The 112,195-nt window shown below is 72.0% G+C and carries 110 protein-coding genes and 1 riboswitch (1 of these 111 cut by a window edge); of the genes, 61 read left to right on the top strand and 49 right to left on the bottom strand.

Features of this window, described 5'->3' with window-relative positions; translation table 11 throughout:
- From FCN18_RS07640 to FCN18_RS07625, 4 genes are all read left to right on the top strand, one after another.
- A protein-coding gene (locus tag FCN18_RS07640) for a hypothetical protein (protein ID WP_137094109.1) crosses the window boundary here: on the top strand, window positions 1–412 show its 3' end. The gene continues 713 nt to the left of window position 1, outside the view; the window shows 412 of its 1,125 coding nt (coding positions 714–1,125); its start codon lies beyond the left edge, outside the window; it ends in the stop codon at window positions 410–412.
- Between the two features lie 163 nt (window positions 413–575).
- Window positions 576–1,511: a hypothetical protein gene (locus FCN18_RS07635; RefSeq protein WP_137094107.1), complete on the top strand. Its 936-nt coding sequence runs from the start codon at window positions 576–578 to the stop codon at window positions 1,509–1,511.
- 288 nt (window positions 1,512–1,799) lie between these two features.
- A complete protein-coding gene (locus FCN18_RS07630) occupies window positions 1,800–2,843 on the top strand; it encodes a DUF2235 domain-containing protein (protein WP_112269310.1) in 1,044 nt (347 codons plus the stop codon).
- Window positions 2,844–2,941: 98 nt separating this feature from the next.
- A complete protein-coding gene (locus FCN18_RS07625) occupies window positions 2,942–3,436 on the top strand; it encodes an NADPH-dependent FMN reductase (protein ID WP_113642179.1) in 495 nt (164 codons plus the stop codon).
- Here the strand turns inward: FCN18_RS07625 and FCN18_RS07620 are convergent.
- The 3 genes from FCN18_RS07620 to FCN18_RS07610 all read right to left on the bottom strand — a co-directional run bounded on the left by FCN18_RS07620 (window position 3,423) and on the right by FCN18_RS07610 (window position 5,424).
- Window positions 3,423–3,803 carry a VOC family protein gene (locus tag FCN18_RS07620; protein WP_170200520.1) on the bottom strand — a complete coding sequence of 127 codons (381 nt, stop codon included), beginning with the start codon at window positions 3,801–3,803 and terminating at the stop codon, window positions 3,423–3,425. The two genes, FCN18_RS07625 and FCN18_RS07620, sit on opposite strands and share 14 nt — an antisense overlap.
- Before the next feature lie 87 nt (window positions 3,804–3,890).
- Window positions 3,891–4,622 carry a cache domain-containing protein gene (locus FCN18_RS07615; RefSeq protein WP_112269305.1) on the bottom strand — a complete coding sequence of 244 codons (732 nt, stop codon included), beginning with the start codon at window positions 4,620–4,622 and terminating at the stop codon, window positions 3,891–3,893.
- Window positions 4,623–4,674: 52 nt separating this feature from the next.
- Window positions 4,675–5,424 (bottom strand): FadR/GntR family transcriptional regulator, encoded by a 750-nt coding sequence (locus FCN18_RS07610; protein ID WP_228713738.1) that lies wholly within the window; start codon window positions 5,422–5,424, stop codon window positions 4,675–4,677.
- A gap of 174 nt (window positions 5,425–5,598) precedes the next feature.
- On the opposite strand from FCN18_RS07610, the gene FCN18_RS07605 reads away from it, so the two are divergent.
- The 6 genes from FCN18_RS07605 to FCN18_RS07580 are packed head-to-tail and all read left to right on the top strand — an operon-like array spanning window position 5,599 to window position 12,644.
- Window positions 5,599–6,858, top strand: coding sequence for a (Fe-S)-binding protein (locus FCN18_RS07605; protein WP_137094103.1), 1,260 nt, complete (start codon window positions 5,599–5,601; stop codon window positions 6,856–6,858).
- On the top strand, window positions 6,855–8,369 hold the full coding sequence (locus tag FCN18_RS07600; RefSeq protein ID WP_137094101.1) for an FAD-binding oxidoreductase: 1,515 nt from the start codon (window positions 6,855–6,857) through the stop codon (window positions 8,367–8,369). Before FCN18_RS07605 ends, FCN18_RS07600 begins: the two co-directional genes overlap by 4 nt.
- Window positions 8,366–8,638: a hypothetical protein gene (locus FCN18_RS07595; RefSeq protein ID WP_112269302.1), complete on the top strand. Its 273-nt coding sequence runs from the start codon at window positions 8,366–8,368 to the stop codon at window positions 8,636–8,638. The genes FCN18_RS07600 and FCN18_RS07595 overlap by 4 nt, the downstream gene beginning before the upstream one ends.
- Window positions 8,635–10,128, top strand: coding sequence for an APC family permease (locus tag FCN18_RS07590; protein WP_112269301.1), 1,494 nt, complete (start codon window positions 8,635–8,637; stop codon window positions 10,126–10,128). Before FCN18_RS07595 ends, FCN18_RS07590 begins: the two co-directional genes overlap by 4 nt.
- Window positions 10,125–11,561 carry a gamma-aminobutyraldehyde dehydrogenase gene (locus FCN18_RS07585; RefSeq protein ID WP_112269300.1) on the top strand — a complete coding sequence of 479 codons (1,437 nt, stop codon included), beginning with the start codon at window positions 10,125–10,127 and terminating at the stop codon, window positions 11,559–11,561. The genes FCN18_RS07590 and FCN18_RS07585 overlap by 4 nt, the downstream gene beginning before the upstream one ends.
- A gap of 21 nt (window positions 11,562–11,582) precedes the next feature.
- A complete protein-coding gene (locus FCN18_RS07580; RefSeq protein WP_137094099.1) occupies window positions 11,583–12,644 on the top strand; it encodes an LLM class flavin-dependent oxidoreductase in 1,062 nt (353 codons plus the stop codon).
- 122 nt (window positions 12,645–12,766) lie between these two features.
- Here FCN18_RS07580 and FCN18_RS07575 read toward each other — a convergent pair whose 3' ends face one another.
- From FCN18_RS07575 to FCN18_RS07560, 4 genes are all read right to left on the bottom strand, one after another.
- Complete coding sequence (locus FCN18_RS07575) at window positions 12,767–13,165, bottom strand: lipopolysaccharide assembly protein LapA domain-containing protein (RefSeq protein ID WP_228713736.1); 399 nt, start codon at window positions 13,163–13,165, stop codon at window positions 12,767–12,769.
- A gap of 54 nt (window positions 13,166–13,219) precedes the next feature.
- The gene (locus tag FCN18_RS07570) at window positions 13,220–14,494 is read right to left on the bottom strand and encodes an SLC13 family permease (protein WP_113642185.1); all 1,275 of its coding nucleotides are present in this window, start codon (window positions 14,492–14,494) and stop codon (window positions 13,220–13,222) included.
- Window positions 14,495–14,496: 2 nt separating this feature from the next.
- A complete protein-coding gene (locus FCN18_RS07565; RefSeq protein WP_113642186.1) occupies window positions 14,497–15,615 on the bottom strand; it encodes an LLM class flavin-dependent oxidoreductase in 1,119 nt (372 codons plus the stop codon).
- Between the two features lie 134 nt (window positions 15,616–15,749).
- Window positions 15,750–16,097, bottom strand: coding sequence for a winged helix-turn-helix domain-containing protein (locus FCN18_RS07560; RefSeq protein WP_228713734.1), 348 nt, complete (start codon window positions 16,095–16,097; stop codon window positions 15,750–15,752).
- Between the two features lie 144 nt (window positions 16,098–16,241).
- On the opposite strand from FCN18_RS07560, the gene FCN18_RS07555 reads away from it, so the two are divergent.
- Window positions 16,242–17,465: an alpha/beta hydrolase family protein gene (locus FCN18_RS07555; RefSeq protein ID WP_137094095.1), complete on the top strand. Its 1,224-nt coding sequence runs from the start codon at window positions 16,242–16,244 to the stop codon at window positions 17,463–17,465.
- Window positions 17,466–17,468: 3 nt separating this feature from the next.
- Here FCN18_RS07555 and FCN18_RS07550 read toward each other — a convergent pair whose 3' ends face one another.
- From FCN18_RS07550 to solA, 6 genes are read right to left on the bottom strand one after another with little or no spacing between them, the layout of a single operon-like run.
- Window positions 17,469–18,959, bottom strand: a complete 1,491-nt coding sequence (locus tag FCN18_RS07550) for a tripartite tricarboxylate transporter permease (RefSeq protein WP_112269289.1) — start codon at window positions 18,957–18,959, stop codon at window positions 17,469–17,471.
- 13 nt (window positions 18,960–18,972) lie between these two features.
- Window positions 18,973–19,476: a tripartite tricarboxylate transporter TctB family protein gene (locus FCN18_RS07545; RefSeq protein WP_137094093.1), complete on the bottom strand. Its 504-nt coding sequence runs from the start codon at window positions 19,474–19,476 to the stop codon at window positions 18,973–18,975.
- Window positions 19,477–19,511: 35 nt separating this feature from the next.
- On the bottom strand, window positions 19,512–20,495 hold the full coding sequence (locus tag FCN18_RS07540) for a tripartite tricarboxylate transporter substrate binding protein (protein WP_137094091.1): 984 nt from the start codon (window positions 20,493–20,495) through the stop codon (window positions 19,512–19,514).
- A 5-nt stretch (window positions 20,496–20,500) separates the two neighbouring features.
- Window positions 20,501–22,237, bottom strand: coding sequence for a hydantoinase B/oxoprolinase family protein (locus FCN18_RS07535; protein WP_113642191.1), 1,737 nt, complete (start codon window positions 22,235–22,237; stop codon window positions 20,501–20,503).
- Complete coding sequence (locus FCN18_RS07530) at window positions 22,234–24,291, bottom strand: hydantoinase/oxoprolinase family protein (RefSeq protein ID WP_137094089.1); 2,058 nt, start codon at window positions 24,289–24,291, stop codon at window positions 22,234–22,236. Before FCN18_RS07530 ends, FCN18_RS07535 begins: the two co-directional genes overlap by 4 nt.
- On the bottom strand, window positions 24,288–25,451 hold the full coding sequence (gene solA / locus FCN18_RS07525) for an N-methyl-L-tryptophan oxidase (protein WP_113642193.1): 1,164 nt from the start codon (window positions 25,449–25,451) through the stop codon (window positions 24,288–24,290). Before solA ends, FCN18_RS07530 begins: the two co-directional genes overlap by 4 nt.
- A 75-nt stretch (window positions 25,452–25,526) precedes the next feature.
- Between solA and FCN18_RS07520 the strand changes: the two genes are divergently transcribed.
- Entirely contained in the window at window positions 25,527–26,429 is a 903-nt protein-coding gene (locus FCN18_RS07520) for a MurR/RpiR family transcriptional regulator (protein ID WP_137094087.1), read from the top strand.
- A gap of 11 nt (window positions 26,430–26,440) precedes the next feature.
- On the top strand, window positions 26,441–27,541 hold the full coding sequence (locus FCN18_RS07515; RefSeq protein WP_113642194.1) for an NAD(P)/FAD-dependent oxidoreductase: 1,101 nt from the start codon (window positions 26,441–26,443) through the stop codon (window positions 27,539–27,541).
- Window positions 27,542–27,548: 7 nt separating this feature from the next.
- Here the strand turns inward: FCN18_RS07515 and FCN18_RS07510 are convergent, their stop codons facing one another.
- Entirely contained in the window at window positions 27,549–28,337 is a 789-nt protein-coding gene (locus FCN18_RS07510; RefSeq protein ID WP_228713733.1) for a transglycosylase SLT domain-containing protein, read from the bottom strand.
- Window positions 28,338–28,695: 358 nt separating this feature from the next.
- Between FCN18_RS07510 and pip the strand changes: the two genes are divergently transcribed.
- A complete protein-coding gene (pip, locus tag FCN18_RS07505) occupies window positions 28,696–29,661 on the top strand; it encodes a prolyl aminopeptidase (protein WP_113642195.1) in 966 nt (321 codons plus the stop codon).
- Window positions 29,662–29,725: 64 nt separating this feature from the next.
- Here the strand turns inward: pip and FCN18_RS07500 are convergent, their stop codons facing one another.
- Both FCN18_RS07500 and FCN18_RS07495 read right to left on the bottom strand, forming a co-directional pair.
- Entirely contained in the window at window positions 29,726–30,565 is an 840-nt protein-coding gene (locus tag FCN18_RS07500; RefSeq protein WP_228713731.1) for a LuxR C-terminal-related transcriptional regulator, read from the bottom strand.
- Between the two features lie 18 nt (window positions 30,566–30,583).
- Window positions 30,584–32,218 (bottom strand): AMP-binding protein, encoded by a 1,635-nt coding sequence (locus tag FCN18_RS07495; RefSeq protein ID WP_113642197.1) that lies wholly within the window; start codon window positions 32,216–32,218, stop codon window positions 30,584–30,586.
- A 143-nt stretch (window positions 32,219–32,361) separates the two neighbouring features.
- Between FCN18_RS07495 and FCN18_RS07490 the strand changes: the two genes are divergently transcribed.
- The 3 genes from FCN18_RS07490 (at window position 32,362) to FCN18_RS07480 (ending at window position 35,370) form a co-directional block, all read left to right on the top strand.
- Window positions 32,362–32,961, top strand: a complete 600-nt coding sequence (locus FCN18_RS07490) for an LURP-one-related/scramblase family protein (protein WP_113642198.1) — start codon at window positions 32,362–32,364, stop codon at window positions 32,959–32,961.
- Window positions 32,962–33,077: 116 nt separating this feature from the next.
- Window positions 33,078–34,379: a glucarate dehydratase family protein gene (locus tag FCN18_RS07485; protein ID WP_113642199.1), complete on the top strand. Its 1,302-nt coding sequence runs from the start codon at window positions 33,078–33,080 to the stop codon at window positions 34,377–34,379.
- Window positions 34,380–34,383: 4 nt separating this feature from the next.
- Window positions 34,384–35,370 carry a 2-hydroxyacid dehydrogenase gene (locus FCN18_RS07480; RefSeq protein WP_137094085.1) on the top strand — a complete coding sequence of 329 codons (987 nt, stop codon included), beginning with the start codon at window positions 34,384–34,386 and terminating at the stop codon, window positions 35,368–35,370.
- A 70-nt stretch (window positions 35,371–35,440) separates the two neighbouring features.
- Here the strand turns inward: FCN18_RS07480 and FCN18_RS07475 are convergent, their stop codons facing one another.
- From FCN18_RS07475 to FCN18_RS07440, 8 genes are all read right to left on the bottom strand, one after another.
- Window positions 35,441–35,665, bottom strand: coding sequence for a hypothetical protein (locus FCN18_RS07475; RefSeq protein ID WP_137094083.1), 225 nt, complete (start codon window positions 35,663–35,665; stop codon window positions 35,441–35,443).
- Window positions 35,666–35,977: 312 nt separating this feature from the next.
- Complete coding sequence (locus FCN18_RS07470; RefSeq protein WP_137094081.1) at window positions 35,978–36,694, bottom strand: sulfite exporter TauE/SafE family protein; 717 nt, start codon at window positions 36,692–36,694, stop codon at window positions 35,978–35,980.
- The gene (locus FCN18_RS07465) at window positions 36,691–37,707 is read right to left on the bottom strand and encodes an ABC transporter ATP-binding protein (protein WP_112269256.1); all 1,017 of its coding nucleotides are present in this window, start codon (window positions 37,705–37,707) and stop codon (window positions 36,691–36,693) included. The genes FCN18_RS07470 and FCN18_RS07465 overlap by 4 nt, the downstream gene beginning before the upstream one ends.
- Entirely contained in the window at window positions 37,700–38,725 is a 1,026-nt protein-coding gene (locus FCN18_RS07460; protein ID WP_137094079.1) for an ABC transporter ATP-binding protein, read from the bottom strand. Before FCN18_RS07460 ends, FCN18_RS07465 begins: the two co-directional genes overlap by 8 nt.
- Window positions 38,722–39,675, bottom strand: coding sequence for an ABC transporter permease (locus FCN18_RS07455; RefSeq protein ID WP_137094076.1), 954 nt, complete (start codon window positions 39,673–39,675; stop codon window positions 38,722–38,724). Before FCN18_RS07455 ends, FCN18_RS07460 begins: the two co-directional genes overlap by 4 nt.
- Before the next feature lie 19 nt (window positions 39,676–39,694).
- Window positions 39,695–40,624: an ABC transporter permease gene (locus FCN18_RS07450; RefSeq protein ID WP_113642204.1), complete on the bottom strand. Its 930-nt coding sequence runs from the start codon at window positions 40,622–40,624 to the stop codon at window positions 39,695–39,697.
- Window position 40,625: 1 nt separating this feature from the next.
- Complete coding sequence (locus FCN18_RS07445) at window positions 40,626–42,203, bottom strand: ABC transporter substrate-binding protein (protein WP_137094074.1); 1,578 nt, start codon at window positions 42,201–42,203, stop codon at window positions 40,626–40,628.
- Window positions 42,204–42,335: 132 nt separating this feature from the next.
- The gene (locus FCN18_RS07440) at window positions 42,336–43,241 is read right to left on the bottom strand and encodes a LysR substrate-binding domain-containing protein (RefSeq protein ID WP_112269245.1); all 906 of its coding nucleotides are present in this window, start codon (window positions 43,239–43,241) and stop codon (window positions 42,336–42,338) included.
- 95 nt (window positions 43,242–43,336) lie between these two features.
- Here FCN18_RS07440 and kdgD point away from each other — a divergent pair, with 95 nt between their 5' ends.
- The 4 genes from kdgD (at window position 43,337) to FCN18_RS07420 (ending at window position 47,263) form a co-directional block, all read left to right on the top strand.
- The gene (gene kdgD, locus FCN18_RS07435) at window positions 43,337–44,257 is read left to right on the top strand and encodes a 5-dehydro-4-deoxyglucarate dehydratase (RefSeq protein WP_137094072.1); all 921 of its coding nucleotides are present in this window, start codon (window positions 43,337–43,339) and stop codon (window positions 44,255–44,257) included.
- Window positions 44,254–45,585 carry an enolase C-terminal domain-like protein gene (locus FCN18_RS07430; protein WP_112269241.1) on the top strand — a complete coding sequence of 444 codons (1,332 nt, stop codon included), beginning with the start codon at window positions 44,254–44,256 and terminating at the stop codon, window positions 45,583–45,585. The genes kdgD and FCN18_RS07430 overlap by 4 nt, the downstream gene beginning before the upstream one ends.
- Before the next feature lie 21 nt (window positions 45,586–45,606).
- A complete protein-coding gene (locus tag FCN18_RS07425) occupies window positions 45,607–46,575 on the top strand; it encodes a 2-hydroxyacid dehydrogenase (RefSeq protein ID WP_137094070.1) in 969 nt (322 codons plus the stop codon).
- 94 nt (window positions 46,576–46,669) lie between these two features.
- Window positions 46,670–47,263, top strand: a complete 594-nt coding sequence (locus FCN18_RS07420) for a dihydrofolate reductase family protein (protein WP_112269238.1) — start codon at window positions 46,670–46,672, stop codon at window positions 47,261–47,263.
- Here the strand turns inward: FCN18_RS07420 and FCN18_RS07415 are convergent.
- Window positions 47,248–47,943, bottom strand: coding sequence for a TetR/AcrR family transcriptional regulator (locus FCN18_RS07415; protein WP_137094068.1), 696 nt, complete (start codon window positions 47,941–47,943; stop codon window positions 47,248–47,250). The two genes, FCN18_RS07420 and FCN18_RS07415, sit on opposite strands and share 16 nt — an antisense overlap.
- Before the next feature lie 59 nt (window positions 47,944–48,002).
- On the opposite strand from FCN18_RS07415, the gene FCN18_RS07410 reads away from it, so the two are divergent.
- Complete coding sequence (locus tag FCN18_RS07410; RefSeq protein WP_137094066.1) at window positions 48,003–48,803, top strand: thioesterase family protein; 801 nt, start codon at window positions 48,003–48,005, stop codon at window positions 48,801–48,803.
- Between the two features lie 48 nt (window positions 48,804–48,851).
- Here the strand turns inward: FCN18_RS07410 and ykgO are convergent, their stop codons facing one another.
- The gene (gene ykgO / locus FCN18_RS07405; RefSeq protein WP_110337168.1) at window positions 48,852–48,974 is read right to left on the bottom strand and encodes a type B 50S ribosomal protein L36; all 123 of its coding nucleotides are present in this window, start codon (window positions 48,972–48,974) and stop codon (window positions 48,852–48,854) included.
- Window positions 48,975–49,078: 104 nt separating this feature from the next.
- A riboswitch (SAM riboswitch) is annotated at window positions 49,079–49,190 on the top strand.
- Between the two features lie 35 nt (window positions 49,191–49,225).
- On the opposite strand from ykgO, the gene FCN18_RS07400 reads away from it, so the two are divergent.
- From FCN18_RS07400 to FCN18_RS07360, 6 genes are all read left to right on the top strand, one after another.
- Window positions 49,226–50,575 carry an aminotransferase class V-fold PLP-dependent enzyme gene (locus FCN18_RS07400; RefSeq protein WP_137094063.1) on the top strand — a complete coding sequence of 450 codons (1,350 nt, stop codon included), beginning with the start codon at window positions 49,226–49,228 and terminating at the stop codon, window positions 50,573–50,575.
- 377 nt (window positions 50,576–50,952) lie between these two features.
- A complete protein-coding gene (locus FCN18_RS07395; RefSeq protein WP_112269611.1) occupies window positions 50,953–51,723 on the top strand; it encodes an MHYT domain-containing protein in 771 nt (256 codons plus the stop codon).
- 63 nt (window positions 51,724–51,786) lie between these two features.
- Window positions 51,787–54,054, top strand: coding sequence for a sensor histidine kinase (locus tag FCN18_RS39010; RefSeq protein ID WP_158303068.1), 2,268 nt, complete (start codon window positions 51,787–51,789; stop codon window positions 54,052–54,054).
- Window positions 54,055–54,085: 31 nt separating this feature from the next.
- Window positions 54,086–54,520 carry a roadblock/LC7 domain-containing protein gene (locus FCN18_RS07370; RefSeq protein WP_112269228.1) on the top strand — a complete coding sequence of 145 codons (435 nt, stop codon included), beginning with the start codon at window positions 54,086–54,088 and terminating at the stop codon, window positions 54,518–54,520.
- Window positions 54,517–54,888 carry a DUF742 domain-containing protein gene (locus FCN18_RS07365; RefSeq protein WP_228713729.1) on the top strand — a complete coding sequence of 124 codons (372 nt, stop codon included), beginning with the start codon at window positions 54,517–54,519 and terminating at the stop codon, window positions 54,886–54,888. The genes FCN18_RS07370 and FCN18_RS07365 overlap by 4 nt, the downstream gene beginning before the upstream one ends.
- Window positions 54,869–55,474 (top strand): GTP-binding protein, encoded by a 606-nt coding sequence (locus tag FCN18_RS07360; protein ID WP_137094059.1) that lies wholly within the window; start codon window positions 54,869–54,871, stop codon window positions 55,472–55,474. The genes FCN18_RS07365 and FCN18_RS07360 overlap by 20 nt, the downstream gene beginning before the upstream one ends.
- Before the next feature lie 106 nt (window positions 55,475–55,580).
- Here FCN18_RS07360 and FCN18_RS07355 read toward each other — a convergent pair whose 3' ends face one another.
- The 3 genes from FCN18_RS07355 to FCN18_RS07345 are packed head-to-tail and all read right to left on the bottom strand — an operon-like array spanning window position 55,581 to window position 59,114.
- Window positions 55,581–57,740, bottom strand: coding sequence for a transglycosylase domain-containing protein (locus FCN18_RS07355; RefSeq protein WP_137094057.1), 2,160 nt, complete (start codon window positions 57,738–57,740; stop codon window positions 55,581–55,583).
- Between the two features lie 49 nt (window positions 57,741–57,789).
- Window positions 57,790–58,626 (bottom strand): alpha/beta fold hydrolase, encoded by an 837-nt coding sequence (locus FCN18_RS07350; protein ID WP_137094054.1) that lies wholly within the window; start codon window positions 58,624–58,626, stop codon window positions 57,790–57,792.
- Complete coding sequence (locus FCN18_RS07345; protein ID WP_206077835.1) at window positions 58,623–59,114, bottom strand: OsmC family protein; 492 nt, start codon at window positions 59,112–59,114, stop codon at window positions 58,623–58,625. Before FCN18_RS07345 ends, FCN18_RS07350 begins: the two co-directional genes overlap by 4 nt.
- Window positions 59,115–59,260: 146 nt before the next feature.
- Between FCN18_RS07345 and FCN18_RS07340 the strand changes: the two genes are divergently transcribed.
- The 7 genes from FCN18_RS07340 (at window position 59,261) to FCN18_RS07310 (ending at window position 65,230) form a co-directional block, all read left to right on the top strand.
- Window positions 59,261–59,905: a maleylpyruvate isomerase family mycothiol-dependent enzyme gene (locus tag FCN18_RS07340; RefSeq protein WP_113642213.1), complete on the top strand. Its 645-nt coding sequence runs from the start codon at window positions 59,261–59,263 to the stop codon at window positions 59,903–59,905.
- 85 nt (window positions 59,906–59,990) lie between these two features.
- On the top strand, window positions 59,991–60,251 hold the full coding sequence (locus FCN18_RS07335; RefSeq protein WP_112269218.1) for an amphi-Trp domain-containing protein: 261 nt from the start codon (window positions 59,991–59,993) through the stop codon (window positions 60,249–60,251).
- A gap of 143 nt (window positions 60,252–60,394) precedes the next feature.
- Entirely contained in the window at window positions 60,395–61,093 is a 699-nt protein-coding gene (locus FCN18_RS07330) for a FadR/GntR family transcriptional regulator (RefSeq protein WP_137094052.1), read from the top strand.
- 84 nt (window positions 61,094–61,177) lie between these two features.
- The gene (locus FCN18_RS07325; protein ID WP_137094050.1) at window positions 61,178–62,044 is read left to right on the top strand and encodes an NAD(P)-dependent oxidoreductase; all 867 of its coding nucleotides are present in this window, start codon (window positions 61,178–61,180) and stop codon (window positions 62,042–62,044) included.
- Window positions 62,045–62,055: 11 nt separating this feature from the next.
- Window positions 62,056–63,375 carry an MFS transporter gene (locus FCN18_RS07320; protein ID WP_137094048.1) on the top strand — a complete coding sequence of 440 codons (1,320 nt, stop codon included), beginning with the start codon at window positions 62,056–62,058 and terminating at the stop codon, window positions 63,373–63,375.
- Window positions 63,376–63,392: 17 nt separating this feature from the next.
- Complete coding sequence (locus FCN18_RS07315) at window positions 63,393–64,241, top strand: transketolase (protein ID WP_112269210.1); 849 nt, start codon at window positions 63,393–63,395, stop codon at window positions 64,239–64,241.
- Entirely contained in the window at window positions 64,238–65,230 is a 993-nt protein-coding gene (locus FCN18_RS07310) for a transketolase family protein (RefSeq protein WP_137094045.1), read from the top strand. The genes FCN18_RS07315 and FCN18_RS07310 overlap by 4 nt, the downstream gene beginning before the upstream one ends.
- Window positions 65,231–65,252: 22 nt before the next feature.
- On the opposite strand, the gene FCN18_RS07305 is transcribed toward FCN18_RS07310, so the two are convergent.
- The 4 genes from FCN18_RS07305 to FCN18_RS07285 all read right to left on the bottom strand — a co-directional run bounded on the left by FCN18_RS07305 (window position 65,253) and on the right by FCN18_RS07285 (window position 69,483).
- Window positions 65,253–66,443, bottom strand: coding sequence for a fumarylacetoacetate hydrolase family protein (locus FCN18_RS07305; RefSeq protein ID WP_137094043.1), 1,191 nt, complete (start codon window positions 66,441–66,443; stop codon window positions 65,253–65,255).
- Between the two features lie 261 nt (window positions 66,444–66,704).
- The gene (locus FCN18_RS07295) at window positions 66,705–67,730 is read right to left on the bottom strand and encodes an NAD(P)-dependent alcohol dehydrogenase (protein ID WP_112269204.1); all 1,026 of its coding nucleotides are present in this window, start codon (window positions 67,728–67,730) and stop codon (window positions 66,705–66,707) included.
- Window positions 67,727–68,470: an iron-sulfur cluster assembly protein gene (locus FCN18_RS07290; protein ID WP_112269202.1), complete on the bottom strand. Its 744-nt coding sequence runs from the start codon at window positions 68,468–68,470 to the stop codon at window positions 67,727–67,729. The genes FCN18_RS07295 and FCN18_RS07290 overlap by 4 nt, the downstream gene beginning before the upstream one ends.
- Window positions 68,470–69,483, bottom strand: coding sequence for an amidohydrolase family protein (locus FCN18_RS07285; RefSeq protein ID WP_113641478.1), 1,014 nt, complete (start codon window positions 69,481–69,483; stop codon window positions 68,470–68,472). Before FCN18_RS07285 ends, FCN18_RS07290 begins: the two co-directional genes overlap by 1 nt.
- Window positions 69,484–69,603: 120 nt before the next feature.
- On the opposite strand from FCN18_RS07285, the gene FCN18_RS07280 reads away from it, so the two are divergent.
- The 6 genes from FCN18_RS07280 to FCN18_RS07255 all read left to right on the top strand — a co-directional run bounded on the left by FCN18_RS07280 (window position 69,604) and on the right by FCN18_RS07255 (window position 78,400).
- Entirely contained in the window at window positions 69,604–71,085 is a 1,482-nt protein-coding gene (locus FCN18_RS07280) for an AAA-type ATPase lid domain-containing protein (RefSeq protein ID WP_228713727.1), read from the top strand.
- Window positions 71,086–71,252: 167 nt separating this feature from the next.
- On the top strand, window positions 71,253–72,563 hold the full coding sequence (locus FCN18_RS07275; protein ID WP_228713725.1) for an SWIM zinc finger family protein: 1,311 nt from the start codon (window positions 71,253–71,255) through the stop codon (window positions 72,561–72,563).
- Complete coding sequence (locus FCN18_RS07270) at window positions 72,560–73,969, top strand: DUF5691 domain-containing protein (RefSeq protein WP_137094040.1); 1,410 nt, start codon at window positions 72,560–72,562, stop codon at window positions 73,967–73,969. Before FCN18_RS07275 ends, FCN18_RS07270 begins: the two co-directional genes overlap by 4 nt.
- Window positions 73,966–75,054, top strand: a complete 1,089-nt coding sequence (locus tag FCN18_RS07265) for an ATP-binding protein (RefSeq protein ID WP_112269196.1) — start codon at window positions 73,966–73,968, stop codon at window positions 75,052–75,054. The genes FCN18_RS07270 and FCN18_RS07265 overlap by 4 nt, the downstream gene beginning before the upstream one ends.
- Window positions 75,051–77,246: a DUF5682 family protein gene (locus FCN18_RS07260; protein WP_228713724.1), complete on the top strand. Its 2,196-nt coding sequence runs from the start codon at window positions 75,051–75,053 to the stop codon at window positions 77,244–77,246. Before FCN18_RS07265 ends, FCN18_RS07260 begins: the two co-directional genes overlap by 4 nt.
- A complete protein-coding gene (locus FCN18_RS07255) occupies window positions 77,243–78,400 on the top strand; it encodes a VWA domain-containing protein (protein ID WP_137094038.1) in 1,158 nt (385 codons plus the stop codon). The genes FCN18_RS07260 and FCN18_RS07255 overlap by 4 nt, the downstream gene beginning before the upstream one ends.
- A 5-nt stretch (window positions 78,401–78,405) precedes the next feature.
- On the opposite strand, the gene FCN18_RS07250 is transcribed toward FCN18_RS07255, so the two are convergent.
- On the bottom strand, window positions 78,406–78,771 hold the full coding sequence (locus FCN18_RS07250; RefSeq protein WP_137094036.1) for a DUF4345 family protein: 366 nt from the start codon (window positions 78,769–78,771) through the stop codon (window positions 78,406–78,408).
- Window positions 78,772–78,808: 37 nt separating this feature from the next.
- Here FCN18_RS07250 and FCN18_RS07245 point away from each other — a divergent pair, with 37 nt between their 5' ends.
- Window positions 78,809–79,561 carry a helix-turn-helix domain-containing protein gene (locus FCN18_RS07245; protein ID WP_112269190.1) on the top strand — a complete coding sequence of 251 codons (753 nt, stop codon included), beginning with the start codon at window positions 78,809–78,811 and terminating at the stop codon, window positions 79,559–79,561.
- Between the two features lie 3 nt (window positions 79,562–79,564).
- On the opposite strand, the gene FCN18_RS07240 is transcribed toward FCN18_RS07245, so the two are convergent.
- Genes FCN18_RS07240 through FCN18_RS07215 form a run of 6 tightly spaced genes read right to left on the bottom strand, consistent with a single transcriptional unit; the run spans window position 79,565 to window position 84,950 of the window.
- Window positions 79,565–79,987 (bottom strand): GlcG/HbpS family heme-binding protein, encoded by a 423-nt coding sequence (locus FCN18_RS07240; protein ID WP_137094033.1) that lies wholly within the window; start codon window positions 79,985–79,987, stop codon window positions 79,565–79,567.
- Window positions 79,988–80,001: 14 nt separating this feature from the next.
- Window positions 80,002–80,355, bottom strand: a complete 354-nt coding sequence (locus tag FCN18_RS07235; RefSeq protein ID WP_228713722.1) for a glycerol dehydratase reactivase beta/small subunit family protein — start codon at window positions 80,353–80,355, stop codon at window positions 80,002–80,004.
- A gap of 5 nt (window positions 80,356–80,360) precedes the next feature.
- Complete coding sequence (locus tag FCN18_RS07230) at window positions 80,361–82,205, bottom strand: diol dehydratase reactivase subunit alpha (RefSeq protein ID WP_137094030.1); 1,845 nt, start codon at window positions 82,203–82,205, stop codon at window positions 80,361–80,363.
- 5 nt (window positions 82,206–82,210) lie between these two features.
- Entirely contained in the window at window positions 82,211–82,801 is a 591-nt protein-coding gene (locus FCN18_RS07225; RefSeq protein WP_112269184.1) for a propanediol/glycerol family dehydratase medium subunit, read from the bottom strand.
- A gap of 11 nt (window positions 82,802–82,812) precedes the next feature.
- Window positions 82,813–84,504, bottom strand: coding sequence for a propanediol/glycerol family dehydratase large subunit (locus tag FCN18_RS07220; protein WP_112269182.1), 1,692 nt, complete (start codon window positions 84,502–84,504; stop codon window positions 82,813–82,815).
- A 14-nt stretch (window positions 84,505–84,518) separates the two neighbouring features.
- Window positions 84,519–84,950, bottom strand: a complete 432-nt coding sequence (locus tag FCN18_RS07215) for a diol dehydratase small subunit (RefSeq protein WP_228713720.1) — start codon at window positions 84,948–84,950, stop codon at window positions 84,519–84,521.
- 131 nt (window positions 84,951–85,081) lie between these two features.
- Here FCN18_RS07215 and FCN18_RS07210 point away from each other — a divergent pair, with 131 nt between their 5' ends.
- Window positions 85,082–85,957 carry an MIP/aquaporin family protein gene (locus FCN18_RS07210; protein ID WP_137094027.1) on the top strand — a complete coding sequence of 292 codons (876 nt, stop codon included), beginning with the start codon at window positions 85,082–85,084 and terminating at the stop codon, window positions 85,955–85,957.
- 4 nt (window positions 85,958–85,961) lie between these two features.
- On the opposite strand, the gene FCN18_RS07205 is transcribed toward FCN18_RS07210, so the two are convergent.
- Together FCN18_RS07205 and FCN18_RS07200 are read right to left on the bottom strand one after the other, a co-directional pair.
- Window positions 85,962–87,437 carry a flavin-containing monooxygenase gene (locus FCN18_RS07205; RefSeq protein WP_137094025.1) on the bottom strand — a complete coding sequence of 492 codons (1,476 nt, stop codon included), beginning with the start codon at window positions 87,435–87,437 and terminating at the stop codon, window positions 85,962–85,964.
- Between the two features lie 75 nt (window positions 87,438–87,512).
- A complete protein-coding gene (locus tag FCN18_RS07200) occupies window positions 87,513–88,109 on the bottom strand; it encodes a TetR/AcrR family transcriptional regulator (RefSeq protein ID WP_113641472.1) in 597 nt (198 codons plus the stop codon).
- 53 nt (window positions 88,110–88,162) lie between these two features.
- Between FCN18_RS07200 and FCN18_RS07195 the strand changes: the two genes are divergently transcribed.
- The 7 genes from FCN18_RS07195 to FCN18_RS40820 all read left to right on the top strand — a co-directional run bounded on the left by FCN18_RS07195 (window position 88,163) and on the right by FCN18_RS40820 (window position 95,111).
- On the top strand, window positions 88,163–88,756 hold the full coding sequence (locus FCN18_RS07195; protein ID WP_112269174.1) for an ArsR/SmtB family transcription factor: 594 nt from the start codon (window positions 88,163–88,165) through the stop codon (window positions 88,754–88,756).
- Window positions 88,753–89,538 carry an SRPBCC family protein gene (locus tag FCN18_RS07190; protein ID WP_113641471.1) on the top strand — a complete coding sequence of 262 codons (786 nt, stop codon included), beginning with the start codon at window positions 88,753–88,755 and terminating at the stop codon, window positions 89,536–89,538. The genes FCN18_RS07195 and FCN18_RS07190 overlap by 4 nt, the downstream gene beginning before the upstream one ends.
- 27 nt (window positions 89,539–89,565) lie before the next feature.
- The gene (locus FCN18_RS07185) at window positions 89,566–90,327 is read left to right on the top strand and encodes an SDR family NAD(P)-dependent oxidoreductase (protein ID WP_137094023.1); all 762 of its coding nucleotides are present in this window, start codon (window positions 89,566–89,568) and stop codon (window positions 90,325–90,327) included.
- A gap of 35 nt (window positions 90,328–90,362) precedes the next feature.
- Window positions 90,363–92,690, top strand: a complete 2,328-nt coding sequence (locus tag FCN18_RS07180) for a molybdopterin oxidoreductase family protein (RefSeq protein WP_137094020.1) — start codon at window positions 90,363–90,365, stop codon at window positions 92,688–92,690.
- Between the two features lie 471 nt (window positions 92,691–93,161).
- Complete coding sequence (locus FCN18_RS07175; RefSeq protein WP_112269166.1) at window positions 93,162–94,046, top strand: TIGR03854 family LLM class F420-dependent oxidoreductase; 885 nt, start codon at window positions 93,162–93,164, stop codon at window positions 94,044–94,046.
- A 172-nt stretch (window positions 94,047–94,218) separates the two neighbouring features.
- Window positions 94,219–94,623, top strand: coding sequence for a DUF6292 family protein (locus FCN18_RS07170; protein WP_112269164.1), 405 nt, complete (start codon window positions 94,219–94,221; stop codon window positions 94,621–94,623).
- A gap of 17 nt (window positions 94,624–94,640) precedes the next feature.
- A complete protein-coding gene (locus tag FCN18_RS40820; protein WP_369973558.1) occupies window positions 94,641–95,111 on the top strand; it encodes a MerR family transcriptional regulator in 471 nt (156 codons plus the stop codon).
- Between the two features lie 254 nt (window positions 95,112–95,365).
- On the opposite strand, the gene FCN18_RS07155 is transcribed toward FCN18_RS40820, so the two are convergent.
- The 4 genes from FCN18_RS07155 to FCN18_RS07145 form a co-directional block, all read right to left on the bottom strand.
- A complete protein-coding gene (locus FCN18_RS07155; protein ID WP_112269160.1) occupies window positions 95,366–96,325 on the bottom strand; it encodes a DNA polymerase domain-containing protein in 960 nt (319 codons plus the stop codon).
- 16 nt (window positions 96,326–96,341) lie between these two features.
- Entirely contained in the window at window positions 96,342–98,201 is a 1,860-nt protein-coding gene (locus FCN18_RS07150; RefSeq protein WP_137094018.1) for a Na+/H+ antiporter, read from the bottom strand.
- A 174-nt stretch (window positions 98,202–98,375) separates the two neighbouring features.
- Entirely contained in the window at window positions 98,376–98,480 is a 105-nt protein-coding gene (locus FCN18_RS40815; RefSeq protein ID WP_369973557.1) for an LPFR motif small protein, read from the bottom strand.
- A gap of 112 nt (window positions 98,481–98,592) precedes the next feature.
- The gene (locus FCN18_RS07145) at window positions 98,593–99,495 is read right to left on the bottom strand and encodes a LysR family transcriptional regulator (protein WP_112269156.1); all 903 of its coding nucleotides are present in this window, start codon (window positions 99,493–99,495) and stop codon (window positions 98,593–98,595) included.
- A gap of 126 nt (window positions 99,496–99,621) precedes the next feature.
- Between FCN18_RS07145 and FCN18_RS07140 the strand changes: the two genes are divergently transcribed.
- The 11 genes from FCN18_RS07140 (at window position 99,622) to FCN18_RS07095 (ending at window position 109,642) form a co-directional block, all read left to right on the top strand.
- Complete coding sequence (locus tag FCN18_RS07140; protein ID WP_112269154.1) at window positions 99,622–100,560, top strand: CoA transferase subunit A; 939 nt, start codon at window positions 99,622–99,624, stop codon at window positions 100,558–100,560.
- Window positions 100,557–101,330, top strand: coding sequence for a CoA-transferase subunit beta (locus tag FCN18_RS07135; RefSeq protein WP_112269152.1), 774 nt, complete (start codon window positions 100,557–100,559; stop codon window positions 101,328–101,330). Before FCN18_RS07140 ends, FCN18_RS07135 begins: the two co-directional genes overlap by 4 nt.
- 28 nt (window positions 101,331–101,358) lie before the next feature.
- Complete coding sequence (locus FCN18_RS07130; RefSeq protein ID WP_112269150.1) at window positions 101,359–102,879, top strand: 3-hydroxyacyl-CoA dehydrogenase; 1,521 nt, start codon at window positions 101,359–101,361, stop codon at window positions 102,877–102,879.
- Window positions 102,879–104,039 (top strand): acyl-CoA dehydrogenase family protein, encoded by a 1,161-nt coding sequence (locus tag FCN18_RS07125; protein ID WP_137094016.1) that lies wholly within the window; start codon window positions 102,879–102,881, stop codon window positions 104,037–104,039. Before FCN18_RS07130 ends, FCN18_RS07125 begins: the two co-directional genes overlap by 1 nt.
- Before the next feature lie 229 nt (window positions 104,040–104,268).
- Window positions 104,269–105,099, top strand: coding sequence for a DUF427 domain-containing protein (locus FCN18_RS07120; protein WP_137094014.1), 831 nt, complete (start codon window positions 104,269–104,271; stop codon window positions 105,097–105,099).
- A gap of 233 nt (window positions 105,100–105,332) precedes the next feature.
- Complete coding sequence (locus tag FCN18_RS07115; RefSeq protein WP_137094012.1) at window positions 105,333–106,445, top strand: glycosyltransferase; 1,113 nt, start codon at window positions 105,333–105,335, stop codon at window positions 106,443–106,445.
- Window positions 106,446–106,450: 5 nt separating this feature from the next.
- Complete coding sequence (locus FCN18_RS39005) at window positions 106,451–106,615, top strand: hypothetical protein (protein WP_158303067.1); 165 nt, start codon at window positions 106,451–106,453, stop codon at window positions 106,613–106,615.
- Window positions 106,616–106,783: 168 nt separating this feature from the next.
- The gene (locus FCN18_RS07110; protein ID WP_112269144.1) at window positions 106,784–107,119 is read left to right on the top strand and encodes a lycopene cyclase domain-containing protein; all 336 of its coding nucleotides are present in this window, start codon (window positions 106,784–106,786) and stop codon (window positions 107,117–107,119) included.
- Complete coding sequence (locus FCN18_RS07105; RefSeq protein ID WP_137094010.1) at window positions 107,116–107,436, top strand: lycopene cyclase domain-containing protein; 321 nt, start codon at window positions 107,116–107,118, stop codon at window positions 107,434–107,436. Before FCN18_RS07110 ends, FCN18_RS07105 begins: the two co-directional genes overlap by 4 nt.
- Complete coding sequence (locus FCN18_RS07100; protein ID WP_137094007.1) at window positions 107,433–108,119, top strand: class I SAM-dependent methyltransferase; 687 nt, start codon at window positions 107,433–107,435, stop codon at window positions 108,117–108,119. The genes FCN18_RS07105 and FCN18_RS07100 overlap by 4 nt, the downstream gene beginning before the upstream one ends.
- Window positions 108,116–109,642, top strand: a complete 1,527-nt coding sequence (locus tag FCN18_RS07095; RefSeq protein ID WP_137094005.1) for an FAD-dependent oxidoreductase — start codon at window positions 108,116–108,118, stop codon at window positions 109,640–109,642. Before FCN18_RS07100 ends, FCN18_RS07095 begins: the two co-directional genes overlap by 4 nt.
- Here FCN18_RS07095 and FCN18_RS07090 read toward each other — a convergent pair.
- Genes FCN18_RS07090 through FCN18_RS07080 form a run of 3 tightly spaced genes read right to left on the bottom strand, consistent with a single transcriptional unit; the run spans window position 109,630 to window position 112,057 of the window.
- Window positions 109,630–110,424 carry a PIG-L deacetylase family protein gene (locus tag FCN18_RS07090; RefSeq protein ID WP_137094003.1) on the bottom strand — a complete coding sequence of 265 codons (795 nt, stop codon included), beginning with the start codon at window positions 110,422–110,424 and terminating at the stop codon, window positions 109,630–109,632. The genes FCN18_RS07095 and FCN18_RS07090 overlap by 13 nt on opposite strands.
- Window positions 110,421–110,828, bottom strand: a complete 408-nt coding sequence (locus tag FCN18_RS07085) for a DUF4333 domain-containing protein (RefSeq protein ID WP_137094001.1) — start codon at window positions 110,826–110,828, stop codon at window positions 110,421–110,423. The genes FCN18_RS07090 and FCN18_RS07085 overlap by 4 nt, the downstream gene beginning before the upstream one ends.
- Before the next feature lie 35 nt (window positions 110,829–110,863).
- A complete protein-coding gene (locus FCN18_RS07080) occupies window positions 110,864–112,057 on the bottom strand; it encodes a GNAT family N-acetyltransferase (protein WP_137093998.1) in 1,194 nt (397 codons plus the stop codon).
- Window positions 112,058–112,195 lie beyond the last annotated feature (138 nt).

Raw genomic sequence — 112,195 nt, 5'->3', positions numbered from 1 at the left:
GCTGCAGTCGGCCCAGGCCGCGGGCGGGGTGGACGTCCCCATCCTGGCACTGGTCGTGGTACTGCTGCTGAGCGTCGCCACCACGCTCCTGCCCGGGCTGCCGCGCCTCTCCAGGGCAGCGCACGCTCTCACCTGGACCCCGCTGCCCGCCGTGCTCGACGACGACATCCGCTTCCGGTCCGTGCTGCGGATGGACGCCACGGGACGGATCTGGATGCCAGACGGCAGTCAGCGCACGCTGCGACTGCGGCGGGTTTCCCCCGAGCTCGTCGCGAACGTCCGGTGTTCGCGGCAGCTGTGGGTCATCGGCGCGCCGGGTGCGGGCGGCGCGGCACTGGCCGGTATTCCCGGTCAGCCCGTACTCGACGCCGTGATCCTGGGCAGGCGCGCGAAAGCTCCCAGCGCCACGTGAACGAGCCCGTCGCGGACTACCGGCCACGGCCGTTCTCTCCCCTCGGCGACCGGCCGACGCGGGACGAACCGCTGCTGGCGCCGGTGTTCACCAACTGGCGTGGCATGGCGCGCCGGACACTGGTCTCCCATCTGGCCGGCGCGGTCGTGGCATCGTCCTGCTGGTGGTCGACGACGGGCACTCCGGGCTCGCCGCGCCCATGTTGCTCATCGCGACACTCGGGCCGCTCTGGCTGTACAACCTGATCGCCTGGGTCGTCAACCTCGCGCCCGCGAAGGCGCTCCTCGACGAGCCCGGCCGGTACGTGACCGCCCCGGAAGGCGGGCTGCGGTACAGCACCCTGTCGGTGGCACTGCGCATCGCCGACGCGCCGGACGAACGCTGGGTGGTGGTCTGGCTCGGCGCCGGGGCGCGGGCCCAGCTCAGGACCGATCCACGGCTGTGGCTGGTCGGCCCCGGACGGCGCGGTCTGGCGCTCGCCGCGTCGCCGGGTTCGGCCGTCCTGCGCGTCGCGCGGGTCCACAACCGGCCACCACACCGCGCCCGCCCCGTCGCTGCGCTTGCACACGGGCCGTCCGCTCCCTGCGACGACGCTGTTCTCCAGGCACACGTGCGGTCCCGGCGGCGCACCACGGCGATCTTCTCCGTGTCGTGGTTGCTCGTACGCGCCTGGCTCACGCAGTCCCATCTGCCCGTGCTGCTGCGCACCGCCGATCTGGACCGGCACGCGTGGGTGCTCGCGGCAGCGCTGGCGCTCGCCGGGCTGGCCGGGATCTCGGCGGGTGCGCATCTCACGGATTTCGTTCGCGTGGGGCGGGCAGGCCGGGCACTCACCTGGACTCCGCTGCCCGCGACGATCGACGGGGACATCGCGCCCAACGGCCACCTGTCGGCGTACGCGGAGGGCCGGGTCCGGCTGCCCGACGGGACCGAACGGCTGGTGACCTTCGCGAGCGTCTCGCCGGATCTCGTCGCCGATGTCGCGTCGGCGGGCAGGCTCTGGATCCTCGGCGCGCTCCGCCCCGGCGGCCGCGCCATGGCCGGCATTCCCGCCAGGCCACTGGCTGAGTCCGTCACGCTGGGCAGGCGCACCGGCTAGACCGGCGGCGCACCATGGAGGGACGACGACCTCGCGCGGGTGCCGAGCGCGAGTCCGGCCCCGTTGACCCGCGCGGGGTCGCGGCCCCTTTCCGTCCACGCCGCGGTGAGCTCGCCCGCGTGACGACCGTGCCGTCCAATGCGGACCGCGTGGTCCCGCGGTACCGGCCTGCTCGGCCGGGCGGCGGTAGCGCCGGTGTCGCCGTGCAGCGCCGCTAGGGGTCGTAAGCCTCTACCCCCCGCGTCCGCGCGGTCGCATCCTGCTGTCGAACCTCACCGGGGAGGCAGCATGTCCAAACGGCTCGTGGTGCTCTGCGACGGCACCTGGAACACCCTCACCCAGCGCAGTCCGTCGAACGTGGCCAGGCTCAAGGCCTTCATCGCCCCCGCCGGTGAGGACGGGGTCAAGCAACAGTGCCGCTACGTCGAAGGCGTCGGCACGAAACCGTGGCAGCGGGTGCTCGGAGGGGCGTTCGGCTACGGCCTCTCCGCCAACGTCAAGGCGGCGTACGAGTTCCTGGTCCACCACTACGAACCCGGCGACGAACTGTTCTTCTTCGGCTTCAGCCGGGGCGCCTACACCGCGCGCAGCACGGTCGGCTTCATCGTCAACTGCGGGATCCTGCGGCCACAGCACGCGGATCGGCTGGGCGAAGCATACGAGCTCTACCGCGACCGGGACCGCGCCAGCGCGCCGGGCAGGGAACGCGCGATCCGGTTCCGCGCGAGCTTCGCACACGAGGAACAGACATCCGTCAGGTTCCTCGGGGTGTGGGACACCGTCGGCGCGCTGGGCATCCCGCTCAGCGGCGGGCGGCTCATCCACCGGTTCAACCAGCGTTGGCAGTTCCACGACACGACGCTGAGCCACACCGTGCGTGCGGCGTTCCAGGCGCTGGCCGTCGACGAGCACCGGCGCTCGTTCACACCCGCGGTCTGGCAGGCGTCCCGCTCCGCCGACGGGCAGCGGCGCGAGCAGGTGTGGTTCGCCGGAGACCACGCCGACGTCGGCGGCGGACACTCCGACACCGCGCTCGCGGGCATCGCGCTCCGCTGGCTCGCCGGCCGCGCGCGGGACTGCGGGCTCGGCCTGGAACCTGACGCGTTCGCCCGCATGCCCCGGCCCGACGAATGCGGCACGCTGCACGACACGTGGCGCACGATCACCCGCGTCCTCGGCCGGGACGAGCGGCGGATCGGCGTCACCGACCGGGCGGGCGAGTACGCCGCCTCCTCCGCGGTGTTCCGGCACGAGCACATGCGGCCCCCGTACGCACCGCGCAACCTCGTCTCCTACCTCGGCGACGCCGGAGGGCGGGTGATCGAGGTCTGAGGCAGCGCGAACCCCGGCACAGCAACAGCCGGTATCCCCTCTCCCACTCACTCGTGTGATCATGGCGGCGCTGCAACGGATCGACTCGAGGAGCGGATGTGACCACCACCGTCGTCGCGGGCAACCCGAAGCCGGCCTCCCGCACGCTCGACGCGGGTGAGCGCCTCGCCGAGGCGCTCACCGGCCGCCCCGCCGACCATGTCATCGATGTCGTCGAGCTCGGCCCCGGTCTCCTCGGCTGGGGCGACGAGACGGTCACGGCGGCAGTCGAGACCGTGCGGGCGTCGTCACTGGCGATCTTCGCGAGCCCCACGTTCAAGGCCACCTACACGGGACTGCTCAAACTGTTCCTCGACCAGTTCGCCGGCGGCACCGGCCTGCGGGGCGTGGTGTCGGTGCCGCTCATGCTCGGCGCGGGACCCGGCCACGCGCTGGCGCCGGACCTGCTCCTCAAGCCCGTGCTGAGCGAGCTGGGCGGCACGTGCGCGCTGCCCGGCCTCTACCTCGTCGACTCCACCTACACCGAGGACTCCGTGCTCACCGGCTACGCGCAGCGCTGGGCGCCGACCGTCGCCGCGCTCACGGGGCGCTGAGCACTTCCTGCACGGTGCGGGAGAGCAGACAGAACTCGTTGCCCTCGGGGTCGGCGAGCACCACCCAGCTGACGTCGGGCCCCTGCCCGACGTCGACCCGGCGCGCACCCAGGTCCAGCAACCGCCGCAGCTCGTCGGCAGTACTGCCGCCATCGGCACGCAGGTCCAGGTGCAGGCGGTTCTTGACGCTCTTGCGCTCGGGGACGGCGAACACGTCGATCGTGGGCCACGCGCCGTCGGCCGGCCCGATGGTGAGCCCATCGGGGTCGGTGCCGACCACGGTCCACCCGAGAGCGGCGCACCAGAACTCCGCGACAACCCGAGGGTTGACGGCATCGATTGCGAGGGCGGCGATTCGGCTAGTCACGCGGCACATCCTGACACCGGCTCACCGGAGCACGGGCAGTACCGCCTCCGCCATCGCGCGGTAGGGTCCGGCCCCGACAATTCCCGGCTACTCCGTGGCCCGCACCAGGAACCAGGGCAGCCCGGCGCAGTCCGCCCAGTCGTCACCGTGGGTCAGCTCCCGCCGCTCGCCGTGACCCCGCCGCACGATGGAGCCCACGATCGTGGCCGGGGTGTTCGACGCGATCACGCGGCCGCTCGCGTTCACGAGCAGGCTGGCCGGGCCTTCGGCGTTGAGCATCGGCAGCGTCGCCCGCTCGATGTCGGTGGCCCTGATGTCCGCGGCGGCGACCCCGAAGAAGCCGGCCTCGCTCGTGACCGGGGCGGCGAAGGTGAGGATGTACTCGTCGGTGCCCGCGTAGTCGACGTAGGGCCCCACCACCACGCGGCGCCCTGTCCGGCACGGCACGTCGAACCACGGCGCCACGGGGTACTCGTAGCTGCCGATGTTGCCGGGATCGAGGTCGACGGCCAGCGGCCGGGGGCTGCCGCCCGCCGGCGAGCGCCGCCACCACTCCAGCCAGCGGGGCCGGTCGGCGAGGGTGCCGGGCGCGGCGATGACGCCCGTTCCGGCGAGCATGTCCGCGGACTCGAGGTGGCGCAGCACGGTGGGCCGGATCGCCTCGAGGTCCGCCGTGGTGGGAGCGCGGCCCCGCGCGTGCGCGTCGCGGTGCACGCCGACGGCGAGCTCGCGCAGCGCGTCGATGCCCGCGAAGGTCTCCCGGAGCAGAGCCTCCACCGTGGTGGCGGCCTCACCGGCGTACGGGCTGGCTTCCTGCACGGCTGCTCCACGGTCGGCGGCGGGTGTGCCTGTCTGCCCACCCAGGTTAGGGCTAACGCTGGGTAAGTTGTAGATGGAACTCGATCAGCCGCGAAATGGCCAGTTCGACGTTCTCCTCGGTGAGTCTCCGAGCCAGGTCGCCGTCCCCGTCGGCGATCGCGGCGATCAGCGCGCGGTGCTGGGCGACCCGCTGGTCGCGTTCGATGGCCTCACCGAACGGGATCCAGAGCAGCTCGCCGATCTCGCCCTGCAGGTCGATCTCCTGGCGCGTCAGCCGCGTCGACTGCGCGGCGGCGGCGATCTCGATGTGGAACAGCCCGTCGGCCCTGCGTCGCTCCCCCACCGTCTCGGCGGCCTCGAGCTGATCGACCAGATCGGCCAGCCGCGCGATGTGGTCGTCGGAGGCCCGTTCGGCGGCGAGCCGGGCGGCGGTGGCGGTGACGGCCAGCAGGTGGTCGCCGATCTCGCGCAGCTCGTGCACTCCGGTCTCGCGCAGCACCGTGCGCAGCCGCTCGACCGAGGCGTCCACCGGTGCGCGGACGAACGAGCCGCCGCCCCTGCCCCGCCGCGTCTCGACGAGCCCGCGCTGCCGCAGCAAGGCGAGCGCCTCCCGCAGGGTCACCGTCGACACGGCCAGGGCGCCTGCCAGTTCCAGCTCGCTCGGCAACTGCTCGCCGTCGGCGATCAGGCCGAGCCCGATGGCCTCGCTGATCCGCCGCGCGACCACCTCCACCCTTCCGCCGTCGCGCAACGGGGCGAACACGACATGGCGAGCGGCACGCGAGACATCGGCGTCGGTCACCGTTGGATCTCCTCCCCGCACTGCGGTCCCGAGCTTAACCGGATCTTCGGCCCAGCCCTTGCCATTTGAAATATGAAGTCATATTTTTAGTCTACTGTGATCGCGGTCACCTGAGCTACCAGCATCGTCGACGTGCGAACCCGAACCGACTGCCGCCGAGTGGAGCCGCAACCGATGACAGACACCGAACCCACCACGTCAGCAGGCGAGAGCGGTGGCAACGGCCACGAGCCGGTGACCATGGAGTTCCTCGCCGACTGGCGCAACGCCGCGTACAACTGCTTCTCCTCCGGCCACAAGTTCTGCCGCGAGGTCTGCCCGGTCATGCAGGTCACCCGCAACGAGTCGTGGACCCCGACCGCCTTCCACGCCAACGTCGTCGCGATGGAGCAGGGCGAGCTGACCGTCGAGGACGTCGCCGAGGACTACGTCAACTGCACCCAGTGCGGCGCGTGCGAGCTGCGCTGCCCCAACACCCTGTTCACCGGGGACTTCTACCGCTTCCGCACCCGCACCGTCGATCTGGTGAAGCAGATGCGCGCGCTCGCCGTCGACAACGGCGTGCACCAGCCCGGCTACCGGCGCTGGAACGAACTGACCGACGAGCGCACGCACGAGCCGGTACTGGGCGAGGTGCCGGTGAGCCAGGACCACGTGCGGGACTGGGCCGAGGGCCTCGACATTCCCATCGGCGGCGAGACGATCCTCTTCGTCGACTGCGAGGCCGCGTTCTACCGCACCTCGGTGCCGCGCGCGGTCGCCCAGCTGCTCCAGCGCGCCGGTTACGAGTTCGGCCTGATGCGCGAGCAGTGGTGCTGCGGCGGGCCCGCCGCGGAAATGGGCTACCGCGACCAGTCCCGGCGCTTCGCCGAGCACAACCTCGCAGACTGGCGGGCCTCGGGCGTCAAGCGGGTGCTCGTGCTCGACCCGCACGACTACATCACCTTCACCGAGGACTACCCGGCCTACTTCGGCGACGACTACGACATCGAGATCGTGCTCGTGGTGGAGCTCCTGGCCCGGTTCCTCGCCGAGGGCAGGCTGACACCGACGGTGCCGATCGAGCGCACGATCACCTACCACGATCCGTGCCGCCTCAACAAGCGCAAGGGCATCTGGCAGGAGCCGAGGCAGATCCTGCGCGCGATCCCCGGGCTGACCTTCCACGACGTCGACCGGGTGACGCAGTGGTCGTACTGCTCCGGCGGGGGCGGTGGCCTTCCGGTCGAGAAACCGGAGCTGACCGCGCGGATCAGCGCCTCGCGCCTCGACAAGGCCGCCCAGCTCGACGTGGACACGCTCGTGTCGGCGTGCCCGTGGTCGGAGCGGCCGCTGTCGGAGGCAGGCGAGGCGCGCGCGATCGACGTCGTGGACATCCACGAGCTGCTCGCCGAGTCGGTGGGCATCGAGGTGGGCGGGAGCACTGGACGATGACGATCACCGGAACCGCACCTCAGCTGTCCGACCGCGTGCTGGCCGAGCTGACCGACGCGCTCGGCGGCGAGTACGTGCTGACGTCGAAGACCGCGCGCTACAACCGGGCCCGCGTGCCCGCTCCGTTCCCGGTGCACCGCTGGCGTGAGCGGGTGCCGGACCTCGTGGTGATGCCCGGCTCCGCCGAGGAGGTCGCCGAGGTGGTGCGCATCGCCAACGCACACCGCATCCCGATCGTGCCGCGCGACGGCGGCACCGGGCTCACCGACGGCGCCGTGCCGGAACGCCGCGGCATCGTCGTGGACGTCAAGCGGATGAACGACATCAAGGAGATCGACCTCGACAACCGCACGTGCACGGTCGGCACGGGCATCAACATGCTGAAGCTCAACGAGGTGCTCGGCACGCACGGCCTGATCTACCCGGACGATCCCGCGTCGTACCCGTGCTCGCTCGTGGGCGGCCGGATCGGCACCAGCGGCTGGTCGCTCGTCGGCTCCCGCTTCGGGCACACCAGGGACCTGGTGCTGAGCTTCGAACTGGTGCTGCCGACCGGAAAGCTGATCCGCGTCGGCGACGGCGGTGGGCGCAAGGTGTCGAAGAGCTCCAGCGGCTACCAGCTCAAGCACCTGTTCATGGGCCACCAGGGCACGCTCGGCATCGCCACCGAGGCCACGCTCAAGCTCTATCCCAAACCGGAGGCGGAGTTCTCGCCGTTCTGGGCCTTCTCCGACTTCGACTCCGCCTACCGCTGCGTTGGCGAGCTGGCGAGGGCGGGCGTGGCCACGTTCGCGGGCGCGGTGCTGTTCGACGAGTGGAAAGTGGACTATCTGCGCCGCGACGACGAGGCCTACATCCCGCAGCCCGCCGACGTTCGCGCGCTCGTGTGCGCCGTGGCGTACGGCAACGACGACGAGGTCCGCGCGGGTGGCAGGCGGCTGCTGCGGATCGCCCGCGACGCCGGGGCCCGCTACCTCGGCGACGAGATCTCCCACGGCGACTGGGCCGCGCGGCACGACCGGTACGCCACACCGCTGCACGGGCGGACCCTCGCCGGGCAGGTGGCGCCGATGAGCTGGCACTGCGAGGACGCGGCGGTCAACTACACGAACCTGCCCGCGGTGCGGCGGGAGTGGCACGCGATCGTCGCGCGGCTGCGGGACAAGCACCCGATCTTCGACGACTGGGGCATGTTCTTCTACACCAGCGCCGACACGGGCGTCGACTACCTCACCGAGATCGACGTCGGCATCTGGGAGCAGGAGCTGGACGACGCCGCGTGGGCGGCGTGGGTGGACGCCAAACGTGACATCGCCGCGGTGGCGCTGAACCACGGCGGCTCCATCAGCGCGTGCCACGGCTCCTGCCGCGAGGGCGAGGTCGACCTCGTGCCGCTGGAGCTCGGCGGCGGCTACGACGTGATGCTCCAGGTGAAGAAGGCCCTGGATCCCAACAACATCATGAACCCGGGCAAGTACGGGCTCCAGCGCGCGTACGAGGAGGCACCGTGAGCGCCTACCGGTACGACGAGCAGCACACGCCTCCCCCCGCCCGGCAGGTCACCGACGTCGCGGTGGAGCGCTTCGAGCACATCTTCGAGGTGGACCCCAAGCTGATGACGGTCCACGTGGCCCAGCAGCTGTTCCCCAACTGGGACACATTGCGTATCGCCGCGAGTCGCGGAGACCACCTCGAGTGGATGCACCGGCACTGGGCGACCGAGGTCGTCTCCGGGCAGGAGCTGCTCGACGAGCTCGACGCCGGGGACGGTGGCCGATGACGACCACCCCCACCGGCTCGGGGACCGACGTCTCCAGCGACGCCCAGCAGCTCGCCGCGCTGGGCTACACGTCGGAGTTCCGCAGGGACATGAGCCTGTGGGCGAACTTCTCGCTCGGGTTCACCTACCTGTCCCCCGTCGTCGGCATCTACACCCTGTTCGCGGTGTCGCTCGCGGTCGGCGGGCCGCCGATGATCTGGAGCCTGCTCATCGTCGGGCTGGGGCAGCTACTGGTGGCACTGGTGTTCGGCGAGGTCGTCTCGCAGTACCCCATCGCGGGCGGGATCTACCCGTGGGCCCGCAGGCTGTGGGGGCCGAGGTGGGCGTGGCTCACCGGCTGGGTCTACGCGATCGCGCTGCTGGTCACCATCGCGAGCGTCGTCTACGGCGCGGGTCCGTACCTCGCCTCGCTGCTCGACCTCACGGTGTCCACCAACACCACGATCGTCTGCGCGCTGGCGATGATCGTGCTCGCGACGGCGATCAACCTCGGCGGGACGAAGGTGCTCGGCATCGCCGCGCTGATCGGGTTCACCACCGAGATCCTCGGCGCGCTGGTGGTGGGCGGCTGGCTGCTGATCTCCGAGCGGCACCACGGGCTCGGAGTGCTGTTCGACAGCTTCGGCGCCGAGGCAGGCGGCTCGTACCTCGCGGCGTTCCTTGCGGCGAGCCTGATCGGCATCTTCCAGTACTACGGCTTCGAGGCCTGCGGCGACGTCGCCGAGGAGGTGCCGGACGCGAGCAGGCGCATTCCCAAGGCGATGCGGATGACGATCTACGTCGGCGGTGCCGCGGCCACGTTCGTGTGCCTCGCCTTGGTGCTCTCCGTGCCCGACTTCGGCGCGGTGATCTCCGGGGAGAACACCGACCCGGTGTCCGGCGTGCTGGCGACGGCGTTCGGTGACTGGGGCGCCAAGGTGGTGCTGGCGGTCGTGCTGGTGTCGTTCCTGTCCTGCGCGCTGAGCCTGCAGGCGGCGGCCAGCAGGCTGATGTACTCCTACGCCAGGGACCGGATGCTGCCGGGCAGCGGCGTGCTCGCCCGCTTCTCCCGCGCCCGCGGCGTGCCGCCGTACACGCTGCTGGTGGCCGCCGTGGTGCCGGCCGTGGTGGTGCTCGTGTCGCGCTTCTCCGAGGACGCGATCACCAAGATCGTCTCCTTCGCGGTGCTGGGCATCTACCTCGGCTTCCAGATGGTCGTGCTCGCCGCGTTGCGGGCCCGGCTGAAGGGCTGGCGCCCCTCGGGCAGCTTCACGCTGGGCCGCTGGGGCCTGCCCGTCAACGTCGCGGCGCTGCTCTACGGCGTCGTGGCGATCGTGAACATGGTGTGGCCGCGCACGCCGGACGCGCCCTGGTACGACGACTACCTGGTGCTGCTCTCCGGGGTCGTCGTGGTGGGCGCGGGCCTGCTGGTCCTCGTGCTGCTGCGGCCGTACCGGCACAGCGACGCGATCGCCGGTGACGCGGTCGCGAACTCCAGGGAGGGCACATGACGAGCACTGCGGTGCGCACGGTACGGAACTTCGTCGGCGGCGAGTACGCCGACGCGCTCAGCGGCCGGACCGCGGACCTGGTCGATCCCACCACCGGTGACGTCTTCGCGACGGCGCCGGTGTCCGGGCGGGAGGACGTGGACCGGGCGCTGACCGTGGCGCGCGACGCGTTCGCCACGTGGCGCGATTCGACGCCGGCCGAGCGGCAGCTCGCGCTGTCGCGCTTCGCCGACCGGATCGAGGAGCGCGCTGACGAGCTGCTGGCTCTGGAATGCGAGAACACCGGCAAGCCGCTGGAGCTGACCCGGCAGGAGGAGCTGCCGATGCTGCTCGACCAGCTGCGGTTCTTCGCGGGTGCGGCGCGGGTGCTGGAGGGCAAGTCGGCGGGCGAGTACCTGCGCGGGCACACGTCGTGGATCCGCCGTGAGCCGGTGGGCGTGTGCGCGCAGGTGACGCCGTGGAACTATCCGGCGCTGATGGCGCTGTGGAAGTTCGCGCCGGCGCTGGCGGCGGGCAACGCCGTGGTGCTGAAGCCCTCCGACACCACGCCGGTGAGCACGGTGTTCCTGGCCGAGCTGGCAGCGGAGTTCCTGCCGCCGGGGGTGTTCAACGTGATCTGCGGCGACCGGGAGACCGGCGCCAGGCTGGTGTCTCACCCGATTCCGGCGATGGCGTCGATCACGGGCAGTGTGCGCGCGGGCCGGGAGGTGGCGGCCTCGGCGGCGGCAGACCTCAAGCGGGTGCACCTCGAGCTCGGTGGCAAGGCACCGGTGATCGTGTTCGACGACGCCGACATCGCCGCCACCGCGGAGGCCGTGGCCGCGGCGGGCTACTTCAACGCGGGCCAGGACTGCACCGCCGCGAGCCGGGTGCTGGCCGGGCCGAGGGTGCACGACGAGCTGGTGGCGGCGCTGGCGGAGCAGGCGGCGGGCACGCGCACCGGCGCGGAGTCCGATGTGGACTACGGTCCGCTCAACAACGCCGACCAGCTCGCGAAGGTCAGCGGGTTCGTCGACCGGCTGCCCGACCACGCGAACGTCGCCCACGGCGGCGAGCGGGTGGGCGAGCGGGGGTTCTTCTACGCGCCCACGGTCGTCGCGGGGCTGCGCCAGGACGACGAGGTGGTGCAGCAGGAGGTGTTCGGTCCGGTGATCAGCGTGCAGCGGTTCACCGACGAGGACGAGGCACTGCGGTGGGCCAACGGCGTCGAGTACGGGCTCGCGTCGTCGGTGTGGACCCGCGACCACGGCAGGGCGATGCGGATGTCGAAGGGGCTCGACTTCGGCTGTGTCTGGATCAACACGCACATCCCGCTGGTCGCGGAGATGCCACACGGCGGGTTCAAGCACTCGGGGTACGGCAAGGACCTGTCCATGTACGGCCTCGAGGACTACACGAGGGTCAAGCACGTGATGTCCAATTTAGACGTCTGACGTCCGCGAAGGTGGGAGACAATGCGATTCAGTTACGTGATGCTGCCCGACTATCCCCTCGACGACACGATCGAGTCCATCAAGCTCGCCGACGAGCTCGGGTTCTACGCCTGCTACGCCGCGGACGAGACGTGGCACAAGGACCTGTGGCTGCTGTTCGCGGCGGCGGCCGACAAGACGAAGAACATCCGGTTCGGGCCGAGCCTCTCGGCGGTGACGCTGCGCGAGCCGTCGCTGATCGCCCAGGCCACGGCGACGCTCGACGAGCTGACGGGAGGCCGCGCCGAATGCGTGCTCGGATCGGGCAACTTCGGCCTGCTCGCGCAGTACGGCATCGACTGGGTCAAGACGAAGCCCCTGACCCGGATGAAGGAGGCCCACCACGTCGTGCGCACGCTGCTCGACGAGGGCGCGATCACCTACGACGGCGAGTTCTACTCCTACAGTGGCCTGTTCAGCTTCGCCCGCCCGGTGCAGGAGCGGGTGCCGGTGAAGCTCGGCGCCATGCGCGGCCCGAAGTCGTTCCAGACCGCGGGTGAGATCTCCGACGGCGTCCATCACGCGCTGAGCTACACCAAGCGCGCGTACGAGTACATGGTGGACAACGTCCGTGCCGGGGCCGAGCGGGCGGGCCGCGACGCCGCCTCGCTGGACCTGGGCGCGTGGATCGTGTTCGCCACCGGCCCTGACTCGCGGGCGGCCAAGGACGCGGCGCGCGCGATGGTGGGGTTGTACGCGTCGTCGATGCCGGTCGAGCAGCTGGAGCGCAACGACGTCGACCCGGCCGAGCTGACCGACATCATCGCCGCCGTCGGCGAGGGCAGGGTGGACCGCGCGTTCGAGCTGACCTCGCCGGAGCTGGCCGACCGGCTCTCGGTGGCGGGCACACCCGAGGAGTGTGCCGACAAGATCAAGTCCCAGATCACGTCGGCCGGTGTCAACCACCTCATCCTGGCGATCACCGACGCCGCACTGGTGAAGGCGTTCTCGGGCATGGAACTGCCCGGCGTGGCGACGATGCGCGAACAGCTCCGTCTCGTCCACGACGAGATCATGCCCGCCTTCGCCGCCCAGCCCGCCTGACGGCATCGTGCCCCCAAGGCCACCTTTGTTGCGTGGCCCGAACACCGCGGCGCGCAGCGCCTCCGTTTGGGTGGCGGTGGGAGACGGGTGGGAGCAACAAAGGTGGCCTTGGGGCGCGTCGGTCAGGCTTGGTGACGGCCGCCGTTGGCCTTCCGGAAGCGGTGCCGCAGCTGGAGGATCCTGGCGGCGCCCAGCAGTGCGACGAGCAGGGCGCCGCCGACCGCGGCCAGCAGCACCCCCACGCCCACCGGGAGCGAGCCGGACATCCAGAGGAAGTTCACCGTCGCGGAGGCCTGGTTCTGCAGGATGAAGATCAGCAACAGGATCAGCACCAGGACGCCGACGATCGCGGCTACCCACGCGGCACTGATCCGGGTGCGCTTGACCACAGGCTCAGGCCTGGCCTGCGGACCCGTCACCCCCTCGCCCTGCGCGTTGGGCGAGGGCCCTCCTGGTACGTCCGTACTGCCCTGGTTGGCCGGCGGCTCTTCCTCGCGGCCGGCGCCCGCTGAGGTGCTCACCCCTCCATCATCGCTCCGAACAGGGACGAACGCACCCCGTCACGCGGCGGGACGTCACAGCACGACGAAGATCAGCCAGCTCAACCCCGGCGCCAGCGCGATCACCGGAACCGCCCACGACAGCAGCTTGCGGAAGAACAGCCGGTTGTCCATCGACTGCTGGTTGGCCACGAGCAGGGCGCCGTTGGTGGACAGCGGGCTGACGTCCACCACGCTGGAGGCGATGCCGATCGCGCTGATGGTGCCCAGCAGGGGCAGCGCGCCGTCTTCGAGCAGCGGCACCGCGAGCGGGACCGACGCGCCCAGCACGCCAGCCGTCGAGGCGAACGCCGAGATGACCCCGCCGATGTAGGCGGCGGCCAGCGCGGTGAGCAGCGGGCTCCCGCCGCCGGAGATCAGGTCCCGCAGGTAGTCGATCGTGCCGATCTCGTCGAGCACGCCGACGTAGGTGATCACCCCGCACACCAGCAGGACGGCCGACCACGGGATACGGCCGATGGCCTCGGCGTAGTCCTTCGGCGCCAGCAGCGTCAGCACGAGACCGATGGTGAGCGCCGTGAAGCCGACGTCGAGGCCGAAGGCGGTGCCGGCCACGACAAGTCCGCCCAGGCCCGCCAGGGTGAGCGCCTGGTGGACCGTGAACCGGGTCCGCGTCGTGGTGACGGTCGCCGTGGCGACTCCACCGCCGGCGCCCTCCGCCTCCACCCCGGGCTCGTCCCGCCTGCGCTCCCGGACCAGCCGCACGCCGCCGAAGAGGCAGAACACGACGATGCCGAGCGCGGCGTTGAACAGGAAGCTGTTGAGGAACAGCCACGGCTGCTGATCGGGCAGCCCTGCACCGACGAGCAGCTGCCCGGTGATGGCACCGAACGGGCTCAGCGGCGAGAACGAACCGGCCGTCGCACCCTGGACCACCATGAGCCCGGTGAGCAGCGGGCTGATCCGGTACTGCTGGGCGAACCGCATCGCGATGGGCGCCACGATCGCCACGGCCGCCGCGCTCAGCGCGCCCACCGCCGCCACGAACGCCGTGAGGACGAACAGCAGCCACGGCACCAGCGCGACGCGGCCGCGCACGAGCCGCACGCCGCCGTCGACGATGCGCTCCAGCGTCCCGTTGGTCTGGGCGATCCCGAAAAGGTAGGTCACACCGACGAGCAGCACGAGCAGGTCGGCAGGGAAGCCGCCCAGCATGCCGTCGATGTCGAGGCCGCCGAGCCCGACGCCGACGACGAACGCCGCGACCAGCGCCAGGATGCCGAGGTTGACCGGCACGAACGACGCGAGCACGAACATCGCCAGCAGCACGGCCAGCGACACGATCTGCACCGTCAACGCGCCGCTCCCTCCGGCGCGAGCAGGCCGCGACGGCGGAGCTCGGGCCGCAGGCCCTCGCCCACCCAGTACGCCTCCTCGAGATGCGGGTAGCCGGACAGGATGAACTCCTCGATGCCGGCCGCGTGGTACTCCTCCATGAGGTCGGCGACCTCGGCGTGGCTGCCGACGAGCGCGGTGCCGGCGCCGCCCCGCAGCAGACCGACCCCGGCCCACAGGCCCGGGTGCACCTCCAGCTCGCGCGCGTCGCCCGTCTTCACACCGTTGTGCAGGCGGTTCATGGCCTGCTGGCCCGTGGACTCGAGCCCGGCCATCCGCTTCTGCGACGCGGCGACGTCGGCGGGGTCCATCTCGTCCAGGAACCGCTGGGCGGTGCCCCACGCGTCCGCGCCCGTGTCTCGCGTGATCACGTGGGCGCGCAGACCGAACCGCAGCGCCCGCCCCTCCTCCCCGGCCAGCTCGCGCAGCCTCGCGATTTTGGCCCCCACCGCGGCCGGGGGCTCACCCCACGTCAGGTGGACGTCGGCGCGCCGGGCCGCGACGGGCAGCGCCGCCTCGGAGGAACCGCCGAAGTACAGCGGCGGCACCGGGTCGGGAAGGTCGAACGCCCGCGCGTCACGCACCTGGTAGTGCTTGCCGTCGAAGTCCACGGGCTCGCCCGACCAGATCGCACGCAACAGGTGCAGGAACTCGTCGGTGCGCTCGTAGCGCTGGTCGTGGTCCAGCCAGTCGCCGAAGCGGCGCTGTTCCGCCGAGTCGCCGCCGGTCACGACGTTGAGCAGCAGCCTGCCACCCGAGATCTTCTGGTACGTCACCGCGAGCTGGGCCGCCAGGGTCGGCGTGAGCGTGCCGGGGCGGAAGGCCACGAGGAACTTGATGCGGCTCGTGCGGCTCAGCAGCGCGGCGGTGCTCAGCCAGGCGTCCTGGCACCACGTGCCGGTGGGCGTCAGCATGCCCGTGAATCCGAGGTGCTCGGCGGCCTGCGCCACCTGGGCGAGGTACTCGATCTCCGGCTCGCGCGGGGTGTTCGCGCCGCTCGCGGTGACGTGCGGACGGTCCACGATCGACCTGCCGTCACCGTGACTCGGCAGGAACCAGTGCAGCGTCACGCTCATCGGAAGAAGTTCCCTTCAGGCTTGTTTCGGGCGCCGAACGTATCAGTTCCACCCGTTCGCGCGAACGTTTCGATGGAAAGAAAGAAATTCGTCACAGCGAATCGCGGCAGCCCTGGATAATTTCTTTCCGTAAATTACGAATCGCCCTTCATCCGGACCAGGGCGGCGCCGTCGAACCGGTAGCCCACTCCGCGCACGGTGGTGATCAACGGGAGCTCGGCGCCGAGCTTGGCGCGCAGTTTCCGGATGTGGACATCGAGCGTGCGGCTGCGGTGCGTGCTCGTCCTCGCCATTCCCCACACCCGGTCGAGCAGCACGGCGCGATGACACACTCTGCCCGCGTTGCGGTAGAGGTGCAACAGCAGGTCGAATTCGAGCCGGGTGAGCGGGACCGGCACGCCCGAGGCGTACACGATCCGCGCGCCGGCGTCGATTACGATGACAACACCGGTGACGTCCGGTGGCGCGGTCGATTGGGTCACGATTTCCAGCACACCAAGAAGGGGCTTTCTGGGCAACCCGCGTTCGCATCGTGGACATTGTCGACTCGGCGCGGAAAATCAATTACCCGGCCCTTGTTGTCTCGTTCAGGGTGACGATCAAGCCGGGGCGCGCGACTTCCCGGCATGGCAACGCGCAACAAGGTACTGACGACCGGGTTCTTCCGCGACCGGGCTCTCGACTTCCGTACCCGGGTCGTGCTGGGCGCGGCCGTGCACGGGGCCAGCGAACCGGGGGCCGTGCTCGCGACGGTCGGCCGCGTCGAGGCACAGCACGCGTGGTACCGCGAGTGGTGCGCGACCGCCGACGCGACCGAGCGGGCCGCCGTCGCCGCCCGCGAGGCGGGGCACCTGGTCAGCGCCCGAGGCGGGTTCCTGCGCGCGGCGACCTACTGGGCCTGCGCCCTCGGCGGCGTCGACGCCTTCCGCGAGAAGCACACGGAAGCCATCCTGCTGCCGACGTTCCGCAGGCACCGCGCGTGCTGGGACGCCTTCATCGACTGCTCCGGCGGCGCGCACGAGCGGGTGAACGTGCGGTACGAGGACACGACGCTGCCCGGTTACCTGCTGCGGCCCGACGACTCGGGCAGGCCGAGGCCCACCCTCGTGGTCACCAACGGCAGCGATGGCGCGCTCAGCGACCTGTGGAGCGGGGCCGGGGTGGCCGCGGCGCTCGAGCGGGACTGGAACGCGTTCGTCTACGACGGTCCCGGCCAGCAGTCGATGCTATTCGAACGCGGCATCGGGTTCCGCCCGGACTGGGAGGCCGTGCTCACCCCCGTGCTCGACGCGCTGCTCAGCAGAACGGACGTCGACGCGGACCGGCTGGCCGGTTACGGGCTCAGCCAGGCCGGCTTCTGGCTGCCGCGCGCGCTGGCCTTCGAGCACCGGCTGCGCGCGGCCGTGATCGACCCCGGCGTGGTGGACGTGTCGACGCCGTGGATGGCACAGCTCGGCGCCCGGCTCACCGCGCAGCTCGACGGCGGCGACCGCGAGGCGTTCGAGCGGGGCCTGCGCCTCGCGACGCGGATCCCGGCACTGGGCCGCACCCTGAAGTTCCGGGCCAGGCCGTATCGGCACGACAGCTGGTTCGACCTGTTCACCACCGTGCGGACCTATCGCCTGCTCGCGGCCGACGGCGCGCGGGTCCGGACACCGTTGCTGATCACCGACCCGGAGGGCGAGGAGTTCTGGCCGGGCCAGTCACGCAGGCTCGCCGGGCTCGTCCGCGAGGCGGAGCTGGCCGGGTTCACCGCCGCGGAGGGCGCCGACCGGCACTGCGAGCCACTAGGCAGGCTGGTCGTCGAGCAGCGGGTGTTCGACTGGCTCGACGACCGCCTCGCCAGGTAGCGCTCACGCGTTGGCGTCCACCTTCTCCACGCCCTTTCGGTGCAGCCGGTAGGCGAGCGCGACCGACGCGAGCGCCGCCGCGGCGAAGCACAGGAAGATCGGGCTCTCCACAAGCGACATCGGGGAGATCGCAACGGTCTGGCGCAGCGAGAGCTCCAGCATCGGCCCGAGGATGAAGCCCATCACGAACGGCGCCACCGGGAGCCCGCGCTTGCCCATCGCCCAGCCCGCGACCCCGGCGACGAGGCACACCACGATGTCGAACACGCTGTTGCGCGCGGTGTACGCGCCGACGCCGCAGCACACCAGGATCACCGGTCCGAGCACGCCGTACGGCACGCGGGCGATCTTCGCCCACACCCCGGCCAGCGGCAGGTTGAGCACGAGCAGGATCACGTTGGCCACGAAGAAGCTCGCGATGACGGCGGCGGTGATGTCGGCGTCGGAGGTGAACATCGTCGGGCCGGGCACCACGCCGTAGACCATGAGCGCCGCCATGATCAGCGCCATCGTCGGGCCGGTGGGGATGCCGAGGCTGAACAGCGGCACGAAGCCGCTCATCGCGGTGGCGTTGTTCGCGGCCTCTGGGCCGCCGATCCCCTCGACGGCGCCCTGGCCGAACCGCGAGTCACCCTTTCGCTCCGCGCGGCGGCGTTCACTGGCGTAGCTGAGGAACGTGGTGGTGGACGGCAGCATGCCCGGGATGAGCCCCAGCAGGAAACCCGTCACCGTACCCCGGCCCGCCGCACCGGCGCTGCGGCGGAACTCGTCCCGCGTGGGCAGGAATCGGCCCACCTTCGCGGCCTGCGCGACGGGTGTGCCCCGTTCGAGCGTGCGCAGCACCTCGGCGACGCCGAACAGGCCGATCATCACGGGCACGATGTCGAGCCCCTGCATCAGCTCCAGCGAGCCGAACGTCATGCGCTGCTGGCTGCTGGTCAGGTCGAGCCCGACGGAGGCGAGCAGCATCCCGGCCACCGCCATCCCGATGCCGCGCACGACGGAGCCGGACGACAGGCCCGCGATCGCGGTGAGGCTGAACAGCACGAGCCCCAGCATCTCCGGCGGGCCGAACTCCAGGGCGAACCCGGCGAGGTGCGGACCGATCAGCCAGACGCCGATCGTGCCGGCGATCCCGGCCACGAACGACGCTCCGGCGGCGATCGCGAGCGCGGTTCCCGCCCGGCCGCGCCGGGTCATCGGGTAGCCCTCCAGCGCGGCGGGCAGCGACGAGACCTCGCCGGGGATCTTCAGCAGGATCGCGCTGGTCGAGCCGCCGTACATGGCGCCGTAGTAGATCGCGGCGAGCACCACGATCGCGGCGGCCGGACCGAGGTAGGCGGTGAGCGGAAACAGGATCGCGATCGCCGACACCGGGCCGAGGCCCGGCAGCACGCCGACCATGGTCCCCGCGAGACAGCCGAGGAAGGCCAGCAGCAGCACCTGCGGCTGGAACACCTCGGCGAAGCCCGCGAGCAGTTCGGACAGTCCCATCTGGCAGCCTCCCTCAGAACCTGAGGATCCCGGCGGGAAGAACCACTCCCGACAGTTCGAACAGAGCGACGAAGACCGCGTTGATCACGATCGTGTACACAGTGGACCGGACCCAGCCGTAGCCGGAGATGACGCGCAGGAACACGAACACGACGCCGACACCGGCGAGCACGTAGCCGAGCGTGCCGAGCAGCGCGGCGTAGGCGGCCACGAGCGCCAGGCAGACGAGCAGGTCGCGGCGGCGGGACGGAGCCCCGGCGGGTTGGTCGCCTGCGGAGTCGCCGGTGCCCTCGGTGGCCGAGGGGCGTTCGGCGAAGGCGCTCGTGACGGCCAGGACCACGCCGAGCACGAGGACGTACCAGCCGGCCATGTCGGCCTGCGCCGCGGGATCCACGGTGAGCAGCAGGCGCAGACCCTCCTCGATGGACAGTCCGGCGAGCAGCAGGAGAACGAGCATCGGGGCGTATGAGCCCAGTGTGCGGGCCCTGGACGGGCTCCGCGGGGTGGTCGTGGCCATGTGGCCTCCTGGGAAAGCGGTGGAGGAGGAAGTGGTCAGCCCGCGACGCCGATCTGCTCCGAGAGCGTGGCGAACCGGCGTTTCTCGTGGTCGATGTCGGCGCGCAGGTCCTCGCCGGTGAGCACGGCGGGGGATAGCCCCACGGCGTCGAGCGCGTCGACGACGGTCTCGTCCTCGGCGATGGCGGCGACGGCGTCGGCGAGTTTCGTGGTGAGGTCCCTGGGCAGACCCGGCGGCGCGGACACTCCGACCCAGTACCGCATGTCGAGCCCGGGATGGCCGAGCTCGGCCGCGGTGGGCACGCCCGCCAGCTTGCCGACCGGCTTGTCCCCGGTGAGGGCGATCGGCCGGAGCTTGCCCGTCTTGCTGAGGCTGAACGCCGAGCTCGCGCCGCCCGCGCCGAAGTCGATGTCGCCGGCGGCGACGGCGCGCATCACCTCTCCGGAGCTGCGGAACGGCACCCGCTGCACGCGCGCGGCGTCGATCCCGTTCTCGGCGAGGAACTGCAGTGTCGCGTAGTCGCTGGTGCTGCTGCCACCGATCCAGCCGACGGTGAAGCCCTCCGGGTTTCGCTTGGCCGCCTCGACGACGTCGGCGTAGTCGCGGTACGGGGAGTCACCGCCGACGACGTAGACGTGCGGGCCCTCCGCGAACTTGGCGACGAACGTGCGGTCGGCCCAGTCATACGGCACGTACGGCAGCAGGCCCTGGATGGAGCTGGACCCGGCGCCGTCGGCGAGCAGCGTGTAGCCGTCGGGCTCGGCCGAACGCACCGAGCTGACCCCGATGATCTGGTCGGCTCCCGGCTTGTTGATCACGTTCACGGGCACGCCCAGCTCGTCCGACAGCGCCTCCGCTCCCGCCCGCGCGGCGATGTCGGTGGACCCGCCCGCCGCGAAGGGCACCACGTAGTCGATCGACCGGCTCGGGTAGCTCGCCGCGGTCTCCGCGGCCGCGGCGCAGGAGGTGAGCAGCGCGGCGGCGCAGACGGCCGCCGCCACCCGCGTGAACGCTGGCATCGGCCTCACCCCTCGCGCCGGTCGCCGCGGACGCGGGCGGTGGCTCCGGCGTCGACGGCACCGTCGCCGGTGAGCACCACGCCGTAGTCCCGCAGTGCGCTGTCGGCGCTCACCCGGCCCTGCGCGACGTCGCGGGCGACGAGCTCGGGCGGCCTCGCGAACGGGTCGCCGTAGCCGCCGGATCCGGGACTTTCGATGCGCACGACGTCGCCGTGGTCGAGGGTGATGCCGGAGACCCGGCCGCCGGGCAGGGTGCGCTCGGTCTCGGTGCCGGGACGGAGGATGAACCTGCCGGTGGTGCCGTCCCCGCCTCCTTCGAGCCCGAGCGGAGGGAACGTCTGCCGGTCGGCGTGCGCGGAGAAGTCGGCCTGGCCGGACAGGACCCGGATGTCGCGCCGGACGCCGAGTCCGCCGCGGTGCTCGCCCACTCCTCCGGAGTCGGTGATCAGCTCGTAGGTGTCCACGCGCAGCGGGTACTCGAGCTCCAGCGCCTCGATGGGCAGGTTCGACGAGTTGGTGACGTGCACCTGCACGGCGTCGAGGCCGTCGCGGTCCGAGCGCGCCCCAGCCCCGCCCGCGATCACCTCCGGGTAGACGAAGAACTCGTCGTCGGGTCCCGCGAAGGTGACGTAGGTGATGGAACTGTGCGAGCCGGCGGGGACGCGGCCGGGCACCGCCTTCGCGAGCGCGGCGAGAAGCACGTCGGCCACCCGCTGGCAGGCATCGGTGCGTGCCGCCACGGCTGCCGGCGGACGCGGGTTGACGATGCTGCCGAGCGGGGCGTCGATGCGCACGGCGTCGAAAAACCCGCCGTTGGCGGGGATGTCGGGATCGAGTGCGGCCTTGAGCGCGTAGTAGACGGTGGCCTCGAGCGCGGACCTGACCACGTTGATCGCCACGTCGGCCTGCCGTCCGGTGCCGGCGAAGTCGATCGAGATCTCCTCGCCCGCCACCGTGATGGCGGTCTGGATGCGGATGGGCTCCTGGCCGGGGCTGTCGCTGTCGAGCCAGTCGGCGGCGGTGTAGGTGCCGTCCGGGATCGCGGCGACGGCGACCTCGAGCCTGCGCCGCGCGTAGTCGAGCAGTTGCGCGCACGCCGCGTCGATCACGGCGCTGCCGTGCAGCTCGTGCAGCTCGGCGAAGCGGATGCCACCCGTGTGCACGGCGGCGAGCTGGGCCAGCAGGTCGCCCCTGCGCTCCTCGGGAAGCCGCGAGTTGAGGGTGACGAACGCCAGCACCTCCTCGTTCACCGCACCGTCGATCATGAAGCGCACCATGGGGATGCGCAGGCCCTCCTGGAAGATGCTCGTGGAGTCGCCGGAGTTGCTGCCCGGAACGTGACCGCCGACGTCGGAGTGGTGGGCGATGTTGGCGCTGAACCCGACGAGCCCGCCGTCGTGGAACACCGGCGCAACCATGGTGATGTCGGGCAGGTGGGTGCCGCCGCCGGTGTAGGGGTCGTTGGTGATGTAGACGTCGCCCGCGCGCAGCTGCTCGGCGCCCTTCTGGTCGAGCAGCGCCTGCACCAGGCCCTTCATCGAGCCCATGTGGATGGGGATGTGCTCGGCCTGTGCCACGAGCCTGCCCTGCGCGTCGAACAGCGCCGTGGAGCAGTCGACTCGTTCCTTGATGTTCGTGGAGTAGCTCGCCCGGCGCAGCACGGCGCCCATCTCCTCGGCGACCGACAGCATGGCGTTGCCGATCACCTGCACGCTCACCTGGTCCACAACGGTCTCGGTCATTCCGCGTCCACCTCGATCAGCAGGTTTCCGAAATCGTCCACAGTGGACGACCATCCCGGGGGTACGACGGTGGTCGAGTCGAGCTGTTCCACGATCGCCGGTCCGGCGAACGTGTTGCCGGACTTGAGCTTCGCCCGGTCGAGCACCGGTGTCCGCAGCGCGCCGTGTTCCTCGCCGAAGTCCACGTCGCGGGTGCCGAGCAGCGCGTCCGGCTCCGGTGTGGCGGATCCGGCGGAGACGCGGGGCATGTCGGGCTTTGCGACCTCGCCGTGCGCGATGGCCCGCAGGTTCACCAGCTGAACGGGCGAGTCCGGGTGCGCGAAGCCGTACGCCTTCTCGTGCTGGGCGTGGAAGTCCGCGACCACCGAGGCGAGCGAGGACTCGTCGAGCCCCGCCGACGGCAGCGGGATGCGCAGCTCGAAGTTCTGCCTCGGGTACCGCGCGTCGGCCAGGACGGTGACGTCGTGCCGCTGCGCGATGCGCGCCTCCCCGGCCAGCCACGCCTTGCCCTCGGCGACGAGCGCGGCCACGGCCTCGTTGAGCGCGGGCAGCGTGTCCGGCTCGGCCCGGCGCAGGAACGAGCTGGTGAACTCGCTGCGCACGTCGCTCACCAGCAGGCCGAGCGCGCACAACGTGCCGGGGTTGGGCGGGACGAGCAGCCGGGTCATGCCGACCTCTGCCGCGACCTCGGCGGCGTGCAGCGGACCCGCGCCGCCGTAGGCCATGAGCACGTACTGGCGCGGGTCCTCCCCCGCCTCCACCGACACCTGCCGCACGGCGCGCGCCATGTGGGAGTTGGCGAGCCTGCCGATACCGCGGGCGGCCTCGACGACGCTCGTGCCGAGCCCTTCGGCGACGGTGGCGACGGCACGTTCTGCGGCCGTGCTGTCGATGGGCATCGCCCCGCCCAGCGCGCTTTCCGGGTTCTGCCTGCCCCGCACCACGTTCGCGTCGGTGGTGGTCGGCCGCGTGCCACCGTGGCCGTACGCGGCCGGGCCTGGCCGGGCGCCCGCGCTCTCCGGGCCGACGCGCAGCCCGCCCGCGCCGTCGACGGAGGCGATGCTGCCACCGCCCGCGCCGATCGTGTGCACGTCCACCGAGGGCACGCGGATCGGGTAGCCGCCGAGGCCCCGCTCGTTGGCCGAGGCGGGCCGCCCGTCGCGGATCAGGCACACGTCGGTGGAGGTGCCGCCCATGTCGAAGGTGATGAGGTCGCCGATCCCGGCGAGCCCGGCGAGGTAGCTGGCGCCGACCACGCCGGCGCTCGGCCCCGAGAGCAGTGTCGTCACCGGCCGCTCGGCCACCGCGTCGGTGGAGGCGAGCCCGCCGTTGGACTGGATGACGCGCGGCCCCACGGGCAGGCCGGCCTCGGCCACGCGCTCTCCGAGCCGCCGGATGTAGCGGGAGACGACCGGCCCGATAAAGGAGTTGATCACGGCCGTGGAGAACCGTTCGTACTCGCGGAACTCCGGCGCGACGCGGCTGGAGCGCGAGACGAAGACCTCGGGCAGCCGCCGCGCGAGCGCGTCCTCCACGCGGGTCTCGTGCGCGGCGTCGCGGTAGCTGTGCAGGAAGCAGATCGCGACCGACTCGGCCCCGCACGCCTCCAGCTCGGCGGCGACCCGCTCGATCTCGGCGTCGGTCAGCTCCAATACGACCTCACCGGACGCGGCGAGCCGCTCGGCGACGCCGAACGTCAGCTCGCGCGGGACGAGCACGCGCGGCTTGTCGGCGAACAGGTCGTAGAGGTGCGGCCTGCGCTGCCGCGCGATCTCCAGCACGTCCGGCACTCCACCGGTGACGAGCAGGGCGGTGGTGGCGCCCTTGAGCTCCAGCAGCGCGTTGGTCGCGACCGTGGTGCCGTGGCCGAGGTAGGTCACGTCGTCCGGCGTACGCCCGGCGTCGCCGAGCACGTGCCGGATGCCGTCGGCGACGGCGATCGACTGGTCGTGGCCGGTGGAGGGGAGCTTGAAGATGTGGAACCGGCCGCTGCCGGTGTCCAGCGCGGTCACGTCGGTGAAGGTGCCGCCGACGTCGACTCCGATACGGATCATGCGGTCTCCTGGAAGGTCCTGGCCAGATCGAGCCGGGCGGGGAGCGGCTCGTCGCCGAGGCCGAGCAGGGCGTCGACGGCGAGCGAGGCGAGCACGGGCGAGAGCTTGAACCCGTGCCCTGAGAATCCGCTCATCGACACGACCCGTTCGAAGCCGGGCGGGGTGCCGATGAGCCCGTGGTTGTCCGGGGTGTAGCCCTCGATGAACGCGGCGGCGCCCTCCGCACTGGGTTCCAGTCCGGTGAACAGGCCGCCGATGGCCGTCTCGACCCGCCGGGTGTACCCGGCGGGCACGGCTCTGTCGAATGTGGACAGGTCGGGCACGGTTTCCTTGGGGATGTGCAGGTTGACCTTGACGAGGCCGTCGCCGTCGGGCGGGAAGAACGAGAGCTCGGCCTCCGGTCCGCTGCGCCTGATGCCGACGGGGAACCGCTCGGGGGCGAAGGCGGCGGGGTCGGTGGCGCGGAACCAGTGCAGCACCACCCTGCGCACCTCGTACCGGCCCCGCACGCCTGCCAGCAGCTCGGCGGTCCACGGCCCACCGCACACGAGCACGCGGCTCGCGGTGAGCACGCCGCCGGTGGTGTGCACGCGGACGTGGCCGCCCGCCTCGTCGATACCGGTGCAGCGCACGCCGGTGCGCACGTCGCCACCGAGGTCGCGCGCGAGCCCGGCGGCGGCGCGGATGGCGGTGGAGGGGAACAGCAGCCCGCCCTGCGGATCGAGCACGCCCACGTCGTCGTCACGCAGGACGTGCTGCGGATACCGGGCGGCGAGCTGGTCGTGGTCGAGCCGCTCGTGCGGGAGCCCGAACTCCTCGCCGCTGCGCAGCACCTCCGCGACGTCGGGATGCTCGGGGGCGCCGATGCTCAGGGCGCCGGTGGGCAGCATGATCCGCTCCCCGGTCGCCTCGGCGAGTTCGGCCCAGGCACTGGCGGCCCGCCGCAGCAGCGGGACGTACCAGGCGCCCTCCTTGTAGGCGACGCGGAAGATCCGGGTGCGCCCGCCCGCGGCGCCGTGCTCGTGTCCCAGCTCCGCGTGCTGTTCGAGCCCGATCACGCGCAGCCCATCCCGGGCGAGGCGCCACAGCGCCATGCTGCCCATCGTGCCGACACCGACGACGACGACGTCCGCATCGACGCCGGAAGCCCGGTCGGACATGTTTACCTCCACGGTGTACGGGCTCGAGGTTGCGAGCTAATGTAATCTTCACGACAGGAAGGGGTCAATGTCGTAATGAACACTACAGGTAACGGCTCGCGGGACGCGCCGCTGCACGAGCGGGTGGCCGCGCTGGCCGACGGCATGTCCGCCAGCGAGCGCATGGTCGCCGAGTTCATGGCCGACCACCCCGAGATCGTCGTGTCGTGCTCGGCCATCGAGCTCGGCACCCGCACCGGCACCAGCGACGCGACGGTGGTACGCGCGGCGAAGGCGCTTGGCTACAAGGGTTTCCGCGAGCTGAAGCGGAGCATGCTCGACGTGCTGACCCGCCAGCGCGATCTGGCTGCGACGATGGACGACCGGCTCGCCAGGGTGTCCACTGCGGACAACCAGGTCGCCCGCGTGCTGGACGACACCATCGCGCTGCTCGGCCAGCTGCGCAGGGGCCTCGACACCGATTCGTGGCAGCGGGCCGTGGACGCGCTCATCACCGCGCCCGGCGTGCTGACCTACGGCATCGGGCCCGCCGCGAGCCTCGCCGACTACCTGCGCCTTTCGCTCACGCGCATCGGAGTGCGCGCGCGGGGCGGGGGCGTCACCGGTTTCCGGCTCGCCGATGAGCTGCTGACACTGGGCGAGGACGAGGTGGTGGTCGTGTTCGCGCCGATCCGGCAGTTCCGGGAGATCTCGGTGATCGTCGAGCACGCGAACACGGTGGGCGCCAAGGTCGTCGTGGTCACCGAGAGCCTCGGCATGGCGCTGGCGCCGAAGGTGCACGCCGTGCTGTCCACCCCGCAGTCCACGACCACGGCCGCGAGCGAGGTGACCGCGGGACTCGTGCTGGCCCACGCGCTCACGCTGAGCGTCGCCGCCGCCACCCACGACACCGCGGTGGACGCGCTGCGCCTGGTCAACCGGCTCCGCGCCAGCGTCGTCGGCGCCGAACTGGATGTCTCTCCCCTGCCCACCGACTAGAAGGGAACCCCGTGCGCGTCATCGTCCTGGGACTGGGAGTCGTGGGAGCGGCCGTGGCCGCGAATCTGGCCCGGCGTGGTCACGCCGTCACCGTGCTCGACGCCGCCGAGGCGCCCGCGCGCGGCACGTCGTCCACCACGTTCGGCTGGGTCAACGGCAACAACAAGCAACCGCCGCACTACCAGCGGCTCAACGCCGACGCGCTGCGCGAGCACGTCCGGCTCGGCGGCGAGGACGCGGGCTGGCTCGTGCGGAACGGACACCTGGAGTACGCGACGGACGACGACCACCGGAGCCGGCTCACGGCGCGCGTCGAGCGGCTGCGCGAAGCGGGCTACCGCGCGGAGTTCCTCGGCCCGGAGGAAGCGGCGGAACTGGAGCCGGACCTGCGCGTCGCGCCGGACGCGCTCATCGGCTGGTTTCCCGAGGAGGCGCACTGCTTCCCCGAGCTGTTCGTCGCCGCGATGCTCGGCTCCGCGCCGGTCACCGTGGAGACCGGTCACAGGGTGACCGCGGTGACCGGCGACGGAGCCGTGCACCTGGCCGACGGCTCGAGGCGTACCGCCGACCAGGTGGTTACCTGCCTTGGCAGGCACACCGGCTCCCTGCATCCCGAGGTGCGCATGGTGGAGCCGGAGAAGGGGAACGCGGCGGTCGGGTTTCTGGCGCGCACGGCACCGGTTCCGGTACGGCTATCGCGCGTGGTCACCACCGCGTCGGTGAACCTGCGGCCCGCGGGCGGCGGGTCGCTGCTGGCGCAGACACTCGACCAGGACCTGGACGCCGATCCGGACGGCCCGATCCCGGAGCACGTGACCGAGACGATGCGGGAACGGATCGCCGGGCGCGTGGGCGTCCCGGTGCGGATCGACGCGATGCTGCTGGGGCAGCGTTCGCTGCCCGCCGACGGGCTGCCCGTGATCGGTCCGGTCGGCCCGCGCGGCTACGTCGTGGCGAGTCACAGCGCGGTCACGCTCGCGCCGTTGCTCGGCGAGCTGGTGGCGCGCGAGGTGACCGGCGAGGAGCAGGAACGCTTCGCGCCGTACCGCCCCGGCCGCTTCGCCGGGGAGCTCGCGACGGTACGTCCGGCGCGACTCCCCGGCGAACAGTGACCGGGCATCAGTAGCCCTGGTAGTCGCCGCCCTCGGCCATCGAGGCGAGGCCGGGGTGCTCGTCGAAGCTGCCGTAGCGGGCGAGGGTGTAGCGCACACCGGCGATGATGTTGGACACCGGGTCGTAGATGTCGTTGTAGCCCGGCAGCTTGTACGCGTCGAACGTCGGGTCGATCGTCTGCATCAGACCCTTCGACGGCGTGCCCTTCGCGGCGTTGCTGTCCCACAGGTTGATGGCCCGTGGGTCCGCGCTGGACTCCTTCTCGATCACCGTGCGGATCTCGTCGCTGTCCGATTTGGACACCGGGACACCCTTCTTCTGCATGATGTCGATGGCGTTCGCGATCCACCGCTCGACGGGATCCTTGGGCGGAGCGGGCGGAGCGGGCTTCTTGGCGGCCTTCGGCTGCTTCGCGGCCGCGGGCTTCTTCGGGTCCGCCTTGTCAGCCTTCCCAGCCTTGGCGGCCTTGTCAGCCGAGCCGTCCTTGCGCGCCTTCGCGGTGCCGTCGGCGCGCTCGGTGACCTGCTTCGGCTTGTCGGCGGAGTCCTTCTTACCGGTCTCCGCGGGCCGCTGCTGCTGGTGCGCCTCGGACTTCGCGGCCGCCGGTGCGGGGTCACCGGAGTCCGCGAGGACACCCGTTCCGGCCACGCCACCGATCGCGGCGGCGAGCAGGCCCATCGCGGCGTAACCGCGAACCGTGTTCCGGGCGGGGCCATCGAGGTTGTCGGAATTTCGGGTCGGGGCAATCTGCGCGACGTATTCCTTGGCACGCCGCGCCAGTGTGTTCCAAGCCACTGACGTGGTCTCCTTCGGGGTGGGGGATCGCCGCTCAGTCGGGGGCCTGAACGGCGGGGCCGCGCGCGACTGTCCGTTGAGGACAGTGGGGGTCTCGGCGCGACGCCTCCGCGAGATTACGAAACGGCAACGAGGAAATCACTAACGCGTGTCGCGAAACACAGATCAACAATGTTTTGTGAAGCAACCTCGACACGAGATGGCAATAGAAATGATTTGTGTCCAATTGCCCACGAAACGTGTTCGACTGCGCGTAATGCGCGGCTGTCCGCCCGAGATCCCGTGTCACCCCTGGACAACGATCCTCACAGCGCTAATATAACAGCGCTGTTGTAACTTGCGGGAAAGGATCCGATCCGTGGCCGACTCTCTGTACCCCGCCTTCGAGCCCTACGCCGAGGGCAAGCTCGACGTCGGTGACGGCAACCACATCCACTGGGAGACCTCTGGTAACCCCGAAGGCAAGCCTGCCGTGTTCGTCCACGGCGGGCCGGGCTCGGGAACGAACCCGCAGCGGCGCCGCTACTTCGACCCCGCCCGCTACCGGCTGATCTGCTTCGACCAGCGCGGCTGCGGCCGCAGCATCCCGCACGCGAGCGACCCGGCCACCGACCTGCGCCACAACACCACCGAGCACCTGCTCGGCGACCTGGAGCGACTGCGCGAGCATCTCGGCGTCGAACGCTGGCTGCTGTTCGGCGGCTCCTGGGGCTCGACGCTGCAGCTCGCCTACGCCCAGCGGCACCCCGAACGTGTCAGCGAGATCGTCATCGCGGGCGTCACCACCAGCAGTCGCCGTGAAATCGACTGGCTCTACCACGGCGCGGGCCGGTTCCTGCCCGCGGAGTGGGAGCGGTTCCGCGACGCCGCTGCCGAAGCCGGCCACGACGGCGACCTGCTCTCCGCCTACGCACGTCTGCTGGACGACCCCGACCCGGAGGTCAGGATCAGGGCCACCGACGCGTGGTGCGCCTGGGAGGACGCCCTGCTCGATACCGAGCCGAACGGCACACCTGGCGCGTTCCGCAGCCTGCCGTTGACCGACCGCCTCGCCATGGTGCGGCTCTGCGCGCACTACTTCTCCCACGGGGCGTGGCTTGACGAGGGCGCGCTGCTACGCGACGCGGCGCGACTGAGCGGCATCCCCGGCGTGCTGATCCACGGCAAGCTCGACCTGAGCTGCCCGCTCGACACCGCCTGGCTGCTCGCGCGCGCCTGGCCGGACGCGGAGCTCGTCGTCATCGACGACGCCGGGCACACCGGCAGCGCCGCCATGCGCACGCGGATCAGGCAGGCGCTCGACACGTTCGCGGCCCGCCCGTGACGAATCGTCACCGGACACGCGAACCCCGCGACGGCGCACGCCGAAGTGGCCCGGTGGGACGCCGTCAGTCGACGAGCCCGGCCTCGCGCGCCCGGCACACGGCCTGCACGCGGTTGGCCGCGCCCAGCTTGCGCATGGCGCTCTTGAGGTAGGCCTTCACGGTGTTGGTGAGCAGGCCGAGCTCCTCGCCGATCGCCCGGTTGGGCTCGCCGCGCGCGACGAGGGCGAGGACCTCGGTCTCCCTCGGCGTCAGCGACACCGTGCCGGCTCCGGGCCTCCCGGCGGCGCGGCCGTCCCCGGCGAGTGCGCCCACCCGCGAGGAGACGGCCCGCAGCCGGTCGCGGGCCTGCCCAGTGACGAGCCCGGCGATGGCGTCGAGCTCGGCCCGTACCTGGTCGAGCTCGACGCGCTCGCGTGCCACGGCGCCGAGCCGCCGGTGCACCTCCTGCTCCACCGCGATGTCCCGCTCCACCTGCCTGGCCACCGAGACCGCGGAGCGCAGCACCCGGTCGCCGAACACCACCGGCTCCCGGCTTGCCGCGTAGAGCATCGCCGCGGGTGCCGGGCCGACGCGGATCGGGATGGCCAGCGCGGTGTGCAGCCGCTCGGGCGCCACCGCCCGGTCGTAGGTGTGGGTGATCTCGTCGGCGTTGAAGTAGTCGCTCACCGCCGCGGGACGGACCAGCGCGAGTGCCTTGCCGCCGAGGCCGGAGCCGAGGTCCACTCGCAGCCGCAGCAACGACTCGGTGAGCGCGCCACTGAGCTGGCTGATCACGAAGCTGCGCTGATCACGGGCGACGATCCCGCCGAAGGCCACCGGCAGCGCCGTGGCCCGGTGCAGCTCCCGCACCCCTCGACTCACCACGGCCTGGACGGCCGATGGCATCGACATCGATGTCGTCACGAGCCCGACCGTACCCGCCTACCCGGCGCTCTCCCGCTCGCGGTCGCGCAGCTTGAAGCGCTGGATCTTGCCGCTCGGCGTCTTCGGCAGCTCGGTGACGAACCGGACGCCCCTCGGATAGGCGTGCGCGGCGTAGCGCTCCTTGACCAGCTTCTGCAACTCGGCCTCCAGCTCCGGCGTGCCCTCGGTGCCCTTGGCGAGCACGACGTAGGCCACGATCACCTCGCCGCGCAGCGCGTCGGGGGCGGCGACCACCGCGGCCTCGGCGACCCCGGGGTGGGTCACCAGCACGCTCTCCACGTCGAACGGCCCGATCCGGTAGCCGGCCATGATGATCACGTCGTCGTCGCGGGAGGAGAAGAAGAACCGGCCCTCGTCGTCGCGGTAGCCGCTGTCGCCGGTGAGGTACCAGCGGCCGTCGGCGGTGAACCGCTCCGCGGTCTTGTCCGGCGCGCCGGGGTAGCCGGTGAACCAGAACAGCGGGCTGGCCTTGGTGTCGAGGGCGACCCGGCCGACCGTCCCCGCCGGGGCGGGCGCGTCGCTGTCCATGTCGAGGACCTCGCAGGAGTAGCCGGGCAGCGGGCGGCCCATCGAGCCTGGCAGCACCTCCTCCTGCAGCTCGTCACGCCAGGCGTTGCCGATGACCATGCCGAGTTCGGTCTGCCCGTAGTGGTCGCGCACGGTGAGCCCGAGCACGCGCTCCGACCACTCGACGACCTCGGGGGTGAGCGGCTCCCCCGCCGACGACGCGCGGCGCAGCCGCAGTCCCGGGGGCGCATCCTCGGGGTCGTTGCGCAGGCTGCGGTAGATCGTGGGCGCGGCGGCGAAGTTGGTGACGCCGAAGCGGTCGAGCACCCGCCACGTCAGCGGCGCCGAGAAGCCGGCGTTCAGCCAGATGCTGCGCCTGCCCATCGCAAGCGGGGCCAGCACGGCGTAGTAGAGGCCGTAGGCCCAGCCGGGGTCGGCGGCGTCCCAGTAGACGTCGTCGGGGCGCACGTCGAGTCCGTCCACCAGGTAGCCCTCCAATGCGGCGAGCGCGCGCACCGGCAGGCGGACACCCTTGGGCGTGCCGGTGGTGCCGCTGGTGAACAGCTGGACCAGGGTGCCATCGCCACCGACGCGGGCCGGGGTGATGGAAGGGTGCTCCTCGCGCATCAGCTCCTCGAACGCCAGCCAGCCGGGGTTGGCCCCCGAGCCGCCGACCTCGATGACCTTCCAGTCGCCCTCGGGCAGGTCCGGCCCCGGGGCCAGCTTGTGGGCCTGACCGGCGTCGACCACCACGGCCTTCGCGTCGCCCGCCTGCAGGCGCAGGGCGATCGCGGGGGTGGCGAAGGCCGTGAACAGCGGAATGTGCACCGCGCCGAGCCGCCAGATGCCGAGCAGCACGGTGGCGAGGTCGGCCGACTTGCCCATCAGCACCGCCACGGCGTCACCCTGGCCGATCCCCTGAGCGGCCAGCGCGGCGGCGAACGTCTCCGAGCGGCGGCGCAGCTCGCCGAAGGTGAGGTCCTCGGCGGTCAGGTCGCCCGCGACGACGGTGAGCGCGACGTGCTCGGCCGGGTGCCGGTCGCAGAGCAGCTCCGCCGCGCTCGCGTCGGGCCGGTCGTACGGGGCGAGCAACTGCTCCGCCCGCTCGTCACTACGCAGGTCCATCGTTGGACACCTCTCCAGACAGTGGCACGGGTACCGCGCAGTATCGGCCCGTCGTTCGTGCCCTGCTACCTCCCAAGGAAGGTACGCCGCTCTCAGGCGGCCGCTGCCATAATCCGGGGCCTCACCAAGTCACGGGGGCTTCGATGAAAATCCAGGAGCTACAGGCACAGCGGCGTTTCCACGTGCACCAGCGGGTCACGATGATGATCAACCGCTACGAGGTGTTCGCGGACGACGGGCAGGGGGAACCGGGGCCACTCGTAGCCTTCGTCGAGCAGAAGCGGATGACCTTCAAGGAGCAGGTGACGCTCTACACCGACGAGTCGAAGGGGTCGGTGCTGGCCGCCTTCAAGGCGCGCAAGGTGATCGACCTCGCCAGCGCCTACGACGTGACCACCCCGGACGGCGCGTCGATCGGCTACTTCGGGAAGAAGTTCGGCAGGTCGCTGCTGCGCTCCACCTGGCAGCTCGACCAGCCCGGCACGGAATCGGTGACGATCAGCGAGCGCAGCATGGCGCTGGCCCTGTTCCGCCGCGTCTGGGACGTCATCCCGTGGGCAGGCGACCTCCCGTTCCCGTGGATGTACCACTTCGACTTCCTTCGGGGCACCACGCACGTGGGCACAGTGGAGAAGAAGACGCGCTTTCGCGACCACTACCGCGTCACCATCGACGATCCGGCGCTCGACCGCCGGCTGGTGCTCGCCCAGGCCGTCGCACTGGACACACTGCAGTCGCGCTGACAAGTCAGAGGTGAGGCGTCTCCCATTCTGTCATGTGTCTACCCATGTAGACACATGATGGTTAGACTCCGCGGTGTCCGCATGACCATCGCCGCTCGCCGCCGGAGGCCAAGAAGGTGCCGCAGAACCCGTCGCCCAGGGAGTCCACCGAGTCGCATCGCATCGCCGACGTGCGCATCACGCCGGTCGCCTTCCGTGACCCGCCGCTGCTCAACACCGTCGGCGTGCACGAGCCGTACGCGCTGCGCGCCATCGTCGAGATCGTCACCGACTCGGGGTTCTCCGGCCTCGGCGAGACCTACGGCGACGCGGGCCACCTGGCGCGGCTGCGTGCCGCCGCCGCGCAGCTGACCGGCGTGGACGTGTGGCACGGCAACGAGATCGAACGCCGGATCCACGCCGCTCTCGCGGCCGACACCAGCAAGGCCGGCCACGGGATGAGCGGCATGGTCACCGGCAGCAGCACGGTGCACCGGGTCTTCTCCCCGTTCGAGGTCGCGTGCCTCGACATCCGGGGCAAGGCGCTCGGCCGTCCGGTCAGCGACCTCCTCGGCGGCGCCGTGCGCGACCGCGTCGACTACAGCGCGTACCTCTTCTACAAATGGGCGGGCCACCCTGGCGCCGAACCAGACGACTGGGGTCCCGCGCTCGACCCCGCGCAGCTCGTCGCACAGGCGCGGCGGATCGTCGACGACTACGGCTTCTCGGCCGTCAAACTCAAGGGCGGCGTGTTCCCGCCCGAGGAGGAGGTCGCGGCGATCCTCGCGCTGCGCGAGGAGTTCCCCGACCATCCACTGCGGATCGACCCGAACGGCGCGTGGAGCGTCGAGACGTCCATCCGGGTCGGCAAGGAGCTCGACGGCGTCATCGAGTACCTGGAGGACCCGACCTCCGGCATCGACGGCATGGCGGCGGTCGCCCGCGAGGTCGCGATGCCGCTGGCCACGAACATGTGGGTGGTGGCCTTCGACCACCTGAAGCCGGCGGTGAAGGCCGACGCCGTCCAGGTGGTGCTCTCCGACCACCACTTCTGGGGCGGGCTCGACCGTTCCCGCACGCTCGGGAACATCTGCGACACGTTCGGCCTCGGCCTGTCGATGCACTCCAACTCGCACCTCGGCATCAGCCTCGCCGCCATGACCCACCTGGCGGCGGCCACACCGAACCTGACCTACGCGTGCGACACCCACTGGCCGTGGAAGGACGCCGACGACGACGTGATCGTGCCCGGCGCGCTGACGTTCGAGGGGGGCGCCGTGGCAGTGCCGACGGGTCCGGGACTCGGGGTGGAGCTCGACCGTGACGCGCTCGCCCGCCTGCACGAGCAGTACCTCGCGTGCGGCATCACCGAGCGCGACGACACCGGGTACATGCGCCGGTTCGAGCCGGACTTCGACCCCACCGCGCCGCGCTGGTGAACCGATGCGGATCCTGCTGACCGACCCCATCCTCACCCGCTTCACCGCCGAGTTGACCCGCGACGGCACCGACGGCCACGACTGGGAGCTCCTCGCCGGCAGGCCGGACGGCGAGATCGAGGACCGGGTGCGCGAGGCCGACGTGCTCGTCGCCTCCCGCATGACCACGGCCATGGCCGAGGCGGGCAGGCGGCTGCGGCTGGTGCACGTCACCGGCGCGGGCTACGACCGCATCCCGCTCGACGCGCTCGCCCCCGGTGTCACGGTGTGCAACACCTTCCACCACGGGCGCTCGATCGCCGAGCACGTGGTGCTGGCCTCGCTGGCGCTCTCGCGGCGGGTGCTGCGCGCGGATCGCCTGCTGCGCCGCGGCACGTGGGAGTCGGTGGCCGTGGACGCCGACGTCGAGCTGGGCCGCACGCTCGCCGGGCGGACCGTGGGCGTGGTCGGCCTCGGCGAGATCGGCGCGCAGGTGGTGCGTGCCATGACGGCACTGGGCATGCGGGCACGGGCGACGCGGCGCAACCCGGCCGCGCCGCTGCCGCCCGGTCTGCGCCTGGACCGGGTCGACGGCGATGACGGGCTCGCCGACCTGCTGGCCGCATCGGACATCGTGGTGCTCACCGTGCCCCTGTCCCCGGCCACGCGGGGCCTCATCGGCGCCGAGCAGCTGCGGCTGATGCGGCCGGACGCGCTGCTCGTCAACGTGGCGCGCGGGCCGATCGTCGACGAGGACGCGCTGTACGAGGCGCTCGCGGAGCGCCGGATCGGCGGCGCGGCGCTTGACGTCTGGTGGAGCCATCCGAAGGACGGCGGCGGAGCGCGCGGCTACACGCGGCCGTTCCACGAGCTCGACACGGTGCTCATGACACCACACCACTCGGGCCACACGCGGGAGACGTTCACCGGCAGGGCGGCCGAGATCGCCGCGAACATCGCCCGGCTGTCCACGGGGGAACCCCTGACGAACGTGGTCCGAGCCCCGAAGTGACCCGCCGGACCGCAGTGAAGGCCACCCTCACTGCGTTGAACGCAGGCAGGGTGGCCTTCACTGCAAGTGGTCACGTCGTGTCGGGATGCACTTCGACGTCGTAGATGAGCCGGGCGGGCTCGCCGTTGGTGATGCCCACGAACACGGGGTCCGCCGCCGGGGTCCTGCCGCGGCGCCACACCTCCTCGCGGGCGGCGTCCCGGGATTCCCGGTGCACCTGGCCCGCCTGGTACAGCCGCAGTATCCGGCGAGCCGTCTGCTTGTCCGAGTCCAGCTCGATGCGCAGCAAAGGCATGATGCGCGGCAGAGTACCGATCCGCCCAGTGCGCCGGCGACCGATTTTCCGACCGCGGCGAAGGCATCCCCCACGGCGCCCCCGTCTCCCACCACCCTTACGGAGGCACCGAGGAGGCGCCGCTGTGCCTGTTCAACGCAGGCATGGTGGCCCTCACTGCGCCCAACGCAGGCAGGGTGGCCTTCACTGCGGTCGCCCCTCTCCCACCACCCAAACGGAGGCACCGACGCCACCGCGCCCGCCGCACGCAGGCATGGTGGCCCTCACTGCGCCCAACGCAGGCATGGTGGCCTTCACTGCGGTCGCCACCGGCTAGGTCAGTTGCTGCACGGTCAGCGTCACCGCGCCCGCGATCGCCAGCGCCATGGCCACGGCACGCGTGCGCCGCGCGTCGAGGCGGCGTCCCAGCGGGCGCGCCAGCGCCACGCCGATCGCCGCGGCCGGTGCGAGCAGCAGCGCGTAGGTGAGGCTCTCCCCCGTCACCGAACCGGTGACGGCCAGGGCCGCCAGGCTCATCAGCGAACCGGCGAGGAAGAAGCCGCTCATCGTGCTACGCAGGCGCGCGCCCGCGTAACGTTGCCACACCATCGACATCGGCGGCCCGCCGATGGCCGTCGCCGTGCCCATCACGCCGGAGACCAGCCCCGCCAGCACCACCGCGCGCCGCGTGGGCCTCGGCCGGTAACCCCAGAGCGACACCACGACCCCGACCACGACCATGCCGGCCACACACAGCGCCAGCACCCGCGTCGGCAGCGCCGCGACCAGCAGGGCGCCCGCGACGACTCCCGGCACCCGGCCGGCGAGTGCCCAGCCCGTGCCACGCAGGTCGATGTGCGCGCGGTCGAGCAGCAGCACCACGGCGGTCACGCCGGTGGCGAGCACGACGATCACCGCGGGCACCAGCTCAGGCGCGATCAGCGCGATCACCGGTGCGGCCAGGAGCCCCAGTCCGAAGCCGATCGCCACCTGCAGCAGCGCTCCGAGCACCACCACGGCGCACAACACGGCGAAGCCGCCGGCGTTCACGCGCCGATCGGGCTCAGGCTCAGCGGGTAGTGACAGCGTCCCTCGTGCCGATCCGGCGCCTCCTCCCCTCGCCCGTAGGGGTCCGGAGACTCGGTGGCGCACCGGTCGGCCGCCTGCCAGCAGCGGGTGCGGAACCGGCAGCCCGACGGCGGGTCGAGCGGCGACGGCAGCTCACCGCTCAGCAGGATGCGGTCGCCGCCGCCAGCGGTGCCGTCGGGCTCCAGCGCGGGTGCGGCCGACATCAGCGCCGCGGTGTAGGGGTGCAGCGGGCGGTCGAAGACATCCTCGGTCGGGCCGTGTTCGATGATCTTGCCGAGGTACATCACCGACACGCGATCGGCGACGTGCCGCACCACGGACAGGTCGTGGGAGATGAACACATAGGACACTCCGAGCCGCTGCTGGAGATCGGCGAGCAGGTTGAGCACCTGCGCCTGGACCGAGAGGTCGAGCGCCGACACCGGCTCGTCGCACACGATGAGGTCGGGTTCGAGCGCCAGCGCCCTCGCGATGCCGATGCGCTGCCGCTGTCCCCCGGAGAACTCGTTGGGATAGCGGTGGGCGTCGCCCGCGCGCAGCCCGACGAGGTCGAGCAGCTCGCGGACGCGCGCCTCGCGCTTCCTCGGGTCCGGCACCAGGTCGCGGTGGGTGCGCCACGGCTCGCCGATGAGGTCGGCGGCGGTCATGCGCGCGTTGAGGGAGGCGAACGGGTCCTGGAACACCATCTGCACGCGCCGGCGCCACGCGAGCAGTTCCTTGCCCTTCAACGCGAACGGGTCCACGCCGTCGTAGCGCACGGTGCCCTCGTCGGGTCGCTCCAGCATGAGCAGCACGCGCGCGAGCGTGGACTTGCCGCAGCCGGACTCGCCGACGAGGCCGAGGGTCTCGCCGCGACCGAGCCGCAGGTCGACGCCGTCGAGCGCGGTGAGCCGGTTGCGGCCGGCCTTGTTCCTGGCCACGCGGAACGACTTGCGCAGTCCGGTGACCTCCAACAGCGGGGTCGGCTCAGACACTGGTCAGCTCCTCGGAGAAGTGGCACGCCGCCGCGCGCGCCGGACCGGTGGCGGTGAGGCGGGGACGCTCGTCGGCGCACCGTTCGCGCGCGAGCGGGCAGCGCGCCTGGAACACGCAGCCCGGCGGCACGGCGCTCAGCTCGGGCGGGCTGCCACCGACGGCGGGCAGCGGCTTGCCCTTCTCGGCCCGCTCGGGCACGGAGTCGAGCAGGCCCTTGGTGTAGGGGTGCCGGGGTTTCGCGAACACCTCGCGCACGGGGCCGGTCTCGACCACGTTGCCCGCGTACATGATCACGACGTCGTCGGCGTGCTCGGCGACGACGGCGAGGTCGTGGGTGATCAGCACAACCGCCATGTCGCGCTCGGCGCGCAGGTCCCGCAGCAGCCGCATGATCTGTGCCTGCACGGTGACGTCCAGCGCGGTGGTGGGCTCGTCGGCGAGCAGGACGTCGGGCGCGAGCGCCACGGCCATCGCGATCAGCAGGCGCTGGCGCATGCCGCCCGAGAACTGGTGCGGGTACGACCTCGCGCGGGCCCTCGGCTCCGGGATGCCGACGATCCGCATCAGCTCGATCGCCTTCTCCCTGGCCTCGCGCCGGGACAGCCCGTGGTGGATACGGAAGGGCTCCCCCAGCTGCCTGCCCACCGGCTGCACGGGGTTGAGCGCGGCGAGCGCGTCCTGGAACACGATCGACAGCACCGGGCCGGCCAGCTTCCTGCGGGCGCGCCGGCTCAGCGTGAGCACGTCCGTGCCGCCGGCCTTCACCGAGCCGCCGACGACCTCGGCGACCGGCTCGAGCAGCCCGACGATCGAGAGCGCGGTCATCGACTTGCCGCACCCTGACTCGCCGAGCAACGCCAGCGTCCGGCCTTTGTGGACGCTGAAGCTGACGTCGTGGACGGCACGTACCGTGCCGGAGGCGGTGTGCACGTCGACGCTGAGGTGCTCGACCGCGAGCGCGGGCTCTGCGGTGCGGGCGTCCGGCTCTGCGGTCGCGGTGCTGGGCAGCGGGTTCATGCGGTGACCTCCGTGGTGACACGGCGCTTGCCGCGCTTGCTCGTGGGCAGGGTCAGCCGCCAGCGCTGCGCCGGGTCGGTGGCGAGCCGGACCCACGCGGCGAGGATGGTGGCCGAGACGGTGGTGAGCACGATCGCGACCCCGGGCAGCACGGCGATCCACCACGCTGTCTGCAGGAACTGCCTGCCCTGCGCCACCATCAGGCCCCAGCTGACGTCCGGCGGCTGGATGCCGATGCCGAGGAAGCTCAGCGACGACTCGCTCAGCATCACGAAGCAGAAGTCGAGGGTGGCCACCGTGAGCAGCGTGGGCATCGCGATCGGCAGTATGTGCCGGTAGATCGTCGGCCAGCTCGCTGTGCCGAACGTCCGTGCCGCGTCGACGAACAGGCGGCTCTTCAGCTCGGCGGCCTCGGCGCGTGCGGTCCGCAGGTAGATCGGGATGCGGGCCAGTGCCAGGATGAACACGATGTTGGCGACGCTCGGCGTGAACACGTAGAGCACCACCACGGCCAGCAGCAGCGAGGGGAAGCTCAGGATCACGTCGGCGACGCGCATGGCTATGTTCTCGCGCCTGCCGCCGTGGTAGCCGGCCCACATGCCGATCGCCGAGCCGACCACCAGCGAGAACAGCACCGCGGGCATCGCCACCGACAGCGTCGTGCCCGCCGCCTCGACGAGCCGGGCCAGCACGCTGCGGCCGAGGATGTCGGTGCCGAGCAGGCCGGTGATGCCGTGGTCGAACGAGGGCGGCCGCAACGACGCGTCGAGGTCCTGCCGGGTGGCGGCGTCGCCGAGCAGCAGGGGCCCGGCGAGCGCGGTCAGCAGCACCAGCCCGAGCACCACGGCGGCGACGGCGGCCATCTTGTCCTTGCCGAGCAGCAGCCACCAGCGCGGCGGGCGCTTCGGTGCCGCGACCGTGCCGTCCGGCCGCTCCAGCGTGGCAGTCATCTCCAGTGCCTCCCTTGGCTCACGCCGGAACCGCCTGCCGGACCCTGGCGTCCAGCAGCGCGTAGCAGACGTCGATGAGGATGTTCAGCAGGAAGATCGTCACGGCGGTCAGCAGCACGGCCGCCTGGAGCACCGCGAAGTCCCGCTGCAGGATCGAGTCGATCATGAGCTTGCCGATGCCGGGCCAGCCGAAGATCGTCTCGACCACGACGGCGCCGTTGACGAGCCCGATCGTCAGGTCACCCGCGACCGTCAGCACGGGCATCGTGGCGTTGCGCAGCGCGTGGCCGAACACCACGCGTTTCTCGCTCGCGCCCTTGCCGCGCGCCACCTTGACGTAGGGCGCCGAGAGCGCGGCGACCATCGAGCCGCGCACCACCTGCACGAGCACGCCGAACGGCCGGATCAGCAGCGTCGCGATGGGCAGCACCCACACCTCGGGCCCGCCCGTGACACCGGACGTCGGAAGGATGCCGAGGCTCACGCCGAACACGAGCACACCCATGATCGCGAACCAGAAGTCCGGGATGCTCGCGGCGGTCATCGACAGGAAGCTGGAGGTGCGGTCGGCGAGCGAGTTCGGCCGGTACGCGGCGAGGCTGCCGATGAGCACGGCGCCGACGATCGCGATGAGCATGGTGACGGCGGCGAGCTGCAGCGTCGCAGGGAAGGCCTCGAGCACCATCTCGGCCGCGGGCTGCCCGGTGCGCAGCGACTCGCCGAAGTCGAGCTGGACGACCTGGCCGAGGTAGTCCCAGAGCTGTACCAGGATGGGCTGGTCGAAGCCATGCTCGGCCGAGAAGGCCGCGCGCTGCTCCGCAGTCGCGCTCAGCGGCAGGTAGAGGTCCACCGGGTTGCCGGTGAGGCGGGCCAGGATGAACACGCCCAGCACCACGACGACCAGCGGGATGGCACTGGAGACGATGCGCTTGCGCAGGAAGGTCGTCACGTCAGCGTCCCTGTCCCTTCGCGGGCCGCACGGCGGCGAGGCGCAGCTCGTCGCCGGTGGCCGGGTTCGGCTCGTACTCGACGGAGTCGCCGATGCCCAGCAGCCCGCGCATGTGCGCGAGGTAGGCGTACTGCGCGACCGTCTCGTTCTGGTCGGCGAGCACGGCCGCGAAGGCGTCCTGGCGGGCCTGCCCGGACAGCCTCTCCGCGTCGTCGATCCGCGCGTCCAGTTCGGGTGTGCCGAATGTCGACTGTGGACCGTCGCTGACGAGGTACTGGCTCGTGGTGAAGGCGGCGTCCCCGGCCTGGTTGCCGTGCATGATCAGCAGCGCGACCGGGCCGACGTTCTCCGGGAACGGGCGCAGCTGGTACTGCAGGTGCGCGGCGGTGTCGGTCATCAGGATCCGCACGTTGAGCCCGAGCTGGGCGAGCTGGTACTGCAGCGCCTCCGCGGTCTCTGCGACCCGGGGGAACTGGTCGTTGCGGGCGACGAGCGTGATCTCCCGGTCCAGCGGGACGCCGTCGGCCCTGGCCTGCTCGATGAGCGCGCGGGCGGCTTCGTGGTCGGGTGCCTGTGCCTGTAGCGCAGGGTTGTAGCCGACGACGCCGTCGGGCACGAGCTGCGCGGCGGGTTCACCGAGGCCGTCGAAGAGCGTCCTGGCGATGGCCTGCCGGTCGATCACGAGGCCGATCGCCTTGCGCACGCGGATGTCGTCGAGCGGCGCCTGGGTGCCGTCGAGCCGTAGCGCGGTGGTCTCGTTGTTGGGGTAGGCGATCGAGTTCTCCTCGGTCGCGTCCTCGGGGTCGAGCCCGGTGGAGAGGTCGGCCTCACCCTTGGCGATCATGGCGGCACGCACGCTCGACTCCGAGCGCCACACGTAGCGCACGACGGGGAAGGCCGGCTGCTCGCCCCAGTAGTTCTCGTTGCGGTGCAACGTGATCGACACACCGGTCTGCCAGCCGGCGATCGCGTAGGGCCCGGTGCCGACCGGCTCGCGCACCTTGGCCTCCGTGCTCGTGCCCCTCGGCACGATTTCCACGAAGCTCAGGCGCAGCGGCAGGATCGGGTCGGGCTCGACGGTGGTGACGGTGAGCGAGGTGGGGCTCGTCGCCTCCACGCCCAGCTTCTCGTCCTCGAAGACGTAGCCGTCCACATTGCACGCGAGATCGGAGTTCACCGCGCGGTCGATGGAGAACGCGGCGTCCTCGGCGGTGAACGGCGCTCCGCTGTGGAAGCGGACGCCGGAGCGGATGTCGAACGTCCACGTGGTGGGGCTGGTCTGCCGCCAGCCCGTGGCCAGCAACGGGTCGAGCTCGCCCGTGGTGGGGTCGCGCTCGATGAGCGGCTCGCTGATGTTCGACCGGACGACCACGCCGGTCGAGGTGAGAGACGACTCGCACGGCTCGAGGGTCGGGGGCTCCTGGGCGAGCACGATGCGCAGCGTGCTGCCGTCCGCGGCTCCGGCGTCGCCGGCGCCGTCACTGTTCGCGACGGCACACGCGCTCGCCGGGAGCAGTGCGGCGGCGAGCAGCGCGGTCAGCGCTCTCGTCCGCCGCCGGGTGGGTACGGAAGACAGCATCGTCTCTCCGAAAGGGTGTGGGTGGGATGGGCACGTCGGGCACCGGAGGCGCATTCATTTCGAGACGCTGTCTATAAATGCGACGCCGGTCTTCATGTGTAGACAGGACCGTAAGGCTGAGCCCTCGAGCCGTCAAGGGGCGGTTGGCAGCGTGAGCCGCAGCAGCGCGTCCAGCGCGGGGTTGTCGTGCTCGGTCCGCCAGACGCAGTGGGTCTCCACGATGTCCGGGCACAGGCCGTCGACCTCGGTGAACGTCAGGTTGGGCAGGTGCAGCGCGGACGCCGAGCGCGGCACGAGACCGACCCCGAGACCCGCGTCGACCAGCGCCAGCAGGCTGTGCACCTGGCCGACCTGCTGCACGTAGCGCGGTTGCGCGCCAACGCCGTGGAACGTGCTGATCACCAGCTCATGCAGGTAGCGGGCGGCCACGGGAGCGTAGGTGACGATGTCGTGCGCGGCGATCTCGGCCAGCTGCGGCGGCCTGCCGAGCCCGGCCAGCGCGTGCCCGCGAGGGCAGGCGAGCACGAGGCTCTCCGCGTGCACCCGCCGCGCGCTGAGCAGCTCCGACGCCGGAACGCCGCGCGCGAGGCCGACGTGGATCTCCCCCGCAAGCAGGGCGTCGATCTGCTCGCGCGTGACCAGCTCGGTCAGCGTCAGCTCCACCTCGGGCAGTTCCTCGCCGATCACGCGGATCCACGTGCCGAGAACGGTGAGCGCGGAGATCGCGGTGAAACCCACCCGGAGCCTGCCCGCCGTGCCGAGCGCGGCGTTGCGGGCCGCGGCGGGTGCGGCGTCGGCCAGGCTCAGCATCCGCCGTGCCTCCGGCAGGAACGCCTCCCCCGCCGGCGTCAGCAGCACCGCCCTCGGCGTGCGGACCAGCAGCTCGACCTCGAGCGAACGTTCGAGCTTCTGCACCTGCCTGCTCAGTGGCGGCTGCGTGATGCGCAGCCGGGCCGCCGCCCGGCCGAAATGCGCTTCCTCGGCGACGGCGACGAATCCGCGCAGCTGCTCCAGTGTGAACCGGGCGGGACTTGTCATGCCCGGAAGGTATCAACCGATGCGATCTTGGCGTTAGACCGGTATCGCCGCAGGTTCTAGGCTTCGAGCAACCCCTTCGCGACACTGGAGCCGCCATGACGCCGTTCAGCCCCGACGACCTGAGGACCACGCTCGGGGCGGGACTGTTGTCCTTCCCCGTCACCCACGCGCGGCAGGACCTCACCTTCGACGAGGACGGCTACCGCGAGCACCTCGCCTGGCAGGCGTCGCTCGGCTCGTCCGGGGTCTTCGCGGCGGGCGGGACGGGCGAGTTCTTCTCCCTCACGCCCGCCGAGGTCGCCACCGTCATCCGGGCGGCCGTCGCCGCGACCGCCGGGGCCAAGCCCGTGGTCGCCCCCGCCGGCTACGGCACCGCGCAGGCCGTCGAGATGGCGCGCGATGCCGAGGCCGCCGGAGCGTCCGGCGTGTTCCTGCTCCCGCCGTACCTCACCGAGCTGTCCCAGGAGGGCCTCGTCGCCCACGTCCGCGCGGTGTGCGCGGCGACGGGGCTCGGCGTGATCGTCTACCACCGCGCCAACGCGAACTTCGGCTTCGACGCCGTGCGTGAGCTCACCGACACCTGCCCGAACCTCATCGGCTTCAAGGACGGCGTCGGCGACGTCGATCTGATGACCCGGATCCACGCCGGGCTGGGCGAGCGGCTGCTGTCGATCGGCGGGCTGCCGACGGCGGAGACCTACGCGCTGCCGTACCTGGAGATGGGCGTGACGACGTACTCGTCGGCCATCTTCAACTTCCTGCCCGAGTTCGCGCTCGGCTTCTACGCCGCCGTGCGCGAGCGGGACACGGCGGCCGTCTACCGTAAGCTCTCCGAGTTCGTCCTGCCCTACCTGGACATCCGCAACCGCAAGGCCGGCTACGCCGTGTCGATCGTGAAGGCCGGGCTGAAGGCGGTGGGCAGGGAAGCCGGGCCCGTCCGGCCCCCGCTGACCGACCTCACCGAGGCCGAGCTCGGCGAGCTGACCGCACTCGTCGACAAGGTGAACCACGCATGAGCACCGTCCCCGTCATCACCGGCCACCGCGTCGTCCCCATCGCGGGCCGCGACAGCATGCTGCTCAACCTCAGCGGCGCGCACGGCCCGTTCTTCACCCGCAACCTGCTGGTCCTCACCGACTCCGAGGGCCGCACCGGCGTCGGCGAGGTGCCGGGCGGGCCCGCGATCACCAGGACACTGGAGGAGGCCAAGGACCTCGTCCAGGGTGCGCGTGTCGGCGACCACCACGCGGTGCTCGCCGCCGTCCGGGATCGCTTCGCGAGCCGCGACGCCGGTGGGCGCGGGCCACAGACGTTCGACCTGCGGGTGACCGTCCACGTGTGCACGGCCATCGAGTCGGCGCTGCTCGACCTGCTCGGCCAGTTTCTGGACCAGCCCGTGGCTGCGCTGCTGGGCGACGGCAAGCAGCGCGACCGCGTTCCCGCGCTCGGCTACCTCTTCTTCGTCGGCGATCGCGAGCGCACCGACCTGGACTACCGCCACGGAGACGACAGCGGTGACGAGTGGTTCCGGCTGCGCGACGAGAAGGCGCTCGACGCGGACGCGGTGATCGCGCTCGCCGAGGCCGCCAAGGCGCGCTACGGGTTCACCGACTTCAAGCTCAAGGGCGGCGTGCTGCCGGGCGACGAGGAGGTGGAGGTGATCACCGCGCTCGCCGAGCATTTCCCCGGCGCCGACGTGACCCTCGACCCCAACGGCGGCTGGCTGCTCTCCGACGCCATCGCGCGCGGCAGGCGGCTGCGCGACGTCCTCGCCTACGCCGAGGACCCGTGCGGCGCGGAGGACGGCTACTCCGGGCGCGAGGTGCTCGCCGAGTTCCGCCGGGCCACGGGCCTGCGCACCGCCACGAACATGGTGGCCACCGACTGGCGGCAGCTGGGCCACGCGGTGCGCGAGCACGCCGTCGACATCCCCCTCGCCGACCCGCATTTCTGGACGATGAGCGGTTCGGTGCGCGTGGCGCAGCTGTGCGAGGCGTGGGGCCTGACCTGGGGTTCGCACTCCAACAACCACTTCGACGTGTCGCTGGCGATGTTCACCCACGTCGCCGCGGCGGCGCCGGGCGAGATCACCGCGATCGACACGCACTGGATCTGGCAGGACGGCCAGCGGCTCACCCGCGACCCGTACCCGCTCACCGACGGCCACCTGACCGTGCCCGACCGCCCCGGCCTCGGCGTGGAGCTGGACCCGGAGCAGGTTGATGCCGCCCACGAGCTGTACCTGCGCGAGGGTCTCGGCGCTCGCGACGACGCGGCGGCGATGCGGTATCTCGTTCCCGGGTGGACCTTCGATCCGAAGCGGCCCGCACTCGACCGCGCCTGAACGAAAGAGTAGGGAGAACCGATGACCCGGTCCGCCCGGCAGGGCGTGGTCCTGCAGGTCTGCCCGCTGCTGGAGTCGCTGGAGGAGGCGCTTGCCTCGCACCACGAGACCGTGCGCCTCGCCGAGCACACCGACCCGGCCGGCTACCTCGCCGAGCACGGGCACGAGGTGGTGGCCGCCGTGACGAGCGCACGGGTCGGCGTCAGTGACGAGCTGATGGACGCCCTGCCCGAGCTCCGCGCGATCGTCCACTTCGGAGTGGGTTACGAGACCACGGACGTCGCCAGGGCCCGCGCGCGGGGCATCGACGTCAGCAACACGCCGGACGTGCTCACCGACTGCGTCGCCGATCTCGCGGTGGGCGCCCTCATCGACGTGCTGCGCAGGCTCGCCGCCGCCGACCGCTACGTGCGGCGGGGCGAGTGGACCCCCGGCGGCTACCCGCTCGCCACGAAGGTGAGCGGCAAACGGGTCGGGATCCTCGGGCTCGGCCGCATCGGCCGCGCCATCGCGCGCAGGCTGGAGGGTTTCGACACGGAGCTGAGCTACCACTCGCGCAACCCGGTGGAGAGCGTGCCGTACCGCTACGCGTCGTCGCCGGTGGAACTGGCGGATGGGGCCGACGTGCTCGTGATCGCCACGTCGGGCGGCGCGGCCACGCGCGGGCTCGTCTCGGCCGACGTGCTCCGCGCACTCGGCCCCGACGGCTACCTGGTCAACATCGCGCGCGGCAGCGTGGTCGACGAGCCCGCGCTCGTGGCGGCGCTGACCCAGGGCCGGATCGCCGGCGCGGCACTCGACGTGTTCGCCGACGAGCCGAACGTCCCCGCGCCGCTGCTGGAGCTGGACAACGTGCTGCTGCTGCCGCACATCGCCAGCGCCACCCGCGAGACGCGCGAGGCCATGGGCGCGCTGGCCTTCCGCAACCTCCACGCGTTCATGACCGAGGGCACGCTCGTGACCCCGGTCCCGCGGGCCGCCGGATCCTGATTCACTCCGCCCGCGTGTCGATCTGGGCTGCCCGGCTCCGACGTCTCTGATGAGGGCCGCGCGACCGGCGCGGCCACCGGACGGAAGGACCGCCATGACCGGCACCGCACACCGCCGCGTGATCGCCTGGGCCAGCATCTCGATCGACGGCTACACGAGCGGCCCGGATGGGCCGGCGCACGACACGTGGCTGCACCGGCACGCCCTGCGGCAGGAGACCGCCGAGTACTTCGAGGGCGTGTGGCGCGGCGTGGACACGGCGCTGCTGGGGCGCACCAACTACGAGGGGTTCGCGTCGGTGTGGCCTGGGATCACGCGGGATCCCGCGACCGACGAGCGCACCCGCGAGCTGGGCACGTGGCTGGAGACCGTGGAGAAGGTGGTGTTCTCCCGCACGCTGGAGCGCGCGGACTGGCGGAACTCCCGGATCGCCCGTGAACCCGAACGGGAGGTCGCCGCGCTGAAGGCCGCGCCCGGGCGTGACCTCATGGTGCTCAACAGCGCGAGCGTGATCCAGACGCTGCTGAAGGCGGACCTGGTTGACGACCTGCGGTTCGCCGTCGTGCCGACCCTGCTTGGTGGCGGGCTGCGGCTGCTGCCCGAGGGGCTTCCCGCGTCCGGCTGGACGCTGGCGAGCAGCGCGACCCTCGCGCACGGCGCGGTGTGCCTGCACTACCGGCGCGGCTGATCCCGCTCCGGCCAGTTCGCGGTGAGCGCGTCGAGGCCCTCGGCGAGCTGGGCGCTGGTCGGGGTCGCCTCGCGCGGGATGCGGGAGGCGAGCACCGTGCCGAAACCGGCCATGCGCACGACGTCGTCGATCAGCGTGTCGAGGTCGTCGGGCCAGTCGAACTCCGGTTGCGCGATCAGCAGGCTCACGAGGCCGTGCAGCGCCGACCAGAGCCCGACGGCGAGCGACTCGGGACGCCCGCGCATGATCCCGGCCGACACGCACGCCGCCGCGGCCTCGGTGACGTAGCGGAAGCACTCCCGCGCGCCCGGCGACCGGTGGGCCGAGGGCCGCATCAGGAGCACGCGGTACTGCACGGGATGTTCGAGGCCGAACGTCGCGTAGACGCGCCCGCACCGGCCCAGAACACGCAGCGGGTCGTCGACGCCCTCGGAGCGCTCCCGCATCCGGCGTTCCAGCTCGCCCCACGACCGGAGGCACACCGCTTCGAGCAGGTCGTCCCTGTTCGCGAAGTGCAGATAGACCGACGGCGTCGTGACCCCGGCACGCGCGGCGACCGCGCGCAGTGTGAGCGCGCCGTCGGTGCCCGTCTCCACGAGCAGCGACTCGGCGGCCAGCAGGATCTCCTCGCGCAGCTTCTCCCCCTCACCGGGGCGGGCCCGCGAGCGCGTCGAGCTCATCGGCACAGCGTGACAGAGCTGACTTGACACCGTCAACTTGACGCTGTCAATCTGAGCGCATGGGCAGCTTCCATGAGGCCACGGCGCTCACGCGCGAGCCGGGCACCGGCGTCTTCACCGTGGACCTCGATCCCCAGTGGACGGTCGGCGGCCGGATGCACGGCGGCTACCTGCTGGCCGCGATGGCGAGGGCCGCCACGGAGGTCGGCCCGCACGCCCATCCGCACGCGGTCAGCGCGTCGTTCGCGGTGCCGCCGCAGGCCGGGCCCGCGCGGGTGTCGGTGGAGGTGCTGCGCGCGGGCAAGGGGCTGACGCAGTCCCGCGTGCGGCTCGGCCAGGACGGCACCCCGTGCGCCGAGGCGCTCCTGACACTCGGCCCGCTCGCCGACCACGAGCCCTACTGGTCGGGCGTCACGCCGGCGGATCTCCCACCGGAGCACGAGTGCGTGCGCGTTCCGGCCGAGGCGCCCGGCGCGGGCTTCCGGGTGGACCTCATGGAGGTGGTGGAACAGCGGCTCGACCCGCGCCCGCTCGGCTTCCTCGGCGGAACCCCGTCGCGCCAGGGCGAGATCTCGGGCTGGCAGCGGCTCGCGGACGGCTCCGACTGGGACCCGCTGAGCCTGCTGGTGGCGCTGGACCCCGTGCCACCGGTGTCGTACGACCTCGGCATCCCGGGGTGGGCGCCGACCCTGCAGATCAGCGCCTACCTGCGGCGCCCACCGGCTCCGGGCCCCGTGCGCGTCCGGATGCGGGCCGGCGTCGTCGCGGGCGACCGGATGGACGAGGTCGCCGAGGCGTGGGACAGCAAGGACCGGCTCGTAGCCCAGGCGACGCAGCTCGCAGGGGTCCGCCTGCCATAGGGCGCGTCGCCCGACCCGCTGCCCAGTGAGGGGATCGGCAGACGCGCCCTAGCCCTGTCGGGCCTTGTAGCGCGGGTCCCGCTTGTTGAGGACGAACACCTTCCCGTGGCGGCGCACCACCTGCGCACCCGGCTTGTTCTTCAGTGAGCGCAACGACTTCCGGACCTTCACGGCCACTCCCTTCATCGTTGTTGTTGACAACGATTTTCATTATACTCACCCCGGCCGCGAACACCCTCGCGCAGGCGCCGCATCGTGAGGTAGCCTCTCCGCTAGGTCATGAGCGCCAGCGTCAAGCCCCGGCTTGCTGGCCGGCAACCCTCCTACCGTGGTGGGGTGCCCCGGGTGACGACCTGGCTCGCCGGAACAGGCGGGCAAGCGCGGGCCCCTCACCGGGTCCCAGGACCCACCGAGGAGGCCACATGTCCGTCACGTTCGCACCCCCTGCCCTCGCCACCGTCATCCCGCCCGCCGTGCCCGGCACCGCGGGTGACGACCTGCGCGTGCCGCTGGTGACCGGCGGGGAGATCGGCTACGCCAACCTCGACCACGCCGCCAGCGCGCCGTGTCTTTCCGCCGTGCGCAGGGCGGTCGACGAGTTCCTGCCGTGGTACGCGAGCGTCCACCGCGGCGCCGGGTTCGCCTCGCAGGTGTCCACAAAGGTCTATGAGCGAGCCAGGCAGGCCGTTGGCGCGTTCGTCGGAGCGCGGTCGTCCGACACGGTGGTCCTCACGCGCAACACCACCGACGCCCTCAACCTGCTCGCCCGCGCCGTCCCGAAGGGCACGGCCGTGGTGCTGTTCGACACCGAGCACCACGCCGCCCTGCTGCCGTGGCGGGGCAGGCACGTGTACCGCGTGCCTGCCCCGCGCGCCCGGCACGAGGCCGTGCGCGTGCTCGCGGAGACGCTCGGCCGCTGCCCCGAAGGTCCTCGGCTGGTCGTGGTCGCCGGAGCGTCCAATGTGACCGGTGAGGTGCTGCCGATCGCCCAGCTGGCGCAGGCCGCACACGCCGCTGGAGCCCGCATCGCCGTCGACGCCGCCCAACTGGCCCCTCACCGCGCCGTGTCGCTGCGCGAACTGGACGCGGACTACGTCGTCCTATCCGGACACAAGCTCTACGCGCCCTTCGGGGCGGGCGCGCTCGTCGGCAGGGCCGACTGGCTGCGGGCCGCCGAGCCGTACCTGGCCGGTGGTGGCGCCAGCAAACTCGTCACCGGGCACGAGGACGGCCTCGGCGTGGTCTGGAACACCGGGCCGGAACGGCACGAGGCCGGCTCCCCCAACACCGTCGGCGCGTACGCGCTCGGCGTCGCCTGCACGGAACTGGCCTCGGTTCGCGACCGCGTCGAGGCGCACGAGGCGGACCTGCTCGCCCGGCTCGACCGCGGCCTCGCCTCGGTACCGGGCCTGCGTGTCCTCCGGCTGTTCGACGACGATGGCGACCGCGTCGGCACGGTCTCCTTCGCGATCGATGACGTCTCCCCCGGACTGATCGCCGCCGTCCTGTCGGCGGAGCACGGCATCGGCGTGCGGGACGGCGCTTTCTGCGCGCACATCGCCACCCGCAGGCTCATCGCCACGAGCGGCGGCGACGGGCAGCAGGCCGTGCGGGTCAGCGTCGGGCTCGGGACGACACGCGAGCACGTCGACCGCCTGGTGACCGCGCTGCGCGAGATCACGGAAAGGGGCCCGCGGTGGACCTACGCCGAGACCGACGGCCGGTGGGCGCCGAGCCCGGATCCCCGTCCGCTACCGGGTTTTCTCGGCTGAGTCAGGCGGGGTAGAACGGCTCGGTCCGCACGCGGCGCGCGCGGCGTGGACCAGAGACCCCGGGGCGCGTCCTCGACTCGGGCGGCGCAGTGCACGTCCTCAGGCGCGCGGACCAAGCAGGTCGACCGGAACGGAGCACGGCCACCCGCTTGGCCCCGCGCCCCACGCAAACCCATACGACAATTGTGGTCAACGGGAGATAAATCACATGTCGATCTCTGACCGGTAATTCTGCCTTCCCGCCAGTAACTAACTATGAACCTACTTCACAGTACTGTTGTATCTTTCAACAGAACTGAGTTATTGTCCTGCTCCAGCGAAACTCGGGGGAGGAGGAGATTCTTTCGATTGGACGACAAATGAATCAGATCGGCTCGATGACAGAGCTCGGTTTCGGCTGGATAACCCCCGTTCTCTCCTACGTGATGGCTTGTGTCGGCAGCGCGCTCGGGCTCCGGTGCATGGTCCGCGCGCTCGCGGCGGATGGCCGCAGCAGGCGCGGCTGGCTGATCAACGGCGCGATGGCGATCGGCACGGGCATCTGGACGATGCACTTCATCGCGATGCTCGGCTTTGGCGTCACCGGCACCGAGGTGCGCTATGACGTCACACTCACCGTGCTGAGCCTGTTCGTCGCGATCGTCGTGGTCGGCATCGGCGTCTTCGCCGTCGGCTACCTCTCGTCGAGGACCGTCGCCGTGTTGCTCGGCGGACTCGTCTCCGGAATCGGCGTCGCCGCAATGCATTACCTCGGGATGGCGGCTATGCGCCTGTCCGGAGACGTCAGCTACGACCCCGTCGTGGTGGCGCTGTCGGTGATGATCGCCATCGCCGCGGCGACGGCGGCGCTGTGGGCGACGCTGACGATCCGGGGCCCCGTGGCGGCCGTCGGCGCCTCGCTGGTGATGGGCGTCGCCGTGAGCGCGATGCACTACACGGGCATGGCAGCCGTCGAGGTCGACGTGCACGCGACGCACGCAGCCACCCCGGGCGCTACACCGATGCAGTTCATCTTCCCGCTGACCGTCGTGCTCGGTTCCTATCTGTTCCTGACCTCGGCTTTCGTCGCACTTTCCGCCCGGCCGTCGCAAATCACCGACGAGGTGGAAAAATCATCGGAGCGGGCCGGTTCCCGGCTCGCCCTCTGACGAAGCCCGCGAATTTACGTCGCGTCGCACCCTGATTTTAATTTGCTCCCAGATGGAGAATGCATGTCCGTGCGTCACGGTTTGCACGCCGCAGAAACGCGCCCGCAACCAGTTCTGCTACGGTTACGCCCGAAAACTATTCGGGCGAAGATCGTCGCCCTGCTGCTGGTCCCGGTCGTCTCGCTCATGGTGCTGTGGGCACTGGCGACCGTGTCCACGGTGCAGGACGCGTGGACATTGCGGCAGGCCAGGGAGCTGACCACCGAGCTCTCCGGGCCCGTGGACGGCCTCGTCGGCGGCCTTCGCGCCGAGCGCGCCGCCGCCGTGCTGCTCGCCCGGCCCGACGCCGGGGCGGAGGCCGAGCTGGACCGGCGACGCGCGGACACCGAGGCCGCGCTGCACGCGCTGCGCACCGGGGTCGCCCTCACGAGCGCCGACATCGCGAGCCTCGCCCCGCACGTCAGCGAACGACTGGGCGCCATCGAGGAGGCGCTGACGCGCCTGCGCGCCAGCGAGGGCGCCCGCGACTGGCAGGCCGCCTTCACCGGCTACTCCACCGCCATCCAGGAGGTGTTCTCCCTCGACGCCACGCTCGCGAACGTCCAGAGTGGACTGCCGGAGAACGCGGTGCTGCCGCTAGCCCGCCTCGGCGAGATGCTGGCGAGGCAGGACGCCGTGGTGACGTCCGCCCGGGCCGCGGGCGAGCTGACGGCGGACCAGGGCCGCGCGTTCGGCGACGCCGTCGGCGCGCAGCGGTTGCTCGCCACCGATCTCAGCACGGGGTTCGAACCGGCCGCGCTGCCCGGGTACGAGCGGCTGCTCGCCGACGACTCGTACCGTTCCCTCACCGCGCTCCAGGACGAGATACTGACCGACCCCACCGGGAGCGCCGCTGCCGGCACCGCGTTCGGCGGCCGCTGGAGCGCCGCGATGGAGTCGGTGAGCCGAGACCTCGGTGCGGTGCGGGCGGCGGCCTCGGCCTCTGCTTCCGCCGCGGCGGAGCAGGCGGGTGACTCGGCGCTGACGCGCGGCGCGGTGACCGTGTCACTCGGTCTGCTCGCGGTCGTCCTCGCGCTGGTGATCTCCGTGCGCATCGGCCGGCAGCACGTGCTGGAGCTTGTACGGCTCAGGGACTCGGCGCTCGAGCTGGCCCGCAATCGCCTGCCGAGGGCCATGCAGCGGCTGCGGGCGGGCGAGAAGATCGACGTCGACGACGTGCCGGTGGTCCCGCCCGGCGACGGCGAGATCGGCGAGGTCGGCAGCGCGCTCAACGCCGTGCAGGGCGCCGCCCTGCGAGCGGCGGCCGAACGCGCCGAGCTGCTCACCGGCGTCTCGGGCGTGTTCGTCACGCTGGCCCGGCGCAGCCAGTCCCTGGTGCACCGCCAGCTCAGCCTGCTCGACACGATGGAGCGGCGCATCGAGGATCCCGCCGACCTTGAGGACCTGTTCCGCCTCGACCACCTCGCCGCCCGCATGCGCAGGCACGCCGAAGGGCTCATCATCATGTCCGGCGCCACGCCGGGCCGGGTGTGGAGCGAGCCGGTTCCGCTGCTGACCGTGCTGCGCGCCGCCGTGGCCGAGGTCGAGGAGTTCCAGCGTGTCGAGGTGCGCCGGATGCCCGACGTAGCGGTGCAGGGCTCGGCCGTCGCCGACCTGACCCACATGGTCGCCGAGCTGGTGGAGAACGCGACGTCGTTCTCGCCGCCGAACACAACGGTGCTGGTGCACGGCGAACCCGTCGGCGCGGGCTTCGTCGTCGAGATCGAGGACCGCGGTCTCGGCATGCGGCCGGAGTCGATGGCCGAGGCCAACGGGCGGATCGCCGAGGCACACCAGCTCGACCTGTTCGACCGCGACCAGCTCGGCTTCTTCGTGATCAGCAGACTCGCCAACCGGCAGGGCATCTCGGTGACGCTGCGCCGCTCCGCCTACGGCGGGACCACCGCGGTGCTGCTGCTGCCCAACTCGATCCTCACGACGATCGCCGAGCCGGAGGCCCCGGTGCGCGGCGCCGTCGTCACCAGGCAGCCCGCCGCGGTCGCCGCCGCGCCCGAACCCACCCCGGCCGGTCCGGCTCCCGATCGGCCGCCGCCCGCTCCCCCACGGCCGGCGCGGCAGCTCGCGCCGGGTCCCGAGAATCCGCCACCCATCGTGGACGGTGAGACCGGCGGCCTGCCCAGGCGCAGGAGGCAGGCCAGCCTCGCGCCGGGTCTGCGCACCGAGACGGAGCGGTCCGCTGGCCCGGCCCCGGCACCGCAAGGCTCTCCCGAGCAGGCGCGCGCGACGATGTCCGCCCTGCAGCGGGGCTTCATCCGAGGGCGCAACGAGTGAGGCGTCCTGTGGCAAACATGGAGGAGAACGGATGGTCGAGGCCACCGACAGCAGCCAGGAGCTGAGCTGGCTCCTGGACGAGATGGTGGGCAACGCGCCCCGCGTCAGGCACGCGCTGCTGCTGTCCGACGACGGGCTGCCCATGGCCACGTCGACGGGCATGAGCAGGGAGGAGGGCGAGCACCTCGCGGCCGTCGCGTCGGCGTTGAACAGCCTGGCCAAGGGCGTCGGCAGGCAGTTCGACGCCGGCGCCGCCCGGCAGACGATGGTGGAGCTGGAAGGCGGGTTCCTGTTCGTGATCACGGCCGGCGGCGGCACGTGCCTCACGGCCTTCGCGGAGGCCGGCAGCGACATCGGGCTCGTCGCCTACGAGATGGCCCGCCTGGTGGGCCGGGTCGGCGAGCACCTCTACACCGCACCACGCGCGAACGGCCACCCGGTGCTGCAGGAGGGAACCGGCCCGTGAGCGAAACCGGGCGCTGGTACGGCGACGAGTCGGGTCCCATGGTGCGGCTGTACGCGCTGACGAAGGGGCGCGCCCGCCCGGTCGGCGAGTACCTGGACGTCATCGCCCTCGTGCTGGCGGGCACCCGCCCCGAGTACGACCTGACGCTCAGCCCCGAACAGGCAACGATCCTCGAACTGTGCCGCGACCGCGCGCTGTCGGTGGCCGAGGTCGCCGCCAGGGCCGGGCTCCCGCTGAACGTCGCCCGCATCCTCATCGCCGACCTGCTCGACGCCGGTCACGTCCGCGTCACCCAGCCGAATCCACCGGGCAGACTGCCCAACGACCAGATCCTGAGGGAAGTCCTCGATGGCCTTCGTGCGCTCTGAGCGGCCGACCCGCCGCGCCCCGTTCACCGCCCTGAAGATCGTGATCGCCGGAGGCTTCGGCGCGGGCAAGACGACCATGGTGGCAGCGGTGAGCGAGATCCGCCCGCTGCGCACCGAGGAGTCCCTCAGCCAGGCCGGAGCCCGGATCGACGACACCAACGGCGTCGAGCGCAAGACCACGACGACCGTCGCGATCGACTTCGGCCGGATCACGTTCGACGAGCGGCTGTCGCTGTACCTGTTCGGCACCCCGGGCCAGGACCGGTTCTGGTTCCTCTGGGACGACATCAGCCACGGCGCGCTCGGCGCCGTGGTGATCGCCGACACCCGGAGGCTCGAGGACTGCTTTCCCTCGGTCGACTACTTCGAGCGGCGCGGGATCCCGTTCGTGATCGCGGTGAACTGCTTCGACGGGTCCCGGCGGTACCGGGTCGAGCAGGTCGCCGCGGCGCTCGATCTCGACCCCGGCACGCCGGTGCTGCTGTGCGACGCGCGTGACCGCACCTCCGCCAAGGAGGTGCTGATCGCCGTGGTCGAGCTGGCACGGCGACAGCACCACGCCAACGCCAACGCCAACGGTCGCTAGCTCCGGCTCAGCGGTGCCGGAGCCGCCTGCGCCTGCGCCGTCGACCGGCTCCGGCACGGGGTCTCCGGCTCCGCCACCGGCACGCGAGCCGCCTCCGAGGTACTCGTCAGTCGAAGCGCTCGTACCTGGGGTCGCTGGCGGGCAGCGGCAGCGCGGGCTCACCCTCCAGGATCTTGCTCATCGCGCCGAACCACGTGCGTGCCGGCGTCTTGCCGCCGAACATGTTGCCGCTGTCGGCGGGGACGGCGCTGACGTTGCCGGGCCCGCCGTCGTAGAGACCGCCGTTGGGCACGTCGGGCCGGAACACCATCGCCGCGCCCGCGAGCTGCGGCGTGGCGCCGAGGAACGCCGCGGAGCCGTTGACCTGTGTCGTACCGGTCTTGCCGATCATGGGCCGGTTCCAGCCGACGCCCTGGGCGGCGGCCGCCGCCGTGCCGCCGGGCAGGTCGTCCTTGCTCATACCCACGGCGAGTGTGTTGGCGAGCCCCTCCGGCACCGCCTGCTCACACGGCTGTTCCTTGATCGGCACCGGGTTGCCGTCGCGGTCGGTCATCTCGCCGATCGGCGTCGGCGGGCACCACACGCCGCCGCTCATGATCGTCGCGGCCACGTTGGCGAGTTCCAGCCCGCTCGTGGGGCTCACGCCGAGGGTGAAGGAGCCCTTGCCGGGAGAGTTCGCGGTGGGCCCGAAGAACTGGGTCTGGCTCTGGCTCAGCTCCTGGCTCTCCGCCTCGGGGTTCACCGGGCCGCCGTTCGCCGCGTTGGACGCCATCGTCTTGCGCAGGCCGAGCTTGCTGGCCATGTCGACGACGGCCTTCATGCCCGCCTGTTCCTCGAGGATCACGAAAGCCGTGTTGGGCGAGGTCTGCAACGCGGTCTGCAGCGTCATCGAGCCGCTGCCGCCCTCGGTCGCGTTGGTGACGCAGTAGCCGCGCGTGTAGGGCGCGATGTAGGGGCACGGCGCGGGACTGCCGCTGAACACCTGCGACACGTAGGAGCTCGGCGACTGGATCGTGTCGTAGATCCCCACCTTGCCCGTCGCCATCGCCGCCGCGGCGGTGAAGATCTTGTAGCTCGACCCGGCGCCGGTCACGTTGGCGACGTCGGAGGGCAGCGAGTACTCGGTCTGCCCGGCGCTCGCGTCGGGCCCGTAGTCGCGGTTGGCTGCCAGCGCCACCACCTCGTGGCGGTCCTGGCCCGGCTTCACCAGCGACAACGTGTTGGCGACGTTGTCCTCCATCTTGCCGACCTGTTCCTCGGCCGACTGCTTGGCGAGGTGGTTGGCCTCCCGGTCGAGCGTCGTGCGGATCGTGTATCCGCCGGTGTAGAGGTCGTCCTTCGTCATGCCCTGCTCGAGCAGGTAGTCCTCGACGTACTGGCAGAAGAACCCGTGCTCGGGACCCGCGCCCACGCAGTTCGCGGCGGGCTTCTCCGGGCCGTTCGGCACCACGCCGAGCGGCTCCGCCTTGAGCCGTTCGGCGTCCTCCTCGGACAGCTTGCGGTTCTCGACCATCTTGTCGAGCACGAAGTTCCGCCGCTCCGTGGCCCGCTCCGGGTTGTTCCACGGGTCGTTGGCGACAGGGTTGTTGACCATGCCGGCCAGCAGCGCGCCCTGCGTGACGGTGAGCTTGTCCGGCGTGGTGCCGAAATAGGCGTGCGCGGCGGCGCCGACGCCGTAGATCTGCCGGGAGAACTCGACGACGTTGAGGTAGCCGGCGAGGATCTCCTCCTTGCTCATCTTCGTCTCGAGCTGGATCGCGACGCGCGCCTCCTTGAGCTTGCGCGCGATGGTCGCCTCCTGCGCCCGCTGCTGACCGAGCTGGTCGTCGCGGTAGGTGACGTTGATGAGGTAGTTCTTCACGTACTGCTGGGTCAGCGTCGAGGCGCCCTGTGTGTCGCCGCCGGAGGTGTTGCTGATCGCCGCGCGCAGCGTGCCCTTCCAGTCGACTCCGTGGTGCTCGTAGAAGCGCCTGTCCTCGACCGAGATCAGGGCCCACTTCATGGCCTCGGAGATCTGGTCCGGCGTGGTCGGTATGCGGTACTGGTCGTACAGCGTCGCGATCGGGTTGCCCTCCCGGTCGGTGACGGTGGTCACCAGCGGCGGCGGGTCGTCGGCAAGGTCCGAGGACATGGACTCCACGGTGTCGCTCGCCTCGTTCGACATCACCCCCGCGGCGCCGACGACCGGGAACAGGATCCCCGCCACCAGCACGCCGGCGAGCAGACACAGACCGAGCATTTTGAAAAGGCCGTCCCGCATACGCACGTGCGCAAGGGTACGCAAGGCGACGTTGGCTTCCGGTGATCCCCTGACCTCACCGTGTCGCCACCGCGTGGGGTATCGGCGGCCACAGGCCCAGCGCGAACGCGGCAACGTCGGCGGCCAGCGCGGCGGGCACGTCCCAGGCGACGAGGTGCCCGGCATCGGGGTAGGTGACGAGCCGTGCCCCCGGCGTGGCGGCGACCAGCCGCTCCTGCTCCCCGCGGCCGAGGAGGGTGTCGCGCTCGCCCCACAGCACCAGCGTCGGCACGGTGATCACACCGGTCTCGGTCGGCGCCTCGGCCCCGGTCAGCCCGGCGAGCACGGCGCGCCAGACGTGCGCGGGCAGTTTCGCGTTCTCGGCCACCATCTCCCCGACGAAGGACTCCGGCAGCGCGGCCGTCACCGGGATGGCGCCCAGCACCGCCCTGGCGAGGTCCGGACCCACCGGATCGGTCATGCGCTCGACCGTGGCGGCGAACGGCGGCCGCACACCGTGCAGCCCTCGCGGCGCACCCGCGAGCACGAGCCCCAGTACCCGGCCGGGCCGGTCGATCGCGCAGCGCTGCGCGACGAGCCCGCCGCTGGAGTGCCCGAGCAACACGGCTCGCTCTAGCCCCACGGCGTCGAGAAACGCGGGCACGTCGGCGGCGAAGTCGGCGAGCGCGTAGCCGTGCTCGGGCTTGGTGGAGTCGCCGTGGCCGCGCGGGGTCACCGCGTACACGTGCAGCGCACCGGGCAGGTACGGCAGCAGCGGTTCGTAGAACCGATGCGAGTCGGCGTAGCCCGGCAGCAGCACCACGGGCACGCCGGAGCGCTCGCCCCGCTCCGCGAACGCGAGGGTGACGCCGGTGGCGAGCGCGACCCGGCGAGTGGCGGGCGGTGCGCTCATGACCACGTGACCGTGACGGCGACCGGCTCTCGCAGGGCGAGGTAGACGGGGCACCGGTCGAGCCACGCCTGGCGCAGCGTCTCCAGGCGTGGCTCCGGATCCGGCGAGTCGAGCCGGATGTCCAGCGACATCCCCGCCAGCCGCGGTTCGGCGCCCGCGACCCCGGCGAGTCCGCGCAGGTCCTCCTCGCACCGGGCCACCGCCGTCACGTCGTGGAGCCGCACGTCACACTGTGGCGCGAGGACGTCCCGGATGAACGCCACCGCACCCGCGGCCAGCCCGCCCAGCAGGTACAGCGTGGGGCTGGGCGCGCAGTTGCCGCCGCCGACCGCCCTCGGCAGGTCGGCGTACCACGCGAACGGGCCGCCCTCCACCCGCACGCGTTGCTCCCCGGGCATCGGGGTCGCGGTGGCCGAAGGCGCGGACGCGGCCGAAGCCGGGTCCGCCGTGAGTTTGGCCAGGTGCTCCTCGAGAACGACACTCAGCACGGCGGCCTCCCGGTCACACTCGTGGCCACGCGGCCGGATCACACGGGCGCCTACGGTCACTGTGGACGGTCGCGACCGGCCTCGGACCTTCAGTGTCGTCCCGGTCGCGCCTGTTCACAAGGGTCGCGTGGTGCGATACTCCGGCGATGGGTGAGCTGGCCGCGCTGGTGCGGGCGGAACGGCTGAGCCTCGCGGACTTCCTCGAGGGCCTGGCGCCGGACGACTGGGCGGTGCCGTCCCTGTGTGCGGGGTGGACGGTGCGCGACGTCGCCGCGCACCTGGCGTGGGCGCCGGTGCAGGGCCCCCGGGAGATGCTGGGGCTGCTCCTGCGCAGTGGCTTCCGGGTCAACCGGCTCAGCGCCGACGCCGCACGGCGCTGGGCGGAGCGGGGCAGGGACGCGATCCTGGCGCAGCTGCGCGAGAACGCGGCCAGTGGAGCGCGCCCGGCGGGCACCCCCGAGACGGCCGCGCTCGCCGACGCCGTGGTGCACGCCCTCGACATCCGCCGCCCGCTCGGCCGGGCCGGCCCACTCGACCCGGCCGCGTTCCCGATCGTGGCCGACCTCTTCGCCACGATGCGGTGGCCGATGACGATCACGATCGGCGGCAACGCGCGCGAAGCGATGCGCGGGCTGCGGCTGGTCGCCTCCGACCTCCCGTGGTCGCACGGCAGCGGTCCCGAGGTGAGGGCCACGGCCGAGTCACTGTTGCTGGTGCTCACCGGCAGGCCCGTGGCCGACGACGAGCTGTCCGGCACCGGCGCGAGCACGCTGCTGGCCCGGCTCCGCTGACCCCCGGTGCGCTGCGCCGGCGGCGCACCGATTGAATGCGCGAGTCAGCCAGTTGCGGGCGAAAGCCCAGAATCGGAGGGTCACCGTGGCCGACGCTTCACGTGACGTCGAACGCTTCTACTCCACGAGCGAGGTGGTGGCGAAACTGCGCCGCCTCGCCGACGCGCTGGAGAACGAGACGCCGTTCCGGATCCAGATCGCCGGCGAGCGGATCCGCGTGCCCGCGCGTGCCGAGTTCTCCGTCGAGCACGAGCGGGGCGACGGCGAGGAGGAGATCGAGTTCCAGCTCAAGTGGACGCTCACCGAGGAGAGTGACGACGAGGACGGCGAGCAGCCGGTCGTCTGAGGTGGTGCCGGGTCTCCTGGGCGGCGTCGTCCGGGAGACCCGCACACCTCCGAGATAGGTTTAACCAATCGCTTGACATGCAGATAACCCGCGCCTAATGTGGCCGCATTGGTTAAACCAAAGCCCTACATGGAGGTGGGTGCATGGGCGTGGACCTCTCCTTCCTGGTCCGCAGCCTCGCCGAGCAGGCGACCCCCGAGCCCGAGACCGGCCGGCTCCGCCTGCCCACGGAACGGGAGCTCGTGACCTCGCTGGAGGTCAGCAGGGGAACGCTGCGCGAGCAGCTGTCGATGCTCGAGATGCTGGGCTTCCTCGATCGCACGCAGGGCCGGGGCTCGTACCTCGGCGCTCCCGACGCGACCTTCTTCCAGCTCTACTTCGACCTCTCCAGCCAGCTGGGCCATCTGAGCGGCAACCAGTTCCGCTCCGCCCGCGAGATGCTGGAGATCTCCGTCGCCGAGGCCTCGGCCCGCCTCGCCACCGCCGACGACGTCGACGACCTGCGCGGCCTCGTCGACGACATGGTGCGCGCCAGCAGCGAGGGCGACGACGACCGCGCGCTCGAGGCCGACCTGGAGTTCCACCGGCGCCTCTTCCACATCGTCGACAACCCGATTTTCAGCCTGCTGCACGACGGGCTGAGCCACGTGCTGCGCACCGAGGTGATCGACCGGCGCCGCGCGGCGGTGGAACGGGAACCGCTCACCGAGGGCAAGACCCGCGTGATCGACACCGTCCACTACGGAATCGTCGAGGCCGTCGGCGAGCGCGACGGCGAGGGCGCCCGCACCGCCATGCGGCGCCACTTCGACGTCTGGGCGTCGCTCACCGGCACCGGCTGACCCACGACCCCACTCCCCAACGCCCCGCTCAGCGGCATCGAGCGCGGGTGTGGCTGCCCCCTACCCGAAAACAGGAGAACCTCCATGAGCGAATCCGCCGTCGTGTTCGTCGGCGCAGGCGCGATCGGCAGGCCGATGGTGAGCCGCGTGGCCGCCGCCGGGCACACCGTCGTCGCCGTCGACCCCGTTCCACAGGCCAGGGAATGGGCCTCGGACAACGGAATCCCCGCGGTCGCGGCGTTCGCCGAGGCGCCGCGCTCGGAGTTCGTCGTCGTCATGGTGGCGAGGCCGGGCCAGCTGGCGGCACTCGTCGGCGAGGCGCTCACCGGCGACGTGACCGGGCAGCGCTGGATCGTCATGAGCACGGTCGGCCCCGACTCCGTCCGCGAGCAGGCCGCGCGGCTCACCGCGGCCGGCGCCCGCGTGCTCGACGTCCCGGTCACCGGCGGCGTCGCCCGCGCCCGCACCGGCGAGCTGACGCTCTTCGCCTCGGGCCCGGCGGACGAGATCGCGGCCGCGCGCCCGGTGCTGGACTGCTTCGGCACCGTGCGTGAGGTCGGCGCCGCGATCGGCGACGGCCAGGCCATCAAGGTCGTCAACCAGCACCTGTGCTCCGTCCACATCGTCGCCGCCGCCGAGGCGCTCGCGCTGGCCGGCAGGCTCGGCCTCGATCGCGAGCAGGTGCTCTCACTCGTGGAGCAGGGCGCGGCAGGCTCGTGGATGCTGTCGGACCGCGGTCCGCGCATGCTCCAGGGCACCGACGTGGAGGTGACGAGCACGATCGGGATCTTCGTCAAGGACAGCGACCTGGTCGCCTCGGCGGCCCGCGGTGCGGGCGCCGAGACTCCGCTGCTCGACGTCGCAAGGGAGCACTACGACCGCGCGGCCGCCGCCGGGCTCGTCCAGCGGGACGACTCGCGCGTCATCGAGACCTACGCCGGGACCGAGTAGAAGGAGCCGTCATGTCCGCTGTCCCCGATTCCCGCAAGGACAACCCGGCCAAGGTGTCGGTGGCCTCGATGATCGGCACCGCCGTGGAGAGCTACGACTTCTTCATCTACGGCACCGCGTCGGCCGCCTACTTCGGCAACGTGTTCTTCCACTCCGGCAACGACCTCATCGGTGTGCTGGCCTCCTTCGCCACCCTCGCGGTCGGCTTCTTCTTCCGCCCGCTCGGCGGCTACCTCGCCGGGCACTACGGCGACCGGATCGGCCGCAAGAAGGTCCTGCTGTGGTCGCTCACCGTCATGGGCATCGGCACCGTCCTCATCGGACTGCTGCCGACCTATGGGCAGGTGGGCGCGCTCGCGCCGATCCTGCTGATCCTGCTGCGCATCCTGCAGGGCATCGGCTTCGGTGCCGAATGGGGCGGCGCCGTGCTGATGGCCGTGGAGCACTCCCCCGAACGCAAGCGCGGCTTCTACGGCGCCGTGCCGCAGATCGGGATCCCCGCGGGCCTCCTGCTCGCCAACGGTGCGTTCCTGCTGTCCGAGGCGCTGTTCGACGGCGACTGGGCATGGCGCATGCCGTTCCTGTTCTCGATCGTCATGATCGCGGCCGGCATGTTCATCCGGATGCGGATCTCCGAGTCGCCCGAGTTCACCGAGATGAAGGAGCGCAAGGAGATCCGCAAGGCGCCGGCGCTCGACGTGATCCGGCGCGACTGGCGGGTCATCGTGCGCATCATGGCGCTGCGGCTTGCCGAGACCGGTGGCTACTACGTCACCACGAGCTTCCTGCTGTCCTACGTGGTGCTGGCCTCGCTCACCGACAAGGAGAGCGTGCTCATCGGCACGATGGTCGGCTCCGCGCTCGGCCTCGGCAGCCACCTGCTGTTCGGCGCGCTGTCGGACCGGATCGGCCGCAAACCGGTGTTCCTCATCGGCTCGCTGTTCACGATCGCGTTCGGCATCCCGATGTTCCTGATGGTCAACACCGGCGCGCTGATCATGGTGATCGTCGCGGTCACGCTCAGCCTGCTGTTCTCGCACGACCCGATCTTCGCCGTCGAGTCGTCGTGGTTCTCCGAGCAGTTCCCGCGGGACGTGCGCTCGTCGGGCATCTCGCTGGGCTACAACGGCGCGTCGATGGTCGCCGGGCTGCTGCCGTTCCTCGCGACGGCGCTGTACGGCTGGATCGGCTGGACCGGTCCGGCGCTCCTGTTCGTCCTGCTGGGCGTGGTCTCCACCGTCGCCGCCGCGTTCACGCGGGAAACCGCGCCGGTCAGGACCGGTGCCACCACCGTCGAGGACGCCGACCGGCCCGCCGCGGCCGTGAGCTGAAAGGAACAACCGACACCATGACCACCACCAGGGCCGAGAAGGTGCGGGACGCGGCGTACCGCATGCGCCACCACATCCTCGACATGGGCGAGGTGCAGGGGCAGGGCTACGTCGGACAGGCACTCGGCGTCGCCGACCTGCTCGCCGTGACCTACGTGGACCAGCTGCGCTTCCGCGCCGACGACCCGCACTGGCCGGAGCGTGACCGGTTCCTGCTCTCCACCGGGCACTACGCGATCGCGCTCTACGCGGCACTCGCCGAGGCCGGGACTGTGCCGGTGACCGAGCTGGAGACTTACGGCTCCGACGGTTCCCGTCTGCCGATGTCGGGCATGGCTTCCTACACGCCCGGCATGGAGATCTCCGGCGGCTCGCTCGGCCACGGGCTGACCGTCGCGGTCGGCATGGCACTCGGCCTGCGCCTGAAGGGCCGGGAACAACGCGTCTTCAACTTCCTCTCCGACGGCGAGCTCGACGAGGGCTCGACGTGGGAGGCCGCGATGGGCGCAGCCCACCACCAGCTGGGCCTGCTCACCGCCATGGTCGACATGAACGCGCTGCAGGCCGACGGCCCCACCGAGAATGTGCTCGGCATCGAGCCCGCCGAGGAGAAGTGGGAGGCGGCGGGCTGGTTCACGCAGCGCGTCGACGGCAACGACATCGACGCGCTGCTGGCCGCCTTCGACGCCGCCGCCGAGCAGGCGCGGCCGGTGGGCAGGCCGTCGGTGATCCTCTGCGACACCAGGATCGGCCGGGGCGTGCCGCTGCTGGAGACCAGGGAGAAGGCGCACTTCATGCGCATCGACGAGGACGAATGGCAGCTGTGCCGCGAGCAGCTGTCCGAGGGATACGAGGGAGCACGATGACCACCGCCACCAAGCGCCTCACCACGTCGGCGATGATCGCGTCGTTCGCCGATCCCGGCCAGCGGACCACGAGCGCCCCGTTCGGGCACGCGCTGGCGGCTCTCGCCGAGCGCGACGACCGGATCGTCGGCCTCACCGCGGACCTCGGCAAGTACACCGACATGCACGTGTTCGCGCAGGCCCACCCGACGCGGTTCTTCCAGCTGGGCATGGCGGAACAGCTGCTCTTCGGCGCCGCGGCCGGCATGGCGGAGGTGGGCCTCGTGCCGTTCGCCTCCACCTACAGCGTGTTCGCCGCCCGGCGCGCGTACGACTTCCTGTGCCTCGACATCGCCGAGCCGAACCTCAACGTCAACATCGTCGGCGGCCTGCCCGGGCTCACCACCGGCTACGGGCCGAGCCACCAGGCGACCGAGGACGTCGCGATCTTCCGCGGCATGCCGAACCTCACGATCGTCGACCCGTGCGACTCGGTGGACATCGAGCAGGCGGTGCCGCAGCTGGCCGCCGCAGAGGGGCCGACGTACCTGCGGCTGCTGCGCGGCAAGGTGCCCACGGTGCTCGACGAGTACGACTACACCTTCCGGCTCGGCAAGGCCGCCGTGCTGCGCGACGGCGCCGATGTCGTGTTCGTCTCCAGTGGACTGATGACCATGCGTGCCCTGCAGGCGGCCGAGCGGCTGGCCCGGCACAAGGTGGACGTCGCGGTGGTGCACACCCCCACGATCAAGCCGTTCGACGCCGGGACGGTGCTGGCCGAGGTGGACAGCGACCGGCTCGTGGTGACCCTGGAGAACCACACCGTGGTGGGCGGCCTCTTCGAGACGGTCGCCTCCGCCGTGGTCTCCCGGGGTCTCGGCAAGCGCGTGGTGCCGATCGCGCTGCCCGACGAGTTCCTCGCCGCGGGCGCGTTGCCCACCCTGCACGAGCGCTACGGCCTCGCCACCGACACCGTGGTGACGAAGGTGCTCGGCGAGCTGGACCGCTGACCCTCTCCCGCGCGTGGCCCGCTCAGCTGAGCAGGCCACGCGCGGCGAGGTTGCGCATCAGCGCCGTGACCCCGTAGGTCCACGGTGGACAGTCGTCACAGAACCGGACGTCGTGCGTGAGAGTGCCGAGCTGGGGCGCCGAGATGCGCACGAGGTCGCCCTCCTTGTGCGTGAACCCGCCGCCGGGCTCGTCGCGGTCGGCCACGGGGGCGAACATCGTGCCGAGCATGAGCACCACGCCGTCCGGGTACTGGTGCTGCGGCCCGATCAGCTGGGCTACCAGGTCGGCCGGGTCCCTGCTGATCTCGCTGTGCGCCGAGGAACCGGTGAGCGTGAAGCCGTCCAGGCCCGTCACCTCCAGCGTGACCGTGGTGGTGCGGACGTCGTCGAGGCCGAACGTGTCGTCGAAGAGCCGGACGAACGGGCCCAGCACGCACGAGGCGTTGTTGTCCTTCGCCTTCGGCAGCAGCAGCGCGGAGCGGCCCTCGTAGTCGCGCAGGTTCACGTCGTCGCCGAGGGTGGCGCCGACGATCCGGCCCGCCGAGTCGACGAGCAGCGCGATCTCGGGCCCCGGGTTGTTCCACTCCGACGTGCGCAGCACCCCGGCGCTGCCGCCGGTGCCGAGCGAGGACAGCGGCAGCGCCTTGGTGAAGATCTCGGCGTCCGGCCCGATCCCCACCTCCAGGTACTGGCTCCACTCCCCGCGCTCGACGAGCAGCCGCTTGAGCTCGGCCGCCTCGGCGGAGCCGGGCCGTAGCCGGGAGAAGTCCGAGCCGACGAGCTCGCCGATCTCCCGCCGGATCTCCGCCGCCGCGCCGGGGTCTCCGAGCGCGCGTTCCTCGATCAGCCGTTCCAGCATCGAGATCGCGAACGTCACGCCCGCGGCCTTCACCGGCTGGAGGTCGACGGGTGCGAGGAACCGCGCTCGCGCCGGATCGCCGGGATGGGTGACCGTGTTGGCGAGCAGTTCGTCCACGTCGCCGAGCCGCTCGCCGTCGGTCTCGGCGAGCGCCCGCGCGGGGTCGCCGGCCTGCGCGAGGTCGGCGACAGTCGCGAACCGGTGCGACACGTCCACCACCCCGTCGGCGCGGACGGCGACCGGCGACGGCCCGGCGACGGCCGGGTTCCATGCCCGGCCGAGCAGGGTCCCGGCGAACCCGTCAGCGGGCAACGTCGCGTCGGCGGTCAGCTCAAGCAACGAGTTGGCGGCCATGGCACCTGCTTCCGGTCGGCTCGGGCGGTTCCGGCACCGAGCATGTCCGGCCAGGACCGGATGATCAAGACCCGGACGCTCAACCGTCGAGCGCGGCGAGCCTCCCGCCCGCGAGTCCCCCGCTCCCGCCCGCGAGTCCCCCGCTCCCGCCCGCGAGTTCCCCGCTCCCGACGGCGAGTTCCGCGTTCGGCACCGCGAGGTGCCCGTCCCGCAGCGCACGACTCGCGGGCCCGAGCGCACGACTCGCGCTGCGTCAGGGGGTCAGGGGGTCAGGATGGCGCGGCCGCGGATTCGGCCCGCGTCGAGATCGTCCAGTGCGTCCTGGAACCTCTCGAGCGGGTACTTGCTGGTGTGCAGGCGGACACGGCCCTGCGCGGCGAGCACCATCAGCTCGCAGAGGTCGGTGTAGGAGCCCACGAGGTTGCCGATGAAGTTGATCTCCGTGGAGATGATGTCGATGGTCGGCACGTCGATGTTCTCGCCGTACCCGACCACGTGGTAGTCGCCCGCCCTGCGCAGCATCGCGACGCCGTCCCCGGTCGCGCCGCCCTCGCCCACGAAATCGAGCACCACCTCGGCGCCATCGCCACCGGTGAGCCCGAGCACCTCGTCCACCTGTCCGCCCGAGGCCACCACGCCGTGGTCGGCCCCGATCGAAACGGCCAGCTTCACGGCGTCGGCGTTGCGGTCCACCACGATCAGCTCCGCCGCGGTGATCGCCCTGAGCACCTGGATGCCGATGTGCCCGAGCCCGCCCGCGCCGATCACCACGCACCGGTCCCCCGGCCGCAGCGTGCGCGCCGCCTTGGCGGCGGCGTGGTAGGCGGTGAGCCCGGCGTCGGCGAGCGCGGCCACGTCGGAGGGCTCCAGCGAGTCGTCGATCCGGACGACACTGCGCGCGGACGTCTTGAGGTACTCGGCGTACCCGCCATTCGTGTCGATGCCGGGGAACGCCGACTGTGCGCAGTGGACGTCGTCGCCGGCGCGGCACGCCCGGCAGAGCCCGCACGTGATGAGCGGGTGCACGATCACCTTGTCGCCCTCCGCCACGTTGGTGACGGCGCTGCCGACGGCGTGCACCCAGCCCGCGTTCTCGTGCCCGATCGTGTAGGGCAAGGTCACGCCGGACTTCTCCGCCCACTGGCCTTCGAGGATGTGGATGTCGGTGCGGCACACGCCCGCACCGCCGATCCTCACGATGACGTCGTGCGGGCCCGTCACCTCAGGGGCGGGAACGTCCGCCAGCTCGAGGTTCCTGCCGTAGCCGACGACCTGTACTGCCTTCATGATGCCTTCGTCCTTACCGTGGTGGTGGAAAACGGCTCGGGCGCGCGAGGCGCCTGGTCTTCTCCGGAACCGGGGTAGCGGGTGCGCAGCAGCCCCCGGCAGAAGTGGGCGTTGCCGTCGATGGAGATCCGGATCGAGCGCGCGAAGCGCAGCCGCAGGGGCACCTCCTCGCGCGGGTAGGGCGCGCCGTGGTCGTCGACGAGCACCGGTTCCGCCGGTCCGGTGCCGAGTCCGAGCGCTTCGCGCCGCCGCAACAACCCCTCGGTCTGGGCCCCCTCGGGCAGATCGGCGATGGTGACGTCGTGGAGGTCCTCTTCGGACAGCCGAGGGTCCGCCCTGAGCAGCTGCGTCAACGCACGTTCCATCGCGGCTGTGTGGGCCTTGCGGCGAAACGTCAGCCGCAGCTCGTCGAGGTCATGCTCAGCCTCGGCGCCGAACGTGCCGCGGTATCCGGCGTCCTCGGCGAGGCCCCGGTTGATCACCTCCGAGTCGTGGTGGTCGTCGAGCCACACCTCCGCCCTTCCGACACCGGGCAAGGCAGTCAGGGCGTCCTTGGCATCGGAGGCCATCAGGTAGGCGAAGTTGGGCGCGCAGAACGACGTCGGCAGTCGCAGGTGGACGGTCACGTTCGGGCCGTCCACGTCCAGCGAACGCACGAACCCGAGATCGGTGATGGGCTCGTCCAGCTCGGGGTCGACCACCGTGTGCAGGGCGGCAAAGGCTTCCTCCTCGGTGACCATCACGCCACCGCCACGGCCTGCGGCTCCTCACGCGGCAACCGCAGTTGCTCGGGAACCGGGAGGTCGTACATCGCCGCCGCGTTCAGGCCGAGGATCTTCTTCTTCTGCGCCACGGTCAGCGGCGCGTACTCGGTCATGTCGTCGGGGATCTGGAAGTCCACGAACGCCTCGACCAGCCACCGCGGCGTCCACAGCGCGTAGTCGCTGGAGAACTGGATCCGGTTCTCGTCGAGCCAGTAGAGCAGCTCGCCGATGATCTGCGCGAAGTACCGGGGCCTGGTGTGGATGAACGGCATCGCTACCGCGAGTCCGGCATGCACGTTCGGTTCCTGCGTGGCGATCCAGCAGAAGTCCTCCAGCCGGGGCAGGCCACAGTGCTCCACGACGAAGTTGAGGCCGGTGAAGTCGGTGGCGACCTTGTCGATGTCGGCGACGTCGAAGGCGTCCCGGTCGAGCGGCCGGATCGTCGGTCCCTTGTGGATGTGGATGTTGCGGATCCCCAGCTCCTGACAGGCTTCCAGGTACCGGTACGACCACGGGTCGTCGAGCTTGTAGCCGCGCGAGTCGCCCTGCCATTCGGCGGTGTAGAGCTTCACGCCTTTGAGCCCGAACCGCTCGGCGTCGCGCCGGAGCTGGTCGAGCCCGGCCTGCTCGTGCCGGGGGTCCCAGCAGTGGTTGTAGGTGAGCTTGTCGGGATGCCGCCGCGCGAGCGCGAAGGCCTCCTCGGTCTGCCCGAAACCGTTGCGGTAAAACGCACCCAGGTGGGCGGGCTGGAAGATCGCGTGGTCTACGTAACCGTCGGTGAAGAGGTCCTTCATCAGGCGCTCGCCGCCCTGGTAGAGGTACTCCTCGTAGGTCCACTGCTCCGACTCCGGGCTCAGGTTGCGGTGGTAGTCGTAGAAGCAGTCGATGAACTGCTTGCCGTGGATGTTGAGCTGGTTCTCCGGCCGCGCGTCCCACAGCGCGATGTGGGCGTCCACAATGAAGTAGTGCTCGCCGTCCTTGCTGTACATGTGCGTTCCTCCAGGTCCGTGGCAGCCTTGACACGTTCGGCAGGGACGCTAGGCACACCGGCGCTCGCCGGGGACCACCCACTTGTCTCAGTTTGAGACATCGCGCATGGTGGAGGTCGCGTGACGGGCCAGTACCGTTGCCGTGGTCGCAACGTCGCGTCCAGGGAGGTCGATGTGGAGAAGTCGGTCGCCGTGGCGCCGCGCCTGCGCGCGTCCTGGCTGCGCAGCGAGCGGTACGGCCTCACGGAGGACGAGATGCGTCCCGTGTTCACCGGTTCGGTCGACACCGGCTCGCTGCTCTACGAGTGCGGCACCGAGGTGCTGCGGGGCCTGCAGACCACGCTCGCGAACGAACCGATCAGCCTGATGATCACTGACGGTGACGGCCTGGTGCTGGCGAGGCTGTGCAACGACTCCGCCATCAACCGCTCGCTCGACGGCGTTCACCTGGCCCCCGGCTTCTACTTCGCCGAGCGCAACGCGGGCACCAACGGCCTCGGGCTGGCACTCGCCGATCGCGCTCCGTCACTGGTGCGGGCCGAGGAGCACTTCTGCACGGGCCTGCGCGGCTACACCTGCGCGGCCGTGCCCGTGCCCGATCCGCACACGGGCGGGCTCGCCGGCAGCGTCAACCTCACGACCTGGTCGGACTCGTCGTCGGAGTTGCTGCTGGCACTCGCCCAGGCCGCCGCGGGCAACACGGCGGCGCTGATGCTGGCCAGGGGGTCGGGCCGCAAGGTGCGGCCGACCCCGAGGGGCGAGGTCTTCCGCGTGTACGCCGACCGGCTGCAGCACCGGGACGAGCCGCTGTCGCCCTGCTGGACCGGCGCGGTCGGGCAGGCCCGCGCCGCGCTGGAGCGGGGCAAGGTCGTGGCGGTGACGGGTGAGCCAGGCGCGGGCAAGACGGCCTTGGTGTCACTGGCCCGGCGTGAGCTGCGCGCGAGGGAACGAGTGCTGAGCGCCCGCACGCCGGCGCCGGAGGACGTCGAGGCGTGGCTGACGCTGTGGACCCCCGAGCTGGAGAAGGACGACACGTGCGTGATCGTGTCCGGAGTCGACACGCTGCCCGCGTGGGCGGCCACGGAGCTGGCCCGGATCTTCACGTCGGTCCGCACACGTGAGGGCCTGCAGCCGTTCGCGCTGACGGCCGAGTCGTTCGACGCCCTTCCCGAGCCACTGACGCCGCTGGTGGACGCGGTGGTCGAGGTGCCGCCGCTGCGCGGCCGGCCCGACGACGTGCTCGCGCTGGCCCACCACTTCGCCCTGACCGACCGGCACCGCGCGGTCACGTTCACGCCCTCGGCCGCCCGCGCGCTGAAGGGCTACGAGTGGCCCGGCAACGTCAGGCAGCTGCGTCAGGTGGTGCGCGAGGCGGCCACCCGGGCCGAGGTCATCGACGTCCAGCACCTGCCCGCCGAGGTGTTCGCCGGGGCGAGCCGCCCGCTGAGCAGGCTTCAGGCGCTGGAACGCGACGAGCTCGTGCGGTGCCTCACCGAGCCCGGCACCACCGTCGCCCAGGCGGCGCAGCGGCTCGGTATGGGGCGCGCCACCGTCTACCGCAAGATGGCGCAGTACGGCATCAAACTGCCGGGCCGCTCCTAGCTCGAGGCCGAACCGCAGTGAAGGCCACCATCACTGCGTTCAACGCAGGCAAGGTGGCCTTCACTGCGGACGGGGTTCCAGCGGGAGCGCGGGCACGTCATGCCTGTCGGTGCCGGGGGCTAGGGTTGGCCCGACAGGGGCGGTGCCGTGGCGGGAAAGGACGTGGCGTGGGCTCGCGGTGGACGGTGGACCGGGTGCTCCGGCTCGCCCCCGACGGCGCGTCGGCGCGCGCTGCCCGCTCACTCGCGAGGCCGGGCACGTGGTCGGCGCTCGGCAGCACGGAGTCGCTGGTGTGGGGCAAGTGCCAGGGCAGCGCCCGCGAGCCGTACCAGGTGACGGTGGATCTGCACGAGCCCGCGTTCCGGTGCACGTGCCCCAGCCGCAAGTTCCCCTGCAAGCACGGGCTCGCACTGTTGCTGCTGTGGGCGGCCAACGACGGCACGGTCGCCGACCTCGACGAGGCGTCTCCGTTCGCGGCGGACTGGGCGCACGAACGGGCGGAGCGCGCGGCCCGGATGGCGGGCCGCGCCGAGCCGGCCGGTGACCCCGAGGCCGCGGCGAAACGGCAGGCGGAGCGCGAGAGCCTGATGAGCGCCGGGCTGGACGAGTTCGAGCGCTGGCTGTTCGACCTGGTGCGCCAGGGGCTGGCCGGGGCGCGCACGCAGCCTCCTGACTTCTGGGAGACCGCGGCCGCGCGACTCGTGGACGCGCAGGTGCCGGGCCTCGCGGAGCGAGTCCGCGCGCTGGGCGGCGCCGTGCACGCGAGGCCGGACTGGGCCGCGCACCTGCTGGCCCAGCTCGGGCGCTGGTACCTCGCGGTGCGCGCGTGGCGGCGGCGCGCGTCGCTCTCCCCTGCCGAGCTGGGCGACCTGCGCGCGCTGCTCGGCTGGCCCCGCCGCTCCGAGGAGATCCTCGCCGGTGAGCGTGTGCGTGACCGGTGGTGGGTGCTCGGGCTGCGCCAGGACGAGGACGAGCGCCTGCTCTCCCAGCGGACCTGGCTCTACGGCGAGCGCACCGGGCAGACGGTGGTGCTGCTCGACTTCGCCGCGGCGGGCGGGTCGCTGCGGGTGCCCCACGTGCTCGGGTCGGTGCTCGACGGCGAGCTGGCCCTCTACCCCGGCGCCGAGCCGAGGCGCGCCCTGCTCGCCGGGGAGCAGACGGTGACCACCGGCGAGGGCCTGCCGGTGGCCGACAGCGTGCCCGCCGCGCTCGACCGCGCCGCGACCTGGCTGGCCGGGAACCCGTGGCTCGATCGCATCCCGCTGGCGCTGCACGCCGTCACCGTCGTCCCCGCCGGCGGCGAGCGCACGGTGCTCGTCGACCGCGAGGGCCACGCGCTGCCGGTCGCGGAGGGCACGGATGTGTGGCCGCTGCTCGCGCTGTCCGGCGGGCACCCGGTGGACCTGTTCGGCGAGTGGATCGACGAGCACGTTCACCCGTGCAGCGTCGTCAGCGACGGCAGGCTGGTGTCGGTGTGAGCGACTGGGACGCGCTGCTCGGCGCGGCGCTCGTCGGCACGGGACGGCGGGCGGTGCCCGGCGACGTGCTCGCGGGGGTGGTCGAGCCCGGCTCGCTCGCCGTCGAGGCGGCCGAGGCGGGGGTGCTGGCGTCGGCCGCCGTGCTCGCCACCTACCGGAAGGCCGGCTGGCTGCCGCCGACGTGGCGGGGCGAGCCGCCCGCGCCCGCGGAGCCCGACCAGCGGCCGGAGTGCTCGGCGACCGCGGCCCAGCTGCTGGAGCTGCTGCTCGACCGGGGCGTGCGCGTGGACGGTGGGAACGAGATGCTCGCCGGGCAATGGCTGCGCGCGTGTGTGGCCGCGGGGCGACGCCCGCCCGTGCGGCTGCTGGTGCCGCTGCTGCAGCTCGCCACGCTCGACCAGGGCCTGCGTGACGACGTGCGCGCCGCCGCGGGCCCGAGGGGCGCGTGGCTCGCGGAGCGCAACCGGCGGTGGGCATGGGCCACGGCCACGGACGTCGGCGCCGATGTCGCCGAGCGGTTCGCCACGGCGACGAAGGCCGACCGGCTCGCGCTGCTGACCGCCTTGCGCCGCACCGATCCCGCGTTCGCCCGCGAACTGGTGGAGCGGACGTGGGCCGGCGAGCAGGCCGCCACGCGGGCCGCGCTGCTCGACGCGCTCGGCACGGGACTGTCCGATTCGGACGAAGAGTTCCTGGAGTCGGCATTGGACGATCGCGCGGCGACCGTGCGCGCGGCCGCGGCGGCCCTGCTCGACCGGCTGCCCCGTTCCCGCCGCGCGGCCAGGATGGCCGAGCGGATCCGCACGCTGACCCGGGGAGACGGCACGGTGGAGCTGCCCACGGAACTCGACGCGGCCGCCCGCAGGGACGGCATCACCGACCAGCGCGAGCCTGGCCACGGCCCGCGTGCGTCGTGGCTCGTCCAGCTGGCCGGCTCGGCTCCGCTGCCCCCGCTGCCCGACCTCCGGGGCGCGCCCGAGGAGCTGGTCGCGGGGTGGACCAAGGCGGCCCTGCGGCAGCGCGACACCGCGTGGCTCGCCGCGCTCGCCGAGGCGAACCCCAGCCCTGAGCTGCTCGCGGCGCTGCCCCCTGAGCTGGCCACGCCGATCGTGGCCGTGCGACCCACCGTCGACGCGCGCTACGCCGGCCTGCTCGCCGCGTGCCCCGGCCCGTGGCCCGCCTCGTTCTCCGCCGACGTGGTCGAGCGCCTGCGGGACGTGCGGACCGACCGGGTGCTGACCGCGGCCTACGGCGCGCTCACCGAGCGGCTCGACCCGGCCGCGCTGCCGAAGGTCGAGGGCTGGCTCGCCGAGACCTCCCACGACAAGCGGGCACGACGCCGTATGCTGCGCGGCCTCGCCCACGCGCTGACCATCCGCCGCACGATCCAGCAGGAGTTCACATGACCGACGTGCCCTCCATCCTGCGCGCGCACGCAGAGGTGCAGCACGCCGAGGAGCTGGCCGCGCTCGCCAGGTCCGACGGGCGGCCGCGCCCGCCCAACTGGCGGCTCTCCCCGTGGGCCGTGGCCACCTACGTGCTCGGCGGCGAGACGCCCGACGGCACACCGATCACGCCCAAGTACCTCGGCTCCCGCAGACTGGTCGAGGTCGCCATCGCGACGCTGGCCACCGACCGGGCGCTGCTGCTGCTCGGCGTTCCCGGCACGGCGAAGACCTGGCTGTCCGAGCACCTCGCGGCCGCGATCTCGGGCGACTCCACCCAGCTCGTGCAGGGCACCAGCGGCACGGCGGAGGAGGCGATCCGCTACGGCTGGAACTACGCGCGGCTGCTGGCCGAGGGCCCGTCGCGCGGCGCCATGGTGGCCAGTCCGGTGCTGCGCGCGATGGAGAGCGGCGGCATCGCCCGTGTCGAGGAGCTCACCCGCATTCCCTCGGACGTGCAGGACGCGCTGATCACGGTGCTCAGCGAGAAGGCGCTGCCGATCCCGGAACTGGACGACGAGGTGCAGGCGCTCGCCGGGTTCAACGTGATCGCCACCGCCAACGACCGCGACCGCGGCGTCAACGAGCTGTCGGCCGCGCTCAAGCGGCGGTTCAACGTCGTCGTGCTCCCGCTGCCGGAAGACGCCGACTCCGAGGTGGAGATCGTGCGGCTGCGGGTGAGCCAGCTCGGCGAGACACTGCGACTGCCCGCGGAGCTGGAGGCGGTGGACGAGATCCGCAGGGTGGTCACGGTGTTCCGCGAGCTGCGCGACGGCGTCACCGCCGACGGCCGCACGAAGATCAAGTCCCCGTCGGGCACGCTCAGCACCGCCGAGGCGATCTCGGTGATGACGAGCGGTATCGCGCTCGCCGCGCACTTCGGCGACGGTGTGGTGCGTGCCTCCGACATCGCCGCGGGCCTGCACGGCGCGGTGGTGAAGGACCCGGTGGCCGACCGGCTCGTCTGGCAGGAGTACCTGGAGGCGGTGGTGCGGGAGCGCAAGCCGTGGTCCGACCTGTACCGGGCGTGCCGCGAGCTGGTGTGAACACCGAAGGCGGCCGGGTGCACGTGCTGGGCATCCGGCATCACGGGCCCGGCTCGGCGCGCGCCGTGCGGGCCGCGCTCGACGAGCTCTCCCCCGCGCTCGTGCTCATCGAGGGGCCGCCGGAGCTGGACTCGGTGGCGCCGCTCGCCGCGTCGGCGGAGATGGAGCCACCCGTCGCGGGGCTCGTCTACGCCGTCGCCGACCCGGCGTCCTCGGCGTTCTACCCGATGGCGGCGTTCTCGCCCGAGTGGGTCGCGCTGCGCTGGGCGGCCGGGCACGGCAGACCCGCCCGCTTCCTCGACCTGCCCGCCGCCAACGCCTTCGCCCTCGGCGAAAGCGAGGACGATGAGGCGCGCTTCGACCCGCTCGCGGCCCTCGCCGAGGCCGCGGGCCACGACGACGCGGAACGGTGGTGGGAGGACGCCATCGAGCTGCGCTACCACGGGCTCGACGTGTTCGCCGCGGTGCTGAACGCCATGCGCACCCTGCGCGAGGGCAGGGAGATCGGTATCCCGACCCTGCGCAGGGAGGCCGCGATGCGGCGGGTGCTGCGCGCCGCGTTGCGCACCGAGCCGGGCCCGATCGCCGTGGTGTGCGGCGCCTGGCACGCGCCGGTCCTGGTGCCCGGCGACTTCCCCACGCAGGCGTCGGACACGCGCCTGCTCAAGGGCCTGCGCTCGGTGAAGGTCGCGGCGACGTGGGTGCCGTGGACCTCGGGCAGGCTCGCGAGGACCAGCGGCTACGGCGCGGGCGTGACCTCTCCAGGCTGGTACCACCACCTGTTCACCGCGCCCGACGAGGTCGTCGGGCGGTGGCTCGTGCGCGTGGCCGGGCTCCTGCGCCGGGAGCAGTACGACACCTCGCCCTCCTCGGTGATCGAGGCGGTGCGGCTCGCGCACGCCCTCGCCGGGCTGCGCGGCAGGCCGCTGCCGGGGCTGGCCGAGGTGATGGAGTCGGCGCAGGCGGTGCTCAGCGGCGGCTCCCCGGTGCCGATGCGGCTCGTGGCCCGCGAGCTGCTCGTCGGCGACGTCCTCGGCCACGTGCCCGGCGACACGCCCATGGTGCCGCTGGCCCGCGACCTCGCCGCGACGCGGAAACGCCTGCGGCTCAAGCAGAGCGCGGCCGAGCAGACGCTCGACCTGGACCTGCGCACGCCGTCCCATCTGGAGCGCAGCAAGCTGCTGCACCGGCTCCTGCTGCTGGACGTGCCGTGGGGCGAGCCCGCCGACACCGGGCGCACCCGCGGCACGTTCCGGGAGTCGTGGACCCTGCGCTGGCGGCCCGAGCTGGACGTCGCGCTGATCGAGGCCAGCGGGCACGGCTCCACGATCGTCTCCGCGGCGTCGGCGGTGGTCACCCAGCGTGCGGCCGACGCCGACGTCGCCGCACTCGCGGAGCTGGTGGAGACCACGCTCGTCGCCGACCTGGGAGACGCGCTGGCGACCGTGCTCGCGGCGCTCGACGAGCGAGCGGCGCGTCAGCACGACACAACGCGGCTCATGGCGGCGGTGGAGCCGATGGCGAGGGTCCGCCGTTACGGCAACGTGCGGCGCGCCGACACCGAGCTGGTGCAACGGGTGCTGTCCGGCGTCGTCACGCGCGTGACGGTCGGCCTGCCGGCCGCGTGCGCCGCGCTGGACGACGATGCCGCCGCCACGCTGCGCGACCTCGTTGACGGCGTCCAGCGCGGGATCGCCCTGCTCGACCAGGACGAGCTGCGGACGGAATGGCACCGGGCGCTCGCGGCGGTCGCCGAGCAGGAGGGCGTGCACGGGCTCGTGGCGGGCCGGGCCACGCGCCTGCTGCTGGACGCCACGCTGATCGACGTGGACGAGGCGGGCCGCCGCCTGTCGCTTCGCCTGTCCCCCGGCGCCGACGCGGTCCGCGCCGCGGCGTGGCTCGACGGGTTCCTGTCCGGCGAGGCGGCCCTGCTGATCCACGAACCGGAGCTGCTCGCGGTGGTCGACCGGTGGACGACGAGCGTCGACGGCGACGTGTTCGACCACCTGCTGCCATTGCTGCGGCGCACGTTCTCGGCGTTCACGGCCGCCGAGCGGCGCGGGATCGGCGAGCAGGTCGCGCGCCTCGGCCGCGGCGGCACCGCACCCGTGCCCGGCGCCGCCGACGTCGACACCGATCGCGCCGCCCGTGTCGTGCCGAAGATCCTCGACCTGCTGGGGAGCGACCGATGAGCGACGACCGGCTCCGCCGCTGGCGGCTGATCCTCGGCGGTGGCGACGCCGACGGCACCGGCGAGGAGCTGTCCGGTGTGGACCGCAAGCGCGACGGCACACTGGAGGCGTTGTACGGCAAGGAGAAACGCGGCGGTGGGCTCGGCGGGTCGTCGCCGAGGGTCGCGCGCTGGCTCGGGGACATCCGCGGCTACTTCCCGGCGTCGGTGGTGCAGGTGATGCAGCGCGACGCGATGGACCGGCTGGGGCTGCGGCAGCTGCTGCTGGAACCGGAGCTGCTGGAGTCGGTGCAGCCCGACGTGCACCTCGTGGGCACCCTGCTGAGCCTCAACCAGGCCATTCCGGAGCGGTCGCGGGAGACCGCGCGCGCCGTGGTGCGGCAGGTGGTCGACGAGCTGGAGCGCAAGCTCGCGCAGCCCACGCGCCAGGCCGTGACCGGTGCGCTGCACCGGGCAGGGCGCACGAGCAGGCCGAGGGCGGGCGACATCGACTGGAACCGCACGATCCTCGCGAACCTCAAGCACTACCAGCCCGCGCACCGGACCGTGGTGCCCGAGCGGCTCCTCGGCTACGGCCGCAGGCTCCCCCAGGTGAGCCGGGAGGTGGTGCTGTGCCTCGACCAGAGCGGCTCCATGGCGGCGTCGGTGGTATACGCGGGCGTGTTCGGCGCGGTGCTCGCCTCGATCCGCTCGCTGCGCACGCAGGTGATCGCCTTCGACACGGAGATCGCCGACCTCACCGACGCGGTATCGGACCCGGTCGAGCTGCTGTTCGGGGTGCAGCTGGGCGGCGGCACCGACATCAACGCCGCGCTCGCCTACTGCCAGTCGCGGGTCGCCAACCCGAGGGACACCATCTTCGTGCTGATCAGCGACCTCTACGAGGGCGGTGACAACGACGAGATGCTGCGCCGCGCGCAGGCCATGGTCGCCAGTGAGATGCAGGTGGTGTGCCTGCTCGCGCTCAGCGACGACGGCGCGCCCGCCTACGACCACGACAACGCCGCCGCGCTGGCCGCGCTGGGCGTTCCGACGTTCGCCTGCACTCCCGGGAAGTTCCCGGACCTGCTCGCGGCAGCGATCCAGCGCGACGACCTCGCCGGGTGGGCGGGCGCCAACGACATCCCGCTCGCCGCGCCCGCCGACGAGACCTGACCGCCTCACGCCGCCGCGAACAACGCGGCCGCCGCGACCGTCTCCACGACGCAGTAGAACCAGACCGGGTAGAACGCGGTGGGCGCGTCGACCACGCGCGACACGACCCGGCCGAGCGCCATGCCGGCGAGCGCGGCGGCCACGGCCAGCACCGCACCGGGCCGCAGGCCGCCGAGCCCGGCCGCGCTCAAGCCGAGCAGCGTCGCGATCGCGAGCCCGAAACCGCCGTAGACGGCCCTGACCTCCGAGCGGCTCTCCGGAGCCGTCACCGTGAGCCCGAACGGGCGCACCAGTGCGGCGGGGGCCGCGAGCGCGTACACCCCCATGCCGAAGAAGAACACGCCGGCGGCGACGATCACGATGGTGTCCACGTACGCTCCTGCTCATCCGGTGGGACGGGAGGCCAGGATGACGCGCACCCGGGCACGGGCGCTTCCGGAAACGTGCTGCGCGCGGCTGTGGCTGTGGCCCGGCACCGCGCTCTATGCGGGACCGTCGCTGCGGCTGGACACGCACAGCGGCTCGGTGTCGTGCCTCGCGGTGGGGGCCGACGCGCCGTTCACGATCCGTACCGCCCGGCACGGCGAGCGCGAGGTGCGCAGCGCGCTCATCGGTCCCCGCCTGCCGCACCGGCTCGTCGCCCACGGCGAACGCATGGTGTTCTGCTATCTCGATCCCGCGTCGGCTCGGGAACGGGCGTGCCGCGCGCGGATGCGGCACCGGGACGGCGACCTCGCCCACCACCACGCCGACGAGGCAGCGCTCGCCTCGGGCCCCGACGACGCCGCCGCGGAGCGCTGGCTCGACCTCGCCTGTCCACGGCCGGAGCCGATGCCGGACGAGCGGATCGCCGTCGCCACGACGCGGCTGCGTGAGCACCCGGCGTCGTCGGCGGCGGAGCTGGCCGCCGCGGCCGGGCTGTCGGTGTCCCGGTTCCTGCACCTGTTCCGCGCCTGCACGGGGACCAGCGTGCGCCGTTACCGGCTCTGGGCCCGGATGCTGCTGGCGGGCACGCTGATCGCCGAGGGCCACGACCTCACGGCGGCCTCGGCGGGCGCCGGCTTCGCCAGCCCGTCCCATTTCAGCGACAGCTTCCGGGCGATGTTCGGGCTCGCACCGTCCACCCTGCTCGGCACGGGGGTGGAGATCCGCCCTGGGTGAGCGTCAGCGGCGGCCGGCGCGTTTCGGCAGCGCCTCCGCGCCCGCCTCGGCGACCGTCGTGTCCTGCTCGACGCTGCCCGCGCTGACGCCGATCGCGCCGACGACGTCACGCCCGCGCACGAGCGGGATGCCGCCGCCGAAGATCACCAGGCCGCCGTTGGTCACCTCGATGCCGTAGAGCGGCGCTCCCGGCGCGGCCGCCGCGCCGACGTCGGCGGTGGTCATCTTGAGCAGCGCGGCGGTGCGCGCCTTCCGGATCGCGATGTCCACGCTGGCCAGGATCGCGCCGTCCTGGCGGCCGAAGGCGAGCAGATGCCCGCCGTCGTCCACCACCGCGACGTTCATGGGTTGCCCGATCTCCTCCGCCTTCGCCAGTGCCGCGTCGAGCACCTGCTGAGCGTCGGCCAGTGCGAGTCGTGGGGCCACGATGTCGTCCTCCTTCAACGTGTTTTGACGGGAATCCCGATGACGAGCCGGGCGGCGTTGTGCCCGAACAGGCGGGCCTGGTGCGCCGTACCCGTCAGCGCGGGCGAGTCCGGGGGCCGCTTCGCGTGGTGCACGCACACCTCTCCCCCGGCTCCGACGCCGATCCCGACGTCGAGCGAGGACGCCTGCGCGGCACCGAACGCGAGCGTGACGGCGTCGCCGGGCGGCCCGTGCTCCACGCGCACCGGCACGCCCTCCTCCTCGAGCCCGGCCCGCAGGTCGCGCAGCACCCGCGCCGCGTGCCCGGCGCAGCGCACCACCACCGACGGCGGCTCACGGACGGTCCTCGCCGCTCTACGGTCGTCCACGGCCATCAGCTTCCCACCGCGACGCCGAGTTCGGCAGTCAGCGCGTGCGCGGCCACCAGCCCGGTGGCGACGGCGTTGCGCGGCCCCTCGCTGCCGCGGACGTTGCCGGTGCCGCACACGATGCCGAAACCGGCGACGGCCTCGGCGATCAGGTCGGGGATCTCGAAGTCGAGCGCGGACCCACCGAGCACCACGACGAAGCCGAGCTGGCGCAGGTTTCCACCTGGCGCCACCTGCTCGAGCGCGCGCAGCGCGTTGACCACGAACACCTTGTGCTTGGCGGCGCGGCGGACCTGCCGGATCCGGTCGAGGCTGTGCCGGGTCGGCACTGGCCGCATGCCGGTGTCGGAGAGCACGACCACACGCGCGAAGGTGTCGGCGGGCAGCGGGTCGGTGAAGAACCGGGCGGTGCCGTCCTCCATCCGCACGTGGAAGAAGCTCTCCGCCTTGGCGAGCGGGAACTTCTTGATGTCCTCGGCCAGCTCCCGGTTGTCGAGCCCGAGCTCGGAGTCGATCAGCTTGGTCACGAGGTCGCCCGCGCCGGCCAGGTGCACCGAGCGCACTACCCCGTCGTCCGTGGCCACCGCGGCGTCGGTCGACCCGCCGCCGAGGTCGAGGATCGCCACCGGCTTGCCGGTGCCCGGCGTGGTGAGCGCGCCGAGCACGGCCATGTCGGCCTCGACGCCGCCGATGAGCACGTCGACGCCCAGCGCCTCGCGCAGTTTCGCGGCCAGCAGGCGCATCGGGCCGCGGCTGGTGCGCACCATCGCGGCCAGCCCCACCGCGTTCTCCAGCGCGAACTCCCCGGCGAGCGCGCCGGTGACGCGCTGCGGCACGAACGTGTCCACGGCGAGCACGTCCTGGATGCGCACCGCGTCGGCCCTCGTGCCGGTCAGCTCCGACATCGTGTCGCGGACCCTGGCGAGCATCCCGCCGACGTGGCTGCCGGGCTCGCCCGAGGCGTCGGTCAGCGGCCGGACGCCGCGCAGCGTCGCCATGATCTCGTCGGCTCCGGCGTCGACCTCCACGGACCGCTTCCCACGCTCGCCGGAGAGGGTCAGCGCCCCGGCGGGGATGCGGCGGCCGGTGACGTCGCCCTCGGGCGTGCGGACCACCACCGCGGAGCGGTTGCCGACCAGGGCCCGCGCCACCGGAGCGACCATGCGGGTCTGCTCCGCGTCGAGGTCGAAGACCGTGGCGATGCCGTAGGAGTTGGACAGGGTGCGGATCGTGCGGCCCGGCTCGGCGACCTCCACCGCGGCGGGCATCCCGAGGGGGACCTTCTCCACGAGCGTCACCTCGTCGACCACCGGCACCGGCTCGCGCAGCCGGTTGGCGATGAGCGTGGCGTCGTCGGCGTGCACGATCGCACCCGTCACCTCGACCCCGCGCTCCACGGCGGCGTTGATGCCGTCCGCGGCGTCCTCGAAGTCGATGCCCTCGCCCACCACGCAGATCACCGGCTCCCCCGGCTCGCACTCGGCGAGCGCGCCGAACGCCACCGTGGTGCCGACGCCGAGGCCGGCCCCGCCCGGCGTGTCCGGGTTGTGGCCGATCATGGTGGACTCGGTGACGATGGTCTCGGTGATCGTCTCCATCGCGAGCCCGCTGATCACCGGCGTCGCCTCGTTGACGAGTACCGCGTCGAGCTCGTGCCTGCCTCGCCGGGCCCGTTCGAGCGCCCGGCGCACCACGGCGACCACGCCCTCGACGTTGTCGGCCGTGCCCTTGACGCCCGAGGTCGGGGCGAGCGCGCCGGACAGGTACTCCACGGCCCCGTCCGGCCCGACCTCGGCGACACAGGCCTCCGTGGTCGAGTTGCCGATGTCGACGCCTGCCACCAGCGCCATGCCGGTCAGCCCGCGTCGGCCAGCTGGAACCGCACGTCCAGCTCCACCGGGTCCGCGCCCGGCACGACGAACTCGGTCTCCTTGATGTGCAGCAGCGCCGCCTTGGCCTGCCAGCGCGGGCGCGCCATGAAGTCGTTGCGGGCGGGCACCGGCTCCGGCGACTCGCCCTTGGCGTAGCGGGCGGCGTTGCGGCCGACCTTGCGGAAGGCGTCCAGGTCCATCAGCGGCGCCTGCGGGAACAACTCCAGGTTGGAAAGCCGCACCAGGTCCTTCTGGTGGATCATCGTCGTGCCGCGGGAGAGCACGCCCACCGCGATGCCCGAGCCGGACAGCTTCGCCGCAGCGTGCGCGATCACCGCGAGGTCGGAACCGCCGCGAAACCGGATCACGCGCGCGTGCACGCCCTGCTCCTCGATGCCGGCGAGCAGCTCGCGCAGCACCTCGGCGTGCGGGATGTCCACGATGGTCTTGGTGAAGAAGTCGCCGAACGCGGGCGAGAGGCCGATCACCACCTCGTCGCTCCTGCCGCCCGGTCCCGCCGTGCCCCGCTCGTCGAGCCGGAGCGTCCGCCGTGTGCTCACGCCGGTGTCCGCCATGTCGCTCCTCCTCAGCCGACTTCCTGCTCGGGGTTCTGGGCACTGACCACGTGCCGCAGCCGCTTCATCTCTTCCCACCGCGCGCCGCTCGGCCGGTAGCCGGTGCCGGGCCCGGCGTAGTCGTTGGTGTCGTTGACCGCCGAGAGCGTCTCCAGCTCGGGCGTCAGGATCGCGGAGGTGTGCAGCAGGTCGCCCGACACGCGCTGGCGCAGCACGGCCAGCAGGCTGTGGGCCATGTCGGTGAACCCGGCCGCGTCGAGGCCCTTGACGATGTCGAGCCCGGTGACACCGCGGTCCATCACCGACTGGGCCGCCTTGAGGTCCTCCAGCACGTCCCTCGGCGGGAGGTCCTTGCTGCCGTGCGCGTAGGTCACCGCCTCGATCTCCTTGTCGGTGATCGGCGGCAGGCCCAGGTGGGCGAACACGCCCTGCAGCGCGCGGGCTGCCCGGTTGCGCACGGCGAGGAGCTCCGCCTCGGGGACGTGCCGCAGCCCGCCGTCGACCTGGAGATCACGCTGGAGGACGTTCCAGTCGTCGTAGTCCTCGGCGTCCACATTGGATCCGGCGAACATGTTGTCGTAGTTGGGCGTCGAGGAGTAGCCCGAGCAGACGAAGTCGGTTCCCGGCAGCAGCTGCGGCAGCAGCCGGGCGACCCGGCGCATGTCGGAGTGCGAGAACGACTGGTCGTTGCCGGACGCGCACTCCAGGTCGACCATGCTGGCGATGAGGTTCTCCGCGAGCACCGCGCGGATCCCCGCGGGTACCGCGCCGGGCACGCCGATGCAGCTGATCGACCCGTTCTGCAGGCCCTGCACCCCGGCGCCCTTGGTCACCAGGATGCAGCGGATCTCCAGGTACAGCATGGACTTGCCCTCGGCGTTGCCCATCTGCACCTCGGAGCCGGTGCCCGAGGTGAACCGCATCTTGATGCCGCGCGAGGCGTATGCCGAGGCGAGGAACGCCTTGGACCACGGGGTGTCGTCGCCGTCGCAGAACACCGGCTCGGTGCCGTACACCGAGATCGTCTCGGCGTACGCGGTGATGCCGCGCATGCCCAGCTCCAGCTCGGTGGCCTCCTCCAGTGCGCACTGGGTCAGCACGCCCGGCGTGCCCGCCTGCGCGCCGACCTGCAGCGCGATCGCCACCAGCGGCGCGTACCGCACGACGCCGAGCGTGGTCTCCAGCTCGCGGAACCCGCGCAGCGACGCCTCCGCGGCGTCGGCCGCGACCTGCACCGGATTGTCCCGCGCGCTGGTCGCGTGCGCCTGGTTGGCCGGGGTCCGCCGCGCGCGCATCTTCTGCAGCGCCATCATCATCTCGACCACGTTCATGGTCTTGACGACCTCGAGCAGCTTGGCCGGGGTGAGCCCTCGCGACACCGCGAGCACGTCCTTCCGGGTGGCGCGGGGGTCGATGAGCAGGTGCGCGATATCCACCGCCGGGATCGCCATCGCCTGCTCGGTGGCCTCGACGTCGATCGCGTGGTCGGCGATGAACTGGTCCAGGAAGTCGAACTCGGCCCTCGGCTTGCCGTCCAGCTCGACGATCACGCCGTTCTCCACCCGGACGCCCGGCTCCGGGTCGTAGGGGCTGTCCATCGCGACCATGCCGACCTCGGGCCACTCCTCCACGAACCCGTCGAGGTTGACCGGCCGCTGTTCGAGGGCCTCGGTCCGCTTCGATCGCCGTGCGCTCGTTGTCATGGTGTCGGGCCCTTTCAGCTCGCCAGGATATTCCGGCGCTCGTAGACGTCGGCGGCCTCGCGGACCAGCGCGGCGCACAGCGTCGCCGAGTACGCCGACTCCAGCTCGTCGGCGATGTCGGTCAGCTGCTGCTTGGTGGACGCCCTCGGCCGCAGCGAGTTGTAGATCGAGAGCACCAGTTCGTCGGGCAGCGCGGTCAGTTCCGCCGCGCGGCGGAAGTTCTGCGCGAGCTGCGGGCGGCCCGACTGCTCGGCGATCCGGGCCTGCAGCCGCAGGGTCTCCGGGGCGATCCGCAGGTCCTCGGGAGCCACCTCGCCGGCCAGCACGGCCTCCATGGTGAGCTCGTCGATCCGCTTGCCGGTCGGGGTCTTCAGCAGTTCGGGGCGCCGCGCCGCGAGCGGGTAGTCCCGGCCCGGGTCGAGGTCCACCTGGCTCGGAGTAGTCACGCCGGGCACCGTAAGCGGCGTCACGTTGCACGGACGTTGCACTGGGCCCGACTCCTCGGTGGCAACGTCGGTGCAACCCCGGCGCGCTCATCGTCTGTTCCACACCCGTCACCTGTTGTCGAGGAGGACCAGTGACCGATGTGGTGCCCCTGCGCGACGCGCGCAGGCTGAACCGCCTCACCGGCGGCTACGGCGACCTGCTCGCCGAGTTCTTCGGAACGTTCCTGCTCATCGCGCTCGGCACCGGCAGCGTCGCGATGGCCGTGGTGGGCCTTCCCGGTTCCGGGCGGACCGCCGATGCGACCACGTTCTTCCAGGGCACGGGCGACTGGCTGCTCATCGTGTGGGGCTGGGCGTTCGCCGTCGCGTTCGCGGTGTATGTGGCCGGCGGCGTGAGCGGTGCTCACCTGAACCCGGCGGTGACGCTCGCGATGGCGGTGCGCCGCCGGTTCCCATGGCGCAAGGTACCGTCCTACTGCGCCGCGCAGGTCGTGGGCGCGTTCGCGGGCGCCGCGCTGGTGTACGCCGTCTACCACCCGGCCATCCGCGCGTTCGAGGCAGCGGCGGGGACCCCTCGGGGCGAAGCGGAGGCGACGTTCTCGATCTTCGCGACCGCCCCGGCCCCCTACTTCTCCGGCTGGTTCGGGCCGCTGCTCGACCAGGTGGTCGGCACCGGCGTGCTGCTGGTGGTGGTGCTCGCCCTGATCGACGCGCGCAACAAGGCGGTGTCGCCGAAGATGGGCCCGCTGCTGATCGGGTTCACGGTGGCCGCCATCGGCCTCTCCTTCGGCGCGAACGCGGGTTACGCGATCAATCCGGCCCGCGACTTCGGGCCGAGGCTGTTCACGTTCCTCGCGGGCTGGGGCGACACGGCGATGAACGGCTACCTGTGGGTGCCGATCGTCGGGCCGCTGATCGGTGCCGTGCTCGGCGCGCTGCTGTACGACTTCTTCATCGGCGACGTGCTCCACGCCCGGCAGGTCGCCGAGGAGCGGTTCGTCAGCTGAGCCCTCAGCCCGCCGCGGCCGTGGCAGCCCGGGAGAAGCGCATGCCCTCGTCGTCGAGGGGGCCGTGCCGCAGCAGCAGGACGTCTCTCGGGTAGTTCTGGTACAGCCGCCACGGCGCGGCGGGCCCCTGCTTCGGCATGGAGTCCACCCCACGCAGCACGTACCCGGCCTTGAGGTCGATCAGCGGCTCCAGCGGCGCACCGGCTCCGGGCGCCGTCGGCGTGCACTGCTGGTAGCCGTGCTCCCGCATGTGGTTGACCAGCCGGCACACGTACCCGGCGACGAGGTCGGCCTTGAGCGTCCAGGACGCGTTGGTGTAGCCGATCGTGAGCGCGAAGTTCGGCACCCCGCTGAGCATCATCCCCTTGTACGCCACGGTGTCCGCGAGCTCGACCGGCGCGCCGTCCACCGTGAGCGCGATGCCGCCGACGGGCAGCAGGTTGAGCCCGGTGGCGGTGACGATCACGTCGGCGGGCAGTTCCTCACCGGATCCGAGCCGGATGCCGTGCTCGGTGAAGGTCTCGATCGTGTCGGTGACCACCGAGGCGCTGCCCTCGCGCAGCACTTTGAACAGGTCACCGTTCGGCACGAAGCACATGCGCTGGTCCCACGGCTCGTAGCGGGGCCGGAAGTGCCGGTCGATGTCGTAGCCCTCCGGCAGGCTGCGCTTCAGCGCACCGAACACGATTCGCTTCACCAGCCCGGGCCGCCTGCGGCTGAGCTGGAACAGCGCCGCCATCACGAAGGTGTTCTTCCAGCGCACCACCGGATACGTCAGCCGGGGCGGGAGCACGCGCCGCAGGAGTTCGGCCAGCGGGTCGCGCTCAGGCATGGCGAGCACGTAGCTCGGCGAGCGCTGGAGCATGGTCACGTGCGCGGCCTCGCCCGCCATGGCGGGCACGAGCGTCACCGCCGTGGCGCCGCTGCCGATCACCACCACGCGCTTGCCCGCGTAGTCGAGGTCCTCGGGCCAGTGCTGGGGGTGCACGACCGGGCCGGCGAAGGCGTCCCGGCCGGGGAAGTCCGGTGTGTACCCCTCGTCGTAGCGGTAGTAACCGGAGCAGGTGAACAGGAACCCGCACGTCAGCCGCACGGTCTCGCCGGTGCCGGTGCGCTCGGCCTCGACCGTCCACCGTGCCCGGTCGCTGTCCCAGGCGGCGCTGACGACGCGATGTCCGAACCGGATGTGCTCGCCGATGCGATGCTCCGCCGCGGTCTCGCGGATGTAGGCGCGGATCGAAGGGCCGTCGGCGATGGCCTTGGCCTGCGTCCACGGCCGGAAGCGGTAGCCGAGCGTGAACATGTCCGAATCGGACCGGATGCCGGGATAGCGGAAGAGATCCCACGTGCCGCCGATGGCGTCCCTGGCCTCCAGCACGGCGAACGTCGTTCCAGGGCACTTCTGCTTCACCTGGCAGGCGGCCCCCACCCCGGAGAGCCCGGCACCGACGATGAGCACGTCGACGTGTTCGACCGGCATGGCCTTCCCCCCGTCCTTGGCGGCGTGACAACACCTTGCGACGACGCTACCAGCCGCAGGCGGCCGGATGCGCCCTCACGCGAAGCCGGCACCCGCCTGGCCGAGCACCTCGCCGGCCACCTCGGCGGCCGACGAACCCTCGGGCCGGTCCAGCCAGGACTCCATCGCCACACGCAGCGAGGCCAGGTAGCAGGCGGCCATGAGCCGGGCCCGCGTGCCGGGGCGTTCGCCGGGCGGCATTCGGCTCAGGAGCTCGGCGACGAGGTCGCGTTCGAACGAGGCGAACACGGCGATCTGCTGGGCCAGCAGCGAGTCGTGCGAGCGGATGAACCGGGCCCTCGCCACCCACTCCGGGCCGAAGCCGCCGGGCTCGGCGAGACGCTCGCGCGTGGCGGCGGTGAGCGCCGTCCACGGCGGCTCGGATCTCGGCCGGGCCCGCACCGCGCGGAGCAGCGCGGCCACCCGTTCGCGGTCGCCGTAGAGCAGCGCGTCCTCCTTGGAGGCGAAGTAGTTGGAGAAGGTGCGGCGCGAGACGGTGGCGGCGTCGGCGATCGCCTCGACGGTGAGCTTGTCGAGGCCCTCCTCCATCGCCAGCCGCACGGCGGCCTCGTGCAGCGCCCGCCGGGTGGCCACCTTCTTCCGTTCCCGTAGTCCCAGCTCAGCCGTCTCCATCGGGCGATCGTAACCCCTTGACAAATTCGTTTGTCAAGAGGTTCCCTTGGGCTGTGCAGGACATCGAGGTGATCGCCGACCCGGCCGCCGCCGTGGTGGCACTGGATCCCGTGCGCGCCCGGCTGCTCGCCGAGCTGCACGAGCCTGCCTCCGCCGCGACCCTCGCGACACGCGTGGGGCTGACGCGCCAGAAGGTCAACTACCACCTCCGCCAGCTGGAGACACACGGCCTGGTGGAGGTGGCCGGCACGCGGACGTGGGGCGGGCTCACCGAACGGCTGCTGGTGGCCACGGCCGCGGGCTACATCGTGGCGCCCGAGCCGCTCGGCAGGCGCGACCCGGCGCGGGAGGACAACCGGCTCTCGGCCGCCTACCTCATCTCGCTCGCCGCCCGGGTCGTCCGGGACGTGGGCACGCTGGCCCGCCGGGCCTCGGGGCAGAACAAACGGCTGCCGGTGTACGGGCTGGACACCGAGATCCGGTTTGCGACCCCCGCCGACCGCGCGGCCTTCGCCGACGAGCTCACCACGGCCATCACCCGGCTCGCCCAGAAATACCACGACGAGCAGGCGCCCGACGGCCGGTGGCAGCGGCTCATGCTCGCCCTGCATCCACGGCCCGTCGCCGCACCCGAGGAACCGGCATGACCGCCGACGAGCGCGACGCACACGTCAGCGAGTCCGAAGTGGAGATCGCCGCCGACCCGGCAGAGGTGTGGCGGGCGATCGCCACGGAGTCGGGCGTCGCGGCCTGGTTCTTCCCCGCCGACATCGAACCCGGCGAGGGCGGGACGGTACGGCTGCACCGGGGACCGTTCGCGCCCGATGCCTCAGCCGTGGTCACCGCGTGGGAGCCGCCGCACCGGCTCGCCTACGAGGAGCGCGGCCAGGCCCCCTCGCCCACGATCGCCACCGAGTTCCTCGTCGAGGCACGCGAGCGGGGCACGTGCGTGGTGCGCGTCGTCAGTGGCATCCACGCCGACGGCGAAGGATGGGACCACCTCGCCGAGGAGGCCGGTGCCGGCTGGCTGATGTCTCTGCGGCTGCTGCGCGCCTACGTGACCCACTTCGCGGGCCTGCCCTCCGCTCGCCTCGACCTCAGCGTGCCGGCCGGCGCGCCGAGCACGGCACGCGTGGAGGTCACCACGGAGCTCAAGGACTCGCTCGGCCTCACCGGCCTCGCCGAGGGCGACGAGTTCCGCACCCCCGAGGGCGCCCCGGCGCTCACGGGCACGGTCGAGCACCTCGGCCCCTACTTCCTGCTGCTGCGCGGCACGGCACCGGCCCCGGCGCTGTTCGCGATCTCCAGCTTCCCCATGGACGGCGTGCGGCTCTCGGTGAACGTCACCGGCCGGGTCTACGGCCCCGGCGCCGACTCCGTCGCCCGGCGTGAACTGCCCCGCTGGCGGGACTGGCTCACGTTCCGCTGACCGTCGCAACCGGCAAAGGAGTGCACCATGCTGCTGAGGAGCAAGAACGCGATCATCTACGGCGGCGCCGGAGCGGTCGGCGGTGCCGTCGCCACGGCCTTCGCCCGCGAAGGCGCCACCGTCCACCTGGCCGGGCGCACCCGCAAGACGCTCGACGAGGTCGCCGAACGCATCCGCGCGAACGGCGGCCGGGCCGAGACCGCCGTGCTCGACGCGCTGGACGAGGACGCGGTCGACGCACACGCTGACGCCGTCGCCGCGACGGCGGGCAGCATCGACGTGTCGCTCAACGTCATCGGGTACGAGGACGTGCACGGCACGCCGCTGGTGGAGATGTCACTGGAGGACTTCGACCGCCCCATCCGGAATGCCACCCGCTCGACGTTCCTCACCACCAGGGCCGCGGCGCGGCACATGATCCGGCAGCGCTCCGGCGTGATCCTCACCTTCGGCGGCGACGGGGGCCGTGAGCCCATCCGCGACTACTACATCGGCGGCTTCCAGGTCGCGCTCGGCTCGCTCGACATCCTGCGCCGCCAGCTGGCCGCGGAGCTCGGCGAGTACGGCATCCGCGTGCTGACCCTGCACACCGGCGGCATCACCGAGACGCTGCCGGAGGACTTCGAGGGCCGCGACGCGATCGTCGACATGATCGTGGGCAAGACGATGCTGAAGCGGGCCGCCACGTTCGCCGAGGTCGGCAACGTGGCCGCGTTCGCCGCCTCCGACCTCGCCTCGTCGATGACGTCGGCGTCGCTCAACATCACGTGCGGAGCCGTGTCCGACTGAGGTTTCCCTGCGCCCGCACGGGGTAGCCGTCGCGCATGCCGACGAGGGACGCGATCAGCGATCCATGGGGCGCGCGCACTCCGTACGGCCAGGGGGAACCGTGGCCCACGCGGGTGGACGCCGCGCTCGCGGACGGTGTCGTCCCTGAGTCGGTCGACCGTTGGGTGCGCTCGGCATCCCTGCTGCACTCCAACGGCGACGCGCTGGACATCGCGGTCAAGGACGGCCGGATCGCCGGCGTGCGCGGCCGGGAGGACGACCGCGTCAACCGGGGCAGGCTCGACCCGAAGGACCTCTACGCGTGGCAGGCGAACCACGCGGCCGACCGGCTCACGAGGCCGCTGGTGCGCGACGGCGACCGGCTCGTCGAGTCCGATTGGGACACCGCGATGGGCAGGATCGTCGAGCGCAGCAAGGAGTTGCTCGCCGCAAGCGGTCCCGGTTCGATCGGCTTCTACACGACGGGGCAGCTGTTCCTCGAGGAGTACTACACCCTCACCGCCATCGCCAGGGGCGGCATCGGCACCAACCACCTCGACGGCAACACGCGGCTGTGCACCGCGACGGCCGCTGAGGCGCTCAAGGAGTCCTTCGGCTGCGACGGCCAGCCGGGCTCCTACACCGACGTCGACCACGCGGACGTCCTCGCCCTGTACGGGCACAACGTCGCCGAGACGCAAGGGGTGCTGTGGCAGCGGATGCTCGACCGCATGGCGGGCGCCGACCCGCCCGCGATCCTGTGCGTCGACCCCCGGCGCACGCCGGTCGCCCTCGAGGCGACCCTGCACCTGGCTCCGCTGCCGGGCACCAACGTCGCCCTCATGAACGGGCTGCTGCACGAGCTCGTCGAACACGACTGGGTCGACCACGACTACGTGCGCGAGCACACCGTCGGCTACGCCGAGCTGGCCGAACGGGTGCGAGAGTACCCTCCGGAGCGGGTGGCCCGGATCTGCGGCGTCTCCGAGCGCGACCTCCGGGAGGCCGCGGCGCTGCTCGGCGGCGCCGAACGGCTGCTGTCCACCGTGCTGCAGGGTTTCTACCAGTCACACCAGGCCAGCGCCGCCGCCGTCCAGGTGAACAACGTGCACCTCGTGCGCGGCATGCTGGGCAGGCCCGGTGCGGGCGTGCTGCAGATGAACGGGCAGCCGACGGCCCAGAACACCCGGGAGTGCGGCGCGAACGGCGACCTCACCGGCTTCCGCAACTGGGCCAACGACGCGCACGTCCGCGACCTGGCCCGCATCTGGAACGTGCCGGAGGAGCGGATCCCGCACGACGGCCCGCCGACCCATCTGATGCAGCTGCTGCGCTACGCCGAGCAGGGCTCTGTCCGGCTGCTGTGGATCAGCGGCACCAACCCGGCGGTCTCGCTGCCCGAGCTGCGGCGCGTGCGGGAGATCCTGCGGCAGCGGCGGCTCTTCGTGGTGGTGCAGGACATCTTCCGCACCGAGACGGCCGAGTTCGCCGACGTCGTGCTGCCCGCGGCGACGTGGGGCGAGAAGACGGGCACGTTCACCAACGCCGACCGCACCGTGCACCTGTCCGAGCAGGCCGTGGACCCGCCCGGCGACGCGGTCGCCGACCTCGGCATCTTCCTCGACTACGCCCGCCGCATGGACTTCCGCGACAACGACGGCGCACCGTTCCCGCCGTGGCACGACGCCGAGTCCGCGTTCGCGGCGTGGCAGCGTGCGAGTGAGGGACGGCCGTGCGACTACTCCGCGCTCAGCTACGACAGGCTTCGCAAGCTCGGCGGCGTCCAATGGCCGTGCGACGAGGAGCACCCCGACGGCACGGAGCGGCTCTACGCGGACGGCCGGTTCTTCGCCGCCCCCGACTACTGCGAGGGCTACGGCAAGGACCTCGTCACGGGCGCGCCGCTGGAGCGGACCGACTACGCGGCGCTCAACCCTGACGGCAAGGCGATGATCAAGGCCGCCGAGTACCTGCCGGCCCACGAGACACCGGACGCCGAGTTCCCGTTCTACCTCATCACCGGCCGCACACTCGTGCACTTCCACACCAGGACCAAGACCGGCCGCACCCCCGAGCTGCGGGACGCCGAACCCGAGGTGTGGGTGGAGATCTCGCCCGCCGACGCCGCCGCGCACGGCATCGCCGACGGCACGCCGACCGTGGTCAGCTCGCGCCGGGGCCGGATCCGCGCGCGGGCGCGCGTCGGCGGCGTCCGCGACGGCGTGCTGTTCGTGCCGTTCCACTACGGCTACTGGGACACCTCCGATGGCGAGCACGACCGGGCCGCCAACGAGCTCACCGTCACCGAATGGGACCCGGCCTCCAAGCAGCCGCTGTTCAAGTCCGGCTCGGCGGCCGTGCGGCCGGATCCGGCGAAGGAGTGACCATGACGCTGCGGCCGGTGCTCCGGCAGCTGTTACCGGTCCGAGCTCGCGCTCGCCACCGCACTGCGGGTGCTCGCCGACCGGCACGCCGCCGAGCACCAGGCAGTGTCTGACAATCCTCTGCCGTGCGAGCGGGGATCAGCGTGGTGCCTCGCCACGCGGAGGAAGGCCCTCGCAGGCGGACCGTACTCGGGCCTTCCGCCAACGCATGCCCCGGGCGCGGGTGCCCCGCACGAACCGAGCGCCGCGCTGGCCCCGCGCAGCCGGCAACGGGATTGTCAGACGCGGCCTGGGTGCACCACGTCGCGCGCGACCTCGCGCGCGCTGGTCCGAGGAACCGTCACCGAACTGGCCGCCGCCGGACGGCGGCGCGACCTGCACCTACTCGATGCTCAAGGTGCTCTCCCCGCAGATCCTCACCAGCTGACGACGCCATGGACACCGGACCGGCCGGTTGGTTTGGTGAAGGGCATGAAGATTCGCATCGGCATCGGCCTCGGGCAGCAGACCGGACCGGCGGAGTTCGCGGCCGCCATCGACGACCTCGAACGGCGTGGCATCGACTCGGTGTGGCTGTCCGAGGTGGTGTCGTCCCACCAGGTCGACCCGTTCATCGGCATGGCCCACGCGCTCGCCAGGACCGAGCGGCTCAAGGTCGGCACCGGGGTGGCCGTGCTGCCCGGCAGGCATCCGGTTCGGGTCGCCAAGCAACTGGCCTCGCTGGCCGGGCTGGCCCCGGCCAGGGTGCTGCCGGTGTTCGGGCTGCGCCCCGCGAGAGCACACGAGGCGGCGGCGTTCCCCGTGCCGGAGGGGCGCAGGGCCGCCGTGTTCGACGAGACGCTGCGGGTGGTGCGACTGCTGCTGACCGAGGACGAGGTGACCTTCCACGGCGAGTTCTTCCGCCTCGACGGGCTCGGCATCGGCGCCCGGCCGGCGAAGCCCCTCGACCTGTGGCTCGGCGGTGCGGCGCCCGCAGCGCTGCGGCGGGTCGGCAGGCTCGCCGACGGCTGGCTCGCCAGCTTCCTCACGCCGGAGGACACCCGGCGAGGGCGCGAGGCCATCGAGACCGCGGCCGCGGAGGCGGGACGGGAGATCGAAGCCGACCACTACGGGATCACGCTCGCGGTCGCGACCGACGGCGTGCCGGACTCCCTGCTGACGGCCGCGACGCGGCGCCGCCCGAACGCCGACCCGGCCGACCTGGTCGCCACCGGCTGGCCCCACGCACGCGGCCTCGTCGAGCGGTACCTCGACGCCGGGCTCACGAAGTTCGTCATCCGCCCCGGCTCCCCCGGCACCGACCTGGCGCGGTTCGTCGACGAGTTCACCACCGAGCTGCTGCCCCTGCAGAACTGACGCGTAACCGCTGCGAAATCCCTCCGCGCTGGGTGATCCACTATGGACGCCCAGCGCGATCATTCGTCACTGGAATGACCACTTGCGGTTCTTTTTTTGCCACGTAGGATCCGAATTACGTCAAGCAGTCGGCGGCCCCCTCCCCATCGATGCTGCTGCGGTGAGACGTCACATGGAACTCGAACAGCATGGAGCGTCGGCGCGCGGGCTGCGCCACTACGTCCAACTCGTCCGTGAAGCCATGGGGCTCAGCGGCGACTCCTCGTGTGTCCAGCTGGAGCCACCGGTCAACGCCTATCTCGCGCTCGAAGGCAGACTCAGCTCGTTCCCCGCGCTCGACGTGGCGCTCACCTGGGACGAGGAGAACGGCTGGGCGCTCGCCGTCGAGGCGCGATGCTGTGACGACCTTCTCGTTCTGTCCTATCTCGACTCCGGCGTGCTGCCCCCGCCACGCACCGTCGCGCGCTTCGCGGCCGGCATGCTCGAGGGCACGCTGAACCGGCACCCCGAGCCGCCCCGGTTCCGGTCCGCGGGCAGCGCAGACGACCTGCCGCGGCGGCTGGCCGCCTACGCCTAGGGACGAGCTGGTCACCGATGGACCTGCACCACCTCGACGACGAGCACCGCCCCACCTACACCACCGGCCAGGCCGCGGACATCCTCGGTGTGGAGCAGCCCTTTCTGCGCAGCCTCGACAACGCGGGCGTGCTGTCGCCCGAGCGTTCCCGGGGTGGCCACCGCCGTTACTCCCGGCACCAGCTCGGCCAGGCGGGCAGGCTCCGCGAGCTGTTCGACGAGGGCCACAACCTCGCGGCGGCGCACCGGATCCTGGACCTGGAGCGCGAGCTGGCCCGCGCTTACCGGGAGATCGGCGAGCTCCGAGGGCAGCTGTCACGCGCGCGTGACGGCCGCAGCTCAGCGGGTGCGGCCGAGCACCCTGGCGAGCAGACCCGTGACGACGAGCCAGAACACCGCCGCCAAACCGTAGTTGACGAGCACGGCGAGCCTCGGCTCGTCGATCGGGAACAGGCCGGGGAAGAACAGCGCCAGCGGTTCGGCGAGTGACCTGACGAAGGTGGCGAAGCCGTTGGCGGCGTTTGCCTCCAGCACCACGAGCAGGATGTGCAGAACCTCGATGAGCGCGAACACCGAACCGATGCCGGTGATTATCCGTCCCGCCGTGGTACCGCGAGGGTGAATCCCTGTCCTGGCCATGGTGGCGAATTCCCCGCCGCGGGGTGGGACAACCGGCTCCGGCGCGAGGTTCGTCGCTTCGCCGCGTGCGCCTGCGCCGTCCGGTCGTGCCGGCGTTGCACCCTTCAGCCGCGACGGGCGCGGGCGCGCCGCTTGCCCTCGTGCATCGCGGCGACCCTGGCGACCGGGATCGCCCTGCCCTCCTCGATCAGCTCCGCGCCGAGCCGCTGCGGTGGTGGCATCCGTTCGGTCCACGGGTCGCCGTCGCCGAGCAGCCCCGGCACCGTGTGCACGGTGAAATCCCGTGGCGTCACGTCGTCCAGTTCGGCCCAGTCGACCGGGAACGACACGGTGGCGCCGGGACGCAGCCTGGGGCTGTAGGCGGCGACCACCGTCGCGCCCCCGGCGCGGGTCGAGTCGAGGAACACCTTGCCGCCCCGGTCCTCCCGGATGTAGGCGGTGGTCGCGAGCGCGGGGTCGAGCCGCTCCGCCCGCGCGGCGAGCGCGCGGGTCGCGGCGGCGACGTCCTCGATGGCCTCCTCCGCCGTCACGGGCACGAACACGTGCACGCCCTTGGCGCCGCTGGTCTTCACGACGCCGGAGAGCCCGGCGTCGGTGAGTGCCTGCCGCACGAGGTGCGCGGCGCGGACGGCGAGGCCGAAGCCGCCCGTGTCCGCGTCGCCGGGCGGGTCGATGTCGAGCACGAGGTGCGTGGCGTGGTCCCAGCGCCGCGCCGTCACGAGCGTGGGGTGGTACTCCACGGCCCGCTGGTTGGCGAACCACAGCAGCGTGCGGCGATCGTCGCACAGCGCGTAGGACACCTCCCGCTGTGACGACTCAGCCCACAGCGGCACCGTGCGCACCCACTCGGGGGTGTACTTCGGCACGTTCTTCTGCATGAACGGGCGCTGGCCGCGCAGCACGCGCATCACCGAGAGCGGACGGTCCCGCAGCCCGGGCAGGATCCGGTCGCGTACCGCGTCGAGGTAGTCGACGAGGTCGCGCTTGCTGGCCTCGGCGCTGTCGAACAGCGGCTGGTCGAGGTTGGTCAGCGCGACCCCGGCCCGCTCCTCGCCCTGCGCCATCGGTCCTCCCCGCGCCTCAGCCGAGCCGCCGGTCGACGAAGCACCAGCGCCAGCTCTCCCCCGGCTCGAAGCTGCGCATCACCGGGTGGCCCGTCGTCTCGAAATGCCGGGTGGCGTGCCGCGCGGGCGAGGAGTCGCAGCAGGCGACCTGGCCGCAGCCCAGGCACAACCGCAGGTGCACCCAGGAGCCGCCCTCGGCGACACACTCAAGGCACGAGTCGGCCGAGCTGGGCTCCACCTCGGCGAATTCCCGCTCGAGGTGCTCGCACGACCGCACGGTGGCCGGGGGCGTGGTCAGCTCCCGGCCGGTCTCGTCGGCATCACCGGACACGGAGTCGAGCATAGACTCCTCGATGTCCAGCCGGTCCAGAATCCGGCGCAGCACGGCGTCGTCGACCCTCCGGTCGGCGCGGGCGGCGAGGAACTCGGCGCGCTCGGCCTCCAGCATCTCCAGCCGCAGCCTGCGGTAGGCCTCGCTCGGAGTCTCCACCGTGCCGCCCCGCCTGCCGAGCTGCTCCCACGCGTCGTCCGAGCGGTAGCGGACGCGGTCGCGCAGGCGCCGCAGCACCTCCTCCGGATCCCCGGGTCGCCGGACCTCGTCGAGGCGGGCGACCCCGGCCCTGGTCATGTCGTCGAGCAGCGCCGCCTCCTGCAGGGCGTCCACGTTCGGGTCCGGGGCGGGCAGCCGCAGCCGCCGCACGAGCGGCGGCAGCGTGGTGCCCTGCAGCAGCAGGGTCCCCGCCACCACGACGAACGCGGCCAGCACCAGCACCGCGCGGTGCGGTGTGTCGGTCGGGAGCGCGAACGCCGCCGCGAGCGTGACCACGCCGCGCATGCCGGCCCACGCGATCACCGTCGAGTACCGCCACGGCCACGCGTGCGAGCCGGTGACCCTGCGCAGCAGGCCGATGGCGAACATCCAGACGAACCGGAGCGCGATGGTGGTCGTCAGCACCGCGGAGCAGATCAGCACGAGGGTCCCGGCGCTCAGCTCGCTGTCGCCCACCTCGGCGAGGATCCGGCGCAGCTGCAGGCCGATGAGCAGAAAGACCATGTTCTCCAGCAGGAACTGGATCGTCTGCCAGTTCAGCCTGCTCGCCAGCCGTGAGGGACCGGAGAGCATCGTCGGGGTGCGGTGGCCGACGATGAGGCCCGCGGTCACCACGGCCAACACGCCGGAGCCGTGGATGAGCTCGGCGGGCAGGTAGGCGAGGAAGGGCAGCACGAACGAGAACGCCGTGTCGATCACCGGGTCCTCCATGCGCGCCCGCAGCAGCGCGGCCCCGAAGCCCACCACGAGGCCGACCGCCAGGCCGCCGACCGCCGCCAGCAGGAAGTTCTCCGCCGTCTCGAGCACGGTCACCGCGCCGCCGATCGCCGCGATCGCGGTGCGCAGCGCCACCAGCGCCGCGGCGTCGTTGAACAGGCTCTCGCCCTCGAGCAGGCGGACGATCTTGCGGGGCATACCGACGCGGCGCGCGACCGCGGTCGCGGCCACGGCGTCGGGCGGGGCGACCACCGCGCCGAGTGCGATCCCGGCCGCGAGCGGCAGGCCGGGCACGATCAGCCACGCGAGCACTCCGACGCCGACCGCCGTGAACACCACGAGCCCCACCGAGAGCAGCGCGATCGGGCCGCGGTTGGCGCGGAAGTCGACGAGGGACGAGCGGATCGCCGTGGCGTAGAGCAACGGCGGCAGCAGACCGAGCAGCACGACTTCGGGATGCAGCTCGTACTCGGGCATTCCGGGCACGAAGGACGCACCCACGCCGACCACGATCAGGCACAGGGGCGCGGACCAGTTCAGCCTGCCGGCCACCGCGGTGACCACGAGCACGGCGACGACCAGTCCGGCCAGCTCAGCCGCGACCTCCATGTGCTCATCTAAGCGCGTGCGCCGCCGCCTGCCCCAAGGCCACCTTTGTTGCGTTCAACGCAACAAAGGTGGCCTTGGGGGGCAGACGACGATCAGGTCTTCCACGGGGCAGGGCGGAACCGGCTTTCGCCCGGTTGCCAGAACCCGCCCGTAACTCCGGAACCGCCCGCGCGCTCAGCGGCGCGGCCGCAGGACTCGAGCGAGTGCCCGGAACGGCAACGTGACGACGTTGGCGATAGTGCTTCCGATCATCTGCAGAACTTCACTGATCCTTCGCATAGGGGCTCGGTTACCCGCTCGGGTGACGCCCCAACCAGCCCGTTCCCGTGCGGCTCAGGCGGCGACCACGCGCTCGCCGGCGGTCGCCGGGCGCGGTGAGGCCGCCATCGTCTCAGCGCGGCGGCTCCGGAGTCGGCAACGCCTGCTCGGCGATCGCGAGCACCGTGCGCAGGGCGGCGGACGGATTGTCGCGCCGCCACGCGAGCGCCGCCTGCAGCCGGACGCCCGGACCCGCGAGCGGGCGGTAGACGAGCCCGGTCTGCTGGATGTGCTGGCACGAGCTGAGCGTGAGGGTCACGCCCACGCCGGCCGCGACCAGCGCCAGGATCGTCCAGGAGTCGGGAGCCTCCTGCACCACGCGCGGGTTGAAACCGGCCTCGGCGCAGATCCGGACGGTCGCGTCCCGCACCGTCGAGCCCGCGTTGGCCGGGAAGCTCACGAACGGCTCCTCCGCGAGGTCTCCGATCGCGATCGCCTCCTGCCGGGCCAGCGGGTGGTCCGACGGCAGTGCGCACACCACCTCCTCCTCGTCGATCACCCGCGCCTCGACGCCCGGCAGCGTCACCGGAAGCCGTACGAACCCGAGGTCGAGCGAGCCGTCGGCGACCCGCGCGAGTGCGACGTTGGCGTAGGTCTGCCCCTTCATCACCAGCTCCAGGCCCGGCTGCGCCGCCCGCACGGCCCTGGTCAGCAGGGGCAGGCTCTCGTGGCTCGACGCGCCGGCGAAGCCGACGCTCACCCGCCCGTACTCGCCGCGGCCGGCCGCTTTCGCGGCCCTCGTGGCGATGTCGAGGTCGTCGAGCACGCGCCGCACCGGCTCCAGGAACGACTCCCCCGCGCTCGTCAGCCGTACCGACCGGGTGTTGCGCTCGAAGAGCTGCACGCCCAGTTCCTTCTCCAGCTGACGGATCTGCTGACTCAGCGGCGGCTGGGCCATGCGCAGCCGTTTGGCGGCGCGGCCGAAGTGCAGTTCCTCCGCCACGGCCACGAACGATGTCAGGTAGCGCAGCTCCACCGGCCACTCCCAGATTGAAACGCTGAACCTATCAGCGCGACCTTAATTCGGTATTGGACGGGAAACAATGGGGGCTGGCAAGGTGGGAGCCGTCCGCCACCGCCGCCCGAGCACTGGAGCCCGACGATGCCCCGGTCAGCACCGGCCCAGCCGGACAAGACGATGACCATGCGCGAGGCCATCGCGGCTCATGTGCACGACGGCGGCACCGTGTCGCTGGAGGGGTTCACGCACCTGATCCCGACCGCGGCCGGCCACGAGATCATCCGGCAGGGCCGTCGCGGGCTGACGATCGTGCGGATGACCGCCGACATCGTGGTGGACCAGCTGCTCGCCGCCGGCTGCGTGACCAAGCTCGTGTCGTCGTTCGTGGGCAACTCCTCGGCGGGCTCGCTGGGCGAGCTGCGCAGGCGCATCGAGAGCGCCGAGGGCGAGCCACTGGAGTTCGAGGAGTACAGCCACTACGGCATGATCTGCCGCTACCTCGCCGGTGCCCAGCGTCTGCCCTTCTACCCGCTGCGTTCCTACGCGGGCAGCGACCTGCCGTCGGTCAACCCGGCCATCCGCACGGTGACCTCGCCCTACGCCGACGAGCGCGTGCACGTGGTGCCGCCGGTGAACCCGGACGTGACGATCGTGCACGCGCAGCGCGCCGACCGGGCAGGCAACACCCAGATCTGGGGCCTCACGGGCATCCAGGCCGAGGCGGTGTTCGCAGCGCGCAGGGCCGTCGTGGTGGTGGAGGAGATCGTGGCCGACGAGGTGGTGCGCTCCGACCCCAACCGCACCGTGATCCCCGCGCACGCCGTGGACGCCGTCGTGGAGTGCCCCCGTGGCGCGCACCCCTCGTTCGCCCAGGGCTACTACGACCGGGACAACGCCTTCTACCGCTCGTGGTCCGCGATCAGCAGGGACCCGGACCGGCTCCAGGCGTGGCTCGCCGACTGGGTCCACGGCACCGCCGACCACGCCGAGTACGTCGCGAAGCTGGGCCCGGAGTTCTGGGCGAGGCTCGAGGTCGGCGAGGCGCTGAGCCTGCCGGTGAACTACGGGAGGCGGCTGTGAGCCCAGGGCACGTGGAGTGCACCTCGTCCGAGCTGCTGGCGGTCGTCGCGTCGCGCGAGCTGCGGGCGCGGCGGACCGTCTTCGCCGGCATCGGCCTGCCCACGCTGGCGGCCTCGCTCGCGCACCTGACCGTCGCGCCGGAACTGGAGATCGTCTACGAGTCGGGCGTCTGCGGCGCGCATCCGTCGCAGCTGCCGGAGACCATCGCCGACGCCGTGCTGATCACGGGCGCGGAGGCGGTGCTGCCCATGCCCGTGCTCTTCGGCTACGTGCTGCAGGGCGGGCACATCGACGTCGGCTTCCTCGGCGCGGCCCAGATCGACCGCTTCGGCAACCTCAACTCGTCGGTCATCGGCGACTGGCACGCACCCAAGGTGCGGCTGCCAGGGCCGGGTGGTGCGATGGAGGTGATGGCCAGCGCTCGCGAGGTTTTCGTGGTGATGCGGCGGCACGACCGGAGGTCCTTTGTGGACGAGCTCGACTTCTGTACCTCCCCCGGCCCCCACCGGGCGCTCGCCGAGGGCGTCCGCCCACTCGGCGCCGGCGTCACCAGGGTGGTCACCGAGCTCGGCATCCTCGCCAGCAGCGGCCAGGGCGACGAGCTGCGGCTGGTGGCCGTGCACCCCGGGGTCACGGTGGAGCAGGCCCGCGAGGCCACTGGCTGGGATCTCGCCGTCGCCCCCGACCTCGGCACCGTCCAGCCGCCAACGGCGGCCGAGCTGCGGCTGCTGCGCGACGAGGTCGACCCCGGCCGGGTCTACCTACGCTGAGTGCTCGCCACACCAAGGAGATCGGAACATGCGCATCAGGATCATCGGCACCGGAGTGATGGGCCGGGGCATCGCCCAGTGGGCCGCGACCGCAGGGCACACGGTTGAGCTGGCCGACGCCCGGCAGGAGTCGGTGGGTGAGGCGATCACGTTCGTCCGCGGCATGCTCGACCGTGCCGTCAGCAAGGGCAGGACCAGCGCCGAGGAGGCCGAGGCCATCGCGGCGCGGCTGCTCCCCGTCGACTCCCCCGGCAAGCCAGGCGACGACGTCGACCTGGTGGTGGAGGCGATCAGGGAGGATCTCGACACCAAGGCCGCGCTGTTCACCGAGCTGGAGTCGGCGCTGCCCGCCCGCACCGTGTTCGCCACCAACACCTCGTCACTGCCGGTCACGCAGATCGCCGCGCGACTCGGCGACCCGTCGCGGCTGTGCGGGCTGCACTTCTTCAACCCGGTGCCGCTGATGAAGATCGTCGAGGTGATCCCCGGCGCGCGGACGCGCCCGGACATCGTCGGCACGCTCACCGCCCTGGTCCGCGACACCGGGCACCGGGCCGTGGTCGTCGCCGACACCCCGGGCTTCCTCATCAACCACGCCGGCCGGGGCCTCGTCACCGAGGCGCTGGCACTGCTGGAGGAGCAGGTCGCCGAGCCGGCCGAGCTGGACCGCATCGCCAGGGACGTGCTCGGCCTGAAGATGGGCCCGTTCGAGCTGATGGACCTCACCGGCCTCGATGTCACGGCCACGGTGATCGACTCGATCTGGCACGGCTTCCGCTACTCCGACCGGCTGCGGCCGTCGTTCCTCACGCCGAACCGGGTCGCCGCGGGCCTGCACGGTCGCAAGACCGGGCGGGGCTGGTTCGACCACGCCGAGGGCGCGGCGCCACCGGAAGAGGCACCGGTCACCGGCGACCCGAAGCGTCCCGTGTGGACACCCGGCGCCGACGTGCGGGCCGCGCTGGCCGACGCGGGCGCCACCGTGGAGGACGGCGAAGCGCCGTCAGCCGACGCCGTGGTGCTGGTGCCGACGTGGGGCACGACGGTCGCGTCCCGCGTCGCCGAGGACGGATTGCCCGCGACGCGCACCGTCGGCGTCGACCCGATGTCGCTGGCGGCCTCGCGCCGGGTGCTCGCCGTCACCCCGGCGACCGACCCGGCGGTCGCGCGCGACGCGCGGGCGGCGCTAGCCCTCGGCGAGCACAGCGTGTCGGTCGTGCGCGACAGCGCGGGTTCCCCGGCCCAGCGGCTGGTGTCGTCGATCGTCTCCGTCGCCGCGTCGATCGCCGAGCGCGGCATCGCGAGCCCCTCCGACATCGACGTGGCCGTCACCACCGGGCTCGGCTACCCGGTCGGCCCGCTCGCGTGGGGCGATCGGATCGGTGCCACCGAACTACTGACGCTGCAACGGAACCTGCACTCCACCACCGGCGATCCCCGCTACCGGCCCACCCGCTGGCTCACCGAGCGCGCTCAGCTTGGCCTGCCGCTGACCGAGCGGGGAACCTCGCCCTCCGATGTCATCGAGTCCGGAAAGGACACCCACTGATGCTCGCCCGCGACTTCGGGCTCACCGAGACCCAGCGCGACATCCGCGACCTCGCCGCCGGGTTCGTCGACGCCGAGATAGTCCCGCACGCCCGGGAGTGGGACCGCGCCGAGCGCGTCGATCCGGCCATCGTGAAACGCCTGGGAGAGCTGGGGTTCCTCGGGCTGATGGTCGACGAGCGCTACGGCGGCGTCGACGCCGACACGCTCTCCTACGTCCTGGTGACCGAGGAGCTCGGCCGCGGCGACTCGGCGGTGCGCGGCATCGTGTCGGTGTCGCTCGGCCTGGTCACCAAGACCATCGCCGGGTACGGCACCGAGGAGCAGCGGCAGGAGTGGCTACCGCGCCTGGTGAGCGGTGAGGCGCTCGGCTGCTTCGCGCTCACCGAACCGGGAACGGGCTCGGACGCCGGCTCGCTGCGCACGCGCGCCGTCCGCGACGGGAGCGACTGGGTGTTGCGCGGCAGCAAGATGTTCATCACCAACGGAACCCAGGCGAAGGTGGCGCTCACGTTCGCGCGAACGAGCGATTCGGGCGTCACGGCGTTCCTGGTGCCCACGGACTCCCCCGGCTTCACTGCCACCGAGATCAAGGGCAAGCTCGGCCTGCGCGGGCAGGCCACCGCGGAGCTGACGTTCGACAACGTGCGGGTGCCCGACGCGGCGCGGCTCGGCGAGGTCGACCGCGGCCTCGGCATCGCGCTCGGCGCGCTCTCGCGGGGCCGGATCTCCGTCGCGGCGGGCGCGGTGGGTGTCGCACAGGCGGCGCTCGACGCCGCCACTCGCTACGCCGGGGAACGCGACCAGTTCGGCAAGCCGATCGCCTCGTTCCAGCTGGTGCAGGAGCTGCTCGCCGACGCGGCGGTGGACGTGCAGGCCTCGCGCCTGCTGACCCACCACGTCGCGCGCATGGCCGACGCGGGAGTAAAGCCGAAGGACTACGCGACCGACGCCTCCGCCGCGAAGTACCACGCGAGCGAGACGGCGGTACGGGTGAGCAACAGCTGCCTCCAGGTGTTCGGCGGCTACGGCTTCATCGACGAGTACCCGGCCGGCAAGTACCTCCGGGACGCCCGCGTGCTGACCCTCTACGAGGGCACGAGCCAGATCCAGAAGCTCATCATCGGCAGGGACCTGACAGGCATCAACGCGATGTCCTGACCCTCGGCCAACCGCGGTGAAGATGGGCCTCCACCGCGGCCCTCAGCCGAGGGCGTGCGGCGTCGACGGCCTCGCCTCCGCTCAGCATCCGGGGCCGCCGCTCCTGCGTCGCCGTCCCACCGGACCGCCTCCGCGCCGTCTCGGGCCATCCGACCACGCGCGGGCCGCGCACACCAGAGCAGGTGGCCGGACGTTGACCGGCAGGGACCGAGGGCGGACAGTGGGCGCCATGGCGCTGCAGTTGAGCGAGCAGTTCGCCCGGCAGCTCGGTGAGCTCCGGTTCGAGCCGACCCAGAAGCGCGTCCGGGCGATCGCCGGGGACGAGACGGTCGCCGACTCCCGCCGCGCCGTGCTGGTCTGGGAGCCGAAACGGGTCGTGGCCTCCTACGCGGTGCCGGAGGAGGACCTGCTCGCCACGGTCGTTCCCGCGGACCGGGCCGCGGCCGCCGAGCACCCGGTGCCGCTCGGCAAGGACAGCCCGCAGGTGCTGGACCCCCGCACCGCCTTCGCCGCGCACACCTGCGATGGCGATCCGGTGTCGCTGCGCACGAACGCGCTTTTCCTCGATGCGGCCGGATTCCGGCCCGCCGACCCCGACCTCGCCGGCCACGTGGTGCTCGACTTCGGCGCCTTCGACCAGTGGCTCGAAGAGGACGAGCCGATCGTCGGCCATCCCCGCGACCCGTTCTCGCGCATCGACGTCCGGCGCAGCTCCAGCCGCGTGCGGATCCAGCTGGACGGCGTGCCGCTGGCCGAGAGCACCTCAGCGCTGCTGCTCTTCGAAACCCACATCACTCCGCGGTTCTACCTCCCGAGGGCCGATGTGCGGATGGACCTGCTGAGCCCGTCGGACACCACGAGCGTGTGCGCCTACAAGGGTCTGGCCACGTACTTCTCAGCCGACACCGGGGGCCGGTCCCACCCCGACGTCGCCTGGACGTATGCGCGACCGCTGGCCGGCCTCACGGAGATCGCGGACCACGTGTGCTTCTTCGACGAGCGCGTCGACGTGGTCCTCGACGGCGCGCCCAGGCCGCGCCCGGTCACGCCCTGGTCGTGACCGCCCCGGCGGCGAACACGATCCGCGTCGATCACACTACGTATATGATTGTGATCCAGCTCATAGCCTGATTGCAGTAATGAACCGCTCGCCTTTTCGGATCTACCCGGCAAGCGACGCACAGACCTGGGGTTTTGACGGAGAACTTCCCGCCGCCGCCACAGTCCGCTCCACGGCGACCATTGTCACCGTGCGTGACAACGCGTCCTGAAAACGGAAGGGCAAGGTGGCCCGTGGGAGCGCACACAGCCGGCGGAAGCCGCGTCGTAACGGTGGTCCCCGCGCACGACGAGGAAGCGAGCATCGCACTGACGCTCGGGTCGCTGCGGCGGCAGTCCGTGCCGCCGGACGCCGTGTACGTGGTGGCGGACAACTGCACCGACCGCACGGCCGACATCGCGATCGCGCACGGCGCGACGGTGTTCACCACCGAGGCCAATGTGGACAAGAAGGCCGGCGCCCTCAACCAGGCGCTCGACCGGCTGCTGCCCCAACTCGACGATGACGACCTCGTGCTCGTCATGGACGCGGACTCGCTGCTCGGCGACGACTGGATCGCCACCGCGCTGCGGGCCCTGCACCGCGACCCGGCGATCGGCGCCGTCGGCGGCATCTTCTACGGCGAGGGCGGCTCGGGCATGCTCGCGCAGTTGCAGCGCAACGAGTACGTCCGCTACGCGCGCGACGTCCTGCGCCGGGGCCGAGGGGTCTGGGTGCTCACGGGAACCTCGACCATGCTGCGGGTCTCGGTGCTGCGCGAGATCGCCGAAGCGCGCGGGCGATCCCTGCCCGGCCGCCGGGGCGAGTTCTACGACCGCGCCGCACTGACCGAGGACATGGAGATCACCCTGGCCTGTTTGAGACTCGGCTACCGCTGCGTGTCACCGGGCCGGTGCTCGACGACGACGGAGCTCATGCCGACGTGGCGGGATCTGTGGCGGCAGCGCCTGCGCTGGCAGCGGGGCGCGCTCGACAACATGCGCACCCACGGCGTCAACCGGACGACCCTGCCCTACCTGTTCCAGCAGCTGTGGGCGGTCTGCGGCTTCGCCGTCATCATCGGCTACCCGCTGCTGTTCGGCGCGACCCTCGCGATGGGCCAGCCGATCGTGCTGCACCCGTTCTGGCTCGGCGTTGGCGCCCTGTGTGTGGCGGACCGCCTCATCACCGTCCGCAAGGCGGGCTGGCGGGGCATAGGAGTGACCCTGCTGTTCGTCCCAGAGATGATCTACGACTTCTTCCGGCTCGCGGTGTACGTCGCCGGCTGGCGGGACGCGGTGCTGCGCCGCACCCCCCGCTGGCACCACGTCACCCGGTCCGCCACCGCACTCACCGAGGGGAGGTGAAACACATGTACGGCAAAGGCATCTCCACCGCCGCGGGCACCGGCACCGCCGGCACGCTCGCCTACACCGGTCTCAGCACCGCGTGGCTCGTTCTCGCCGCCCTGATGCTGATCATGGCGGGCGTCGCGCTGGTCAAGCTCCTCCCCCGCAAGGGCCAAGCGGACCTGTAACCCTCCGCGCCCCCGCGCCCCCGCGCCCCCGAACTGCAGTGAAGGCCACCATGCCTGCGTTGAACGCAGGCATGGTGGCCTTCACTGCGGTCAGGCTCCGCCGGTTCGCCTACCGTGATCGCGGGCATCCCAGTCGCACCTGCCGCCCTGATCACGAAGGATTGCCGCATGGAGTCCACCGACCACCTCCACTACCTGCTCGTGCTCGCCGCATGCGTGGCCGTCACACTGCCGCTGGAGTTCCTCGGCGCCGGGGTCTACCGCAGGCCGCGCAGGCTCGTCCGCGCGCTGCTTCCCGCGGCCGCGCTGTTCGCGGCGTGGGACCTCGCCGCGATCGCGGGCGGCGTGTGGAGCATCGACTCCCGCTACACCCTCGGCGTGTACGTCGCGCCGGGGATGCCGCTGGAGGAGGCGCTCTTCTTCCTCGTGATCCCGCTCTGCGGGCTGCTGACGTTCGAGGCCGTGCGCGCGGTGCTCGGCAGGCGGATCGGGGCGCGCGCGTGACCGGCGTCGGCTACACCCTGCCCGCGCTGCTGTCGGTACCCGCCGTGATCGTGGCCGAACTGGCGTGGCTGCGCACGGGGCTGTTCCGCCGCCCCGCCTACTGGGTCACGCTCGCGATCGTGTTCGCGTTCCAGGTGCCCGTGGACGGGTGGCTGACCAAGCTCAGCGCGCCCATCGTCGTCTACAACCCCGCGCACCTCAGCGGGGTGCGGTTCCCCTTCGACATCCCCGTCGAGGACTTCCTGTTCGGTTTCGGCCTCGTCACGCTCACCCTGCTGTGCTGGGTACGGCCCGAACGCGAACGGTCCCGCGCATGACCCGCCACGACGTACCCGCCGCGTTCGACCACGCGGCGACGGCGTACGACCGGCTCGTCGGGCTCAACCCCGGCTACCACGCGCACCTGCGCGCGGCCGCCCGCGGTCTCGCCGGTGCGGGCCCGCGCGTGCTCGACGCCGGCTGCGGCACGGGCGCCTCGACGGCCGCGGTGCTCGCCGCGGTGCCCGATGCCGACGTCGTCGCCGTCGACGGCTCCGCCGCGATGCTCGCCGTCGCCGCCGGAAAGACCTGGCCCCGGCCCGTCGAGTTCGTCCACGGCCGCGTCGAGGACCTCCCGGCCGCGGGCGTCACCGGGCCCTTCGACGGCGTCCTCGCCGCGTACCTGGTCCGCAACCTGCCCGATCCGGACCGCACGCTCACCGCGCTGCGGGACCTGCTGCGCCCGGGTGGCGTGCTCGTGGTGCACGACTACAGCCTCAGCGACCACCCGGTGCCGAGGTGGATCTGGAACGCCGTGTGCTGGTCGGTGATCATCCCGTCGGGCAGGCTCGTCGCCGGTGACGCGAGCCTGTACCGCTACCTGTGGCGCAGCGTCCGCGACTTCGACGACCCCGCGGGTGTCGTCGCGATGCTGCGGCACGCCGGGTTCCGCGACGTCCGCTGCGGCACCGTGCGCGGCTGGCAACGTGGCATCGTGCACACGTTCCGGGCGGTGGCATGAGCCGCGATCGCAGGCGGGCACGGCATCCCGCGCCACGCGGCCGGTCCGGCGCGACCGGGACCGGCCGCCGCGTCGTCGTGGCCGGTGGCGGCATCGCGGGCCTGGCGGCGGCGACCGCGCTCGCGGAGCGCGGTGTCGCGGTCGAACTGTTCGAGCGCGAGTCCTACCTCGGTGGCCGCGTCGGCGGGTGGACCACGACGCTTCCCGACGGGACGCGCACCGGCATGAGCCGGGGATTCCACGCCTTCTTCCGCCAGTACTACAACCTGCGGGCGCTGCTGCGCCGTGCCGACCCGGACCTCGGCGTGCTGACCCCCGTGCCGGACTACCCGCTGGTGGACGCGCACGGCCGCACCGATAGCTTCGAGGGCCTGCCCCGCACGCCGCCGTGGAACGCGCTCGCCTTCGCATTGCGCAGCCCCACCTTCACCGCGAGGGACCTGCTGCGCGTCGACCGGAGGACGGCGCTGGCGCTGCTGAACGTCCGCGTGCCGGGCACCTACGAGGAGCTCGACCACATCGACGCGCGGGAGTTCCTCGACCGGGTCCGGTTCCCGCCCGCGGCCCGTCACCTCGCCTTCGACGTGTTCTCCCGCAGCTTTTTCGCCGATCCCCGGCAGCTCTCGGCCGCCGAGCTGGCGGTGATGTTCCACCTGTACTTCCTCGGTTCCGCCGAGGGGCTGCTCTTCGACGTGGCGAACGAGCCCTTCCACCGCCTGTGGCAGCCGCTCGCCGAACAGCTCGGCCGCCACGGCGGGACCGTCCACACCGGAACGGCGGTCGAGGCGATCGAGCCGGGCACCCGGTTCCGGGTCCACACCGGCGCGCACGTGACCGAGGCCGACGCCGTGGTGCTCGCACTGGATGTGCGCGGCCTGCGGGAGGTGGTGGCCGCCTCCCCCGGTCTCGGCAGCCGCGACTGGCGCGACCGGATCGCGGGACTCGCGACCGCGCCGCCGTTCCTGGTCCGCCGCCTGTGGTTCGACCGGCCGGTCGAACCCGCCCGCCCCGCCTTCCTGGCCACCGGCGGCCTGCCGCCGCTGGACAACATCAGCGTGCTCGACCGGTTCGACAGCGACGCCGCGTCCTGGGCACGGCGCTCGGGCGGGTCCGTGGTCGAACTGCACGCCTACGCCGCAACGGGTTCGGCCGAGGAGACCGGGCGGGCTCTGCTCACGCGGCTGCACGAGCTCTATCCGGAGACCCGCACGGCGACGACCGTGGCGGACCGCTCCGAATGGCGGGCCGACTGCCCCCTGTTCCCGCCGGGCGGCTTCCCGCGCAGGCCCGGCATCGAGACCCCGGTGGAGGGTCTCGTCCTCGCGGGCGACGCCATCCGCGTTGACCTTCCCGTCGCGCTCATGGAGCGGGCGGCGACCACCGGACTGGCGGCGGCCAACCGACTGCTGGCCGCCTGGGGCGTCACCGGCCACGACCTGCTAAGCGTGCCCGTGCGGGGCCGCATCCCGCCCCTGCGGCTGCTGGCCGCCCACGCCACCCCGAGGGCGCCTCAGTCGCATTGACCGCCACCGACATGCCCTTGGGCGCCGGAGCGGGGCTGGGCCTCCACGAACCACTCCCTGCCGAACAGCACAGCGAAGATCGGCACGGGCAGCCGCAACAACCCCCGGAACAGCGGGCCCACCCGGCCGCCACCGCCGACCTGCGACTCGTGGGCCGCGAGCGCGGCGCGTTTCCGTGCCGCGAACGCGCGCACGTCGTAGCGGTGCGTGATCTCCGCGCGCGGGCTGAAGGCGCCGTGGAAGACATCGCGGTCGTAGCGCAGCGGCACCCGCAGCGCCGTCAGCACGTCGTAGGCCCTCGCCACCGGCTCGCGGGGCATCGTCGCCTCCAGCACGCGAACGCCGGTGAGCGCGGCGGCGTGCAGGCCGACGTGGTGGACGTGCACATGGTCCCGGTGCCCGTATCCGCCGCGCGGGTCGTAGCTCAGCAGCAGGTCGGCCCGCTCCTCCCGAAGCAGCGCGGCGAGCTTGGCCGCGGCCTCGCCGACGTCGGCGCGCACGAACCGCGTGCGGCCCGGCGGGTCGGCGAAGAGCAGCGGGCCGTGCCCGCTGTCGGCGTACCCGAGGTGCGCGACCCTCGCCGCACCCAGGATCCGAGCGCTCGCGCGCAGCTCGGCCGCGCGCACCCTCGCCTTGTCCTCATCGGCGCTGTCGGACGCCACGACGATCACCACGCGGTGCCCCTCGGCGGCGAGCCGGGCGAGCGTCCCACCGGTGAGCAGCACCTCGTCGTCGGCATGGGCGTGAAACGCCACGACGGTGCGCCCGCCGGGCGTGCTCACCGCGGGTAACCGACCTCGTACTCGTCGTTCTCGTTCTTGACCGTGATCTGCACACGCTTCGGCTCGCCCGCGATCACGGCGGTGCAGTCGAACTTGAGACCGACCTCCACCGGCTGGTCCGGCGGGCAGGTGACACGCTCGACGCCCTCGACACGGTAGCTCTGAGTGAGGATCTGCTGCACCGACATCTGCATGGCCTCCGCGTCGAACACCTTCGACACGGGCGCCAGGCTGGTCGTGGTGCTCGCCGCGGTGGCGGTGGCCTGTTCGCCCGACGAGGTCGCAGCGGAGGTCGCTGAGCTCTCGGAGGCCGGCGTGGCGGGCTCCTCCCCGCCGCTGTCGCACGCCCCGAGCAGCAGGGCGGCGCCCGCCATCATCACCAACAGGACAGCGCGAACCCGCACAGTCGGACACCCCGGAGAAGTTGATCGTTCACAGGTCAGAAGAACGTACCGCACCACGGCGCCGCATGCGCAGCGAACAGCTGATCCGCCACCCGCGCGGTGGCGGGCTGCGCGAACCACAGGCGTCCGGCCCTCGCGAGCGCCGACGGCCGCCAGCCGCCGAGGTAGGCCATCGCCAGCGCGTCCACACCGAGCCGCACGGCCGAGGGCTCGTCGGTGCGCACCGCCCCGTCCTGGCTCAGGAGATAGCGGCCGGTGTTGTGCTCCAGCACCGGGTCCATGACCTCGATCACCAGCGGCTCCCCGGCCCAGCGCCGGGCCGCCAGCGCGGCGGGAACGTCGAGCAGCCGCAGCCATGTCTCGTCGCCGCCGCCCGTCACCCGGCACGCGCGCGGGTCGGTGAACAGGAGGTCGACGGGCTCGTCGAGCGGCCGGTACACCAGCGAGATCTCGTCGACCAGGTCGACCGAGAGCAGGTAGCGCCAGATCCCCGCGAACGCCGCGGTGTCGTCGTAGTGCAGGTCCTCGACCGTGAGCACGCCGGGACCGCCCGCGGTGCGGCCCACGCGGTATACCACGAAGCCGTCGACGCCGTGCCTGCCGTGATGCACGGCGATCGTGACCGGGTCGTCGCCCCTTCTCAGCGCGCCGTCGAAGTAGTTCCACCAGTGGTCCGGCCTGGCCATCATGCCCGAGCGCCTGCTGATGCGCGCGTAGCTCTCCGCGAGCACCGTCCGCGCCGCGTCGACGTCGATCAGCTCGACCTCACCGCCCGGTGGTACGTCGGGCCGCAGGACGGCCTGCCGCCGGTTGACCGTGGACGAGCGCCCGTGGGTGGCGACGCCGTAGCCGAAGCGGCCGTAGATCGGCCCCTCGGAGGCCCAGAGGTTCGCGGCGATCACCCCGCGCTCGGCGAAGTCCTCGAACTGGGCGCGCATCAGCTCGGTCAGCACGCCGCGCCGCGTGCGGTCGGCCCGCACGCCGACACCCGTGACCGCCGCGGAGCGCACCGGGGCCCCGCCGGGCACCGTCAGGTCCGAGTCGGTCGAGCGGGCGGTGCCGATGAGGGCGTCGTCGAAGACGCCGAGAGTGCGACCTGGCTGGTAGGCGTGCCGCGTGCGGTCCCATTCCTCGTCGGGAGCCGGCTTGATGTGCAGGGCGGCACGGAACAGCGTGCTGGCGGCGCGCAGCTCGTCCTCGCGCAGCACGCGCGTGCGGTGATCGGTCATGGGTCCGATGCTCGTCCACCGGCGCCCGCGGCCGCCACCGGATTAGCGCCAGCCCCGCCGCAGCCCCACCCGCAGTGAAGGCCACAGTGATGATGTGTGTGGGCGGGATCCCGGCACTCCTGACTCGGAAGGCCACCG

It is taken from the genome of Prauserella endophytica, from assembly GCF_005146945.1.
GTDB classification, from domain to species: domain Bacteria; phylum Actinomycetota; class Actinomycetes; order Mycobacteriales; family Pseudonocardiaceae; genus Prauserella_A; species Prauserella_A endophytica.
The sequence above is the reverse complement of the archived record's forward strand: the minus strand, read 5'-3'. Positions and strand labels throughout refer to the sequence as shown.

What these genes read in the sequence shown, in the direction of transcription:
- FCN18_RS07630 (WP_112269310.1), top strand. Translation starts at nt 1,800, where the DNA reads ATGTCCAAACGGCTCGTGGTGCTCTGCGACGGCACCTGGAACACCCTC.
- FCN18_RS07605 (WP_137094103.1), top strand. Translation starts at nt 5,599, where the DNA reads ATGACAGACACCGAACCCACCACGTCAGCAGGCGAGAGCGGTGGCAAC.
- FCN18_RS07600 (WP_137094101.1), top strand. Translation starts at nt 6,855, where the DNA reads ATGACGATCACCGGAACCGCACCTCAGCTGTCCGACCGCGTGCTGGCC.
- FCN18_RS07590 (WP_112269301.1), top strand. Translation starts at nt 8,635, where the DNA reads ATGACGACCACCCCCACCGGCTCGGGGACCGACGTCTCCAGCGACGCC.
- FCN18_RS07585 (WP_112269300.1), top strand. Translation starts at nt 10,125, where the DNA reads ATGACGAGCACTGCGGTGCGCACGGTACGGAACTTCGTCGGCGGCGAG.
- FCN18_RS07580 (WP_137094099.1), top strand. Translation starts at nt 11,583, where the DNA reads ATGCGATTCAGTTACGTGATGCTGCCCGACTATCCCCTCGACGACACG.
- FCN18_RS07565 (WP_113642186.1), bottom strand. Translation starts at nt 15,615, where the DNA reads ATGAGCGTGACGCTGCACTGGTTCCTGCCGAGTCACGGTGACGGCAGG.
- FCN18_RS07555 (WP_137094095.1), top strand. Translation starts at nt 16,242, where the DNA reads ATGGCAACGCGCAACAAGGTACTGACGACCGGGTTCTTCCGCGACCGG.
- FCN18_RS07550 (WP_112269289.1), bottom strand. Translation starts at nt 18,959, where the DNA reads ATGGGACTGTCCGAACTGCTCGCGGGCTTCGCCGAGGTGTTCCAGCCG.
- FCN18_RS07545 (WP_137094093.1), bottom strand. Translation starts at nt 19,476, where the DNA reads ATGGCCACGACCACCCCGCGGAGCCCGTCCAGGGCCCGCACACTGGGC.
- FCN18_RS07540 (WP_137094091.1), bottom strand. Translation starts at nt 20,495, where the DNA reads ATGCCAGCGTTCACGCGGGTGGCGGCGGCCGTCTGCGCCGCCGCGCTG.
- FCN18_RS07535 (WP_113642191.1), bottom strand. Translation starts at nt 22,237, where the DNA reads ATGACCGAGACCGTTGTGGACCAGGTGAGCGTGCAGGTGATCGGCAAC.
- FCN18_RS07530 (WP_137094089.1), bottom strand. Translation starts at nt 24,291, where the DNA reads ATGATCCGTATCGGAGTCGACGTCGGCGGCACCTTCACCGACGTGACC.
- solA (WP_113642193.1), bottom strand. Translation starts at nt 25,451, where the DNA reads ATGTCCGACCGGGCTTCCGGCGTCGATGCGGACGTCGTCGTCGTCGGT.
- FCN18_RS07520 (WP_137094087.1), top strand. Translation starts at nt 25,527, where the DNA reads ATGAACACTACAGGTAACGGCTCGCGGGACGCGCCGCTGCACGAGCGG.
- FCN18_RS07495 (WP_113642197.1), bottom strand. Translation starts at nt 32,218, where the DNA reads ATGGACCTGCGTAGTGACGAGCGGGCGGAGCAGTTGCTCGCCCCGTAC.
- FCN18_RS07490 (WP_113642198.1), top strand. Translation starts at nt 32,362, where the DNA reads ATGAAAATCCAGGAGCTACAGGCACAGCGGCGTTTCCACGTGCACCAG.
- FCN18_RS07480 (WP_137094085.1), top strand. Translation starts at nt 34,384, where the DNA reads ATGCGGATCCTGCTGACCGACCCCATCCTCACCCGCTTCACCGCCGAG.
- FCN18_RS07475 (WP_137094083.1), bottom strand. Translation starts at nt 35,665, where the DNA reads ATGCCTTTGCTGCGCATCGAGCTGGACTCGGACAAGCAGACGGCTCGC.
- FCN18_RS07460 (WP_137094079.1), bottom strand. Translation starts at nt 38,725, where the DNA reads ATGAACCCGCTGCCCAGCACCGCGACCGCAGAGCCGGACGCCCGCACC.
- FCN18_RS07455 (WP_137094076.1), bottom strand. Translation starts at nt 39,675, where the DNA reads ATGACTGCCACGCTGGAGCGGCCGGACGGCACGGTCGCGGCACCGAAG.
- FCN18_RS07445 (WP_137094074.1), bottom strand. Translation starts at nt 42,203, where the DNA reads ATGCTGTCTTCCGTACCCACCCGGCGGCGGACGAGAGCGCTGACCGCG.
- FCN18_RS07440 (WP_112269245.1), bottom strand. Translation starts at nt 43,241, where the DNA reads ATGACAAGTCCCGCCCGGTTCACACTGGAGCAGCTGCGCGGATTCGTC.
- kdgD (WP_137094072.1), top strand. Translation starts at nt 43,337, where the DNA reads ATGACGCCGTTCAGCCCCGACGACCTGAGGACCACGCTCGGGGCGGGA.
- FCN18_RS07430 (WP_112269241.1), top strand. Translation starts at nt 44,254, where the DNA reads ATGAGCACCGTCCCCGTCATCACCGGCCACCGCGTCGTCCCCATCGCG.
- FCN18_RS07425 (WP_137094070.1), top strand. Translation starts at nt 45,607, where the DNA reads ATGACCCGGTCCGCCCGGCAGGGCGTGGTCCTGCAGGTCTGCCCGCTG.
- FCN18_RS07420 (WP_112269238.1), top strand. Translation starts at nt 46,670, where the DNA reads ATGACCGGCACCGCACACCGCCGCGTGATCGCCTGGGCCAGCATCTCG.
- FCN18_RS07415 (WP_137094068.1), bottom strand. Translation starts at nt 47,943, where the DNA reads ATGAGCTCGACGCGCTCGCGGGCCCGCCCCGGTGAGGGGGAGAAGCTG.
- FCN18_RS07410 (WP_137094066.1), top strand. Translation starts at nt 48,003, where the DNA reads ATGGGCAGCTTCCATGAGGCCACGGCGCTCACGCGCGAGCCGGGCACC.
- FCN18_RS07400 (WP_137094063.1), top strand. Translation starts at nt 49,226, where the DNA reads ATGTCCGTCACGTTCGCACCCCCTGCCCTCGCCACCGTCATCCCGCCC.
- FCN18_RS07395 (WP_112269611.1), top strand. Translation starts at nt 50,953, where the DNA reads ATGACAGAGCTCGGTTTCGGCTGGATAACCCCCGTTCTCTCCTACGTG.
- FCN18_RS39010 (WP_158303068.1), top strand. Translation starts at nt 51,787, where the DNA reads ATGTCCGTGCGTCACGGTTTGCACGCCGCAGAAACGCGCCCGCAACCA.
- FCN18_RS07370 (WP_112269228.1), top strand. Translation starts at nt 54,086, where the DNA reads ATGGTCGAGGCCACCGACAGCAGCCAGGAGCTGAGCTGGCTCCTGGAC.
- FCN18_RS07360 (WP_137094059.1), top strand. Translation starts at nt 54,869, where the DNA reads ATGGCCTTCGTGCGCTCTGAGCGGCCGACCCGCCGCGCCCCGTTCACC.
- FCN18_RS07350 (WP_137094054.1), bottom strand. Translation starts at nt 58,626, where the DNA reads ATGAGCGCACCGCCCGCCACTCGCCGGGTCGCGCTCGCCACCGGCGTC.
- FCN18_RS07340 (WP_113642213.1), top strand. Translation starts at nt 59,261, where the DNA reads ATGGGTGAGCTGGCCGCGCTGGTGCGGGCGGAACGGCTGAGCCTCGCG.
- FCN18_RS07330 (WP_137094052.1), top strand. Translation starts at nt 60,395, where the DNA reads ATGGGCGTGGACCTCTCCTTCCTGGTCCGCAGCCTCGCCGAGCAGGCG.
- FCN18_RS07325 (WP_137094050.1), top strand. Translation starts at nt 61,178, where the DNA reads ATGAGCGAATCCGCCGTCGTGTTCGTCGGCGCAGGCGCGATCGGCAGG.
- FCN18_RS07320 (WP_137094048.1), top strand. Translation starts at nt 62,056, where the DNA reads ATGTCCGCTGTCCCCGATTCCCGCAAGGACAACCCGGCCAAGGTGTCG.
- FCN18_RS07315 (WP_112269210.1), top strand. Translation starts at nt 63,393, where the DNA reads ATGACCACCACCAGGGCCGAGAAGGTGCGGGACGCGGCGTACCGCATG.
- FCN18_RS07310 (WP_137094045.1), top strand. Translation starts at nt 64,238, where the DNA reads ATGACCACCGCCACCAAGCGCCTCACCACGTCGGCGATGATCGCGTCG.
- FCN18_RS07305 (WP_137094043.1), bottom strand. Translation starts at nt 66,443, where the DNA reads ATGGCCGCCAACTCGTTGCTTGAGCTGACCGCCGACGCGACGTTGCCC.
- FCN18_RS07295 (WP_112269204.1), bottom strand. Translation starts at nt 67,730, where the DNA reads ATGAAGGCAGTACAGGTCGTCGGCTACGGCAGGAACCTCGAGCTGGCG.
- FCN18_RS07290 (WP_112269202.1), bottom strand. Translation starts at nt 68,470, where the DNA reads ATGGTCACCGAGGAGGAAGCCTTTGCCGCCCTGCACACGGTGGTCGAC.
- FCN18_RS07285 (WP_113641478.1), bottom strand. Translation starts at nt 69,483, where the DNA reads ATGTACAGCAAGGACGGCGAGCACTACTTCATTGTGGACGCCCACATC.
- FCN18_RS07265 (WP_112269196.1), top strand. Translation starts at nt 73,966, where the DNA reads ATGACCGACGTGCCCTCCATCCTGCGCGCGCACGCAGAGGTGCAGCAC.
- FCN18_RS07255 (WP_137094038.1), top strand. Translation starts at nt 77,243, where the DNA reads ATGAGCGACGACCGGCTCCGCCGCTGGCGGCTGATCCTCGGCGGTGGC.
- FCN18_RS07245 (WP_112269190.1), top strand. Translation starts at nt 78,809, where the DNA reads ATGACGCGCACCCGGGCACGGGCGCTTCCGGAAACGTGCTGCGCGCGG.
- FCN18_RS07230 (WP_137094030.1), bottom strand. Translation starts at nt 82,205, where the DNA reads ATGGCGCTGGTGGCAGGCGTCGACATCGGCAACTCGACCACGGAGGCC.
- FCN18_RS07225 (WP_112269184.1), bottom strand. Translation starts at nt 82,801, where the DNA reads ATGGCGGACACCGGCGTGAGCACACGGCGGACGCTCCGGCTCGACGAG.
- FCN18_RS07220 (WP_112269182.1), bottom strand. Translation starts at nt 84,504, where the DNA reads ATGACAACGAGCGCACGGCGATCGAAGCGGACCGAGGCCCTCGAACAG.
- FCN18_RS07205 (WP_137094025.1), bottom strand. Translation starts at nt 87,437, where the DNA reads ATGCCGGTCGAACACGTCGACGTGCTCATCGTCGGTGCCGGGCTCTCC.
- FCN18_RS07200 (WP_113641472.1), bottom strand. Translation starts at nt 88,109, where the DNA reads ATGGAGACGGCTGAGCTGGGACTACGGGAACGGAAGAAGGTGGCCACC.
- FCN18_RS07190 (WP_113641471.1), top strand. Translation starts at nt 88,753, where the DNA reads ATGACCGCCGACGAGCGCGACGCACACGTCAGCGAGTCCGAAGTGGAG.
- FCN18_RS07185 (WP_137094023.1), top strand. Translation starts at nt 89,566, where the DNA reads ATGCTGCTGAGGAGCAAGAACGCGATCATCTACGGCGGCGCCGGAGCG.
- FCN18_RS07180 (WP_137094020.1), top strand. Translation starts at nt 90,363, where the DNA reads ATGCCGACGAGGGACGCGATCAGCGATCCATGGGGCGCGCGCACTCCG.
- FCN18_RS07175 (WP_112269166.1), top strand. Translation starts at nt 93,162, where the DNA reads ATGAAGATTCGCATCGGCATCGGCCTCGGGCAGCAGACCGGACCGGCG.
- FCN18_RS07170 (WP_112269164.1), top strand. Translation starts at nt 94,219, where the DNA reads ATGGAACTCGAACAGCATGGAGCGTCGGCGCGCGGGCTGCGCCACTAC.
- FCN18_RS40820 (WP_369973558.1), top strand. Translation starts at nt 94,641, where the DNA reads ATGGACCTGCACCACCTCGACGACGAGCACCGCCCCACCTACACCACC.
- FCN18_RS07155 (WP_112269160.1), bottom strand. Translation starts at nt 96,325, where the DNA reads ATGGCGCAGGGCGAGGAGCGGGCCGGGGTCGCGCTGACCAACCTCGAC.
- FCN18_RS07150 (WP_137094018.1), bottom strand. Translation starts at nt 98,201, where the DNA reads ATGGAGGTCGCGGCTGAGCTGGCCGGACTGGTCGTCGCCGTGCTCGTG.
- FCN18_RS40815 (WP_369973557.1), bottom strand. Translation starts at nt 98,480, where the DNA reads ATGCGAAGGATCAGTGAAGTTCTGCAGATGATCGGAAGCACTATCGCC.
- FCN18_RS07140 (WP_112269154.1), top strand. Translation starts at nt 99,622, where the DNA reads ATGCCCCGGTCAGCACCGGCCCAGCCGGACAAGACGATGACCATGCGC.
- FCN18_RS07130 (WP_112269150.1), top strand. Translation starts at nt 101,359, where the DNA reads ATGCGCATCAGGATCATCGGCACCGGAGTGATGGGCCGGGGCATCGCC.
- FCN18_RS07125 (WP_137094016.1), top strand. Translation starts at nt 102,879, where the DNA reads ATGCTCGCCCGCGACTTCGGGCTCACCGAGACCCAGCGCGACATCCGC.
- FCN18_RS07120 (WP_137094014.1), top strand. Translation starts at nt 104,269, where the DNA reads ATGGCGCTGCAGTTGAGCGAGCAGTTCGCCCGGCAGCTCGGTGAGCTC.
- FCN18_RS39005 (WP_158303067.1), top strand. Translation starts at nt 106,451, where the DNA reads ATGTACGGCAAAGGCATCTCCACCGCCGCGGGCACCGGCACCGCCGGC.
- FCN18_RS07110 (WP_112269144.1), top strand. Translation starts at nt 106,784, where the DNA reads ATGGAGTCCACCGACCACCTCCACTACCTGCTCGTGCTCGCCGCATGC.
- FCN18_RS07100 (WP_137094007.1), top strand. Translation starts at nt 107,433, where the DNA reads ATGACCCGCCACGACGTACCCGCCGCGTTCGACCACGCGGCGACGGCG.
- FCN18_RS07095 (WP_137094005.1), top strand. Translation starts at nt 108,116, where the DNA reads ATGAGCCGCGATCGCAGGCGGGCACGGCATCCCGCGCCACGCGGCCGG.
- FCN18_RS07080 (WP_137093998.1), bottom strand. Translation starts at nt 112,057, where the DNA reads ATGACCGATCACCGCACGCGCGTGCTGCGCGAGGACGAGCTGCGCGCC.